A 115,343-nucleotide genomic window follows, 5' to 3' on the forward strand; every position below is an offset into this window, starting at 1 on the left:
CCCGCCGCCTGTCCGCCTATGTCGATGCGCTGGAGCGGGAAATGGCGCTGGTGTCGGCGCGGCTGGGCGGGCGTGGCCGCGTCACCCATGTCGCCTTTGGCGGCGGCAGTCCCAATTCTCTGCCGCTGATCGACTGGGTCCGGCTCAATCATCAGTTGTTGCTCTGCTTCGACGCCAGCGCGGCGGCGATGGCGGTGGAACTGGACCCACGCCGGATCGACCGGGCCTGGATCGACGCCATGGCCAAGGTCGGGGTGACGCGCGTCAATCTGGGGGTGCAGACCTTTGCCACCCATGTGCAGCAGCGGATCGGCCGGGTGCAGCCGGCCGAGACGGTGGCGATGGCCGTCGGTGCGTTGGCCCGTGCGCGCATCCAGGTGGGTTTCGACCTGATGTATGGCCTGCCGGGGCAGAGCGAGGCGGATCTGGCGCAGACCCTGGAGGACAGCATTCGCCTGTCTCCCTCGCGCATCGCGCTGTTCGGCTATGCCCATATGCCGCGCCTGCTGCCGCGACAGCGGCGGATCGACGCGACCGAACTACCGGGCGTCGAACAGCGCTTTGCGATGGCGAAGCTTGGCCATGCGATGCTGACGGCGGCCGGTTATCAGGCGATCGGCTTTGATCATTTCGCGCTGCCCGACGATCCGCTGGCGGTGGCAGCCGCTACCGGAAGGCTGCGCCGCAATTTCCAGGGCTTTACCGAGGATGACAGCGATGCGCTGATCGGCATGGGCGCGAGCGCGATCAGCCAGTTTCCCGACCTGATCGTCCAGAATGAGAAGAATGCCGGCGCCTATCGTGAGGCCTTGTCGGACCATCGGCTGCCCGCCGCCCGTGGGGTGCGGCGCAGTGCCGACGACCAGCGGCGGGGCGCGTTGATCGAACGGCTGCTGTGTGATGGCCGGGCGGCCTGTGGCGACCTTGCCGAACCGGCGCTGCTCGACCGGTTCGAGCGGATCGGCCTGCTCCGGCGGGAGGGGGACGAGTTGCTGCTGCAACCCGGCGCGGCGCCCTATGCCCGGTCCATCGCCGCCTGTTTCGACGCCTATTTGCGCCCGGCCGAAACGCGCTTCAGCGTCGCGGTCTGATCGCCGGCCCTGCCTTCGCCGGGCCGGCGACCGCACATCGGATCAGAAGCGCACGCCCACGCCCATCCAGACACGGGCCGGATCGATCAGATAGCCGGCCGTGTCATAGTTGAGCCGCTTGTCGAGCAGGTTCTGCACCCCGGCATGGAAGGTGAAGGCGGGCGTGATCTTGTAGGATGCGCCCATGTCCACCACCGTATAGTCGGGCGAGACGATATTATTGCCGCTGATCTGCGCCTCGGTCACGGCTTCCTCGCCGCGATAGACGGCACGCACGAAGGCAGAGAAGCGCTTGTCCGGGCGCCAGTTGAGCGAGGCGCTTGCCTGCTGCTTGGGCGTGTCGTTAAGTGCCGCGCCGATATTGGCGCCGCTCAGTTGTTCCGAATCCGTCAGCGTGCCGGTGGCGTTGAGCCGGAGCGTGTGGGTCAGCGGCACGTCGACCGAGACTTCGACGCCGCGCACCCGCGCCTTGTCGACATTGACATAGGTCGTGGGAGGACGGCCGATCGAGCTGAGCGGTTCATCGACGCACCAGGCCCCCGCCACTTCGCAGGTCACACGGGTGATCTTGTCGTTGAAGCGGGTGTCATAGGCAGTGACGCTGGCGTTGAAGCCATTCCGCGAGAAGAGCAGGGCAGCCTCGATCGTGCGGGAGGTTTCGGCTTCTAGGTCGGGATTGCCATAGATGGTGCCGCCACGGCTGGTCTGGCCCCAGTCGGGAATCGTCTGGCGCAGGCTCGGCGCGCGGAAGCCCTGCGAATAACCGCCCTTCAGCGTCAGGGACGGGGTGATGTTCCACACCGCATAGACGCGCGGGGTCCAGTGGACGCCATATTGTTCGTCATGGTCCATGCGGATGCCGCCGGTCAGCGCCAGTCCGTCGAGCAGCTTCAGCTCATTTTCGGCAAACAGCGCCCAGCTGGTGCGGGTGGTGCCGGTGGTGGTCGATCCCGACAAAAGGTTGCCGGTCAGGTCCGACAGATCCTCATAGCGATAAAAGCCGCCGACGGTCAGCGTGTTGGACGGCAGCGGGATCACCCACAGGCTTTGGCCGACCGTGTTCTTGATCCGCTTCTGCGCCTCGACATGTTCGGCATCCTCATATTGCAGATAGGATTCGGAACTGGCGAAGCCCCATTGGCCGCTATGGCTGATCGACGCGACCTTGCGCTTCTGGGTCTGGGTGGTTTCGGTGCCGAGCGGCGCGGTCGCCGATGTCTCGGTCGTCTCGCCGGCAACCTCGATCACCTTCTGCCGATAATAGCCGCCCTCCAGCAGGATCTGGTGGTTGGCGCTGAGGTTGAAGCCCAGCTTGCCGGCCAGGCTGTCATCATGCCGCTCGGGCGTGCCGCCGATTTCCGTGTCGCCCTCGCGGCGGTTCATCGATCCCTGCAATTGCAGGCCGATGCCGTTGGTGACGGGGCCGGACAGATAGAAATTGCCGTCGGTATAATTGCCGAAATTGTCCGCCAGCTGCATCGTGCCGTTGACGCGTGCGCTGCCGCGCCAATGATCGCTGATCCGGCGGGTGATGATGTTGACGACGCCGCCCATCGCGTCCGATCCGTAGAGCGAGGACATGGGGCCACGCACCACCTCGATCCGCTCGATCGCTTCGAGCGGCGGCAGCAGGCCACCTTCGCTGACATTGCCGCCATTGGTGCGGGATTCGCGCGACGACAGCCGCTTACCGTCGACCAGGATCAGCGTATATTGCGGCGCCATGCCGCGGATCGAGATGTCGCGGCTATTGCCTTCGCCCGGCGTGACGGTGACGCCGGGGATTTCCATCAGCGCATCGGTCACTTCGCGATAGGGCATGGCGTCCAGCGTCTCGCGGGTGATGACGCTGATCGAGGCGGGCGCGTCGCGCACCTCCTGTTCACGGCCGGCGGCGGTGACGACGATCTGGTTGGAATCCTGGTCGGCCTCGGCGGCCAGCGCCTGCTGTGCGCTGGTCAGCGCGACAAGGGCCGCGGTCGCCCGCAGCAGATGGATGGATGGCATGGAAATCCCCTGTTCTGGATAGACGGGCACCCGCCAGCCACCCGGCCGGACGGGTGCCGGAAATCAGTGGTGCGGGCCGGGCCCGATCGGTGGAACGAATATCATGGCGGGTTCATTTGCGATCGATTGTCAATTGCAAGTGGCCGTTGCCAGAAGCGCGGGGCGGCGCCAAATATCGATATCGGATAAGGCTTATGCGGCCTTGCTATGGGGCAGGGCTGCGTCGCTGCCGCAATGGTCGGCGAACATGTCGCACAGCCAGGCGATGGCCGGGTCGCGATGCGACCGTTCGTTCCACAGCAGCCGATAGCCGAAGGTGCCGACGAGGTCCGGCGCGGGCAGGCAGGCCAGGTCATGGGTCCGGGCGATTGCCTCGGCCGCGCGGGTCGGCAGCGTCATCAGCGCGTCCGACCCCCGGATCATGTGCGGTGCCGCCTGGAAATAGGGCAGGCGGGCGATCACCCGCCGGCGCGACGCCAGATCGCCCAGGCGCAGTTCGATCCGGTCGAAGCCGCTGTCGCTGACGACGAAGCTGATATGCGGGCAGGACAGGAAATCCTCGACCGACAGGGACCGGTCGGTCGGATGCGCCGCCAGCTTGTGATGGCGATCGACGACGCAGCTGAACGTTTCGGTGAACAGGAAGCGCTCATAGGTCTGGGCCGGATCGGGATCGAGTCCGCTGATGATGAGGTCGATCTCGCCCGCGGTCAGCCGCGCCACCATGTCGCCGGTCAAAGGCACGATGTCGATCGCCGCCAGCGGCGCCGCGCGCCCGATATGCGGCAGGGTCGGCGCGACCACGGCGGCGACGCCGAAATCGGTCGATGCGACGCGGAATCGGCGATCGAGCGTCGCTGGATCGAAACGGGGCGGTTCCAGCAGGCCGGCGGTCGTCGCCAGCCAGTCCTGCAAGGACGGCGCCAGTTCCTCCGCCCGCCGGGTCAGTTCCATGCCACCGGCGGTCCGCACCAGCAGCGGGTCGCCAAGCAGGCTGCGCAACTGCGCCAGCGACCGGCTGACCGACGGCTGGCTGACGCCCAGTTGCTGCGCCGTGCGGGTGACGCTTTTCGTGCGCAGCAACAGGCCCAGTATCACCAGGCTGTTGAGATCGAAATGCACGCCGCCAAGCAAGAGAGACCGGTCCGTTCCTTAAGGATAATGCGGACCATTCTTAACTTCAGGGGTGGTCAGGGTCCAGTCCCGTTGCATTTCCGGACTGTTGCGCGGCGCGATCGGCGCCGATTGACAGGCCCCTTCCTCCGGATTTATGAAATAACATGTATCACATCTTCGTCGATCAAGAGGCTGTGCGCCTGCAATCATTGTGTCCGGGGCAACAGGTGCGACGATGATGAAAGGGATGGGCGCCGTCTGTGCGGCGCTCGACGCCGTGACGGTCGATCCAGCATATAAGGGCCGCGCGGTCTGGATGGGAGGATGCCATGACACGCCGTTTCCGGACGTTGCTTCTCTGCGCCTGCGCGACTCTGCCCACCCTGCCGATCGAGGCCCAGGCGCAGGATAAGGCGCAGGACAGGGCCAGCGTGACCCAGGACATCATCGTCACCGCCCGCCGGACCGAGGAACGGCTACAGGACGTGCCGATCTCGATCACCGTGTTCAATCAGGAAGAACTGGCCAACCGCAATGTCGTCAATGCGCAGGATCTGGCCGCCTATACCCCCTCATTGTCCGCCAACGGCAATTTCGGCAGCGAAAATAGCAGTTTCGCCATCCGCGGCTTTGCCCAGGACATCGGCACCGCGCCCTCGGTCGGGGTCTATTTCGCCGATGTGGTCGCGCCGCGCGGCGCCTCCAACGGCCTGCCCTCGGGCGATGGCGCTGGGCCGGGTGCCTTTTTCGACCTGCAGAATGTCCAGATATTGAAGGGGCCACAGGGCACCCTGTTCGGCCGCAACACCACCGGCGGCGCGATCCTGCTGGTGCCGCAGAAGCCGACCGACGAATTTTCCGGCTATGTCGAAGGATCGGTCGGCAATTATGACATGTGGCGCGGCCAGGCGGTGGTCAACGCGCCGCTCGGCGACCGGGCGCGGATGCGCATCGGCGTCGATCGGCAGAAGCGCGACGGCTATATGCGCAACGGCAGCGGCATAGGCCCCGATCGGTTCGGCGATGTCGACTATATCGCGCTGCGCGCCAGCCTGGTCGTCGATCTGACCCCCGATCTCGAAAATTACACCATCCTCTCCTACAGCGATTCCAGCAACAATGGCCCGATCCAGAAGCTGGTCGCGGCCGCGCCGGAGGGGCTGGGCCAGCTCGCTTATGGCCAGTTGCTGCGGCAGGGCAGCGGTTTCTATGACGTCATGCAGTCACTGGAAGACCCCTATTCCAGGACCGAGCAGTGGCAGCTGATCAACACCACCAGCTGGCAGGCGAGCGACACGCTGACGGTCAAGAATATCGTCAGTTACGCCCAGTTGAAGCAGCGCATGAACGCACCGCTGTTCGGCACCGATTTCATCGTCGATTTCGCCGCGATCAATCCCTTCCTCGCCGCGCTGGGCAGCTATCATCTGCCCTTCACCACGGTGACGTCGATTCCGGGCGGCTATACCGCCAACCAGTCGACCTTTACCGAGGAACTGCAATTGCAGGGGCGCTCGGGCGATGGCCGGCTCAACTGGCAGGTGGGCGGCTATCTGGAGGTCAGCGAACCGCTGGGCATGAGCGGCAGTCAGTCGCCCTTCCTGGCGTCCTGCACCGATTCCGCCACGCTGCAATGCACCGATCCGATGGGCTTCCTGTCCAATCTCGATCCGACCATCCCGGCGCTCGCCAAGCCGATCCATGCCGGCACCGTCAATTACACGGCGGGGCGCACCAATTTCCACAATGTCGGCCTCTATGCGCAGGCGACCTATGCGCTGACCGATCAGCTGAAACTGACCGGTGGTTTCCGCTACACCTGGGATCATTCGCGCAATGTCAGCGACCAGCGCACCTATATCGTCGCTTACCCGCCGCAATATGGCGCCTTCAATCCGGCCGCGCCCTATCGCTGCACCAATCCCCAGGCGGCGGCGACCAATTGCGTGTCGCATTATTATCAGTCGTCGGAGAAGCCGACCTGGCTGATCGACCTCGATTATAACCCGACCCAGGACATATTGCTCTACGCCAAATATGCGCGCGGCTACCGCGCCGGCACGATCGTGCCCAATATCACTGCGCCGCTCAACATCGTCGAGCCCGAGAAGGTGGACAGCTATGAGCTGGGGCTCAAGACCAGCTTTGGCGGCGCGCTGCGCGGCACCTTCAACCTGGCCGGTTTCTATAATGATTTTTCCAACCAGCAATTGCAGGTCGGCTTCAATGCGCGGCCGCTGTCGGGGCAGGCGTCGACCGCCGCGCCGGTCAATGCCGGCAAGTCGGAGATATGGGGGCTGGAGGCCGATGCCTCGCTCACCCCGTTCCAGGGACTGGTGCTGACCGGCGGCTACAGCTATCTGCGCACCAAGATCAAATCGGTGCCCGATTTCTCCAGCTTCAACGACCCCAATTATATCCTGGCCGCGCCGTTCCAGCCGGGCGATCCCGAAGTGCTGTCGCCGCGCCACAAATTCACGGTCAGCGGCACCTACACCCTGCCGCTGGACGAGGAGAAGATCGGCCGTATCTCCTTCGGCGCGACCTTCACCCATCGGTCCTCGATGCTGGTCAACTATACCGACCGCACCAATCCCGATCCGTCGATCGCCGCGCTCAGCACACTGGCCCCGCTCGATCTGCTCAACCTCAACGCCAGCTGGAACAATATCGCCGGCGCGCCCATCGACCTCAGCCTGTTCATGACCAATGTGACCAGGGAAAAATATTACAGCTTCATCGCCGGGCTGGGTTCGCCCAGCGTGAATTTCGAGACGGCGACGCTGGGCGAGCCGCAAATGTACGGCGCGCGCCTGCGCTTCCGCTTCGGCGGATGAACGGGCACCGCCGACCGCGAAAATTGATCCATGTCTAGGACGGCGCTTCCGGCGGCTGATAGGTTGCATGGCAATCAAGCGGAGTCGGTTCGATGGACGTGATCACGGATGCTGCCTATCTGTTTCGCCGGTCGCGCGACGAGACGCGCAAAGCCGACGAAGCCCGTGCGCGCGGCGATGCGGTGTGCGTGATTGCTGCGCACAATGAACTGGCGCTGCGCTACAAGGTTCGTGCCCTGTCGCTGTCCAGCGGCGCGGTCCCCTGCATCGACGCGACCGGGCGACGATCGGCCTAGGGGCGATCGACATTCAGATGATGACGTGACGAAAATGGTGGTTTTCCGTGACCCGGAGCGCAGCGTACTTAAAGTACGTGAGCACCGGAAGCGCGGAGAACCGCCATTTGCAGGCCGTCAGGGCTGAATGTCGATTGACCCTAATCCTTCTCGCCCTGCAGGCTGATACGGCCGGTTTTCAGCCCCGGCGCGCTGACCTGTAGCGTGATTGCGCCCGGCTTGCCGGTGCCGCGCAGGAAGGCGACCGCCTTGCCGCCCACCGCCGCGCGCTGTGGCGAGGAAAAGGCGGTATGGTCGGTGACGCTGCCATTGTCGAAGGCGACGACGCGGCCCGGCCCCGATACCGTCGCGCTGAGCAGCGGCGTGGCGCCGGGCACCAGCACGCCCTTGGCATCCACCACTTCGGCCCGCACCGCGACGACATCGTCGAAGCCGCCGCCGACTGCCTTGGCCTCCGGCACCAGCCGAATTGCAGCGGGCGCGCCGGCGCTGCGCAGAATATCTTCCGCCACCTTTGCGCCGCCGCGATAGCCGACCGCGCGCAGTTCGCCCGGCGCATAGTCGACGTCCCATGTGATCGCGCTGTCGTCCGCGTTGCGCGGCTTGCGGCCCAGCGACTTGCCGTTGAGGAACAGCTCGACCTCGTCGCTGTTGCTGTAGACCTCGACCTTTTCCTTGTGCGCGGCGCGATTGTCGGGCGACCAGTCGGTCAGCGCGCCCGGCCCCTTGGGCTGGGGCAGGGCGATGCCGACCATGGTCGGCATCTCGCTGATGTCGATCACCTCGGTCACGCGCCGGGCCAGCTTCACGACCGGTTTTTCCGACCACCAACTCGTCCGTTCCCAGCCGATCGGCTTCACCCCGTCGACCCGGTCGACCAGCCCCGACGGGTTGCTGATCGCCGGCCAGCCGGCCCGGTCCGCCTCGCCCAGATAATCGACGCCGGTCCACAGGAACATGCCGGCATAGGCCGGGTCGTCCCGCACCACGAGCCAGCTTGACCGGTTCTTGCTGTTTTCCGTGCCGATGATCTTGCGGCTGGGCTTGTCGGCATGTGCCTTGGCCAGTTCGGTCTCGCGATAATTCTGGCCCACCACGTCCAGCAGGTCGGCGGTGCCATTGTCATAATCATGGGTGGTGTTGGGGCGGAACAGTGCCATCGTCACCGGCCGGGTCGGATCCTCGGCATGGAAGATGTCCTGCAGGCGGGTGATGATCGACTGCGCCACCAGCGGATAGGGCGTGTCGTGAATCTCGTTGCCGATCGACCAGATGACGATGCTGGGATGATTGCGATCGCGCCGCACGAAATCGCGTGCGTCGATCGACGACCAGTCGGTGAAATAGAGATGATAATCCTGCGGATTCTTCGCCACCGTCCACATGTCGAAGCCCTCGTTCATGACGATCAGGCCAAGCCGGTCGCACAGGTCGAGAAATTCGGGCGAGAAGGGATGATGGGCGGTGCGCACCGCATTGACGCCCAGCGCCATCAGTCCCTTGAGCCGCCGTTCATAGACGGCCAGCGGCACCGCCATGCCGAACGGACCGCCATCGGCATGGATCGCCACGCCCTTCAGCTTGATGTTGCGGCCATTCAGCCAGAATCCGCTCGCCGCCTCGAACCGGGCATCGCGAATGCCGAAGGGGACACGCTCCTCATAGAGCAGGCGTCCGTCGGTCGCGCGGACGCGCAGCACCGCCTGGTGCATCGCCGGATCGCCAATGTCCCAGCGGCGTGGATCGGCGATCGTGCCGCTGACATCCATCTGGGTCGCGCGGCCGGCGGGCAGGTTGATGCTCTGGCCGGTAAAGGTCGCGATGCTGCGGCCGTCCGGCCCCTCGATCACCGCCTCCAGCCGCGCCTCGACCGGGGCACTGCCCTGGTTCATCATGCTGCTGCCGATGGAAAGGTCCGCGCTCTTCGCGTCCAGCTTTGCGACCCGCACCGTGCTGCCCCAGGTTTCGGCATGGACATCGCCCATCGTGATGATGCGGACATGGCGATAGATGCCGCCGCCCGCATACCAGCGCGAGGCCGGCTGGGCGGAGGTGTCGGCCCGCACCGCCAGCACATTTTCCTGCCCGGCGGGTTTCAGATGCTGGGTGATCTCGTAATGGAAGCTGGCATAGCCGCTTGGCCGATGGCCGACATGCTGGCCGTTGATCCACACGCCCGACCGCTCCATCACGCCGTCGAACTCGACGAAGACGCGCTGGCCGGCGCTGGCGGGCGGCAGGGTGAAATGCTTGCGATACCAGGCGACGCCGGTGGGCAGGAATCCGCCCGATCCGGTCGCGGGCGCATGTTCGTCGAACGGCCCGGCGATCGCCCAGTCATGCGGCAGGTCGACCGGCTGCCAGTCTGCATCGGCAAAGCCGGGCTGTTCCGCGGTCGCGACATCGCCCTGATGGAAGCGCCAGCCGGCATCGAAATTCTCCGCGCCGGTCGGCTGGGCAAAGGTGGGGGCGGGCAGGACGATCAATAGCGCCAGCGCCATGCCGGCGGCACTCCGCCCGATCATCCTGCGCATCCGTGCGGTCCGTCCCGTCGCCATATCGGCCCCCTCTCCAGAATATGTCCACTATGTGGCGCTATGGCGCCCTATGTGGGTATATGGCTACAGGAGTGGCGGGCCGATGCCAAGCGGCTTTGCTGGCCCTGCGGGGGCGGGCGGCGACGCGAAGTGCTGGAGGGGTACGCCCTATCGAGGGTGAACCACCCTTCCGTCTGGCCTTGAGCCATCCACCTCCCCTTGCTGGCGAGGATGGTCTGGAAACGACCAGAAGCTGACGTTCCTAGTTCCTCCCCAAGCTTGTCTTGGGGAGGTGGCAGGCGCGTAGCGCCTGACGGAGGGGCAAGTGCCTATTAGTGCTGCGCTATCCGCCCACCCTCACGGCATCAGCCGTCGCCGCCCTTCCCACAGATGCCAGCGCATCGCGAGGGCCGCGCCTTCGGCGTCCTGGGCGCGGATGGCGGCGACGATCTGTTCATGTTCGCGCAGCATGGTCGCGATCACCTCGGGCGGGCGCGATCGGCTGATGTCGACGCCGGCGCGCATCACCTTGTCGACATCGGCATGGAGCGCGTCGAAGGCGATCAGGAAGGCCGGGTTGCCGGTCGCCTCGGCAATGCGGCGGTGCAGTTCCATATCCTCGGCATGGGCGGGTTCGCTCGACAGCAGGGCGGTGCGCAGCATCTCCATCCCTTCCTCGACATGGGCCATTTCGAGCGGGCTGCGGCGGGTGGCGGCGAGGCGCGCGGCCTCCGCCTCCAGCACGAAGCGGACCTCATAGCTGCCGAGCGTCGCGGGCAGTTCGGTCGCCGGCATGAAGGCGGCGAGACGCTGCGACGGGCGGCTCTTCACGAAGGAGCCGGCACCCCGGCGCGCCTCGGTGATGCCGTCCGAGGCGAGGCGTACCAGCGCCTCGCGCACGATCGCGCGGGAGACGCCGAACCGCTCCGCCAGTGCAGCCTCCGACGGCAGGCGGTCCCCGACCGCCAGATCCTGGTCGTTGATGATCTCGACGATGCCGGCATAGGCATGGTCGGACAATCGGGCCTGGTTCATCGGCGCACCTGTCGATCGCTGGGCAACATCCTGTGCCTCCTAGTCATGAGAGGCTGCTGACGACAAGCGTCAGCAGCGCCCTGGTCAGAAGATGCTGCTGGCGACGAGCACCAGGAGCAGGCCGACCACCGCGACCACGGTTTCCATGATCGACCAGGTCTTGAACGTGCCCGGCATGTCGGTGCCGAGATAGGATTTGACCAGCCAGAAGCCGGGATCATTGACGTGGGAGAAGAAGAGCGAGCCCGCGCCGATCGCCAGCACCATCCATTCGGGCTCCACGCCCGATGCCGCGACCAGCCCCTGCATCACGCCGGCGGTGGTAATGGTGGCTACGGTGGCCGAACCGGTGGCCAGGCGGATGCAGACCGATACACCCCAGGCGAGCAGGATCGGCGAGATCGCGCCGCCGGCGGCAAAGCGGACCAGCAGGTCGGAAAGCCCCGCCGTGACCAGCACCTGCTTGAGCGCCCCGCCCGCGCCGATCGCCAGAATGATGCCGCCGGCCGGGATCATCGCCTCGGTCCAGATCGCGTTCTGGATCTTCGCGTCGGTGATGCGGCGGCCGAACAGCAAAGGCAGCGCCACCAGCACCGCGATCAGCAGCGCGACGACCGGATCGCTGACCCAGCCGAGCCAGTGGAAATGCGGCGCGACCGACGCCGGCAGCAGTGCCACCGCCTGTCCCGCGGCGATCAGCACCACCGGCAGCAGCACGGCGGCAAGCGCGCGACCGACCGAGGGGGTAGCGACATCGGCCTTGACCGGATCAAGCAGCGGCGGGTTCAGTTTCACACCGGGGGCTGTGAAGCGGGCCAGCACGGGGCCGGCGATGATCGCGGTCGGGATGCCGACGATCAGGCCGTAGAGAAGCGTGAGGCCGAGATTGGCGCCGAGCGCATTGACCGCGAGCAGCGGGCCGGGATGCGGCGGCACCAGCGCATGGACGACCGACAGGCCCGACAGCGCGGGCAGCATCAGCTTGAGCTTGGCGGTATCGCCATTCTGCCCGGCGGGCAGCGCGGCGGCGGCCGACGCGACGATCGGCAGCAGCAGGACGAGGCCTGTCTCGAAGAAGAGCGGCAGGCCGATGACGATGGCGGTGAACAGGCTGGCCCAGGGCGCGCCCTTCACGCCGGAGATGCGCAACGCCGAGCGGGCAAGGCCGCCGGCGCCGTCCGACAATTGCAGCATCGCGCCGAGGCCCAGGCCCAGCGCCACGACCAGGCCGGTGCCGCCCAATATGGTGCCCGCGCCCTTTTCGACCGCCTTGGCGGTTTCCTCCATCGGCAGGCCGGCGATCAGGCCGACGGTGAAGGCGCCGCACAGCAGGCCGACAAAAGGATGGAGCCGGCCCCGGATGATGAGGGCGATGGAAAGGGCGATGCCGATGACGGCGGCGATCAGCAGGCGATAGTCGGCGGGGGTCATCGGATCATGCCTCCCTGTAGTCCGCCCTGGCTGAACGCCCGGCCACATGGCACCGATCGACGATATGGTAACGCCATCCCCACCCTCTCTTTCCTATGCGTAGCCGGTCATCCGCAGGGCGAATCCCGAAAATCTGTTAGACAGGTTATAGCCGCATTTCGGCCATGCGCTAGGTTATTTCCCGAATATTGCAAATTTTCGCTTGAACCTGTCTGACTGATTCCAGTATCGTTAGCGCTAACGAATCCTTGGGCCGGTCCAGGCCCCAACGCGGATCAATCAGAGGGAGAGGCAGGATGCAGGATCTGCATATTCTCGATCGCCAGGACCAGATGGTCCCCGAAGCTCCACATCTCACGCCGACCCAGATGAAGGTGATGCGCTGCGTCCATTCGGGCCTGCTCAACAAGCAGATCGCCTATGAGCTGGGCATGGCCGAGGCGACGGTGAAGGTCCATATGACCGCGCTGATGCGCAAGCTCAACGTCCGCAACCGCACCCAGGTCGCCATCGCCGCCAGCCATTTCGGCTGGATGCGCCCGGCGCTGAGCCGCGCCGCGGACTGAAAATTGCCCTCTTGGCGGGAGACGCCGCATGGATCGATCGCGACGGGAGTTGATGGGGGGCATCGGCGCCGGGCTGGTGCTGGCCGGCATGGGCAGCACGGCCGCCTGCGCCGCGCCACAGCGCAAGCTGGGCTATGCCATTGTGGGCCTGGGCTATTATGCGACGCAGCAGATCATGCCCAATTTCGCCGGCTGCGACCATGCCAAGCTGGTCGCGCTGGTCAGCGGCACGCCGGCCAAGCTGGCGCAATATGGCGACCAATATGGCATCCCGAAAACGCATCGCTACAGCTATGCCGAGTTCGACCGCATCCGCGACAATCCCGATATCGACATCGTCTATATCGTCCTGCCCAACAGCCTGCATGCCGAGTACAGCATCCGCGCCGCGCAGGCGGGCAAGCATGTGATGTGCGAGAAGCCGATGGCGGTGTCGGTGGCCGAATGCCAGGCGATGATCGCTGCCTGCGCCAAGGCCGGGCGCAAGCTGATGATCGGCTATCGCTCGCGCTTCGAGCCTTATAACAGACTGGCGATCGAACTGGCGCGGGGCGGCCATGTCGGGCCGACGCGGATCATCACCGCCGAACATGGCTTCCCGATCAAGGCCGGGCAATGGCGGCTCGACAGGCCCCTGTCGGGCGGCGGATCGATGATGGACATCGGCATCTACAGCCTCAACGCCGTGCGCTACCTGACCGGCGAGGAGCCGGTGGAGGTGAGCGCGATCGAAAGCACCGACCGCAGCGATCCGCGCTTTGCCACCGTCGAGGACCGGATAAACTTCATGCTGCGCTTTCCGTCGGGCATCATCGCCAATTGCGTGTCGAGCTACAGCTCGGCCCATAATGGCTATCGGGTGATCGGCACCCAGGGCTGGATCGATATGGAGCCCGCGACCCAATATAGCGGCCAGACGATGATGATCCGCAAGGATGGCGTGACCGCGCCGCGCAGCCTGCCGGCGCCGGCGAAGAGCCAGTTTGCCGCCCAGCTCGACCATCTGCCCGAATGCATCATCAATGGCACCACCCCGATCGTCGCGGGCGAGGAGGGGCTGGCCGACCTGCGCGTGATCGAGGCGATCTATCGCTCGGCGGCGGAGCATCGTTCGGTTAGCCTGTCTGCATGATCGATCGTCGCACCCTGCTGGCCGGGATGGCCGCCCTGCCGCTGACCCACGCCTTCGCACATGCTGCCGACCTGCCGGCCGCGCGGATCGACCGGATCGACCCGGCGCTGGACCGCATCATCGCGCCCGGCGCGCAGGTGGCAATATTGGCGCAGGGCTATCGCTGGGCCGAGGGGCCGACCTGGGCCGCGCCGATCGACGCGCTGCTGTTCGGCGATCCGCCCTCCAACATCGTCTATCGCTGGACCCGCAAGGATGGCGTGTCGCCCTTCCTCTCGCCCTCGGGCCTGCAGACCGCGATCCCCAAGGAGATACGCGAAGCCGGCCTCAACGGCATCGCGATCGACAGGGACGGTCATCTGGTCGGCGCCGACAGCGGCACGCGCGCGATCGTGCGGGTGGACCTCAAGACCAGGGCGCGGACCATCCTGGCCGACCGTTATCAGGGCAAGCGCTTCAACAGCCCCAACGACCTGACCATCGCGGGCGATGGCAGCATCTATTTCAGCGACCCGCCCTATGGTCTGACCGATGGCGACACGTCCTCGCTGCGCGAGATCGGTTTCAACGGCCTCTATCGGCTGACGCCCGATGGCATGGTGACGCTGATCGACGGCAGCCATCGTCGGCCCAATGGCGTCACCCTCTCGCCCGGTGGCCGCACGCTGTATCTGGCCCTGTCGGACGAGAAGCGGCCGCAGGTTCTGGCCTACAGCCTGGGCGCGGACGGCCTGCCCACGGGGCAGCGCCTGTTCCGCGACATGGGCAAGGAACTGGCGGCGGGCGAGCCGGGCCTGCCCGACGGGATCAAGACCGCGCCCGACGGCACCGTCTTTGCCACCGGCCCCGGCGGCGTCCATGTTTGCGCGCCGGACGGCAGGCTGCTCGGCAAGATCCGCACCGGCAAGGCGATCGCCAATTGCTGCATCGGCGAGGGCGGCAAGACATTGTTCCTGACATCGGCCGACCGGCTGGCGGCGGTGCCGTTGATAGCCCGCAGTGGCTAGCGAGCAGAAGCGGACATTCCTCCCCGGAACGGGGAGGTGGCAGCGCGAAGCGCTGACGGAGGGGCAAGTGCCTATTAACGCCGTACTATCGGGCCTGTGCCCCTCCACCACTCGCTACGCGAGCGGTCCCCTTTGGCAGAGTTACGTGCCTCTGCCGAACCGTGCCGGAAAGGAATGTCTTGTTCCCACCCCATTCCGCCACCCCAGCGAAGACTGGGATCGCACTTCTTGTGATCTCTGCGAACGGCAGGGGATGTCATTGAGGGGCGCATGACATTCAATGAGTTTAGCCGGCATGGCGCGATAGGGCGGTGCCCTACTCAACACCCTCTGTCCTACAGCAGCTTGCCGATATAAACTTCCGGTCGGTTCCTTGATATCGTCAACCCATTCTGTTTCCGCCGGTTTTTCCGGCCCGGCGCAAATTCCATATCGCGCACATGCGCAAACTTCCGAATGTTTCGCAGCCAAGGCTTTGAAAAGTCTGGCGGTGATCCGATCGAATCATCGCCAAAGGGCGCCAATTTTCATCCCTCTGGTCAAGTTTGCGTACAAGCAGGCGGCGCTTTTAGGGCCTCGACGTCGGGACCGAGGCCCCCAGCGAGGCCCGGCACGGCGCTGTCTTCAGCGCACCTTGAAACTATATGTGCCGCTGACCGGCTGATGATCATTGCCCATCACCGTCCATTGAAGATCATAGCTGCCGGTCGGCAGGGCGCGGGGCAGGGTGATGACCAGGCCCTTGCCATCGGCGGCCGCCGCGGTGGTGAAGCCCTTGATCGGCATCGGCGGATGATCGGCCATGCCCGGCATGCCGGTCATGGTGAGCGTGATGCTGCTATGATCGGCCTGCAGCGCCTCGGAAAAGCCCAGGGTCAGCCGGGTCGGCTTGGCAACGCTGGCATTGGCGGCGGGACTGGCCGCAACGAGCTGCGGCCTGGCGAAGGCGGCGCCGGGCAGGACGGTGAGGGCAAAGGCTGCGGCGATCAGGGATTTTTTGAACAGGGGCGGGCGAGGCATGGATGTCTCCGGAAAAATGCGCGTCTTGCAGGGGAATACGCATTGTCCTGTCGCATCCCTCACGCGCCGCGCTATTTTGTTCGAGGGATGGGCCGGCCGGATGCGTATCGTCAGGCAGGACATGAAGGACGGGACGATGGACGATCTGGATGACATGCTGGCCGGGCTGCGCGATGCGCCGGCGACGGCGCGCTTCGACGGGCTGGAGGCGGCGGTGATGCAGGGGCTGGATCGCCGCCGCGAACGCAGCGTCGCGCGGCGCAGCCTGATGCTGGCCGGCGTGATGGCGATCGGCATCGGCTGGATCGGCAGCGCCGTGCCCGCGCAGCCGGCGCAGGCCGCGCCCGGCCCGCTGCTGATCGGCATGTCCGACTATGCGCCCTCCCGCCTGCTGGAGCGATAAGGATGGGCAAACGCTATTGGCTGGTGGCGCTGGTCGCCTTTGCCGCGGCGCTGGCCGCCGTGCTGGTCGCGCGTATCTGGCTGGCGCCCGCGCCGCCGGTGGAGAATGAGGTCCATGCCCTGCTCCATGATCGGCTGACCCTGGACGCCGGCCAGAAGCAGCGCATCGCCGATCTGGAAGCCGCCTTCGCGCAGCGCAAGGCGGCGCTCGACGCGGAAATGCGCGCCGACAATCAGCGGCTGGCTGCGGCGATCGCCGCCGAACATGGCTATGGCCCGCGCGTCGCCCAGGCGGTCGACCGGTCGCACCAGGCAATGGGCGAATTGCAGAAGGAAACATTGAAGCACATCTTCGCGATGCGCGGCGTGCTGCGGCCCGATCAGGCCGCGCTGTTCGACGCGGCCGTCGTCAAGGCGCTGACCCAGCCCGTCGGGTGATAGCCGACGATCCCGATGATGCCACGCTGGCGGCGCAGGCCCTGGCCGGGCGGCAGGCGGCCTATGGCGCGCTGATGCGGCGGCACCGCGACGCCGTCTATCGGCTGGCCCGCGGCCATGTCGGCGATGCGGACGCGGCAATGGACATCGTGCAGGAAAGCTTCGTCGCCGCCTTTGCCGCGCTCGCCCGCTATGATGGACGCCGGCCCTTTCGCGGCTGGATCGCGCGGATAACGATCAACAAATGCCATGACTGGGCGCGCCGCCGTGCCGTCCGTCGCTTCTTCAGCTTCGCCCGGCCGATCGAGGATGCCGCCCATGTCGCGGACGCCGCGCCCGATCCCGAACAGGCGGCCCAGTCCCGCGCCGGCGTCGCCCGGATCGAGGCGGCGGTGGCGGCGCTGCCGGTGGCGCTGCGCGAGGTGGTTTTGCTGCGCGGGATCGAGGGCATGAGCCAGGCCGAGGTCGCGCAGATATTGGGCGTGACCGAAAAGGCGGTGGAAACCCGCCTTTACCGCGCCCGCAGGCAATTGCAGGAGATGTTGAGGGAAAGCGACGCGAACCGCGTATAGAGCAGCATGACCGACCTGCCTTCCCTTCCTCTCGACCGCCGCAGCTTGATCCGGGGTGGCGCCGCGCTTGCACTGGCGCAGGCCTTGCCCGGCTGGGCCGCCACCGGCACACATGGCGCGGCGCAGGGCGCGCTGTCGGGCGAGACGATCGCGCTCAGCATCGGCGACGGGCATTTTGCGACCGGCGGCCGATCGGCCCATGCGATCAGCGTCAATGGCGGCACGCCCGCGCCACTCATCCGCCTGCGCGAGGGGCAGGATATCAACATCGCCGTCACCAACCGGTTGAAGGAGGATAGCTCGATCCACTGGCACGGGCTGATCCTGCCCTTCCAGATGGATGGCGTGCCGGGCATCAGCTTCCCCGGTATCGCGCCCGGCGAGACCTTCACCTATCGCTTCCCGGTGCGGCAGGCGGGCACCTACTGGTATCACAGCCATTCGGGCATGCAGGAGGCGATGGGCCTCTATGGGCCGATCATCATCGATCCCGCCGGCGCCGATCCGGTGGCCTATGACCGGGAGCATGTGATCCTGCTCGCCGACTGGAGCCCGGTTCATCCGCACAGGCTGCTGCAAAGGCTCAAGCAGATGGGCGGCTATTACAACATGCAGCGCCAGACGCTGGCCGGGTTGCTGGCGGGGAAGGACCAGGCCCTCAAGGACCGCATCGACTGGGGCGCGATGCGCATGGACCCGACCGATATTTCCGACGTCACCGGCGCGACCTACAGCTATCTGGTGAACGGCATGGGCACGGCCGAGAACTGGACCGGCCTGTTCGCGCCGGGCGAGCGGGTGCGGCTGCGCATCATCAACGCGTCGGCGATGACCAATTTCAATATCCGCCTGCCCGGCCTGCCGATGACCGTGATCCAATGCGACGGGCAGGATGTGCAGCCGGTCGAGACCGACGAGTTCCAGATCGGCATTGCCGAAACCTATGACGTGATCGTCCAGCCCGGCGAGGCGAAACCCTATGCGCTGATTGCCGAGGCGATCAACCGGTCGGGCCTGGTTCGCGCCACCTTGGCGCCGCAGGCCGGCATGGTCGCGCCCGTGCCGGCCCGGCGCGCCCGGCCGCTGCTGGGCATGAAGGACATGGGCATGGACATGGGCGGCATGGATATGGGCCAGGACGGGGTGATCGACCTCAGCCAGCCGGCCAATGATGCCATGAGCGGGCATAGCATGAAGATGCGCGACAAGTCGGTCGCGCCGGGCGTGAAAATGGGGCCGGGCGTCGCCACCCTGTCGCCGATGCCGGCCGATCGCACCGCCGACCGGCCGACGGGGCTGGAGGATGTCGACCATCGGGTGCTGACCTATGCCGATCTGCGGTCGCTGACACCGAACACGGACCTGCGCACGCCGACCCGGTCGCTCGACATCCACCTGACCGCGAACATGGAACGCTATATGTGGTCGTTCGATGGGGTGAAGCTGTCGGAAGGGGCCGAGCCGATCGCCTTCCGTCATATGGAACGGGTGCGCGTGACCCTGATCAACGACACGATGATGCCGCATCCCATCCATCTGCACGGCCATTTCTTTGAACTGGTGACCGGCGAGGCGGCGCATAATCCGCGCAAGCATACGGTGAATGTGCTGCCCGGCGGCAAGGTCAGCTTCGACCTCACCGCCGATGCGCTGGGCGACTGGGCGTTCCACTGCCATATGCTGATGCACATGCATGCCGGGATGATGCGGGTCGTGACGGTCCGCCATGGGGAGGATGCAGCATGAAGCTGATCGCGCTCCTGCTGCTCGCCGCCGCTGCGCCGGTGCAGGCCCAGACCATGGACCATAGCCAGATGGACCATGGCGCGATGGGCCACAGTATGCCCATCACCGATGCTGCGATCCCACAAGGCACGGCCCCGCCGGTGCCGACCGATCATGCCGCCGACGCGCTCTATGACCCCACCGCCATGGCCCGCGCCCGCGCGGCAATGATCGCGGAAGGGGGCGGCATGACCTATTCGCAATGGATGCTCGATCGGCTGGAATATCGCGCCGGCAAGGGCGCGGATGGCTATGCCTGGGAGGGCGAAGGCTGGATCGGCGGCGACATCAACCGCTTCGCGGTCAAGAGCGAGGGCGAGGGAGCGTTCGGCGGATCGCTCGAACGGGCCGAGGTGCAGGCGCTCTACAGCCGGGCGATCGACCCCTGGTTCAACCTGCAGGCGGGTGTGCGGCAGGATTTCGGCGAAGGGCCGGACCGCAGCTATGCGGTGATCGGCATCGACGGCCTGGCGCCTTACTGGTTCGAGGTCGGGGCCGAAGCCTTTCTGTCGACCAGGGGCGACGCCCATCTGCGGCTGGAGGCGAGCTACGACCAGCGCATCACCCAGCGGCTGATCCTGCAGCCCGCTGCCGAGTTCAATCTGGCGGCGCAGGATGTGCCCGAACTGGGGATCGGCGCCGGCCCGTCCGATATCGAGCTTGGGCTGCGGCTGCGCTACGAGATTGCCCGCGAATTCGCGCCCTATGTCGGCATCAATTGGGAGCGCAAGCTGGGCGATACGGCCGATTATGCCCGTGCCGCCGGCGATAGGTTGTCGGCCACCAGCCTGGTGATCGGCCTGCGCGCCTGGTTCTGAGAGGCGCTTGCAGCCCGCCTGATATTCGATTATCGATCCCGCCGATCCTGCGCCGCACGGCATGGGATCATGATCGCGCCGGTGTCCCGAAAGGGGCTTAATAGGGAATGCGGTGCGGACGGGTGACTGTCCAAATCCGCAGCTGTCCCTGCAACTGTAAGCGGTGAGCGCGATGTACATGTGCGGACGGCAGAATGACCGATCCGCCAGCCACTGGGCCGGACGCTAAATCCTGCGAGGCCTGGGAAGGCCGTGCATCAAGCGATGACCCGTGAGCCAGGAGACCTGCCGGCGTCTGGTCGCTCTTGCCTTGGTCCAGGGGATGGCCGCGGCACGGTAACTTCCGTCTGAGCGACGAACGAGCGGCTGGGGCCGCTGCGACAAACGCGCGTCGGTTGCCCTTGGGCGCCCGGCCGGCGCGTGTGTCGGACGTTCGCGTGCGTGCCGCTCGTGAAGGTTGCCCCCGCCCGTCGAACGCGGCGCCGGATGGGGGAATAAATGAAGTCCAATATCGTTTCACGGGCCGCTCTGGCCCTTTCGCTTGCCTTTGCCTCGCCGGCTCTGGCCGATGAGGCGGAGGGCGACAGCATCGTCGTCACCGGCACCAGCCTGGAAGAGACGCTGCCGCAGCAACTGTCGCGCTATGGCCATGCCATCGAGGTCGTCACCGATACGCAGATCCGCGATGCCGCCGCGATCGACACCGCCCGCGCGCTCGAAGCGGTGCCGGGCCTGTTCATCCGGTCGCAGTCCGGGCCGTTCAGCTATGTCGACATCGCGCTGCAGGGTTCGCGCACCAAGGATGTGCTGTGGACGATGGACGGCATTCGCCTCAACAACCGCCTTTATGGCGGCACCTCGCCCAACGACACCATGGCCGCCAGCATGATCGAGCGGATCGAGGTGCTGAAAGGCGGCGAAAGCCTGTTCTACGGCACCCAGGCGGCGGCCGGCGTCATCAATGTCGTCACCCGCGATTTCAGCGACGATCTGGGCGGCCAGGTCAATGCCAGCCTCGACAGCTTCGCCGGCACCAGCCTGGACGGCTATCTGCGCGGCGCGATCGGCCAGCATCGCTTCGTCGTCTGGGCCAATCGCAGCCAGTCGGACGGCTATCGTCCCTATGACGTGATGCAGCCCAGCGCCACCGATCGCGCGCGCGGCTATGATCTCTGGTCGGCGGGCATCAAATATCAATATGATATCGCGCCGGACCTGCGCCTCAACGCGCTCTACCAGCATACCAAGGCTGATCTCGACAATATCAGCGCGACGCGGACCAGGCAGAGCCGCAACGACCGGAACGAGGAAGTGGCCAGCCTGCGCCTCGACTATACCGGCGAGGATGGCGTGCAATTCTTCCTCAAGGGCTATTTCCACGACTGGAAGACCGCCTATGTCCAGATCCGCAATCCCATTCCGGCGGGGCCGCCACAGGTCATCTACCCGGCCGGCACTTTCTGGGGCTATCAGGATTATGGCGGCAGCGCGGTGGTGCAGCTCAACATGCTGCGCGGCATCGACACGCTGATCGGCTATGATTTCCAGAGCTTCAACGGCCGCGACGACGTCCTGCTGATCGCGCCGACCGATGAACAGGTCCATGCCGGCATCTTCCAGCTGCGCACCAATGACGAATTGTCGAGCAAGGCGCGGATCGCCGCGGGTCTGCGCTACAATAAGGCGAAGGGATCGGAAAAGACGATCTGGAACGTGTCGGGCCGTTATGATGTCAGCGACGCGCTGTTCGTGGAGGCCAATGGCGGCACCTCCTTCGTGCTGCCCGACGCCTCGCAGCTTTATGGCAATGATCCCTGTTGCGAAGTCGGCAACCCGAATTTGAAGCCCGAGGAGAGCCTGAACCTCAACGCCGCGCTGGGCGGCGCGCTGGCCGGCGGAGCGATCCGCTGGAAAGCGACCTGGTTCAACCGGCGCATCACCGACCTGATCGACACGACCTATGATGATCCGGCCTTTCCGGAAGGCACCTATATCAACGTTCGCGACAAGGTGCGGGCCAGGGGTGCCGAGCTGGAGCTGAACGCCGACCTGACCGGCGGCTGGGGCCTGTCGGCCAGCTACACCTATTCGCGCGTCCGAAATCAGGGCAGTTCGGTGCAGCGCGATCGCAATCCGGAACAATATGGCCGCGCCGCGATCGTCTATGCGCCGGAAACGGGCCGCTTCGGCGCCAATCTGTCGGCCAATTGGGTGGGCGATGTCTGGTCGACCGCATCGGGTTTTGGCCGGATGAACTATGGCAATTATGCCGTGGTCGATGCGGGCGCGCATCTGTGGCTGGATCAGGCGCGGCGCAACCGGTTCGGCATCAATGTCGAGAATCTGTTCGACCGTGATTACGCCTCCACTGGCTATCGCTCGGCGGTCAGCGATGCGGGGGTATTGGACGGCAGCAACAGCCGCTTCCTCTACTTCTACCGGGGCGTGCCGCGCACGCTGCGGGTCAGCTATGGCCTGAGCTTCTGACCATGTTGCGGCCGGTCCTGCTGCTGCATCGCTGGCTGGGCATCATCATCGGCGCCGTCATGACGCTGTGGTGCCTGTCCGGCTTCGTGATGCTTTATGTCGACTATCCGCGCCTGACACCGGCCGCGCAGCTTGGGGGGCTTGCGCCTCTCACCCTGTCGGCCGGGCAAGCGGGCACGCTGCCCGATACCATGGCGCTGTCCGCCGCCCGGATCGAGATGATGGCCGGGCGGCCTTTGTTGCGGGTGACGCCGGCGCTCGATCCGACGCGGACCATCCCGCAGATGCGGGTATCCGCCGGCACCCATGACTGGGCGTCGGGGAAACCGGTCGAGCAGGTCGATCCGCAAAATATCCACAGGGTGGCGCTCGAGTTCGGCCGCAACAGCGCCATTGCCGGCCCGGTCGGGAATATTGCCCAGACCGAGATGGACCAGTGGACGGTCCAGACCTTCCGCCGCAATGCGCCGCTCTACCGCGTCGATTATGCCGATGCGGCCGGGACGCAGGCCTATGTCTCGGGCAAGAGCGGGGAGGTGGTGCAGCTGACCACCCGCTTCCAGCGCTTCTGGGGCTGGCTCGGCGCGGTGCCGCACTGGCTCTATCCCACCATCCTGCGACAGGATGGCGCGTTGTGGAGCCAGGTCGTCATCTGGACCTCGCTGATCGGCTGCTTCCTGACGATCACCGGCCTGTGGGTCGGCATCGCCCGGCTGCGCCGCCGTCGCGATGGCAGCATCGGATCGCCCTATCGCGGCCTGTGGTGGTGGCACCATATGGCCGGGCTGTTCTTCGGCATAGTGACGCTGACCTGGGTGGCGAGCGGGCTGCTGTCGATGAACCCTTGGGGGCTGCTCGACAGCGAGGCGATGATGACCCAGCGTCAGCGGCTGAACGGTGACTTCGCCTGGGGCGATGCGCGCCGGGCGATCGCGGCGCTGCCCGCCCTGCCGCAAAACACCGTCCGGCTGGAGGCGGTGCCCTTTGCCGGTGCCGTCCATCTGGTGGCGATCGATCGGGCTGGCAAGGCGCAACGCTTCGACGCTGCTGGCCGGCCTGCCACTTTGTCGGAAGCGGGCCTGCGCGCCGCGCTCCAGGATGGACCGGCGATCGCCTCGCTCGACCTGCTGCGCCAGGAAGACGCTTATTATTATGGTCACAAGGCCAGCGTCGCCCTGCCGGTGTGGCGCGTCATCCTGGCCGATGACCAGGCGACACGCCTCTATGTCGATCCCGCGTCGGGCCGCCTGATCCGCGCCTTCGACCGCAATGGCCGCGCCTTCCGCTGGCTGCAGGACGGGCTGCACCGGCTCGACTTCCCTTGGCTGCGCACCCGTCCCTGGTGGGATCTGATCGTCCTGCCGCTGCTCGCCATGGTCACGCTCGTCTGCGGGACGGGGACATGGATGGGCCTTTCCAAGCTGCGGCGCGACCTGCGCCGTGTCCGCAATCGCCGGCGGCGCGCCCGCGCCGTGCGGCCCCTGATCGGAGAAACCGCATGACCGCCACCCCTTTGCAGGCGTCGCTTCGGCGACGCAGCGTGCCGCTGATCGCGGCGCTCGTCCTTGCCAATCTGGCCGTCTGGGGCTGGGCCTTCGCCCTGTTCGGCGACCGACCGGTGATGATGGGCACGGCCCTGCTCGCCTGGGGCCTTGGCCTGCGCCATGCGGTCGATGCCGATCATATTGCCGCGATCGACAATGTGACGCGCAAGCTGATGCAGGATGGGCAACGGCCGCTGACCGTGGGCCTGTGGTTCGCGATCGGCCATAGCGCGATCGTGCTGATCGCCGCGCTGGGCCTCGCCTATGCGGTCAGTGCGCTGGCCGGGCTGGAACGGTTCAAGGCGACGGGCGGGATCGTCGCGACCCTGATTTCCGCCACCTTCCTGTTCGCCATCGCGATCATGAATCTGGTGATCCTGCGCCAGGTCTGGGCGACCTTCCGCCGGGTGCAGGCGGGCGGCAGCTATGTCGAGGCGGACCTGGACATGCTGACCGGTGGGCGCGGGCCGCTGTCGCGCCTGTTCCGACCGGTCTTCCGACTGATCTCGCGCCCCTGGCAGATGGCGCCGCTCGGCTTCCTCTTTGGTCTGGGCTTCGACACCGCGACCGAAGTGGCGATCCTCGGTCTGTCCGCTGCGCAGGCGAGCGACGGCTTTGCGCTCGGCCCGGTGCTGGTGCTGCCCTTGCTGTTCGCGGCGGGCATGGCGCTGGTCGATACGGTCGACGGCATGCTGATGATGGGTGCCTATCAATGGGCGTTCGTGAAGCCGCTGCGCAAGCTCTACTATAATATCGTCATCACCGCCTTGTCGGCGGCGGTGGCGATCGGCATCGGCACGATCGAGACGCTGGCGCTGCTCGGTGACAAGCTGGGGCTCTCCGGCGGCATCTGGGATGTCGCCGCCACGCTGGGCGAGCATTTCAACGATCTGGGCTTTGCGATCATCGGCCTGTTCATCGCCTGCTGGATCGCCAGTGCGCTCTTCTATCGCTGGAAGGGCTATGACGCGATCGAACTGGCCCCGGCCGGGGAAGTGCGGGCTTAGCCTATTCCGTTCGGGCTGAGCTTCGGTTTCGCCCAGCCCGAACGGCAGTCTTTACCCCTCGCGCGCGACCTGGAAGCCGGCGAAGGACTGGCTGACCGGCATCAGTTCCAGCGTGTTGATGTTGAGATGCGCCGGCTGGTTCGCGACCCAGAGCAGGGTGTCGGCGATATCCTCCGCCGTCATCGGATTGGCATTGCCATAGAGGGTGTCGGACGCCTGCTGGCTGCCGGTGCGGACCAGGGTGAATTCGGTTTCGACCATGCCCGGCTCGATCGAGGTCACGCGCACTCCGGTGCCGTGCAGGTCCGACCGCAGGCCGAGCGAGAATTGGCGCACGAACGCCTTGGTGCCGCCATAGACATTGCCGCCGGCATAGGGATAGGTCGCCGCCACCGAACTCAGATTGATGATCCCGCCCTTGCGCGCGACCAGGCCCGGCAGCAGCTTGTGGGTGACGGTGACGAGGCCGGTGATGTTGGTCTCGATCATCTGCTGCCACTGGGCAAGGTCGGCCGACTGGGCCGGCGCGGTGCCGAGCGCCAGGCCGGCATTGTTGACCAGCATGTCGATCGCGCGGAAGGCTTCGGGCAGGCTGGCCAGCGCCGCATCGATCGCGGCCTCGTCGCGCATGTCGAACACCAGTGGGCAGAAGGCGTCACCGATTTCGGCGGCCAGCTTTTCCAGCCGATCGGCGCGGCGGCCGGTGCCGATCACCTGCCAGCCATCGGCGGCAAAGGCGCGGACGGCGGCTTCGCCAATGCCGGCGGTCGCGCCGGTGATGAGGACGGTTTTGGTCATGGGGCGCTCCTGTCTTTTGTCGTCAGCCCAATAGCGAGATCAGGCCGCCCCGCCCAGCGCCTTCACCAGCGCGACGCTGGCGCGCATACGCTGGGTCTGGGCGATCAGCACCGCGCGCTGGGCGTCAAGCGCGTCGGTCTGGGCCGTCACCACCTCCAGATAATCCGACGCACCGTCGCGATAGCGGGTCAGCGCCAGATCGCTGGTGCGCTGCGCGGCGTCGGCGGCGCTGCGCTGATGGCCGATCTGGTCGGACAGATGATGGTTGGCGGCGACGGCATCCTCGACCTGGCGGAAGGCGGTCAGCACCGTGTCGCGATAGCCGGCGGCCAGTTCCTCATATTCGGCGCGCGACATCTTCACCTGTGCGCGGCGCTTGCCGCCGTCGAACAGGTTGAGCAGCGCCGATGCCGGGCCGAGGCCCCAGAAGCTGTTGGGGGTGGAAAACAGGTCGCCATGGGTGGTTTCCCACCCGCCGGTCAGGCCCAGCGTCAGCGTCGGGAAGAAGGCCGCCTTGGCCACGCCGATCCGCGCATTGGCGGCGAACATGCGCCGTTCGGCCGCCGCGATGTCGGGCCGACGCTCCAGCAGTTGCGAGGGGGCGCCGGTCGGCACGTCCGGCGCGGCAAGTGGCTGGGTACGGGCGGCGATGCTGAAGTCCGACGCGATCGCGCCGACCAGTGCGGCAATCTCATGCTCGGTCGCGGCGCGTTCATTGGCGATGGCGGAGATGTCCGCCTTCGCATTGTCCAGCACCGTCTTGGCGCGATTGACGTCGATGCCCGACGACACGCCGCCCTTGTGGCGCCGGTCGGTCAGGTCATAGGCCTTGCCGAAGGCGTCCACCGTCTGATTGAGCAATTCCGCCTGCGCATCCAGCCCGCGCAGCCGCGCATAGGCGTCGGCCACGGCGGCCTGCAGGCTGAGCCGGGCGGAGGCGAGATCGGCATTGCTGGCGTCTGCGTCGGCCCGCGCCGCCTTCACGCTGTTGCGGATGCGGCCCCACAGGTCGAGTTCATAGTCGAGGCTGCCGCCCACCACATAGTCATTATAGGTGACGGCGCTGCCATTGCCCTGGAATCGGTTGCCCGACACGCGGCGCCGGCCGGCATCGGCGCCGGCACTGATCTGCGGGAACAGATCAGCATTTTCCACCCGCGCGGCGGCGCGCGCCTGGTCATAGCGGGCGAGCGCAGCCGCCAAAGTCGGGCTGGCCTGCTCGGCGCGGGTTTCCAGGTCATTGAGGACGGGATCGTTGAACGCCTCCCACCAATTGCCGCGCGGCGTCGCGTCGGCCGGCTGGGCGGCGGTCCAGCCCGCCACTTCCTTATACTCGGCGGGGGCGCTGGTCTGGGGCGGCTGATAGGCCGGCGCCATCGAGCAACCGGCCAGCAAGACCGCCGCCAATGTCACGCCCGCGCCGCCGATCCGGCGGTCAGCGCGCATGCGTCGCGCCCTTTCCGCCGGCGGGCGCCGACGCCTGCACCTTCACCGTGTCGCCGGTGCGGATCGCATCGGGCGGCGTGTCGACGATCCGGTCATTGGGGCTGAGGCCGCTGGCGATCTGCACCGTGGCGCCCTCGTCACGGGCGATGGCGACCGGCTTCATGGTGATGCGATTGTCGGCGCCCACCACGGCGACGCTGGGGCCGTTGTTGCTGTAGAGGATCGCGCTGCCCGGAAGGGTCATGCCATTGCCCTGACCGGCGCCGACCTTGAAGCTGACCTGGGCGAAGGCGCCGGGCTTCAGCGCGCCGTCGGGATTTTCCGCCTGCAACTGGACCAGCACCGCGCCGGACTGCGCATCGACCGCGCCCGAACTGCTGGTCAGCGTCGCGTTGAAGCTGCGGCCGGGATATTCGGGCAGGGTCAGGGTCGCGCCCATGCCCGGACGGACGGAGGCGGAATAGCCCTGCGGCACGCGGACATAGATGCGCATGCGATGGATGTCGGACACGGTGAAGAGCGGCTGGGCGGCGGCATTGCCGGACACCACCAGCGCGCCGATCTGGGCCGAACGGCTGGTGACGACGCCATCGAACGGCGCGGCGAGGCGGGTGAAGCCCTGCTGGGCCTTCAGCCGCTTGACGTTGGCGAGCGCGGCGTTGGAGACGGCGGTGCGGGCGGCAAGGTCGCCGGCCTTTTCATCGGCCTCCTGACGCGAGACGGCGTCCTGCGCCAGCATCGCGCTCCAGCGCTTCGAGGTGGTTTCGGCGAGGCGCTGGTTGGCCAGCGCGGTCTGATAATCGGCCTGCGCGGCGGCGACCTGCTGGTCGAGGTCGGGCGCGTCGAGGATGGCGAGCGGCTGGCCTGCGCGCACCCGGTCGCCGATATCGGCCAGCCAGCGGCGGACATAGCCATTGGTGCGGGCATAGATGGCGGCGCTGTTATAGGCCTGCACATTGCCGGGCAGGACCAGGTCGTTGCCTTCGCCATTCATCGTCGGCTTGACCACCGCGACGGTCGGCACCGATGCGTCGGCGGCGGTTTCGCGCAGTTCGTTGGTGGCGCTGATGCGCGAGGCGACGCCCACGCCGACCACGGCGAGCGCGACCACGGCCGCGCCGATGCCGATCTTCTTCAGCGTGCCGCTGTCGGGGCCGGCCTGCTCGGGATTTTCGATGCTGTTATGGTCAGACATGGCTCGGCTGCATTTCCATGTTGTTGGCCTTCGCAGCCTTGCGGCTATGGACGAAGGCGAAGACGGTGGGGACGAAGAAGAGGGTGGCGATGGTGGCGCAGATCAGGCCGCCGACGACGGCGCGGCCCAGCGGGGCATTTTGTTCGCCGCCTTCGCCCAGGCCGAGCGCCATCGGACCCATGCCGATGATCATGGCGAGCGCGGTCATCAGCACCGGGCGGAAGCGGACCATGCCGGCTTCCAGAGCGGCTTTGGTCGCGTCGCCCAGTTCGGCGAGCCGTTCGCGGGCGAAGCTGACGACCAGGATGGAGTTGGCCGTCGCCACACCCATGCACATGATCGCGCCGGTCAGCGCCGGCACCGACAGGGTGGTGCCGGTCATGAACAGCATCCAAATGATGCCGGCCAGCGCCGCGGGCAGGGCGGTGATGATGACGAACGGGTCGACCCAGCTCTGGAAGTTGACGACGATCAGCAGGTAGATGAGCACGATCGCGCCGGCGAGGCCGAAGCCAAGGCCCGAGAAGGCGGTGTTCATCGTCGCATATTGGCCGCGAATGGTGATGGTCGAACCCTTGGGCTCCTCCGCCTTCAGCGACTTGATCGCCCGATCGATGTCGCCCGCCACCGCGCCCAGGTCACGGCCCTGCGTGGTGGCGAAGATGTCGAGCACCGGCGCGATATTATAGTGCGACACGACCGGCACGGTGTTGGAGCGGACGATGGTGGCGAGGCCGCCCAGCGGCTGCACCGCACTGGCGCCCGCACCCGACACCGGGACGTTGGACAGGTCGCTCATCGACCCGACCAGATATTCAGGGGCCTGCGCGACGACCGGATATTGGACGCCGTTCTGCGGGTTCACGAAGAAGACCGGGGCGGTCTGCGAGGTGCCGGCCAGCGAGCTGGCAAGGCTGGTGGTCACGTCGCGTTCGGTCAGGCCATATTGGCCGACGCGGGAGCGATCGACATCGACGTCCAACTGCGGCGCACGGCCGGGCTGCTGGATGCGGGCGTCGGCCAGGCCTGGAATGGTCGTGATCTTCGCGAGCAGCTTCTGCGCATAGGCGCGGTTTGCCTCCGCATCCTTGCCCGCGATCTGGATATCGATCGGCGCGGGCGCGCCGAAGTTCAGGATCTGGCTGGTGATGTCGGCGGGCAGGAAGGCGAAGGTCGTGCCGGGGAAGCGGCGCGGCAGTTCACGGCGCAGCTGCGAGACGAACTCGTCGGTCGGGCGATGGCCCTTGTTGAGCGCGATCAGCATGTCGCCGTCCTGCGGACCGATGGTGCCGCTATTGTTGTAGACGGTGTTGATGGAGCTGACCGGCAGGCCGATATTGTCGGTGATCGATCCCAGCTGGTCGGCCGGAATGATCTTGCGCACTTCGCGCCCGATCTGGTCGAAGCGGGCGGCCGTATCCTCGATCCGGGCGCCGACCGGCACGCGGATATGCATGGCGATCTGGCCGGAATCGACCGAGGGGAAGAAGTTGCTGCCTAGGAACGGCAGCAGGCCGAAGGACAGGACGACGACGGCCATGAAGCCGATCAGGAAGGGCTTGCGGGCGCCCAGCGCGCGGTGAAGCATCCCGACATAGGAGGTGCGAACCTTCTCGAACCGATATTCGAAGCCGCGCTGGAAACGGACGAGCGGGTTCCTGGACGTCGCGGTGCCGGCCAGATGCTCGTCCTCGTCACCGACATGGTGCGGTTTCAGCAGATACATCGCCATGGTCGGCACCAGCGTGCGCGACAGGATGAACGACGCGATCATCGCGAACACCACCGACAGCGCCATCGGCACGAACAGGAAGCCGGCAACGCCGGGCAGGAAGAACATCGGCACGAACACGATGCAGATGCAGAGCAGCGAGACGAAGGCGGGCGTCACGATCTGTGCCGCGCCGTCCAGGATCGCCTCGATCACGCCCTTGCCCTGTTCCAGGTGCCAGTTGATATTCTCGATCGTCACGGTCGCGTCGTCGACCAGGATGCCGACCGCCAGCGCGAGGCCGCCCAGTGTCATGACATTGAGGGTCTGGCCGAACATCGCCAGCGCCGCGATCGCCGCCAGAATGGCGAGCGGGATCGACAGCGCGATGATGACGGTCGAGCGCCAGCTGCCCAGGAACAGCAGGATCATCAGCGAGGTGAGCGCGGCGGCGATCGCGCCTTCATGGATGACGCCCTCGACTGCGGCCTTCACGAACAGCGACTGGTCGCCGATCGGCAGGATCTTGAGCGTGTCGGGCAGGGTGGCCGAAATCTTCGGCAGCGCCTGCTTCACGCCGTCGACGATGGCGAGGGTGGAGGTGCTGCCGTTTTTCAGCACGGTCAGCAGGGCCGAACGGCTGCCTTCCACATGGACGATATTCTGCTGCGGACCGGCGCCGTCGCGGACATAGGCGACGTCGCGCATGTAGATGGTCGCGCCGTTCACCACCTTGACCGGCAGGTCGTTGAGCGCGGCGATCGATTCCGGCGCGTTGTTCAGGCGGACGCTATACTGGGTCGCGCCGATCTTGACGAAGCCGGCCGGATTGATCTGGTTCTGCGCGGCGATGGCGTTGCCGACATCCTGCGCCGAAAGCCCCTTGGACTGGAGCGCCAGCGGATTGAGATCGATCTGCACCTGACGCTGCTTGCCGCCCGAGGGGAAGGGCATGGCGAGGCCGGGAATGGTCACCAGCTGCGGCCGGATCTGGTTCTGGCCAAGGTCGAACAATTGCTGTTCCGACAGGCCCTTGCCCGACAAAGCGAGCTGCAGGATCGGCACCGTCGATGCGCTGTAGTTCAGGATCAGCGGCGGGGTGACGCCCGGCGGCATCTGGCGCAGCACGGTCTGCGAGATCGACGTCACCTGCGCGGTGGCGGTGCGGATGTCGGCGCCGGGCTGGAAATAGATCTTGATGACGCCAATGCCCTGCAGCGACTGGCTTTCAATATGTTCGATGTCGTTGACCGTGGTGGTCAGCACGCGCTCATAAGGGCCGACGATGCGGCCCGACATGTCCTCGGGCGACAGGCCGGCATATTGGAAAGCGACCGCGATCACCGGGATGCGGATATTGGGGAACATGTCGACCGGTGTGCGCGCGGCGGACAGGATGCCCACGATTGCGATCAGGATCGCCATGACAATGAAGGTCAGCGGGCGATGCAGGGCAACCTTGACGATACCGATCATTCACGACTCCCGGCGCATCTCCCGGCGGAACGATGCCGGGGTGCGAAAATTTGGCGCCTCTCCAGAAGGAATGCCCTTATTTTACGGGTTCTGCAGCCGGGTTGCCAGAGCGGCATGGCGGCATGAGCCTATGAACGGCATTCATGAATGTGACGGCAATCCGCTGGTCGGCCGCGATATGACACGCGCAGCGGGATCGGGGGCGAATCCGCGCACAATGCCATGGGACGATGAGGACCACCGCCACATCCGCGATGGGCCATGCGCCCTTGGACATTCTGCGTCTAATATATAATATGGCATAATCGATATTTCTGACGAATGGATCAATGGATCTCCGCCATCTCCGCTATTTCCTGACTGTTGCCGAGGAAATGCATTTCGGCCGGGCCGCGCTGCGCCTGGGCATATCGCAACCGCCACTCAGCCAGCAGATCCGGGCGCTGGAGGAGGAACTGGGCGTGCGCCTGTTCGACCGCACCAGCCGCCGTGTCCGCCTGACCGAAGCGGGGCGGTTGTTCGAGCCGGAGGCGCGGGCGACATTGGTGCAGGCGGATCGCGCCAGCCAGACCGCGCGCCGGGCGCAGCGTGGCGAGATCGGCCATCTGGGGCTGGGCTTCACCGCGTCCGGCCCGTTCGTGCCGCAGATCGCCAGCGCCCTCTATCGCTTTCGCCAGACCTATCCGCAGGTCGAACTGATCCTGCGCGAACAGGGGCGCGACGAGCAGATCGAGAATGTGCGCAACCATCAGCTCGACATCGGGCTGGTCCGCGACTTCCTGCCGCCTGTGCTGCCCGAGGACATGGTGTCGCACTGCCTGTTGACCGAGGATATGTTGCTGGCGCTGCGCGACGATCATCCGCTGGCATTGCGCAAAGAAGATCCCAGCATCACCGATCTCGCCGGCGAGCCGCTGGTCCTCTATGGCGCGCCTAATGGCGCGGGCTTTACCGAGCATTTCTTCGCCCAGTGCGAGGCGGCGGGCTTCGTGCCGCGGATCGCGCATGAGGCGCGCAGCCTGGCGACCTTGCTGGGCCTCGTCTCCGCCGGCTTCGGCCCGACCGTGATCGCGCGGTCGATGGCGCGGCTGCATGTCGACAATGTCGTCAACCGCCGCTTCACCTCGCCGGTGACCAGTTCGCTATGGATGATCCACCATCGCACCCTGTCGCCCCCGGCCGAGGCGTTCCGTGCGACCGTGCTGGAGGACAGCCCGGCGCGCTGACATGGCTCAGGGCGTCGGGGTGGCACCGTCCTGCGCGAACCAGGGTTCGTCCAGCTTCGCGGGCGTCGGCCAGATTTCATCCAGCGTGGCGGGATCGTAAAGCCGGCCATTCTTCATCACCGCGCCGATCTTCTGCGCATTGGCGATGTCGGCCAGCGGATCGGCGTCCAGGATCAGCAGGTCGGCAAACTTGCCCGGCTCCAGGCTGCCGACATCGTCGCTATGGCCGATTACCTCGGCCGACCCGATCGTCGCTGCCTTCAGCGCCTCCATCGGCGTCGCGCCGCCAGCGGCAAAGGCCTGCAATTCCCACTGATAGCCAAGCCCCTGGATCTCGCCATGGCTGCCAAGGCCGACGAGGCCGCCGGCGCGCTGGATCTTCACCGCGTCGGCCGCGATCTGCTGCCAGCTCTGCGCTTCGGGCGGCATCCAGTGGCGGTTGCGCAGCTTGTCGCTGACGATGCCGGCCGGCACGAAATGGGTCCATTTCGCATCATCCTGCGGCCGCTTGTTGATGATGAAGTCGAACAGCGCCGGGGTGGTGCCATAGGCGACCAGGATGGTCGGCGTGTAGCTGGTGCGGCTCTGCGCGAACAGGCGGACGATGTCCTCGCGCAGCGGCGATACCGGGATGGCATGTTCATTGCCGGAAAAGCCATCGATCGCGTGGGTCAGGTTCAGCACCATGTCGCTCGCGCCTTCGGTCGTGGGCATCATGCCCAGTTCCGCCGCTGCCTCGACCATGAACTGGCGCTGGGCGCGGTCGCCGATCATGTAGCTCTTGATGTTCCGGGTGCGATAATGGTCGCGATAGCGGGTGAGGACGTCGACCGCATCCTGCTTGCTGTGGATTTCCGCGTTCACGAACACACCCGGCCCGGTCGACCAGGCGCGCGGCCCCCGCATCATCCCGGCGTCGATCATGTCCTGATAGGCGAAGATGTCGGTGGTGAAGGGCTGCGGGTCGAGCGCCGACGTGACACCGAAGGCAAGGTTGGCGGCAAAGTCCCAGTGGCCGCGTTCCTGAATGCCGCGCCGTATCTCGAACCAATGGGCATGGGTGTCGACGAAGCCGGGGACGATATATTTGCCGCCGACATCGCGGATCGTCGCGCCCTGCGGCACGGCGACCGATCCGCTGGCGCCGACCGCGACGATGCGATTGTCGGTGATGACGATGTCGGCATTGCGGATCACATCCTGCCCGCCCGCCATCGGCATGACGGTCGCGCCGCGCAGCACGACGCTGCCGCGGGGCACATCGCGCGGCAGCTCGACCGGCAGGGCGAAGCTCTGCGCCGCCGTCTCGGCCGCGCCCGGCGCCGCGTTCAATGCCTGATCGGTCGGCAAGCGGCGGAAGGTCGACCCGACCGACCAGGTGACGGTCGCGCCCTTGTCGGCCCAGTCGATGAAGTCGGCGCCAACCCGTGTCAGCTTGCGTCGCGCCACCGCCGGCGTGTCGAGATTGACGGTCGCCGGCTCGCCGCCATTGGCCGGCGGGATATCGACCAGATAGGCCTGGCTGAACGACTTGATGAGCGCGCGGCTGCCGTCCGGGCTGATCCGCACGTCCTCGACCGGCGCCGGGCCGGGGAAATATTGGCCCAGCCCATGGGCCAGCACGCGCAGCAGCGGCTGCGGATCGCCCCCCGCCAGCGGCACCGACGACAAGCCGCCGGCGCCATAGAAATAGAGGGTGTCACTTTCGCTGCCGAACTGCGGCTGGCGCGCGCCCATGGCATGGGTGATCAGCCGCGCCGCGCCGCCGCCGACGGGCATGTGGATGATGTCGGTCGGGCGCGCGGGATCGATCTCCGACGCGGTGCGCAGCCGGTCATATTGGTTCGCGCGCAACACCACCACGCCCTTGCCGTCGGGGGTGAAGACCGGCTGGCTGTAAAAGGCCGGAAACTGCGTCAGCCGGCGCGGCGTGCCGCCCGTAGCCGGGATCGTCCAGACATGGCCGCCATCCTTGGCGGTCCAGCTGACATAGGTGATGCTCTTGCCATCGGGCGACCAGCTCGGCTGGAAGGCATCGGCCGCGACAAGGCGTCTGGGTGTCATGTTCGCTGTCAGCTTCTGGACATAGAGGCCGCCCAAAGCGGTGAAGGCGACGCTGCCGCCATCGGGCGACTGGCGCGGCGCCTGTACCACCCGGACGCGGACCGGGCCGGTCTCTTCCGTCTGCCGCACGCGGGTCAGCGGGCCGAGGCCCAGTTGCACCGGCGCGGTGAAGGGGATGTCGCTGATCTTGCCCGACGCAATGTCGAGCCGCCGGATCCCGCCGCCGACGCTCATCAGCATCGCCTTGTCGCCCGGCAGGAAGCTGAAGCGCGGCAGCAGGTCGGCATAATAGCCGCCATCCTGGCCGTCCCGATCGATCGGGAAGGCGATCCATTTGTCCTCGCCGGTCTCCAGATTGCGGAGCCTGAGACCGTCCTTCTGGCCCTGCCGGCTGGCATAAGCGAGCAGCTTGCCGTCATGCGAGAGCGCCGGGCGCATCGCCCCGCCGGCCGACTGGATGATCGTCTCGTCCTGCCCGTTCTTGAGGTCGCGGCGCGCGATCGACCAGTTGGGCAGGTCATTCTCGGTCCAGGTATGGCCGCGCTTGGTCGCATAATAGAGATAGCGGCCATCGGGCGCCGCGACCGCGCCCATGGCATTCATCTTCGCGTCCCAATTGTCGGGCGATCCGGCCTTGGTGATCTGGATGCCGCTGCCGCCGTCACGGTCATACATGAACAGTTCGAACGCCAGGATCGAATGGACCGTGCGCGAGACATAGACAGAGCGGCCATCGGGCGACCAGGCCGGCGAGGAATAGATGGCGAGCGACTGGTCCTGCGACAGCTGCTTGAGGCCAGTGCCATCGACATTGGCGATCCAGAGATTGGTGACGCCCGACCGGTCGGAGAGGAAAGCGAACTGCTTGCCATCGGGCGAGAAGACCGGATTGCGCTCGAACGCCATGCCGGTCAGCAGCGGCCGCGCCGCGCCCCCGCCTGCGTCCAGCGCATAGATGTCGCCCAGCAGGTCGAACAGGATCGTCCGGCCATCGGGCGACATGTCCGGCTGCATCCAGGTCGCCTCATGCGCGTCATAGCGCAGCGTCCGGGTGGGCGTCAGGCTCAGCCCCTTGCTGTCCTGCGCCAGCGCGGGATGGGCACAAAGCAGGGACGCACCCAGCAGCAGGGAGGCAAGAGAACGCATTGCGGCCTTTCGGTCAGGGGCTAGGAAGGCAGATAGGGAACGGGGCCGCAGCCTTGCGGATGCGGCCCCGTTCTTCAAGGCGGTTAGAGGCTCCAGTCGGCGCGCAGGCCGATGGTGCGCGGCCGGATGATCGAGCCCTGCGGCGTCGCCGCATCGTTCGCGAACGGCGCGTTCAGCACGCCATATTTGTCGAACACATTGTTGGCGAAGGCCATCAGCCGGACCTTCTCGCCCAGGCCGACCGAGGCGCGCAGGTCGAACACGTTGAAATCGCCACGGCGCGAGACATCGTCGAAGCTGGTTGGCGCCGACGACAGATAGCGATGCGCGATGTCGAAGCTGGGCGCGCCGGTCACATCGGCGAAGCTGAGCGTCAGATTATTGGCGATCGACCATTTGGACGAACCCGGCAGCGTCGTGCCCTTGGCATAGCCGCCTAGGCCGGCGACGTCGAACGGATAGGGCAGGAACTCGGTCAGCTCCGCATCCTGCCAGGTGACGTTGGTGGTGAAGTGGACGATCTTGTTGACATTCACCGTGCCGGAAAATTCCACGCCGTTGACGCGCGCGCCGCCGGCATTGACGACATAGGAATAATAGGACGGGCCGGGGCCGAAGAGGCGCGCCTGGATATTGTTCCAGTCGAGATGGAAGCCGGTCAGGTCGATGGCGAAGCGGCCGTCGGGCGTCTGCGCCTTCACGCCGATTTCGTAATTCTTGACCTTGTCGCTCTCATAGGCCTCCGGAATGCTGGGCAGCAGGCCGGCATTGGGGTTGATGCCGCCGACGCGATAGCCCTGCGAATAGGTGGCATAGACCATGACATCCTTCGACGGGCGCCAGGCGATCGTCGCCTTGGGCAAGAAGCCGTCTTCCTTCTGGTTGACGCTGCCGCTGCTGTCGGTCGGCGTGTAGCCGCCTTCATAGCCGCCCAGCGCACCGGCCTGGTTCAGCACGTCGGCCTTGGCGGTGGTGTCATAATAGCGACCGCCCAGCGTGATCTCGATCTGCTCCACCGGCTTGTAGGACAGTTCGCCGAACACGCCGAAATCCTCGTTCGTGCTCTTGGTGAAATAGCCATAGAGGCGGTCGCCCGGCGTCAGCTGCGCACCGGAATAGCCACCGAACAGGTCGGGATTGGCGTCGATATAGTCGGCGGCACCGGCCTGGAAGATCTGGTCATAGCTGTTCTTCTTGGCCTGCAAATAGCTGACGCCGACCAGCCATTTGAACGGACCGTCGCCGGCCGAGGCGAGGCGGGCCTCCACCGTCTTGATGAGCGCATCGGCCTCGCCCAGCGAATAGGCGGCGCCGTCGCCGGTGGTGACGCCGGTCACATAGGCATAGGGGTAGGAGAAGATGGTGGTGTTGGTCTTCTTGGTGATCGACCCCAGCACCGTCAGATTGGCGATGTCGCTCACTTCCTGGTCCAGCCGCAGGCTGTTCATCCAGAATTTCGTCTTCTGGGTTTCGGCGCGGGGCAGGTTGCGGACATAGGGGTTTGGCAGGTCGAGATAGGTCTGGTCGTCCAGCTTGCTGTCCTGCCAGCTCGACAGATAGGTGACCTTGGTCGTCTCGCCCAGATTGGCGACGATCGATCCGCGCAGGCCGCGGGTGCGATAATCGTTGGAGCCGTTCACGCCGATGCCGGGATTGTCGAGATAGCCCGCGTCCGACCGCTGCAGCGCGACCAGGCGCAGCGCCAGCTGATCGGCGACCAGCGGGATGTTGATCATCGCCTTGGCGGCATAGTTGAGTTCGCCCGAGGCATTCTTGGTGGTGCCGACCAGGCCCGATGCGGCGGCGTCGACCTTGGACGGATCGGCGACATTGGCGACATAGTTGACGAGGCCGCCCAGCGTCGAGGAGCCGAACAGCGTGCCCTGCGGCCCACGCAGCACTTCCACGCGCTGCAAGTCGAACGTGTCGACGTCGGGGATGCCGATCGGGAAGCCCGGCTCCACCACCGGCACTTCGTTGAGATAATAGCCGACCGTGGTCTGGCCCTGCTCATGATAGGTGGTGGCGGCGACGCCGCGGATCACGACTTCGGAAATGCCGGGCTGATAATCGTTGAACACGACGCCGGGCAGGCGGACGATATAGTCCGACAGGCTGTTGGCGTTCATCTTCTTGAGCTGCTCGCCGGTGACGGCGCTGATCGGCAGGGCGACCTGGCGGATATCCTCGTCGCGCTTGCCGGCGGTGACGATGATCGTCTCGCTGTCGCTGGCGGCCGGGGCCTGGGCAAGGGCGGTGCCGGACAAGATGGTCGCGGCCGCCATGGCGGTGAAACTCACAGTCTTGAGATGCGTCAGTCTGTTCATTGTCATTCCCCTTATAATGTGAGAACCGGCCTTGTTCCGGCCGGCTTTCTCCCTTGCTCGGTTGTTAGATGTCGCTCCCTTCGCCAAAGCGCTGGCGACCGCCGACGATCGTGCGCAGCACCTTGGTCGCGCCGATCTTCGCCGGATCGATCGCGAACAGATCGGCGTCCAGCACCGCGAAATCGGCCAGCATGCCGGGCTTCAGCAGGCCCATCCGGTCATCGCTGAAACCGGCAAAGGCGTTGGTCGCGGTATAGGCGTGCAGCGCCTGGAGCATGCTGATCTTCTGCTCGGGCAGCCAGCCGCCGGGGTTGGCGCCGTCGATCGTCTGGCGCAGCACGGCGGCGGCGACCCCGGTCAGCGGATCGAGCGGTGCCACCGGCCAGTCCGATCCGAAGGCTACCTTCGCCCCGGCGTCGAGCAGCGACTTGAACGCATAGGTGCCCTTCAGCCGCTCGGCGCCGACACGCTGGATCGCCCAGCGTCCATCGTCGATCGCATGATAGGGCTGGACCGACGCGATGACTTGCTGCTGCGCGAAGCGAGGGATCGCGGCCGGCGCGAGATGCTGGGCATGTTCGATGCGGAAACGGCGGTCGCGCTTGCCATTCTTCGCGGCAGCGGCGGCAAAGATGTCCAGCGCCTCGTCATTCGCCCTGTCGCCGATGCCGTGGATGGTGATCTGCAGGCCCGCCGCATCGGCATCATTGGTCCATTGCTGAACATCCGCGCGCTTGTGGATCGGGAAGCCTTCATTGTCGGGCGCGTCGTCATAGGGGCGATAGAACATCGCCGTGCGCGACCCCAGCGAGCCGTCATATTGCAGCTTGAGGCCACCCCAGCGCACCCAGTCGTCGCCTCGCCCTTCGGCCTCGATCAGCGCCTTGAGCTTCGCCCAGTCCTGCAGGGGCACGAAGGAATAGAAGCGCATGTCGGTCTCGCCCTTGGCACGCAGGCGGCGCAGCGTGTCATGGGTGATCCAGTCCAGTTCGGTGGTGTGGACCTGCACCACGCCCTTGGACAGGCCATGGGCGATGCCCTGGCGCGCGGCATCCTCCTTGTCGGCGTCGGTCGGCGCGGGGATGGCGCGCTTGACCAGATCCATCGCCGCATCCTTCAGGATTCCGGTCGGGTTGCCATCCTTGTCGCGCACGATCATGCCGCCGGCCACGTCGGGCGTGTTGCGGTCGATCCCGGCCAGTTTCAGCGCCAGCGAATTGAGCGCCAGCATGTGCAGGTCCAGCCGCTGTACCGCGACCGGGGTATTGGGCGTCACCGGGTCCATCCAGCTGCGATCGGGCAGTTCGCCGCCCCATAGTTCCGCGTCCCAGCTGCCGCCCTGCAACCATTGGCCGGGCTTCAGGCTCTTGGCCGCCTCGCCGACGATGCGGGCAAATTCCTGCGGGCTCTTCGCCTCGCGCAGATTGGGCTGGCTCAGCAGATAGGAGCCGGTGAGGAAATGGGTGTGGGCGTCGGTGAAGCCGGGCATGACGAAGGCGCCGCCCAGATCGATGACGCGGGTGGTCTTGGCCGACTGCGCCTTAACCGCCGCCGCGCCGATCGCGGCGATGCGTCCACCGGCGATGCCGATCGCCGATCGCGCCGTCGGCATGCCTTCGCCGGTCCAGACCGTCGCGTTGACATAGGCGGTGTCGAGCACCTGTCCCTTCGCCCACAGGCTGCTGCTCAATGCCAGTCCGGCCAGGCCGGTCGCGCCCCCGGCCAGCATTTCGCGTCGGCTGAACATCATTGCTCTGCTCCCTCGCGGCTGGTTTCGTCCAGCCGGTCCTCATTGTAGATCTGCATCCAGTCGCGCAGCCCGCCGGGGGCCAGGCTGCCGACAATCTCGTTGATGCCCTGGCGGCTTTCGTCGCGACCCAGCTTGAACCGGCCGTCGATCGCGCGGACATGGGCGCGAAAGCCGATGATATGCTTCATCATCGGTTCCAGCCGCGCGCCGGCATCATCGATATGCCAGGGGGCGGCGCGGCCCGCTTCCATCCGGTCGGTCAGCGTCTCGATCGACTCGCGCGTCGCGTCCAGCAGAAGCTCAACATCGACGGTCAGCACCGCCATCGCATAGTTCCAGGTCGGCACCCAGGTCGGGTTCGACTGCATCTCGGGCGAGATATAGGCCTGCGGCCCGTTCACCAGCACGGTGGCGCGGGGGGCCGTGCGCAGTTGCGCGACCTGCGGGTTGGACAGGGCAAAATGGCCCAGCAGCGACACCAGCGCACCGTCCGCGTCGCATTCGGCCAGCAGCGGCAGCGGCGTCGCGCCGAAGCCGGCTTCGCTATGGGAGACGATCCAGCAGAGCGGATGGTCGCCGATCAGGGTGACGATGTCGTCCGGGGAGCGGGGCGCATATTTCATATGCATGACACTGCGCCGGCATTGGACCCGCCCGAAACATCCAATTCAGGAAAGTGAAGGGGGCCAAGTAAGGATCAGGATTCGGCGCAGCGGCGCAACGCCTGCAACACCTCTTTCGCCTCTTCCTCGGTCAGGCTGGCAAAGCCGATGCGCAGCCCCCGCTCGGTCCCTTCCTCGGCCGCATAGCTGTGCGAGGAGGCAAAGCTGAGGCCGATCTCGGGTGCCCGCGCTTCCAGCCGGTCGAGCGCCGCCATGTCCTTGAACTGCAACCAGAAGGCGAGGCCGCCATCGGGCAGGCGATAGTCGATCAACCTGTCCATTTCGCTGTCAAGATTGCGGGCGAAGGCATCGCGCCGCCGGGCGTAGATCTGCGCCGTCTTGCGCACATGGCGGCGCACCTCGCCGCTTTCCAGCAGCTCGGCAGCGGCCTCCTCCGTCACGGTATTGCCCATGCCGTCGATCAGCGAAATCTGATAGGCCAGCGCGTCGACCACCCTGGGCGCGGCAGCGATATAGCCGATGCGCAGCGCCGGCACGAGCAGCTTGGACATCGACCCGGCATAGATCACCCGCGCCGGGGCGTAGCTCGCCATCGGCAGCAGCGGCTGCGCGCCGAAGTGGAACTCATGGTCATAATCATCCTCGATGATCGCGAAGGCGAATTGCCGCGCCAGTTCCAGCAGGCGCAGCCGCCGCTCGGGCCGCATCGACACGGTGGTCGGGAATTGGTGATGCGGCGTCACGAAGATGGCGCGGACGCGATGCTTGCGGCAGGCGCGCTCGACATCGGCAACATCGACCCCGTCCTCGTCCAGCCCGACCGTGACGATCTTGGCGCCGCAGGCACGGAAGGCGGCGACGGCCGGCTCATAGGTCAGCCGTTCGACCAGCACCGCGTCGCCCGGCCGGATCAGGATGCGCGCGGTCAGGAACACGCCCATCTGGCTGCCGCGGGTGATGCAGATATTTTCCGCGCCGACCATCAGCCCGCGCTGGCGCCGCAACATGCTGGCGATCTCCTGCCGCAGCCGTGGCGACCCGCGCGGATCGCGATAGTGGAGCGCATTGGCGCGCGATGCCCCCTCCGCCGCCTTGCGATAGGCGCGGGCGAGGAGGTCAGCGGGAAACAGGCGTCCGTCGGCGACGCCCTCGTCCAGCTTGCGCCATTTGCCCGCCGGGATGGCGATCAGCCGGTCGGGTGCGGCCAGGAAGGGATATTCGGTTTCGTCCGGCTGGCGGGTGTCGGGGGCGATCGGCGGGGCAGGGGCATCGTCGCTGCTGGGCAGGGAGGTCGACACGATCGTGCCGCGCGTGCCTGCGCTCACCAGCCAGCCTTGCGCGATCAGTTCCTCATAGGCGGTGACGATGGTCTTGCGATTGACCTCCAGCGCGGCGGCGAGTTCCCGGCTGCTCGGCAGGAATTCGCCGGGCAACAGTCGGCCGCGTTCGATCTCGTGGATCAGCCCATGGGCGATCTGCATGTAGCGCGGGCTGTCCGGCGCGATCCGCACCCGTTCCTTGAGCGGCAGGGTCCAGGGGCGCAGCATCCGCGTGGCGATCAGCGGCGCGATGCCGCCAGGGCCATGTCGGCCAGGGCGATCGTCCCGAGCGGCCCGGCGCGGTCGCCCAGTGCCGGGTGGGCGACATAGTCGTCCATCGATGCGATCGTCGCCGCCGCGCCATAGGCCGCCAGGCTGGCGGTCAGTCCATCGCGGATCAGGGGCATCAACTGGGGCTGGCCCATGGCGACCCCACCGCCGATCAGGATACGCTGGGGCAGGCTGGTCAGCGCGAGGTTATGGCACATCGCCGCCAGTGCATGGGCGACGAACGACCATTGCGGATCATCAGCGGACACGTCGCGTCCGCGCTGGCCGGTCCGCGCCTCGATCGCGGGGCCATTGGCCAGTCCCTCCAGGCAATCGCCGTGGAAGGGGCAATTGCCTGCAAAATCATCTCCGGCGGCGCGCGGCACGCGCATATGCCCGGCCTCGCTATGGCCCAGTCCGCGCACGGGCATGCCGGACACGATGCTGCCCACGCCGATGCCGGTGCCGACCGTGACATAGGCCCAGCTGGTCAACCCCTGCGCCGCGCCCCAGCGCCCCTCGGCCAGCGCCGCGCCATTGACATCGGTATCGACCATGAAGGGGCGTCCGGCCGCGAGGTGGGTGATGTCCGTCCCGCTCCAGCCCGGCTTGGGCGTGCTGACGATCGAGCCGAAACTGGCCGACGCCGGATCAAGATCAAGCGGTCCGAAGCTGCCAAGGCCCAGCGCGGCGAAATCCCATCCGGCCAAGGTCGCGGCCACCGTCGACAGGGTCTCGGCGGGCGTGGTGGTTGGAATTTCCACCTGCGCCTGGATATCGTCCGGCCCGGTGCCCAGGATGCAGATGCATTTGGTGCCGCCCAGTTCTACGCCTGCCAGCATCGGTTCATGCTCCCCAGATCATCTCGGCATAGGCGAGGAAATTGCCGCCCAATATCTTCTCGATCCGGGCCGTCGAATAGCCCTTGGCGCGCAGTAATGTCGCCAGTTTGCGGAACTGGTCCGGGCCGCGCAGGTCGACGACGAAGGGATAGGTGTCGGGCCGTTCGCCTTTGGCGCTGATGCCGGCGGCCTGGCGTGCGGCGATTTCCTTCGCCAGCACCGCCTCATAGGCCTTGAGGTCGTCGATCTGCGTCACCGTGCCGTCAGTGCCGATGCCGACATGATCCTCGCCGCAGAGGTTCACCGCATGGTCGATATGGGCGACGACATGCTCCGCGCGGGCATGGCCGGACAGGTCGAGGAAGGGCATGAAATAGATGCCGATGAAGCCGCCGCGATCGGCCACCAGCTTCAATTCCGCGTCGGTCTTGTTGCGGGGCAGGTTGGTGACCGCGCGGCAGCCGCTATGGTTGATCGAGATCGGCTGTTTCGAGATACGCGCCGCCTCCAGGCAGGTCTGTTCGCCGCTGTGCGACAGGTCGACCATCACCCGCTGCGCATTGCAGCGCGCCACCACCTCGCGCCCGAACGGGGTCAGGCCGCGATTACCCGGCGCCATCGACCCGTCGCCCAGCTGGTTGGCGGGGTTATAGGTCAGCTGGAAGATGCGCACGCCCAGATTGGCGAAAATGTCGACCCGGCTGGCGTCCTGGCCCATCATCGCGCCATTCTGGAATCCGTAGATCAGGCCGATCTTTCCTTCCGATTTTGCGCGCCGGATGTCGGCGGCGGTCAGGATCTTCATCAGGTCGCGGCTGTTGGCGCGCACCTGCGCATCGGTCTCGGCGACTTCGCGCACGCTCTGTACGAACGGGTCTTCCGACCCAGAGACATAGCCGAGGGTGATGTTGACGGCGGTGAGGCCCGACGCATGGGCTTCGGCCAGCACGCGCGGGCTGAACTGCGGCACCAGCGAGTCGGTCGGCTGGTTGGGATCGCCGAGGCCGCCGAGCGCATTGATCACGATCATGTCCTTGATCGGATCGGCGTCAACGCCCGCTGCCCGCGCGCCGCTCGCCGCCAGCATCGCGGCCGACACGCCCATGAAATTGCGTCGATCCAGCCTCATTCGTCGTCCCCCATTTCTTCCTTTGTCACCGGCACATAGGCGGTGCGGGCATAGGCCTTGCCGCGCTTCACCACCGTCTCGATCGTCTGGATATTGGCGATGTCGGCGACCGGGTCGCTTTTCAGCACCACGAAATTGGCAAGCTTGCCCGGTTCGATCGAGCCCATTTCATTGCCCTGCCCGGCCGCCTGCGCGCCGACCAGCGTGGCGGACCGGATCACCTCGACCGGGGGCATGCCGACATTGCGGGCGAGGAAGAGCAGTTCCTCATGGACGGCGGGCCACTGGTCCTCGACCTCGCCGACGAAGTCGGTGCCGGTTGAGATGGGGACGCCCATCTTCCACGCCTGACGGGTCAAACGTGTCGTGAGGTCGCCGGTGCAGCGCAGCGGCTTCGCCTTGGGATCGGCCTTGCGCTTGGCCTCATATTTCACGAACAGCGCGCCGGTCGCGTCGAGGATCGTGCCCTGCTTGCGCATCGCGCGGAACAGGTCGGCCATCACCGGGTCATCGTCGCCGGGCGCCAGCAGATTTTCATGCACCGGCGTGCGATCCTCATAGGCGGCGAGCATCACCGGCTCGCGCTGATAGGCGAGATAGCAGACATGGCTGATCGCGTCCGGTCCGGCGGCGATCACGTCGGCCGGCCGGGTGGGGAAGACCGAACTATGCGCCCAGACCAGCATATGCTGGCGATGGGCGGCGGCGGTCACGGCTTTCACCTGACGCGGGGTGAGGTCGGCATAGACCTTGATCGCGCTGGCCGATGTGCCACGGGCGAGGGTGATGGCTTCGCGCAGGTCGGTCCTGTCGTCGATCGCCTGCATCCACGGTGCGGTGCCCGGCGTCACCCCCTGGCTGGCGGCGGCGACGCGCGGATCGGCGAAGAAGGGGCGGCCGGCCATGATCGCGGCATAATAGATGTCGGGTGCCGGGATTTCCGCCATGCGCGCCTCGCGCGCCAGTTCGCCGACCGAGCGCAGATCGTCGGCCATGTCGCGCACCGCCGTCACCCCGCCATAGAGATTGCGGCGCAGCATCGCCCTGGCCTGCACGGCGTTGGGCGGGGTCGCCATATGGACATGGCTGTCGATCAGGCCGGGGATGACATAGCGGCCGGCCAGGTCGACTTGCTTCGCGCCCGCGACATCGGCGGCGGGAAGGTTGCCATGCGGCGCCAGCGCGACGATCCGGTCGCCGCGCACCAGCATGTCCTGATTGGCGCGCGGCGCGGCGCCGGTGCCGTCGATGATGGTCGCGCCGCTATAGAGTATCGCCTGCTCCGCCGGCCTGGGCGACTGCGCCATTGCGGTGAAGGGCAGGGCGCAGGCGATCAGGCCGGCGAGGCGGGCGGTGTGCATCATCTGTCCTTATTCGCCGGGCCGATAGGTGCGCACGGCATGGGCCTTGATATCTTCGGGGTAGAAATAGACCGGGCGAAGATCGCCCTTGGCATAGCGATCGACCTGATCGGCGAAATGGGGCGAGTGGGGATCGCCGCTCTCGCCGCCGGCGCTGACGGCGCGGGCGACGACCTTCGGCCCGAACTCGACCGCCGCGACGAAGCTGTTGCCCTTCGTGCCATAATAGCGCTTCGTCCCCGGATAGCGCGCCGCACCGAAGGCGGCGAGCGATCCCCATTGCGACGAGGCGAAGGGGATGGGGGTGCTGGGCTTGGCGTCGTCGAACGTCTGGACGATCGCGCCGTCATTGCGCTGATAGCGGTTGATCTCGCCCCAGGGCACGGCGATGCTGCCGAAATCGGCGGTCAGCCGGTCGACCGCCTCGCGCAGCGCCGCCAACTTCTGCGCATCGGTCGCGTGGGTGGCCATATAGTCGATGGTCGACAGGCCCGCTTCCTTCGCCGCCGGTGCCACCGCCTTCCACAGCGCCTCGCCCCAGAAGACGGCGAGCGAGGTCTGGGTCGAGGTCAGGCTCCATTTATAGTCCCAGCCGCGCAGGCTCTGCACCGCATCGGCCAGCGCGGGATCAGGCACCTTGTCCTGCGCCGCGATCAGGCCGGGGATCAACCGGGCAAAGCCGGTCAGATAGGGATCATAGGCCGCGCCGATCAGGCTATCGAGCGTGAAATGTTCATTGGCCGAGAGCACGATCTGGGCATGGGGACCGCGTGGATTTTCACCGGCCTGATCCATGTAGCGAGGGAAGGCCGCGCGCTGCGGGCTATCCGCGCCGGCCGCCGTCCAGGGCCAGTTATTGGTGTTCATCGCCCAGCCGCCCTTCGGGTTCACCGCCTGGGGCAGGCTCGACAGGTCATGCAGGCCGCGCCAGTCGGTCGCCGGGTCGCTGCCGTCGACTGGCTTGGTATAATCGAAGCGATCGTCGCGGATCGGCACGAATTGCGGGTGGAGATAGGCGATCTCGCCCTTGTCATCGGCCAGCAGCGTGTTGTTGCTGCTGTTCGCCTTATTCTCCGCGACCTTGAGGAAGCTCGCATAATCGCTGGTCTTGGTGCGCAGATAGCTTTGCTCCAGCGCCGGCACCGGCTTGTTCATCAGCGCGAAGGCGATCCACTTGTCGCCGTCGGTCCGCACGATCGGGCCATGATGGGTGGAGTAGCCGGTGAAGGCGCGCTGGGCGAGCTTGCCGTCCGGCGTGCGGTAGGAAATGGCGATGGTCTTTTCGGTGACCGGGCGCAATTCCTTGCCATAGCGGTAGAAGAGGCGATCGCCCTGTTGCACGATCGTCTCGGCAAATTCGTCGACATTGTCGATGCCGCTCGACGTGTGCATCCAGCCGATATGGCGGTTGAAGCCCTGATAGATGAAGAACTGGCCCCAGGTGACCGCGCCATAGGCGTCCAGCCCCTCGTCGCTGCTCATCTGCAGTTCGGACCGGAAGAAGAAGCTGGTGTGCGGGTTGATCATCAACAGCGCATGTCCGCCTTCCGTCCGCGACGGCGCGATGGCAAAGCCGTTCGACCCCTGCGGCTCGCGATAGGCGAGGCCCTGTTCCAGCATGGTCAGCGCCACCGGCTTCTTCTCGTAAAAGGCCTGTAGCTGGGTCAGCGGCACCCGCTCGATATCGCCGCCGATGCTGCCTTCGGTAAAGCTCAGCGCCATCCAGGGCTCGAACCGGGTGATGACGCGCGGCTTCACCATCGGATGGGTCGATAGATAATAATTCAGGCCATCGGCCCAGGCCTGCATCAGCTTCTTGAGCCAGGCCGGGCTGCGCGCATAATCGGCCTGCAGCCGGGCAGGATCGATGAACAGGCGCTGGCGCAGATCCTGCCAGATCGCCTTCTCGCCTTCGGCTTCGGCGAGGCGGCCGAGATTGACCAGATAATTGGTCTCGATCCGGTTGAAGTCGTCTTCGGCCTGGGCATAGACCATGCCGAACACGGCATCGGCGTCGGTCGTACCATGGACATGGGCGATGCCCCACTGGTCGCGGGTGATGGTGACCTTGGCCGGCGAGAGCGCGGTCGGCGATTGGGCGAGGGCAGGGCAGGCGGCAAGAGCGACCAATGCCCCCGCAAGGGAGGTGGCGCGCGGCAGGAATTTCGTCATAGAGAGGGGGAGTAATGAAGGGGGCGGGACGGCGCAAGCAGCCTCCCGTCAAGGGGGATGATATCGATGCACAGGCTTTTGATCCTGCTGGCCTTTCTGTTCGTCGCGCCGATGCCGGCCGTGGCACAGGAGGCCGCGCCGGCGCTCTATCTGCTGCGCCCCGATGCCGTGTTCGACGGCGCGGCGTCGCATCGCGGATGGGCGGTGCTGGTGCGTGGCAACCGGATCGAGGCGGCCGGACCGGGGATCGCGGTGCCGGCTGGAGGGACCGTCATCGACCTGCCCGGCAAGACCCTGCTCCCCGGCTTGATCGAGGGCCATTCGCACCTGTTCCTGCATCCCTATAACGAGACAAGCTGGGACGACCAGGTGCTGCACGAGCCGCTGGCGCTGCGCACCGCGCGGGCCACGGTGTCGGCGCGGGCGACGCTGATGGCGGGCTTCACCACCGTGCGCGATCTGGGCACCGAAGGGGCTGGCTATGCCGATGTCGGCCTCAAGCAGGCGATCGAGCAGGGTATCGTCGCCGGGCCGCGCATGCTGGTCGCGACCCGCGCGCTGGTGGCACCGGGCGCCTATGGCCCGCGCGGGTTCGAGCCGGGCGTCGTCGTGCCGCTGGGCGCGGAGGAAGCCGGCGGTCCCGATCTGGTGACGGCGGTGCGGCGACAGATCGCGGCCGGCGCCGATGTCGTGAAGCTCTATGCCGATTATCGCTGGGGCAAGGGTGAGCCGAGCCGCCCGACCTTCACCCAAGCGGAAATGGCAGCGGTAGTGGAGGCTGCGCACAGCGCCGGGCGCAAGGTCGCGGCCCATGCCGCCACCGACGAAGGGATGCGCCGGGCGATCCTGGCCGGGGTCGACACGATCGAGCATGGCTATGAGGGCAGCGCCGCGACCTTCGCGCTGATGAAGGCGCATGGTGTCGGCTATTGCCCGACCCTGGCGGCGTCCGACGCCACCGCGCGCTATCGCGGCTGGAGCGGGGCGGAACCGGCGCCGGCGGCGGTGACGCAGGCGCGCCAGGCGCTGGATCGCGCGCGGGCCGCCGGCGTCGCCATCTGCCTGGGCGGCGATGTCGGCGTGTTTGCCCATGGCGACAATGCCCGCGAGGCGGAACTGATGGCCGCCGCCGGCATGGCGCCCCGCGACGTGCTGGTCGCGGCGACCAGCGGCAATGCGGCACTGTTCGGTATCGCCGACCGGCTGGGCGCGGTGAAGCCGGGCCTGCTCGCCGATCTGGTCGCGGTCGAGGGCGATCCGACCCGCAGCATCGACGCGCTGCGCCAGGTCGGCTTCGTGATGAAGGACGGCGTCATCTACAAGGGGCCGGGCGCGCAGCCATGAGCCAGGGCGATCGCGCTTTCCTGGGCCATCCGCGGGGCCTGGCCTATTTGCTGTTCACCGAAGCGTGGGAGCGTTTCTCCTATTATGGCATGCAGTCGCTGCTGGCCCTCTATCTGGTCAAGCATCTGCTGCAGCCGGGACAGGCCGACGGCCTGCTTTTCTTCGATGCCTTTCGCCAGCTCTATGGCGGGCTGGACGGCCAGCCGCTCGCCTCCGCCATTGTCGGCACCTATTTCGCCAGCGTCTATGTGACGCCGATCCTGGGCGGGCTGGTCGCGGACCGGCTGCTGGGCCGGCATCGCACGGTGCTGTTGGGCGCATTGACGATGATGGCGGGCCATTTCCTGATGGCGGTCCAGGCCGCCTTCCTGCCCGCGCTCGGCTTGCTGGTGCTGGGCAGCGGCCTGTTCAAGGGCAATCTCGCCAGCCAGCTCGGCGCGCTCTATCGCCATGATGATCCGCGCCGCGACGGCGCGTTCCAGCTTTATTATCTGGGCATCAATATTGGCCTGATCGCCGCGCCGCTGGTGATCGGCACGCTGGCGGAAACGCGCGGCTGGCATGTCGGCTTTGCCGTCGCCGGCGTCGGCATGGGGATCGCCACGATCATCTATCTCGCCGGACGCAGGCATCTGCCGGTTGACGATTATCGCCCTAGATCGAACGGACGCGGGCGCATGACCGGGCAGGATCTGCGTGGCCTGCTGGGCATCGTCCTGCTGATCCCGCTGCTGGCGGTCACGCTGCTGCCCAACAACCAGATATTCAACGCCTATCTGATCTGGGGTGACGCGCATCTGGAACTGACGTTGGGCGGGCTGCGCGTACCGACGAGCTGGCTCATCACCCTCGATGCAGGGCTGGGGCTGGCGATTCTTGCCGGCCTGCCTTTCGTCTATCGCCTTTATGCGCGCTACCGGCCCGAGCCCGGTGACCTTGCCAAGCTGACGATCGGGTCGCTCTTTGCGACCGGGGGTATGCTCTGCCTGGCACTGGGATCGGCGCTGGCGAGTGCGGACGGCAGGACCGGGCTGGGCTGGGTGATCGCCTTCCATCTGCTCAACGGCATAGGTTTTGCCCATATATTGCCGGTCAGCCTGGCGCTGTTCACCCGCGCCGCGCCGCCGCGTCAGGTCGGGCTGGCGATCGGCCTCTATTATCTCGTCTTCTTCCTGGGCAATATTCTGGTCGGCTGGGTGGGGGGCTTCTACGCTCGCATGCCGGCGACCGCCTTCTGGCTGTTGCATGCCGGGATCGCTGCGGGATGTGGCGCGATTTTCCTGATATTGACGCTACGGAAAGCGATTTTTCGGTCGGATTGACGCTTTTTTCACGTTCGACCAACGCCTGGCCTCACACTGGCCATGCCATTCCCGATCCTGCGAGCGCGGGCATCCGACGCGCGCCGACAGGAGGGAATGATGACTGCCGATTTCGATCCCGCCGATTTTGACGGCGACAGCGCGCTCGATACCGACATGGCCGGTTTCGACATCGACCCCAAGCTGCGGCCGGTGCGGCACCTGCCGCTGTTGGTGCAGGCCAGCGGCCGCTACAATTTCGTGCGCTCGCCGCGCTTCCCGATGCCGCGCGCGCTGCCCGGTGCGGTCGATCGCTTCGACGATGATATCAATGCGCTGACGCTCTATACCCGCGAGGAACTGCGGCTGGACGTCGATGGCCGCTATCCGCAGATGACGGTCAGCGGCACGCGCGCCGGCCCGCTGGGGCCGGTGGTCAGCTGGGTTGCGGCGCTGACCCGGACCGGTGCCAATCATTATAGCGGCCAGATCTGGTTCAAGGATGGTCAGGTCGGCGCCATCCCCCATACCCAGATCAGCCTCAAGGTGACGAAGAGCCTGCTCGCCGCCCAGCGCAAGGTCGAGGCGACCTTCAGCGGCGGTGGCGCGGCGAGCTTCGTGCGCACCTATCAGTTCAGCTCTGCAAGCTTCCGTCCGGCCGAGTTCGAATATGACACGGTGGCCGGCGCGACCCGCGTGACGGAGATCGGCACGCACGATCATCCCAATCATCCCGCGACCATGGCCAGCGAGACGCTGAGCCTTGACACCGTCTATCGGCGGGCGGGATTCAACGTCAGCGACGCGCCCGGCAATGGCGCCATCCCGCTCGGTGCGGCCGGCGCCGATCAGCGCTGGACCGACCAGGAAATGCATGACGCGATGCAGATCTACTGGTCGCGCTTTGCCGACAAGCCGCAATGGTCGTTGTGGGTGCTGTTCGCCTCGCTCCATGTGCAGGGCAGCAGCCTGGGCGGCATCATGTTCGACGATATCGGGTCGAACCATCGCCAGGGGACGGCCATCTTCACCGACGCTTTCATCGCCCATCCGCCGGCGGGCGATGCCGATCCCGACGCCTGGGTGCGGCGGATGCGCTTCTGGACCGCCGCGCATGAGGTCGGCCATGCCTTCAACCTGGCGCATAGCTGGCAGAAGTCGCTGGGCACGCCCTGGATTCCGCTGGCCGACGATCCCGAAGCGCGCAGCTTCATGAACTATCCCTATGCGGTGGCGGGCGGCCAGGCGGCCTTCTTTGCCGATTTCGACTTCCGCTTTTCCGATCCCGAACTGCTGTTCATGCGCCATGGCCCGGAACGCTTCGTGCAGATGGGCAATGCCGACTGGTTCGACCAGCATGGCTTCTCGCAGGTGGCGTTGGACCCAAATGAGGAGTTCGGCCTGACCCTGTCGGTCAATGCCCGCGACAATCGCCTGCCCTATCTGTTGCCGCCGGTGGTCGAGATGGCACTGGTCAACCGCAGCGGCCGGCCCAAGCTGGCATCGGCGGCGCGCCTGTCGGAACGGGCGGGCCTGACCCTGATCATCAGCAAGGATGGCCGGCCCGCGCGCCAATGGTCGCCCTATTCGCGCCATTGCGGCGAGACCCTGGAAATCATCCTGGGTCAGGGTGAGGCGCTCTATGACAGCGTGCTGGTCGGCGCCGGCCGCAATGGCTGGGACATGGCCGAACCGGGCCGCTACACCATCCAGGCGATGCTGGTCGTCGATGGCCGAGCCGTCATTTCCAACCCGCTGGAGGTGAAGGTGGAGCCGCCCGAAAGCCGCGAGGAAGAGCGGCTGGCGCAGGATATCTTCACCCCGGAAGTCGGCCAGGTGCTGGCCGTCAACGGCACGCGTGGCGTCCAATCGGCAGTCGATGCGCTGCGGGCGGCCACGCGGATGCGTCAGCATCCGCTCGCACGCCAGGCGGCGATCGCGCTCGCCGGCCCGCTGGCCGACGAATATAAGCTGCTGCAGGTGGATGAGCGGGCACGGCCCGGTGAGACCCCTGCTACGGCCGCCCGCCGCATCGAGGTCTATGACGCCGATCTCAAGGAAGCACGCCACCTGCTGGCGATCGCGACCGAGGGCAGCGCCGATGCCGCCGTCAATGCCGTCGGCCATACCCGCTTCCTGCGCGAGGCGGGCAAGCTTGCCCGCGCGCTGGATGGCGGGGTTGCCCCGGCGCTGCGCCAGACGGGGCTGGGCTTCGACGCGGTGCGGGCGGGCGATGTCATCGGTGGCTTCAACCTGGGCCAGGACATGCAGCGCATGCTGGCCCTCAAGGCGAACGGCCTCAGTATCTGATCCATGCAGGCGCATCGCCTGTCATGGCGGTGCGCCCCATCATTCCGAAAGGGGACCAACAATGTCGGAATTTCGCAAAATCACCATCGCACTCGAACAGGGATTCAAGGATGACAGCGTCCGTATCTCGATCGGCGATCGGCTGGTGCATTGGCTCGACCATGTGAAGACCCGCGCCAAGATCGGCGTCGCCCACACGCTGGAGCTCAGCTTGCCGGCCGGCAATGATCCGGTGCAGGTGGAATTGCCGAGCAAGGATGTGCGCATCTCGATCGAGCCGGGGATGGGCGAGGCATGCTATTGGGGCGTGTCGGTCAGCCCGAACGGCAAGGCCATGTATGTGAAGCGCTCAGTCGAGCCCTTCGCTTATGTCTGATATGCTCCGTGCGGCGTTGATAGGGGGTTTCCTTATTGTCCTCGCGCTGCTTGTCATTACGGTCCCGCAACCTACTTTTGATCCGTCACGAACTATGGGGGTATATATGGCTGAATCCTACGACACCGATGCCAATTATGTCATCAAGCTGACCGACCCGGCCGACCCGGCCAAGGTCGTTGGCTATGCCTTTGTCGAGCAGGTCCATTATCTGGCCGCCGACGATGACAGCGATGATGCCAAGGCGGCGATCGCCGGCGTGGCCGGCCTGTTCACCGACGGTCCGGTTCTGGACGCGGTCGCCCTGCCGGGACAGCAGCGCGCCACCCGCGCCTATTTTGCCGAGATTGGGTCGGGCAAGGCCGACTTCGCCTGAGGCCGATCGCGCCCATGAAGATGTTCCGGCGCGGGGCGCATCGCTCCCGCCGTCCTGCCGACACCCTCGCACGGATCGCGCCTGTCGCCCGTGCGCTGGGTGTCACGCGGCTTGCCGATGTGACCGGCCTGGATCGCATCGGCATCCCCGTATTCCAGGCGGTTCGTCCCCTGTCACTGTCGCTGTCCGTGTCGCAGGGCAAGGGCGCCACGCCCGATGCCGCGCGCGTCTCCGCGCTGATGGAAGCGATCGAACTGCATCATGCCGAAACCTGTTCCGCCAGCAGTCATGGCGTGGCGGATGCCGGAGAGGCCCAACTCTGGAGCCAGATGGCGCGGGCCGACAAGCAGGGCACATCCTTCGATCCGGCCCGACCGCGCGGTTGGGTCGAGGCGATCGACCTGCTGAGCGGCCGACCCATGCGGATACCCCATGGGCTGGTGACCATGGATTTCACCGTGCCGGCCGAACTCGATCTGTGGCCCAACAGCAATGGACTGGCATCAGGCAATACGCCGGCCGAGGCGCGCTGTTCGGCGCTGTGCGAGCTGATCGAGCGCGAGGATCATGCCCGCTGGCTGGAACAGGGACTGCGCGCGCGCCGGGCAAGCGCGATCGATCTGGACAGCATCACCGATCGGCTGGGCCGCAGCCTGATCGCGCGGGTGCGGCGCGCGGGCCTGTCGCTATCCTTGTGGGACATGACCGGTCCGATCGGCGCGGCGGTGATCGGCTGTGCCATCACGGAGAGGGGGGCGACCCGCAGCGTGCAATTGCCGCCGGCAATGGGGGCGGGATGCCATCCTGATGCCGGCGTCGCGCTCGCCCGCGCCATTTGCGAGGCGGCGCAGACCCGTGCCGCGTTGATCGCCGGCGCGCGCGACGATATCGATCCGGCGCGCTATCGCGATGCCGGGCAACAGCGGCAGGGCTTCCTGCTGGCGATGCTCGATTTCGCGCCGGCAACCCGACCCTGGTCGGCGGTGCCCTCCGTGGCGCATGACGGGGCAGAGGAAGATCTGGCCTGGCTGCTCGATCGCTGTGCGAGGGTGGGGGCAGGGCCGGTCGCCTGTCATGACCTGACCCGGCCCGACATCGGCATCGATGTGGTGAAGCTGCTGGTGCCGGCCTTTGGCGATCATGACCGGCCATCGCACACGGGCACGGCGCAGGCGGCGATGGAGCCGGCATGAGCCTGCATGCGATCGTCTTCGCCGGGCCGAGCCTGGGCGGTTCCGTGATGGCCTTGCCCGATGGCGTCGCGTTGCGCGGACCGGCGCGGCGCGGCGACATGCTGCGTGCCGCGATCGAACGACCGGCCGCGATCGGCCTGATCGACGGACTGTTCGAAACCACGCCATCGGTCTGGCACAAGGAAATCATCCAGGTGATGGCCGAGGGGATCGCGGTCTATGGTGCGGCGAGCCTGGGTGCATTGCGTGCGGCGGAACTGGCGCCGTTCGGCATGGTCGGCATCGGCGTGATCGCGCAGGCTTACACGGCTGGGCAGATCGAGCGGGACGATGCGGTGATGGTCAGCCATGCGCCGGCAGAATTGGGACATCGCGCGATGACGCTGGCACTGGTCGATGCCGAACATGCGATCGAGCAGGTGGAGATGGCGGCAGGCGACCGCGCGCTGCTGCTGCGGCTGGCGCGGCGGATGAATTTCCGCGATCGCAGCTGGACGCTGATCGGCGACGCCTTCCGACAGGCGACCGGGCGCGACCTGCCACCGATCGATCAGGGGCTTAGCCTCAAGCGCAAGGATGCGGAGCTGTTGCTGCGGACGATAGCGGGGCCGGTGGCCGCGCCGCGTGTCGCGCCGCCGCCGCAAAGCTTCTTCCTGCGCAGCCTGCGCGCGGAGATCAGCGCGGTGTGATGCGCAATCCGGCCTGTTCCAGCCCGGTCAGGAACAGGCTGCGTTCGGCCGGCCCCTGCAGCGGCAGGAACTGGATCATGGTGTCGACCAGATCGGCGTCGCGGGCCGGAGTATCGCCCTGCCACAGGCTGGCGAAACGCTGGCGCAGTTCGTCGATCACCGGGGCGGCCTGCTTCGCGCCGCCCAGCATGCCCAGATTGGCGCCCCGCACCGCCAGATAATGGATCGATCGATTGCGGCCGATCTCGAACTGGGTTTCCGCTGCCTCATGCTCGCCCGACAGGGCATAGAGCACCGCGAGATCGGAAAAATATTCGTCCGACGGAAAGGGGTTCAGTTCGAAGGCGCGGGCGATCAGGCGCTGCGCTTCCTTCATCTCGCCCAGATGGACGAGGCCGAAGCCGATCTCGTTGATGCCGTCGGCGTGAAAGGGCGTCAGGTCGAGTGCGGTCATGAAGCCCTGCATCGCCTGCTTCATGTCGCCGCGTCGCAAATAGCACCAGGCCAGGCGCGACTGCACGCCGCCATGGGTGGGTTCCAGCGCGACCGCACGGGTGCAGAGATCGAAGGCGCGGGCGCGCAGCGGCGCGGCGTCATGGCCCGCCATCAACTGCATGAAATCGGTGTTGTAGAGGCGCGCCAGTTGCAGATAGGCGTTGGTCAGGCGCGGTTCCAGCAGGATTGCGCGCTCCAGCAGGTCGGCACCTTCCTGCACCTCGGCCAGGCTGGCGGCGGCCAATATCTTGGCACGGGCGGTGAAATAGAGCGGATAGGCGTCCGACCCGCTGGGCACGCGTCCTTCCATCAGCTTGCCGACATCGCGTTCGACCACCGGCAGGATGGCGCCAGCGATCCGGGCGACCAGATCGTCGATCGCGGCGAGCAATTCGCCCTGGCGCACGGTCAACTGGCGCGTCCAGACCAGGAAGCCGCTGTCGATCCGCGTCATGCGCAGGTTGATGCGCCAGCCATCGCCGTCGGCGCGGACCGACCCGTCCAGCGCATAGCTGGCGATCGAGGCGGGGGCGGCCGCCTTCATCCGCTCGGCCGATGGCGCGTCGACCGACAGGATGCGCAGGTCGCGCATGCCGCCCAGGGCGGTCTGCAGATCGTCATGGCAGATACTGGTGAGCAGGGCGCCGTCCGGGCCGCCATCGCCGATCAGGCTGAACGGGGCGATCACCAGAATCGGCGGCTCGACATTGGCCTGCGGGATTGTGGCGATGGCGGGCGCGGCGGTCGCGCGCGGGGCGGGAGCGATGACCGATCCGACCGTCGTCAGTTCGCGCAGCAGCCTTTCGGTGTCGGGCGACACGCGGGCATCCAGATCGCGTTGCAGTCCGGTCTCCAACTGGCGGTAGCGGCGGTGGAGCGCGACATGGTCGCCGGCCTTCTGGTCGAGCGCCATGCCGAGCCGGGCGATCCGTTCATCGCCGGTGTCGAGCCGCTGCAACTGGGTCAGGATCGCCCGGCGCAGGTCGAGCAGATCGTCCTGGCCATTGCGCTCGACGGCGTGCAGCACGTCCTGGACGATGCGCTCGCGCCAGCGTTGCCGCTCGATCATCAGCCAGTCGTCGAAGCTACGATCCAGCCCCTCCAGCCCGTCCAGTATCGCGCTGCCGGCGCCATCCAGGATGCGGGCCAGCCCGGCCAGGTCGTTGGCGGCGGCGCAGGCCAGTATCTCGCCCAGGTCGCTGGAAAAGCCACCCTCTGCCAGATGCAGGTCACGCCGTTCGATTTGGATGAGCGGGGCGGCCGGATGCGCACGCAGGTCGGTCAGCGCCTGGCGCAGGCTGGCGCGGGCCTGCACCTCGCCCCGGTCGCTCCATAGAAGGCCGACCAGCCGGTCGCGACTGGCGCGGCGATCGGGCTCCAGCGCAAGATGGGCGAGCAGGGCACAGGCCTTGCGGCTGCGCGGGCTATGGTCGCGTCCGTCCGCCTCGTCGATCAGGCGGAAATCGCCGAGCAATCGAAAGCGAAACCGAAGCTCGCCAGCCGCTGTCACCATCATGCCCTTTATTGCTGGCGGCCTGCAGTGCCGGGCCGCCGATCGATCCGCCCTAACACAGCTTGCTGAACAGGGCGACGGTCCGTTTAGGCTGCGTCACGATCCAGGGCCATAGCCAATTCAGCGGTCGAACAGCTTGATCTCCGCCAGCCGGATCGCCTTGCCCTGGGGCTGGCGCATCAGCACTCGCCACTGGCGCGCGGCGCGGCCCGCAAAGCGCAGGTCGGTCACGCCATTGGCGAGCGGCACTCCCTTGGGCGTCGCGACATCGCGCCATTGGCCATCGACCATGGCCTGCAGGCGATAGGATTGCGGCACGGCAAACTGCTTGCCGTCGGCGAAGAAGGCGAGTTCGGCGCGGCCGATGGACACCGGTTTGCCCAGGTCAATGGCATACCATTGGTTGGCCTCTCCGGGCGCGGAGGACCAGCCATTGGGCAGTTCGGGAAAGAACCAGGTGCGGCCGTCGATCGCATCATGGACATTTTCAGGGTCGGTGTTGCTCGACGCGCTGCCGATCGGGAACTGGCTGCGCACCAGTTGCACGGCGCGGTTGATCGGCCGGGCGACGGGCGCATTGGCAACGCGTGCCACCGGCAGCTCGATCCGGCCCAATGTCTCGCGCCGGGCGACTTCCTTGCCGTCGACCTCGACTGACAGGCCCTTGCCCCGGCCATAATGGCTGCCGTCCGCGTCCCATGTCACGGCGATGCGATGGCCATGATAGGGCACGTCCTGCGCCCGGAACCAGGCCAGCGCCTGCGGATCGCCGGCGTCGGGCAGCAGCGGGTTCACCTCCAGCACATCGTCGGCGCGCGGACGGATGCCGACCAGACCGCCCAGGATCAGGTCATTATAGCCCGAATGTAAATAATGATGGCTGCGGTCGAGGCCGACGATCGGCTTGCCGGTTTCGGGATGATAATCCTCCTCCAGGTCGAGCCGGTCGCCCTGATAATGGAGCGCGGTATATTGGCGCAGCAGGCGCATATAGTCGCTGCGGGTCGCCGGGCCCTGCTGGGCATGATGATCGAGCAGATTGGCCATGGCGATCAGCACCTGGGTCGTCTGATAGGGCCAGATCGGGCCGTTCCACTGGCATTCGGGCGCGTCGCCCAGATAGCGATATTGCCGCATATAATATTCGTAATTCGCCTCGACCGTGCGCATGCCCGCCTTGCCGGCGAGCGAGGCGGGGTCGAGCAGATGCGCCCAGGCGCCGGCATATTTGGCGTCGTCCGGGACCAGATCGAACATCCAGGGGAGATAGCCGACCAATTCGCGGTTGCGGATCGGATCCCAATATTTGACGTGCGGGTTCTTGCGGTTCTGGTGCCGGTCGATGAAATGGCCGAGCTTCTCGCTCCACAGGTCGGCAAGGACATGGTCCTTCAGCGCCTGCGCGCGGGCTTCATATTCCTGCGCCATGGCGGTGTCGCCGGCCATGGTCGCCATCTTCGCCAACGCGCGGGCATTGGCATACATGTAGCTGTTGACCGAGGGGCGGAAGGCGTCGCCGCCGCGGAACCCGTCCTTGCCGCCCGAGGCGTCGATCGAGGAGACGGTATATTCGGTGGCGTCGAGCAGCGGCTCGACGAAATAGAGCCCCTTGTCGAAGTCGAACTTCTCGTCCCACAGGCGGTAGATGTGGCGCATCACCGGCAGATGTTCGAGCACGCCCGCCTTGTCGCCATCGATCAGGTAACGGCCCCAGACCGAGTCCGCCATATAGTCGGTGAAGTGGCGGTCATTGCCGCCGCGATACATGAAGCGGATATAGTCGTCGGCAAAGCGCCGGTCGTTCAGCCAGCGCCCTTCGGCCAGATGAAAGCCGGTCGCGTCGTTGAGGCTGGCATAGGGATGGCGCTGCCAGTCGACATCGTCGAAAAATTCGGTGGTGATATACCCTTCTTCGCCCAGATCGCGCTGATGCCCGCGATAGAGCTGCCAGCGATAATAATAGACGGCGTCGATCTTGGGGTCGGCGGATTCGAAGAAGGGGATGCGATCCTGATACCAGGGCGCGTCATTGCCGAAGCGCTGCACCGCGATCGCATGGGTATCGAGGCCGGCGGAGCGGGGAGGGGGAGAGGCGGCACCCATGCCGATCATGGCAGCCCCTGCCAGCAGAAGCATCCTCATCGCGCGCATCGTCCGTCTCCCTATATCCTGAAACAAATATGGCGGCCGTTCCGGGGAGTTGGAGAGGTTTCCCGGAACGACCGCCATGAAAATGGGGCGCAGCGAGGAGACGCCACGCCCCATCGGGCACTCAGTCAAACTTGAAGCGGACACCCAGAGCGAAGGTCCGATCAATCAGCAGCGTGCTGGAGTTGAACTCCGTCGGATTGCCGACATCGCCGAACTTGTAATAGTTCTGCTGCTTCGCCTTGGTGATGTTCACCGCGTCGAAAGTGACGCCGATATCGTCATTGACGTTCCAGGTCAGTTGGAAGTCCAGGCTCTTTTCGGGCGCGCGCCACATGCCGATCGGGTTGGCGAAGGAGCGGCCTTCATTGTTGTTCAGGAAGCCCTTGCGCCAGATGTAGGACAGGCGGGCACCGACCGGGCCGCTGTCATAGGCCAGCGTGGCGTTATAGGACAGCTTCGACACGCCGAAGAAGGCCGACTTGGCGGTGCCGGTGATCTCACCTTCATTGTTGACGACCGGGATCGTCTGTTCGGAATCCAGGATCGTCGCGCTGCCGGTGAAGCCCAGGCCGTCGAGGATCGAGGGCAGGTAGGACGGGAAGTAGGTGAGGCCTAGTTCCACACCCTTGAGCGTGCCGTTCGACGCGTTTTCCGGCCGGGTGATGTTGAAATATTCGGTATAGGTTTCGTTGCGCGGCAGATAGTTGTTCGGGATGAACTCACGCACGGTCAGCGGAACGACCAAGCCGTCGATCTTGCGACGGAAAGCGGTCGCATAGATGGCGCTGTTGCGTTCGAAATACCATTCGATCGCAAGGTCCATATTCTTCGAATGGGTCGCACGCAGATTGGCGTTGCCCGACGAACCCGAGCCAAAGCCGATGCGGGAGAGATCGCCCGTCAGCGCCAGATTGGGGTTGAGATCGCCAAAGGCCGGACGGCGCAGCGTTTCGCCATAGTTGAAGCGGATGCGCAGATTGTCGGTCAGATTATAGCGCGCGGTGAAGGACGGCAGGAACTTTTCCGAACCGGTCGACACGGTGGTGCGCGCGAAATTATTGCCGCGGTCGAAATAGTCGTACAGCGTGTCGATTGCAACGAAGCGCACGCCAGCCTGAAGCTGCAGCGGGCGACCGAAGATTTCGACTTCGCCATCGGCCATGACATAGGCGGCCAGATTGGTTTCGTTGATGCCGAACACATGGCCGAAAGTCATTTCGTCCGACAGCAACAGGCCGGGGGCTACGGAACGATAGAGGCTGCGGACAGCATCCTTGTCCATGCTGCGCGGGTCAGCCAGCACCCAACTGGTCGGGATGTCGGCGCGTCCGTCGAAGAAGCCGCTGTTGGTGAAGGGAGTGCCCTGGCTGAAGGCCGCCAGCGTCATGCCCGGCAGGCCGCCGGCGCCCTGATCGCGGACGTAGGAATCGGCGTTGCGATCATCGAAGCGGAAGCCGGCCTTGATGCGACGCAGGAAGCCTTCGTCCCACTTATATTCGCCGTCCAGCATCATGGTCAGGGCGCTGCCGGTGTTCTTGGTGCCGCTGTCGAACAGGTTGCCGACGGTCCACTGGCTTGCATCGGTCAGCACGCCCTGATTGGCGAAGCTGTAGGCAGGCAGGCCGCCACCCGCGTTGAAATCGACGTCGATGTCGAGCGGGCCGCGATCGGTACGGATAGCGAAGAAGGAGGTTTCGTTCTTGCTGTCCTGATAGGCGATGTCGGCAACGATCTTGCCGCGCTCACCCACGTCCCACTTGGCGTTCAGCGCATAGACATAGCTGTCTGTCTTGTTGGTCGCCATGTCGCCGCTGTTGAAGCCGGCGACCGCGCCCATCTGGCGCGACTTGATGATGTTGGTGCCATCATAGAGTTCAAAGCTGTTGGCCACGTCGGCGGGCAGGTTGCCCCACCAGTCGGCAAAGCTGAAGTGCAGGCTGTTGAAGGTTTCCCCACGGAAGCCGGTGTAGAACACCTCGGCGGTGTAAACCGAACTGTCATTGGGCGCCCACTGGAGCGCAGCGTTGACCGACGGACGCTCGCGCTTGCCGTAGAGGTCGGAGGCGATGACGGCGTCACGCGAGAGATAATAGGGCGTTTCGACGCCGTTGATGTTGAGTGTCGAACCCGGTGCGGTCGGCAGGCCGGCGTCGAGGCCCGGCGTCCAGTTCTCGTTGGTCGCGCCAGGGAAGATACGCTGCAGCGGGGTCAGGCCCGAACCTTCCGGCGGATTCTCGGTGGCGAAGGGCACCATGGCGCCGGCCTGGAGATTCTGGTTGCGATAATGGGCACGGGTGTAGCTGCCGTTGATCAGGAAGCCGATGTCGCCGATGCCGGTTTCCCAGCGATCGCTGACCAGCAGCGCGACGTTCGGATTGAACTTGTCCGCCAGCTCCGAATAGACGCCGCGCGCCAGGCCGGAAATGGTGAAGCCATCGAAATCAAGCGGGCGACGGGTCTGGACGTCGATCTGGCCGGCAAGGCCGGTTTCGAGCTGGTCAGCGGAACGCGTCTTGTAGACATCGACCTGCTTCACGAGGTTGGCCGAGATGTCTTGCAGGGCGAAGGACGTGCCGGCGGCAGTGAAGATGTTGCGGCCGTTAAGGGTGGTCAACGGGTCGGTCAGGCCGCGAATGGTGATGGTCGCCGCTTCGCCGCCGGCGCGGTCGGTAACCTGGATACCGGTTACGCGCTGAAGCGCTTCGACGACATTATTGTCAGGCAATTTCCCGACGTCTTCGGACACGATCGAATCGACGATCTGGGTCGATTCCTTGCGGACGTTCAGGGCGCCGACGATCGACGCGCGCACGCCGGTGACGACGATATCTTCGGTCGGTGCTTCCTGAGTAACGGTCTGCGGAGCGGCGTCGGTCTGCGCGAAAGCGGCGCCCGACAGGGTCAGCGCGACAAGCGACGCAGAACAGAGTGCGATCGGCCGGATAGCCATTTTCAAGTCCTCCCCAAGGGGCTGGCCCGTTGCCATGCCCACGAATTACTCGGACTAATTATTTCCACATGCTGAGAAGCGCAAGTGAAATATTGGGTCGGGGTTGCGCTACGTGGCACCCATGTTGCAATTTTGCCGCAGCGATTTTGGCCCGGTTTTCCGGGCGTTTCAGGCCATAAAAAGCCGAAAGGCCATGGGCTTGCGCAGCTTTTGGCAGCGCGAGCCCATGGCCCTATTTGTCAGACTCGGCGAGTCGCGGTCAGTCGGCGTACCATTGCGTGCGCGGATCCTTGCTGCGCGCGAGGCCGATGCGCCCGTCGATTGCGGCGAGATGCTTGCCGGCGACGGCGATGGTCGCGAAGCGGACCGTTCCCTGGGCCGCATCCTCGAACCGGACGAACTGGCTGCGCAGCGCGAAATCGGCACTGCGATCATCCTTCATCAGGCTGACCGTGCCGTCCTTCGCCGCGACCAGATAATGGTCGGGCAGCAGGATGGGGGAGAGCATCACGCTCTTGGCGCCGGCGCGGCCGGGCGATTGGCGGAACTGGGTCTGGGCGAGCGCGGGATTGCCCGCGATCAGGTCGGTGCCCTGATGCGCCAGCAGCGCCTTGGGATCGGCAGCCGAGACGAACCGTTCCGGCATCGCGCCATTGCCCACGGGCACGCCGAAGTCCGGGGTGCCGTCGGCCTGGAAATAGAGGCGCTGGACGCGGGTGTGGCGGTCGGGGTTGAACAGCGGGTCGCCCTGGATCGCCTCATAGTCGCGGCCATGATAGACGAGGATGTCGCGGCCCTTCTCGTCCACGGTGAAGCTGTTGTGGCCGGGGCCATAAACGCTGGTTTCGGTGCAGGTCTTGAACACCGGCTGGGGCGACTTGGTCCAGCTCTTGGGATCGAGCAGGTCGGCATTCTCGTCGGCGGTCAGCATACCCAGGCAGTAGCGCGCGTCGGTGGCGCTGGCCGAATAGGTCATGAACAGGCGGCCATTGCGATGCAGGACGGCGGGGGCTTCGGCCACCTTGTAGCCGCGCACTTCCCAGTCGAGCGTCGGCACAGTCAGGCGGGTCGCCTTCCCGGCCAGCTTCAGTGGCGATTCTAGCTTGGCGATGTAAAGGTTGCTGTTGGTGTTGATGCCCGGTTCCTTCTGGGCCCAGGCGAAATAGCGCACGCCCTTGTGGACGAAGCTGGTGGAATCGAGGTTGAAACTGTCCCAGGGGGCCTGGAACTCACCCAGCACGCTCCATTTGCCGGTCATCGGATCGGCGCCGTCGCACACCACGGCATAGGTGCGGATGCGGAACACATCGTCGCCACCGCCGCTCGGGCCGGCGGCGAAATACATATACCATTTGCCGTCGATCTGGTGGAGTTCGGGCGCCCAGATGAAGCCGGAGCGCGGGCCGCTTGCCTCATGGCGCCACAGCACCGCTTCCTGCGCAGTGGCAAGGCCAGCCAGCGTCTTGGAGCGGCGCAGCACCAGCCGGTCATATTCGGGTACCGATCCGGTCATGTAATAATAGCCGTCATCATGCAGGAAGACCTGCGCGTCGGCGCGCTGCTTGACCAGCGGATTGACCGGCACCGGGGCCGTAACGGCCGGAGCGGCGGCACCGGCGCGGGCGGCGATCGGCGCGGCCGACAAGGCGGCAGTGCTGGCAAGGAAGCCACGGCGGGACAGGGCGAAATTCATTCTTCTCTCTCCTGATGCCGCGGCGGGACGCGGCGATAGTCAGACAATTGGATCAATAATCGGCAACGGGCCAGCCGTCAGCCCCCCAGTGCACCGGCGCAATGCGCAGGGTCGGGGCGCCGTTCGCCTGTTTGTCATAGGCATGGTAGACGACATAGTCCTTGCCATCGCGATCATGCAGCCAGCCGGCATGGCCGGGGCCACGGAAACGCTGCTGTTCCTGCAGGTCGGCGCGCAGGAAGATGCTGCCGCCGCCTTCCATCAGCGGGCTGCCGTCCTTGCCCAGATAAGGGCCGGTGATCGCCTTCGAACGGCCGATCACGGTGTAATAGGTGCTGTTCACGCCCTTGCAGCAATAGTCATAGCTGACCATCAGCCAATAATAGCCGCCATGGTCGACGATGAAGGGCGCTTCCACCGGAGCCGGGCCGCCGGCGGGGGCGGGGCGACGCGCGATCGCATAGGGCGTGGCCTTGGGATCCTTGGGCTTGCCGGTCCTGGGATCCAGCTCGAACAGCTTGATCCCGGTCCAGAAGCTGCCGAGGCTCAACCAGTGGCGGCCATCGCGGTCGATGATGAAATTGGGATCGATCGCGTTATAATCATCCTCCCTGGTCGACATGACGACCAGCCCCTCGTCGCGCCAGCCGAAATTCTTCGCCTTGGGGTCCAGTGTCGGGCTGGTGGCAAGGCCGATGGCCGAGCGGTTCGAACCGAAGGTCGAAACCGAATAATAAAGGCGATAACGGCCGTTCACGTAGGAGATGTCGGGCGCCCACATGCCGTTGCTGCCGGGGATCGCCTGCTTGGCCCAGTTGGGCAGGGTGGTGAAGACAGGCTTGCCGGCGGTCCAGTGGACAAGGTCGGGCGAGGTCCGCGCCTCGATCAGCCGGTCGCCATGGCCGGTGCTGAAGACATGATAGGTGCCGCCTTCGCGGATGATGACGGGATCATGGGTGGGGACGAGGTCGCCGGTCAGGCGGTCGTTGAGCGTGGTCGCGGGCTGCCCGGTCGGTGCCTGCGCGATCGCACTGCCGGCCAGCAGGGCAAGGCTTGCCAAGGTGATGATGGTCTGCCGCATCTGCCGGCCTCTCCCCAAATTATCGGAAACGAAAAATGGGCGGGCAGCCCCGAGGAGCCGCCCACCCAGTTGGCGAAAAGCCTTATTGCAGTTCGAGCACGACCACAGACTTGGGCGGCAGCGCGACGGTCAGCGTGCCGCCGCTGACCTGTGCGCCGGTGAAGGCGACGGGCTTGACGGTTTCGGGCGCGTCGAACGTGTTGTGCGAATTGATCGCCGACGCCGTCAGGATGCGGCCGGTGACGCTGCTGGCGCTCAGGCCATCGAGCTTCACGGTGACGGTATTGGTCTGGTTCGGGTCAAGGTTCGACAGGCCGACATGGACCTTGCCGTCCTTGCCCTTGACCGCCGAGCCGCTGACCGCCGGCATCGTGTACTGATCCTTCGCATACCAGGGCGTCTGGATGTCGATCGGCAGCACGGTGGCGTCCTGCCAGGGCTTGTACATCTCGAAGACATGATAGGTGGGCGTCAGCACCATCTTCTTGCCGTCGGTCAGGATCATCGCCTGCAGCACGTTCACCATCTGCGCGATCGCGGTCATGCGGACGCGGTCGGCATGCTTGGCGAAGATGTCGAGATGGATCGAGGCGATCAGCGCGTCGCGCAGCGTGTTCTGCTGGCGCAGGAAGCCAGGATGCGTGCCCGGATCCTGGGCATACCAGGCGCCCCATTCGTCGACCGCCAGGAAGACGCGCTTCTTGGGGTCGTACTTGTCCATGATCGCGCTGTGCTTGGTGATTAGTTCGTCCATGTGCATCGCGCCGTTGAGTGCGTCGGCCCAGCCATTTTCGTCGAAGTCGACGGCGGGTGCGCGCGGCGGCCAGCCACCGGCGGGATGGACATAATAATGGAGCGAGACGCCATCGAGCTTGTCGCCCGCGACGCGCATCATGGTTTCGGTCCAGTTATAGTCGTCGACATTCGCGCCGGCGGCGACCTTCATGATCTTGGTGCCGGCCGGCGCCTTGACGAAGGTGGCGTAGCGACGGGTTTCGTCGGCGGCGAATTCGGGGCGCATGTTGCCACCGCAACCCCACAGCTCGTTGCCGATGCCGAAATAGGGAACGGCCCAGGGCTCCTTATGGCCGTTCTTGGCGCGCAGTTCGGCAAGGCTGCCGGCGGGCGCGGTCATATATTCCACCCATTCGGCCATTTCCTGCGGCGTGCCGTTGCCGACATTGCCGGCGATATAGGCTTCGGCGCCGACCTGGCGCAGCAGCTCGAAGAATTCGTGCGTGCCCACGGTGTTGGGTTCGGTCACGCCGCCCCAATGGGTGTTGACTTTGACCGGGCGGTCCTTCTTCGGGCCGATGCCTTCACGCCAGTGATATTCGTCGGCGAAGCAGCCGCCGGGCCAGCGGATCACCGGCACCGACAGGTTGCGCAGTGCGGCGACGACGTCGTTGCGGAAGCCGTTGGTGTTGGGGATGGACTTGTCGTTGCCGACCCATAGGCCGCCATAGATGCCATTGCCCAGATGCTCGGCAAACTGGGTGAAGACGCGCTTGTCATAGACGGCGCCGGGCTGGTTGGCATGGATCGTCGCCGTGGTCGGCTTGCCGCCGGTCTGGGCGTGCGCGGCCGGGGCGAGCGCGGTGGCGCACAGCAGCAGCGCGGCCGTGGTACGGCGCAGGGCTTTCAACATTCCTCTCTCCTCTCGAATGTCAGTCGTGAAATGCGTCGGTGGTTTCCCGCTTGCCGCGCAGGAAGGCGTCGGCAACCAGGCGCAGCGGGTCGGTGTCGACATCGCTGCGGCCGCCGCGGATCAATGTGGCGAAGCGGCTGTAGAGGCCGGCATATTCGATATCCTCGCCATGTTCGGTGCCGCTGGGCAGCGACAGAACGGCGCCGCCATGGCTGAGCTTCAAGGGGCCGGCATCGGTCTCGACGATGATGTCCCAGCTTTGTGGGCCGGTCTGGCGCCAGTCGAGATCCATATGGATTTCGGCGCCGGCGGTGTCGCGAAACAGGATGTCGGCGGCGATCGGCGCTGCGCGGTTTTCCGGCAGCACCAGGGTCGCGTCCTTCAGGAAGAAGGGGCGCGGCAGGATATGGGTCGCGATCGACAGGGCGTTGATGCCGGGATCGAACACGCCGAGGCCACCGGGCTGCCAGATCCAGGCCTGGCCCGGATGCCAGACGCGGACATCCTCACGCCAGATGATCGACACCTTGTCGATCCGACGCTCGGCGAGCCAGGCGCGGGCCGGAGCGACGCCGGCGGCAAAGCGCGAATGCCAGGCCGCGAACAGGCTGGCCCCGACCTTGTCGGCACGGGCGCTGAGCGCGGCCACTTCGGCCAGGGTCGCGCCGGGCGGCTTTTCCAGGAAGACATGGATGCCCTTGGCCAGGGCCTGCGCCGCCAGGTCGTAACGGACCTGGGGCGGGGTGCAGAGCGCGACCGCATCGACGGCCGGACCCTGTTCCAGCAATTCGTCCAGGCTGGCATGGTGCGGCACGTCGTCCAGCCCGGCGTCATGCGGGCTGACCGTCGCGGCAAGACTGAACGCGCTGTTCCCACGGATGGCGGGGACATGCTGGTCGCGTGCAATCTTGCCGATGCCGATGATCGCGATGCGGATCGGGTCCATCGCTTCAGAGCGCCTGTACGGTCACTTCGACAGGCTCGGCGCGCTTGAGCGCATTGCGCACCGGCAGGGTGAAGGGCGCAGCGATGATTTCGAACACGTCGCCTTCCTGCGTCTGCACGCCGTCGCTGAAGGACAGGGTGGCGGTGCCGAAGAAATGGACATGGACGTCGCCGGGGCGGCGGAACAGGTCATATTTGAAATGATGATGTTCCAGGTTGGCGAAGCTGTGCGACATATTGCCTTCGCCCGACAGGAACGGCTTTTCCCAGATGGTCTGGCCGTTGCGCAGGATGCGGCTGGTGCCCTCGATATGCTCCGGCGGCGTGCCGACCAGCAGTTCCGGGCCAAGCGAGGCCTGGCGCAGCTTGGAGTGGGCGAGCCACAGATAATTGTGGCGCTCGGTCACATGGTCGCTGAACTCGTTGGCGAGCGCGAGGCCGAGGCGATAGGGCATGCCGTCGGAGCCGATGATGTAGATGCCGGCGATTTCCGGTTCCTCGCCGCCATCCTTGGCAAAGGCGGGCATGGTGAGCGGGTCGGTCGGGCCGACGAGTTGCGAGCCGTCACCCTTGTAGAACCATTCGGGCTGCTGGCCGGTCTGGCCGGCGGCGGGCTTGCCGCCCTCCAGCCCTTCCAGGAACATGCGCATCGAATCGGTCTGCTTTTCGGCAGCGGCCGCTTCGCGGTGCATCTTGTCGCGACCTTCGGCCGAGCCAAGATGGGTGAGGCCGGTGCCGGTCAGCTGGATATGGGCGCCATCCTCATGGTCGATCGGGGCGAGCAGTTCGCCGGCCTCGAAAGCGACACCGATGTTGACAGCATCACCCTTGCCTGCGGCGACGACCGCTTCGGCCAGGCTGATCTTGCGGTCGATGGCATGCAGCGCGAGCGCGCGGATGCTGTCGAAACCGGGAACGAAATGGGCGGTGTCACCTTCGGCCGCGATCACGGACCGGACGCCGTTTTCGGCGCGGTGCTGCAACAGACGCAATGTCATGAAAAACTCTCCTCCCGCGCGCCGATCCGTGGCGCTGGTATTGGCTAGACAATCCCGCTTTGCGCCAAGCTGGCGCGCTGCCTGGAAAGGTCGGGCAATCAGCCGAATGGCGGCCGCCTTTTCCCTTTCCATCCCTTAATTACTCCGACATATTACAGGAAGATGGTAATGGCAATGATTGTCTTTTAAGAAGAGCCATGCCTGATGAGGGGCAGGCCGAGAGGAGCGTGAATGGAACAGGGGAAGCCGCCCGGAAATGGGGCAGGGGCGGACAATGGCGGAGGGGCGGCCAAGCCGACGCGCGGCCCCGGCCGCCGGCTGCATGGCGCGATCGCGCACAAGCTGGGCATGGCGATCTTGTCCGGCCAATATCAGCCCGGCGACACGCTGTCGGGCGAAGTCGCCTTTGCCGAGGAACTGGAAGTATCGCGCAGCGCCTATCGCGAGGCGATCCAGGTGCTGACCGCCAAGGGGCTGGTGGAAAGCCGGCCTAAGGCGGGCACCCGCGTGCTGCCGCGCAACCGCTGGAACCTGCTGGACCCCGAAGTGCTGGCCTGGGCCTTTGCCGGCGAACCCGACATCCAGTTCGTGCGCGACCTGTTCGAGTTGCGTGCCATCGTCGAGCCGGCAGCGGCGCGGCTGGCGGCGATGCGGCGCGACAAGGAGGATCTGCGCATCATGAAGGATGCGCTGACCGCGATGCGCCGCCATACGCTGGCGACCGAGGCAGGGCGCGCGGCCGACCGCGATTTCCACAATGCGATCCTGAACGCGACGCGCAATGATGCCTTGCTGACGCTGACTGCCAGCATCGGCGCTGCGGTCAACTGGACCACCCAGTTCAAGCAGCGCGCCCGTGCCCTGCCGCGCAACCCGATTCCCGACCATGTCCGCGTCTATGACGCGATCGCGGCGGGCGATCCGGTTGCGGCGGCCGAGGCGATGGGCGTGCTGGTCGACCTGGCGCTTGAGGATACGGCGAGCACGATGGGGCGCTGAGGGGGAGGCGCCGTAGGCTCCTAACAAACAACCTAAAGAAAAAGGCCGGAGTGGATCACCACCCCGGCCTTTTCTGTTTGGGTCCAAGCCTTACGCTCAGTGCAGTTCCGGTTCCGGCAGCGCCTGCGTCGTCTTCGATCCCCACAGGGCGTAGAAGAGGACATAGAGTTCGCAGGCGGCGGTCAGCAGGAAGCTGGTCTGCAGGCCATAATGGTCGGCCATCCAGCCCTGCACCACGACCAGTGCGCCACCGGCAATTGCCATCACCAGCAGGCCCGAACCTTCTTCGGTCAGCGGGCCGAGGCCCTTGATGCCCAGGGTGAAGATGGTCGGGAACATGATCGAGTGGAACAGGCCGACCAGGATCAGCGACCACATGGCGACCGGGCCGGTGGTGAAGACGGTGACCATCATCACGATGAAGGCACCGACCGAGAAGGCGGCGAGGACATGGCCCGCGTCGAACTTCTGCATGATCGCCGAACCGGCGAAGCGGCCGACCATCATGCCGCCCCACAGCAGCGACAGATAATTGCCGGCCTGCTCATGGGTCAGGTTGGCGATGGTGGGCTGGCTGACGAAATTGACGAACAGGTTGGCGACGCCGATTTCCGCGATCAGATAGATGAAGATCGCCGGGATGCCGAACACCAGGTTGCGGTGCGACCAGAGCGAATGCTTCTTGCGCTCTTCCTTGGCGAGGCGCGAGGTCGCGCTGCCCATGGCGGGCAGGGGGAAGCGGGCGATGACGAAGGCCAGCACCACCAGCACGATCGCGACCAGCACATAGGGCAGGATCACCGACTGGGCGTCGGCCAGGCGTTCGGCCTGGGTCAGGACGACTTCGCCCTGCGCCGTGCCGGCCTTCGACCGGCCGAGGATCAGATAGGCGCCGAACATCGGGGCCAGCATCGTGCCGGCCGAGTTCATCGCCTGCACCAGATTGAGGCGCGACGAGGCGGTTTCCGGCTTGCCGACGACCGCGACATAGGGGTTGGCGGCGACCTGCAGCAGGGTGATGCCGCTGGCGATCACGAACAGCATGACCAGGGTCACGCCATAGGAGGGGATGGACGCGGCGACCGTCATGCCCAGCGCGCCGGCGGCCATGATGAGCAGGCCGATCACCAGCGACTTCTGATAGCCGACCCGTTCGATCAGCTTGGCCGAGGGAATCGAGGCGACGAAATAGGCGATGAACCAGACCGATTCGATCAAGGTCGTCTGGGTATAGCTCAACTCGAACACGCTGCGCAGATGCGGCAGCAGCGTGTTGTTGATGACGGTGATGAAGCCCCACATGAAGAAGAGGCTGGCCAGCAGCGCGAGCGCGGGCCCATAACGCGTGCCGGGGTTATGCGTTGCGACCGGCGCAGCGCCTGAGGAAATCGGTCCTGCCATTCATCCTTCTCCAGTGCAGTTCCACTAGCTGACGAGACCGATCTAGGGTTGCGTCCGCTTATTTTGTCGGAGTATATCCCCCGTAACCGCCCGTCAATGGGCCTAGGTTTCACGAGAGGAAGTCCATGCGAAAGGTCGTCGATTTGAAAACAGCGCTGTCATACGCACTGGCCCTGTCGCTCGCAAGCGGCACGGCGATGGCGGCGGATGCCAGCCGCGCCCCGGCCGGCAAGCTGGCCGACGGCACCGCGATCGAGACGATCACGCTGAGCAACAGCCATGGCGTGTCGGCCAAGATCCTGAGCTATGGCGCGACGCTCCAGTCGCTGTCCGGCCCGGACAAGGACGGCAAGAGCGCCGACGTGCTGCTGGGCTATGACGATCTGGCCGGCTATGTCGACCATCCCAACTTCTTCGGCGTGACCGTGGGCCGCTATGCCAACCGCATCGCCGGCGGCAAGTTCAGCCTCGACGGCAAGGCCTATCAGCTGCCGCTCAACGACAAGGTCAATTCGCTGCATGGCGGCGGCAAGGGCTTCGACAAGCAGGTGTGGAAGGTCGTGTCGGTCAAGAGCGGGCCGGTCGCGACGCTGATACTGTCGCTGGTCAGCCCCGATGGCGATTCGGGCTATCCCGGCAAGCTGGACGTCACCGTCACCTATACGCTGGACGAGAGCGGCAATCTGGGCATCGCGTTCGACGCGAAGACCGACAAGCCGACCATCGTCAACATGACCAACCATGCGATCTTCGACCTGGGCGGCGAAGGCTCGACCGACGGCGCGCTGGGCCATGTGCTGACGATTCCGGCCAAGGCCTATACCCCGGTCGATGCCAACCTGATCCCGACCGGCGAACTGAAGCCGGTGGACGGCGGCGTGTTCGACTTCCGCAATGGTCGCCGCGTCGCCGACGGCATCCGCGATGGCCATGATGCGCAGATCATCGCGGGCCGTGGCTACGACCATAATTTCGCGCTCGACAAGGGGCTGACCAAGACGCCGGGCCTTGCCGCGCGTCTGGAAGATCCGGCATCGGGCCGCGTGCTCGAAGTGCTGACCACCGAGCCGGGCGTGCAATTCTATACCGGCAATTTCCTGGACGGCACCTTCATCGGCAAGAACAGCCATGTGTATCGCATGGGCGACGGCATCGCGCTGGAGCCGCAGAAATTCCCCGACTCGCCCAACCAGCCGAGCTTCGTTTCGGCGCGGGTCGATCCGGGCAAGCCCTATCATCATCAGATGGTCTATCGCCTGTCGGTGAAGCGCTGACATGACCGCCTGGCGCAAGATCGAACGCGGCGAGATCCGCGACACGCTGGGGGAGGGGACGCTCTGGTCCGCCCGCGAAAATGCGGTCTATTGGGTCGATATCCTGGCCCCGGCACTCAACCGGCTGTCGCTCGACGATGGCCAGGTGTCGCGCTGGGCCATGCCCGAACCGCTTGGCTGGGTGGCCGAGCGGGCGCAGGGCGGCTTCATCGGCGGTTTCCAGAGCGGCTTTGCCAGCTTCACGCTGGACCCGCTGGCGATCACCCCGATCCATGATCCTGAACCGCATCTGCCCGGCAATCGCATGAACGATGGCAAGGCGGACAAGGATGGCCGCATCTGGTGCGGCACGATGGACATGGCCGAAGGACAGGATGTCGGCGCGCTCTATCGCCTCGATCCCGATGGTTCGGTCACGGTGATGGATGATGGCTATCGCGTGCCCAATGGCCCGGCTTTCTCGGCCTGTGGCGAATATCTCTATCATAGCGATACTGGCCGCCGGATCATGTATCGCTTCCGCCGCGGCGCGGATGGCGCGATTCACGATCGCCAGCCCTTCATCACCTTCACCGAAGCCGATGGCCATCCCGACGGCATGACGGTGGATGCCGAAGGCTATTTGTGGGTGGCCCATTGGGGCGGTTCGCGGATCAGCCGCTTTTCGCCCGAGGGTAAGCTCGATCGGGCGATCGAACTGCCAGCCAAGCAGGTGACCAACATCACCTTCGCCGGTCCCGACCTCGACCGCATGTTCGTCAGTTCGGCCGCGATCGGCCTGCCCGAATCCGACTATGACGGCGCCTTTTTCGAGGTGGAGTGCGGCGTGAAGGGCCTGCCGACCAATCTGTACGGCGGCTGATACAAGCCAACGGCAGAAATAAGCCGCCGGCCTGCAAGGGCTTGGCGGCTTTTTTCATGTCCTGCGACGAGCCGTGGCAAATCGCTGTTGCAACCCCCGCGGCTACGCGCTAATGCGCAGGACAACGTTGTCACTCCCCTCTCCAAAAGGGTGGCAATGCTTCATCCCGGTCGATGGCCGGCGACTGCACGCGCTACGCTGTCGGCCGGGATGTGCCTTTTCCCTTAAAATCGCTGGAAAATCGGGCGCCGCTCAGGCGGGGCGACGCAGGCGTAATGTCGTGCGCAGGCCAGGAGCGGCATCGCCCAGCAGCAGCGCGCCATGATGCAGCCGCGCCACCGCTTCGACCAGAGACAGGCCCAGTCCCGATCCCGGCTTGGTGCGCGACGGGTCGAGTCGGCCGAAGCGCTTCATCGCCGCTTCATGCTGGTCGGCGGGAATGCCCGGCCCATTGTCACTGACGCTGATGGTGAGCGCGTCACCCGCCATCGCGGCTTCAATCGCGATACGATCGCCGCCCTCGGCATATTTCAGCGCATTCTCGATCAGATTGGCGATGGCCTGGCTCACCAGTTCGCGGTGGAGCGGGAAGGCGAGACCAACGGGCGCCGCGACATGGAGGGTGAAGCCGCTATCCTCGATCAGCGGGCCATAGACTTCGGCCAGATCCTCCAGCAGTTCGGCGATCGTCGTGTCGCGCATCCGGTCGCTGCCAAAGCCCGCCTCGGTGCGGCTGATCAGCAGGGCGGTCGAGAGCATCCCCTGCAGCGTCTGCGCCTCGCGATGGACCTTTTCCAGCGCGTCGAGGGCCTGGTCGTCACGGGTCTGGGTGCTGGCCTGTTCGACCACCGAGAGCAGGCGGGTGACGGGCGATTTGAGGTCATGGGCCAGGCCATCGGTCATCATCCGCAACTGGCTGACCAGCGCGTCGATCCGCTCCAGCATGGCGTTGATCGACAGGCCCAGCCGATCGAAGGCGTCGCCGCTGCCGTCGGTGGCGACCCGGCGATGGAAGGCGCCGACCGCGACCGCATTGGCGGTGTCGGCGATCGCGGAGATCTGGCGCGTCAGCACCCGGCCGAGCAGGATGGCGATGATGAGGGTGAGCAGTAGGCTCATCAGGAAGGCGATGGTCAGCGCCTCCTCATAGATGCGGGTCAGTTGCAGGCTGTGGGACGTGACGATGCCGGCGAGCAGGCGGCCGCCATCGGGCAGGCGGGACGTGCTGACGCCGATCGGCTCGGGCTGTTCGCCGCCGATGCGGTACAGCTCGATCGTGCGCCAGGGTGTATTGTCGGGAATTGTCGTCGGCCAGGCGCCCAGATTGCCCGCGACGATCCGCCCCTGCGCGTCGGTCAGCAGCAGCACGATGCGCTCGCTGCGCACCGTGGGCAGGCGTCGTTCGATATCCTGCCGCAGGCCTGCCGCCCCGCGCTCCCGCGCGACCCGCAGCAATTCGTCGCGCAGGTCATGGACGGCATCGCGGTCGGCGGCGACGACGGTGCGCTGGCTCGCCTGCTGCACGAACAGCAGCACGCCGCCGGTGACCAGGAACTGGCAGAGGAAGGCGAGCCCGACGAAGCGGCCGATGGTCGACCGGGCAAAGCCGCGCCAGCCGGCCGCAGCCCCGGCCCGCGCGCCCGCCTCAGCCATCGAGGCCCAGGCGATAGCCCATGCCGCGTACCGTATGCAGCAGGGGCCGGACCGATACGTCGTCCAGCTTGCGGCGCAGGCGGCTGATATGCACGTCGATCACATTGGTGCCGGGGTCGAAATGATAGTCCCACACGCCCTCCAGCAACATGGTGCGGGTGACGACCTGGTCGGGGTGGCGCAGGAAGAATTCGAGCAGGCGAAATTCACGCGGTTGCAGGTCGATCGCCTTGCCGGCGCGCTTCACCCGGCGGGCGAGCAGGTCCATGTCGAGATCATCATAGCGCAGGCTGGTGACGACCGCAGCATTGCCGCCGGCTTTGCGCAACAGCAACTGCACGCGCGCCAGCAGTTCGGCAAAGGCGAAGGGCTTGGTCAGATAATCGTCGGAGCCGCTGGTGAGCCCCTCGACCCGATCCTCGGGCGTGCCGAGCGCGGAGAGGAAGATGACCGGGGTTTCGATGCTGGCGGCACGCAGCGCCTTCAGCATCGCCATGCCGTCCATCGCCGGCATCATCCGGTCGAGGATGATCGCGCCATAGCTGCCGTCGCTGGCGAGGAACAGGCCGTCACGGCCATTGTCGGCCTGATCGACGGTGAAGCCCGCCTCGGTCATGCCCTTGACGATATAGGCGGCGGTGGCGGCATCATCCTCCACCACCAGAATCTTGTGGCTCATGCGCGCGGCCCCCTAATCTGGCGAACGGTCGAGCGCTACCATGCGGACGGCCTCCTGATGCCGCAAGCCCAATATGAGATGGGCGTTGCCATGCTGGCTGAGATAGGCATTGGCCTGGTCCAGCGAGGCGATCGGCGTGCCGTCGATACGGATGAGGTCGTCGCCCACGGCGATGCCGGCGCGGGCTGCCGGGCCGCTCGATTCCATGCTGGTGACGACCAGGCCGGTGCCGGCCGGCTCTGCATTTTCCAGCGTCAATCCGGGTAGCAATTGGGCGCTGGCGCCCGACACGCTGCCATGATCCTCCGCATCGCGGCGGACATGCAGGAAGAAGGCGCCGCTCATCAACGCCGCACACAGCGCCAGGCCGATCAGCAGGCGGCTGGTTGCGGTCTTGTCTATGCGCGGGGCCTCCATGTTCCTGGCCATGTCCTGAGCTGTCTTTGCGGGTAGAATGGGCGAGGCGGGGTTGCGTGTCATGTTACACTTTGTTCATGCCGGGGACCGCCGCAGCCGGTGCCACCGAGACGCGACCCGACCGTTCCAGCTTGCCCCATCCCACGACCCAGCCGCCAATGGCCGATGCGATCGCGCGGACGACGACCCAATACATGATCTGACGATAGACGAAGCGCTGGGCGACCAGCAGATGGGCGGGGTAGCGCACCTTGTTGCCGTCCAGCCGATAAGCCATCCAGCCACAGGCGATGTCGATGCCGGTGAACACCAGCCAATAGAGCGCCATGGTCGCGACGTCGCCGCTGGTCTGTGCCCAGCCATGCTGCTGCACGCGCAGGATCGTGCCGGCGATCGACAGCAGCAGCGCCAGATCGATCAGCGGCGAGATGGCGGCGAAGGCGATCTGGAACAGCCAGGCCTGCGGCATGCCGACCAGCGCGAGGCCGGTGGGCTTGCGGCTGCGCAGGATGGCGGCATGCTTCCACAGACATTGCAGCGTGCCGAACGCCCAGCGATAGCGCTGCTTCGACAGCGCCTTGAAGCTTTCGGGCGCCTCGGTCCAGGCGACGGCCTCGGGATCGAAGGTGACGCGCCATCCGGCGCGCTGGATCGCGATGGTCAGATCCTGATCCTCGGCCAGCGTGTCTTCGGGATAGCCGCCCACGGCATCCAGCGCCGCCCGGCGCCAGGCACCGACGGCGCCGGGCACCACGGTCATGGCGTCGAAGCCGGCGAGCGCGCGCCGCTCCAGATTCTGCGCAGTAATATATTCCAGCGCCTGCCAGCGGGTGACGAGATTGACCCGGTTGCCGACACGGGCGTCACCGGCCACCGCGCCGATCGCCGGATCGGCGAACCAGCGCGCCAGCCGCGTGATCGTCAGCGGCTCGAACTGGGTGTCGGCGTCGAGCGCGATCAATATCTCGCCGGTCGCCTCCGTCAGGGCGCGGTTGAGCGCCGCCGCCTTGCCGCCATTTTGCAAGGTTAGCAGGGTGACGCGCGGATCGTCGGCAAAGGCGCGGGCGACGATGGCGCTGGTCTCGTCCTTCGACCCGTCGTCGGCGACGATCAGCTGCAATGCGGGATAGTCGCTGGCCAGCACGCGGCGCACCGACGCCTCGATCACCCGTGCTTCATTATAGGCCGGGATGATGACCGAGACGGTCGGCTGATAGATGGGCGGCGCCGGCCGGTCGCGGCGGGTCTGGAACCAGGCGAGGAAGGTCATCAGCAGGGCGCGGGCGATGCCGAGCGAGATGGCGACATAGAAGATCCAGCCGAGCAGGGCAGAGATGACGGCGAGCGTGATGAACATGCCGACATCGACGCGCACGGCGGTCAAGTCGCCGGCACGGACCGGCGGCATCGCCGCTTCGCGCGACAGGCCGGCAAGGCGCGAGACCGGTACGAAGCGATAGCCTTCCTTCTGCAAGGTCGTGATGATCTGCGGCAGGGCGGCGACCGTCTGCGACCGTTCGCCACCGCCATCATGCAGCAGGATGATATTCCCGGACCGCTCGGCATCGGCGGCATGGACCTGGTCGATCACCTGGCGGACGATCGTATCGGTGCCCGGCCGCTGCCAGTCATTGGGATCGACGTGCAGGCCGACGACGGTATAGCCCGCCTTCTGCGCTGCCAGTGCCGGCCCCAGTTCGTCCGCCGTCGTCGGTTCGGCGTCGCCGAAATAGGGCGCGCGGAACAGCTTCATGCTGCGCCCGGTATAGGCCTGGACCAGCCGCTGGGTGGCGTTGAGTTCCAGCCGGGTGCTCTCGTCCGACCAGGTGGCGAGGTTGGGATGGCTGTAGCTATGGTTGCCGATCTCGTCGCCGTCGGCGACGATCCGCTGCAACAGGCCGGGATGCTCCAGCGCATTCTCGCCGATGACGAAGAAGGTGCCGGGCACATGATGCTGTTCCAGCACCGACAGGATCTTGGGCGTCCAGGTCGCGTCCGGGCCGTCGTCGAAGGTCAGCGCCAGCATCTTGGGTTGGGCGCCGCCGGTCCGCCGCACCTGATAGGGGGTGGGCAGGACATGATAGGTTTCGCGCAGGATGGTGCCCTGCGGGCCGAAGGCGATCGATCGGCTACCATCGGTCGGCGTTGCGGTGATGCGCAATATCTCGCCCGATCCCTCGACATCGGTGTCGAGCTTGCTCGCGACCTGGCGCAGGTCGGGCCGGCTGCCGTTGCGGAAGGCGGTGAGGTCGGACCAGATGCCCGGATCCTCGCTGCCCAGCCGCCACAGCGCCACGCCCTGGATGCCCAGACGGCGCAGCGCCTGCAACTCGTTCCAGCTGGCGGCGGCATCAAGCATCCAGACCTGATGGCGATGGCCGTCATCATCATAGGCGAAGCCGGCATTGCCGCTGGCGGGATCGAAGCTGACCGGGGCGTCGCTGTCATGGGCGGCGAGCCATGCCTCGTCCAGCGACAGGGCGTCGGCGCCGCCATCATGCCAGTCATAGCCATAGCTGCCGAGCGCGACGATGATGCGATCGCGGCCGATGCGGCGGCTGGCATCCTCGACTGCGCGGGCGAACCAGTCCTGCGCGGCGATCGGGCCGGGGGTGCCGCCCTGCCAATGCTGGTCATAAGCCATGAAGATGACATGGTCGGCAATTTGGCCAAGGCGGGCGAGCGGCCATTCCTCGCCGGCGGGGGCGGTCACCGCCAGCTTGGCGCGGGCGGGCAGGTCGCTGCGCAACTGACGCAGGAAATGGAGATAGGCGGGCAGCGCGCCGGACGGCAGCGATTCAAAGTCCATCACCAGCCCGGCATCATGATGCGCCGCGACCGAGGCGGCGAGCCGCTGGGCGAGTTGGCGGCTGGCGGCAGGATTGGCGAGCAGGCGGGCGGTGCCGGCGCCGTTCCAGCCATGGGCATCCAGATTCTGGACCATCGGCAGCAGCTTGGGCGGTCGGCCCATGCTGGCGATCATCTGGTCGAGGCGCGGGTCGGCATGGAAACGGGGCGCGGGATCGCTGCCGGGCACGGTCACCAGCGCGGGCACGACCCAGTCGAGCTGGCCGACATGACGGCGCAGCGAGGCAATGCTGCTTTCGTCATCGGGGACATAGAAGCCGACATTGAGCGGACGGGCCTGTGCGACATGGCCGGGCCAGCGCGGCAGCCATTTGGACAGGTCATGGCGCAGCCGCGACATGCCGGTCAGATGCGCGGCGCGTGGCTGGGGCAAAGGCAGCGCCAGATCGCCTTCCGACGGGACGGCGATCAGCGTCGTCGCAAAGGCGATGGTGGCGGCGATGATGGCGCACAGCAGGGCGGCGAGGGCGCGCCGCGCCCAGATGCCGCGCCGGCCGGTGGGATCGAAGAAAATGGGTCTGGTCATGGCCTGTGGTCCGCGCGTCGCTACTCCTCTGCGACGATGACGCGGCAATAGGCCGGCCCGGCTTCCCGCCGGATGATCCCATCATGAAATCTTGGTCATGAACCTTATCGCGCGGTCCAGCGATCAGCGAGGCGCACCGGCTTCCACAGGTCGGGGCCCATCAACAGCAGCGCCATCCCGCCGCTGGCACAAAGAAAGGCCAGCGCGGCGAGCGATAATTGGCCGATGGTGACCGCTGGATGGCCATGGGCGAGCGCAGCCAAGGCGCGCCCTTCGGGCCAGAGCGTGGCCAGCAAGGCGAGGCCGAGCAGGCGCAGGCCGATCTTCAAGGTCCAGCGTGGACGCCAATTATGCATCACGTGCCGCCTCCGTTGCGGCGGCATCGCAATTAAGCGGACGGGCATAGGGATGCGAGACAGGGAACCGGCAGATTGCGTAGGGATTTCATAGCATTTGAAGCTGATGCAGGCCGCCTGGGCCGGAATCATATGCGAATCCTATGCCAGGGAGGGCAGACCCCTATGGTTTTCAAATGGCCTTTCATGGCATGGCGGCCCGATAGAAAGACGAAGGGCACGCATAGATGACTGAACAGGGGGATCCGGCCGGAGGCCAGGATCGCACGCCGCATGGCCGACCGGCTGCGCTTGCGCTCGGTGCGCTGGGCGTGGTGTTCGGCGACATCGGCACCTCGCCGCTCTATGCGCTCAAGGAAAGCTTCGTCGGCCATCACCCGCTGGCGGTCGATCCGTTGCATATCTATGGCGTCCTCTCGCTGATCTTCTGGACGATGACGCTGATCGTCACCGTCAAATATGTGTTCATCGTCATGCGCGCCGACAATGATGGCGAAGGCGGCAGCATGGCGCTGCTGGCGCTGATCGGCCGGCGGCTGGGCGAGACCCGCTGGACCCCGGCGATCGCGATGCTGGGGGTGCTGGCGACCGCACTCTTCTATGGCGACGCGATCATCACGCCGGCCATTTCGGTGCTCTCGGCGGTCGAGGGCTTGACCATCGTGCAGGCGAGCCTGGCGGATATGGTGCTGCCGATCGCGATCGTCATCCTGATCGCGCTATTCCTGATCCAGCGCTTTGGCACGGCGATGGTCGGCATGGCCTTTGGCCCGATCATGGCGATCTATTTCATCACGCTCGCCGCGCTCGGCGTCGCGAATATCGTGCAGCACCCCGAAATCATCGGCATCGTTAATCCGCTCTGGGCCATCCGCTTCTTCGCGATCGACCCCAGGCTCGCCTTCCTGGCGCTCGGCTCGGTGGTGCTGGCGGTGACCGGGGCGGAGGCGCTCTATGCCGATATGGGCCATTTCGGGCGCAAGGCGATCAGCATCGCCTGGCTCTATGCCGCCTTTCCCTGCCTGATGCTCAACTATCTGGGGCAGGGGGCGCTGCTGCTCGACAATCCGGCGGCGGCACAAAATCCCTTCTTCCTGATGGCGCCGGACTGGGCGCGTCTGCCGCTGGTGATCCTGGCCACCATGGCGACGATCATCGCCAGCCAGGCGGTGATCTCCGGGGCCTTCTCCGTCACGCAACAGGCGGTGCAGCTTGGTTTCCTGCCGCGCCTGCGCATCCTGCACACCAGCGCGTCGGCGGCGGGACAGATCTATGTGCCGCTCATCAACTGGCTGCTGCTGATCTTCGTCATCCTGCTGGTGCTGGGCTTTGGCAACAGCAGCAACCTGGCCGCCGCCTATGGCATCGCGGTGACCGGCACGATGGTCATCACCGCCTGCATGCTGGGCGTGCTGACCTTCAGCGTATGGCGCTGGCCGCTGTCGGCGGCGGCGGGCGTCACCGGCTTGTTCCTGATCATCGACGGCGCCTATTTCGCGTCGAACGTGACCAAGATCCCCGATGGCGGATGGTTCCCGCTGCTGGTCGCGGCGGTGGTCTTCACCGTGCTGACCACCTGGGCGACCGGGCGGCGGATCATGCGCCATTATCTGCGCGAAGGGGCGATGGAGCTGGACCTGTTCGTGCGATCGACGCTGGCTTCGCTCAAACGCGTGCCGGGGACGGCGATCTTCCTCTCCTCCACCACCGACGGCGTGCCGCCGGCGCTGCTGCACAATGTGAAGCATAACAAGGTGCTGCACGAACGGGTCATCATCCTGACCGTGCGCACCCAGGGCGTGCCGCATCTGCCGTTGCAGGGGCGCACGACGGTGGAGGATCATGGATCGGGTTTCTACCGGCTGATCCTGCGCCATGGCTTCATGGAGGATGTCGACATTCCGGCGGCGATGAAGTCGGTCCATGACTGTGGCGGGCCGATCAGCGTCAAGGACACCAGCTATTTCCTCAGCCGCCAGACGCTGATCCCGTCGGAACGGCCGGGCATGGCGATGTGGCGCGAAAAGCTGTTCGCCTGGATGATCCGCAATGCCGAAAGCCCGATGGCCTTCTTCAACCTGCCGACCAACCGCGTCGTCGAGCTGGGGTCGCAGATCGAGATCTAAGGCTTTCCTCGTTGCCGTCATCCTGACGAAAGTCAGGATCCATTCGGCGCTACGGCTGTGAGGAAGCTCTGAATGGATCCCGGATCAAGTCCGGGATGACGATCGGAGAGAAGTCAGTCCGTACCCTGTTTCAGGCGGTAGCCGATCCCCAGTTCGTTGCTGATGATCTGGGGCCGCTGCGGGTCGGCCTCCAGCTTCTGGCGCAGACCGCGCACCAGCACGCGCAGATATTCGACATGATGGGCATGTTCGTTGGGCCAGACATGGTCCATGATCTGCTTGTGGGTGATGACCCGGCCGGGAAAGCGCGCGAGCTGCTCCAGCACGCCATATTCCTTGGGCGTCAGATGCACCTCGACCCCGCCCTTCGTGACGATATGGGCGACCAGGTCGATCGTCAGGTCGCCCGCCGTCACCTTGGTCGATCCGCCGTCGCGCGTCATCCGGTTGCGCAGCGCCACCCGCACGCGGGCAAGCAGTTCGTCGGTGTCGAACGGCTTGGTCAGATAATCGTCGGCGCCCAGGTCCAGCGCGGCGACCTTCTCATCGGTGGCGTCGCGCGCCGACACGATGATCAGCGTCGTGTCGCTTTCCTTCTTGATGATCGGCACCAGCTCCAGCCCGTCGCGATCGGGCAGGCCCAGGTCCAGCAGGGTGATGTCGGGCCGCTCGCTGCGCAGCTTGTCCAGCGCCTCGCGCGCGGTCTGCGCCTCGATCGTGGCATAGTCTGCGCGGGCGAGGGCGGCCTGGATCAGCCGGCGGATCTGCGGTTCGTCATCGACGATCAGCAGGCTGTGGCGCGGCTTCATGCGATGTCCTTTTCCATGATGTCGGTGAGGATGAGGGATTGGGGAATGTGCAGGTTGAAACAGGCGCCGGGCGGGTCGGCAACGGTGCGCGCCGATACGGTAAGTCCCATCGCCTCGGCAAAGGCCTTGACGATGGCGAGGCCAAGGCCGGTGCCGGTCTTCGACCGGTCGGAGCCTTCCAGCCGGGTGAAGGTGTCGAACACCCGCGCTTCCATGCCGGCCGGAATGCCCGGCCCCTGGTCGATCACCGACAGGCTGATGGCGTCGGGTTCGCGCAGGCTGCGCACGGTCACGGGTGTGCCGGGATCGCCATAGCGGCCGGCATTGTCGAGCAGGTTGATGAGGATGTGGTGCAGCAGCACCGGATCGACCCGGACCAGCGGAATGTCGGGCGGGATCTGCACGTCGAGCTGGCGATCGGCCAGCGCGCTGCGGCTGTCATGGGCGGCGCTGGCGACCGCATCGAACAGGTCGGTTGCCTCCGCCCGCATCGGCAGTGCGCCGGCCTCTACCCGCGCCATGTCGAGCAGATTGGCAACGAAGCGGGACAGGCGCTGGGCCTCGCCATCCAGCGTATCGATCAGTTCGGGCGAGGGATGGGTGCGCATCTCACGCGTGGCGGAGATGATGGTGGTGAGCGGCGTGCGCAGATCATGGCTGACCGAGGAAAGCAGGGCGGAGCGCAACCGATCGCGCTCGCGAATCTGCCCGGCTTCGAGCATCGCCTCCTCCAGCGCCATGCGGTCGAGCGCGATTGCGGCCTGGTCGATCAGGCTCATCAGCAGCGGGAACTGATCGGATCGGACCGGTTCGCCGGCATCCTCGCGGGCCAGGCCGATCACGGCCAGCACCGCGTCCTTGGCCGTCACTGGCAGGAACAGCCAGTCCGACGCGGTGAGGGTGGAGGAGCCGCGCCCGGCTGGCTCGCCATGCTCCATCGCCCAGCGCGCGGCGGCGCGCTCGATCTCGTCCAGCCGGTCCTCGGGCGGATAGGCAGCGCGCAATTGCGGCCCTTCATCCGACGGGATCATCAGCACGGTGCGCACGTCGAACAGCCGGGCGATCTCGGCACAGATGGCGTGGCGGATTTCCTCCAGGCTGGGGGAGGCGGTCAGCTGGCGCGAGAAGCCGGCCAGCGTTGCGTTCTGCCGCGCACTGGATTGGGCCAGCACCGACTGGGCGTGCATCCGCGCGGCAAACTGGCTGGTCACCACCGCCACGCCCAGGAAGACGAGGATGGAGATGACATTTTCCGGATTGCTGACGGTCAGCGTGCCCGTGGGCGGCAGGAAGAAGAAATTATAGGCAAGGCTGGAGGCGAGGCCGGTGGCAAGACCCGTGCGCAGGCCATGGCTGGCCGCCGCGAACATCACCGGCACCAGATAGAGCAGGGCGATATTGCCGAGGTCGATCACCTCCAGCATCAGCCGGCCGAGCAGGGTCATGCCGATCACCGCCAGCATCGACCAGACATAGCCGATCGGATCGCCCCAATGGCCGCCGCCGGCGGTGCGCGTGCGCGGCACGCTGTCCTCGCCGGGCATGACATGGACGGCGACCGGGCCGATGTCGCGCACCAGCCGGTCGACCACCGACCCATGGCGCAGCTCGAACCACCAGCTGCGCGCCGACTTGCCGATCACGATCTGGGTCGCGCGGGCGTCGGCGGCGAAACTGCGCAGCCCGTCGGCGACGCTGGGGGCGGGGATGGAGGCGGTTTCGGCGCCCAGGCGCGAGGCGAGGGCAAGCGTATCGGCCAGACGCTGCCGGTCCTCGTCCGACAGCTGCGGCCCGCGCGGCGTTTCGATATGGATGGCGGTCCATGGCGCGCGGAGCGCATCGGCCAGCCGCTTGGCGGAGCGGACCAGGCCGGCGGCGCTGGGCTGTTCGCTGACCGCCACGATCACCCGCTCACCCGCCGCGAAGCTGCCCGCCAGCGCATGGGCGCGGACATAGTCGAGCATCTGGGCATCGACCGCCTGGGCGGCGCGGCGCAGCGCCAGTTCGCGCAGTGCGGTCAGGTTCGACTTGGAAAAGAAATGGTTGAGGGCGCGGCTGGCTTCCTGCGGGATATAGACCTTGCCGTCCTTCAGCCGCTCGATCAGCTCGTCGGGCGGAATGTCCACCACTTCGATCTCGGCATGTTCCAGGATCGAATCGGGCACTGTCTCACGCACGCGGACGCGGGTGAAGGAGGCGACGACGTCGTTGAGGCTTTCGACATGCTGGATGTTGATCGTCGAATAGACGTCGATGCCGGCGGCCAGCAATTCCTCGACATCCTGATAGCGTTTGGGGTGGCGGCTGCCCGGCGCATTGCTGTGCGCGAGTTCGTCGACCAGCGCCAGTTGGGGGTGGCGCGCCAGGATTGCGTCGATATCCATCTCGCCCAGGCTGTGGCCCTGATGGTCGACGGTGCGGCGGGGGATGATCTCATGGCCATGGACCAGCGCTTCGGTCTCGCGCCGGCCATGGGTCTCCACCACGCCGACGACGACATCGACGCCTGCCTCGCGCCGCTGCCGTCCTTCGGTCAGCATCTCCCATGTCTTGCCCACCCCCGGCGCGGCGCCGAGAAAGACCTTCAGGCGGCCACGGCCTTCCTGCGCAGCTGCGCGCAGGAAGGCTTCTGGATCAGGGCGATGCTGTTCGTTCACTTGGTCCGTTTAGCGTCAATTGCATCCAGCCGTCGATTCAAGTCGAACAGATTAACGCGGGGTTCGCCGATGAAGCCCAGCAGGGGCTGCTCGACGCTCTGTTCTACCAGGCTGCGGACGCGCGCCGCATCGATCCCGCGCGCGGCGGCGACGCGATCGACCTGATAAAAAGCTGCCTCGGGGCTGATATGGGGGTCAAGCCCCGAGGCAGAGGTGGTCACCAGATCGGACGGAACAAAACGACCAGGTGTAGCAGCTTGAAGGGTCTCGACGTCGGTCTTGACGCGGTCGGCCAGCGCCTGGCTGGTCGGACCATAGTTGGAGCCGGAGGAGGCAAGGCCGTCATAGCCCTTGCCCGCCGCCGACGGACGGCTGTGGAAATAGATGTCCGAGGTGAAGGCCTGACCGATGATGGTCGAGCCGACGACCTTGCCCTGGTCCTCGACCAGGCTGCCATTGGCCTGGGACGGGAACACCGCCTGGCCGATGCCGGTCAGCGCCAGCGGGTAGGCAATGCCCAGCAGCAGGGCGAAGAGCAGCGTCATGGTCAGGGCCGGACGCAGGGCGGATTTGAAATCGGTAAACATGGATTTGTCCTTCCTCAGGCGAGGCCGAGGCCGTTGACGGCAAGGTCGATCAGCTTGATGCCCACGAACGGCGCGATCAGGCCACCCAGGCCATAGATGGCGAGGTTGCAGGCCAGCAGCGGACCGGCGCCGATCGGGCGATAGGTCACGCCCTTGAGCGCCAGCGGCACCAGACAGGGAATGATCAGCGCGTTGAAGATGATCGCCGACAGGATCGCGCTTTCCGGCGTGGCCAGACCCATGACGTTGAGGATGCCAAGGCCCGGATAGAGCGCCACGAACATGGCCGGGATGATCGCGAAATATTTGGCCACGTCATTGGCGACCGAGAAGGTCGTGAGCGCGCCGCGCGTCATCAGCAACTGCTTGCCCAGGCCCACCACCTCGATCAGCTTGGTCGGATCGCTGTCCAGGTCGACCATGTTGCCGGCTTCGCGGGCAGCCTGGGTGCCGGTGTTCATGGCAACGCCGACATCGGCCTGCGCCAGGGCAGGGGCGTCGTTGGTGCCGTCGCCGCACATCGCGACCAGGCGACCGCCTTGCTGTTCCTTGCGGATCAGGGCCAGCTTGTCCTCCGGCGTTGCTTGCGCCAGGAAGTCGTCGACCCCGGCCTCGGCCGCGATGCTGGCGGCGGTCAGCGGGTTGTCGCCGGTGATCATCACCGTACGGATGCCCATCTGGCGCAGTTCACCGAACCGTTCCCGGATGCCGGCCTTGACGATATCCTTGAGGAAGATCGCGCCCAGCAGCTTGCCGTCCTTGGCCACCGCCAGCGGGGTGCCGCCGGCACGGGCGATCTCGTCGGTGATACGGCGCAGTTCGTTGGCGACCGGGGTGGAACCCAGGCCCGGATTGGCCTTCAGCACCGAATCCACCGCCCCCTTCTGGATCGTCGATCCATCGATGGTGACGCCGGAAATCCGGGTCTGGGCGGTGAAGGGAATGATCTCCGCATTGGCGGGCAGGGCGTCTACCGACTGGTTGAAGCCTTCGCGGGCCAGCAGCACGATCGAACGGCCCTCGGGCGTCTCGTCGGCCAGGCTGGCGAGCAGCGCGGCTTGTGCGAGCTGGGCCGGGGTGGCACCGCCGACCGGACGGAATTCGGTCGCCTGACGATCACCCACGGTGATGGTGCCGGTCTTGTCCAGCAGCAGCACGTCGATGTCGCCCGCCGCCTCGACCGCGCGGCCCGACTTGGCGAGCACATTGAAGCGCACCAGACGGTCCATGCCGGCAATGCCGATCGCCGACAGAAGGGCAGCGATGGTGGTCGGGATCAGGGTGATCAGCAAGGCCGCCAGGATCGCCACCGGAATGGCGCCGCCGGCATAGCTGGCGAAGCTGGGGATGGTGCCGACCGCGATCAGGAAGATGATGGTCAGGCCCACCAGCAACAGGGTGAGGGCGATCTCGTTCGGCGTCTTCTGCCGCTCCGCACCCTCGACCAGCGCGATCATGCGATCGAGAAAGCCCTGGCCGGGATTGACGGTGACGCGGACGCGGATCTCGTCGGAAATGACGCGGGTGCCCGCCGTCACGGCCGAACGGTCGCCGCCCGCCTCGCGGATCACCGGCGCGGATTCGCCGGTAATGGCCGCTTCGTTGACGGAGGCGACGCCGGAGACGACCTCGCCATCGGACGGGATCAGGTCGCCGGTCTGGACCAGCACTACGTCGCCCAGCTTCAGCGCACTGGCGGCGACATTTTCAAAGACGTCGCCATTGCCCTTCAGCCGCTTGGCGGTCAGGTCCGCCTTGGTCGCGCGCAGCGAGGCGGCCTGCGCCTTGCCACGGCCTTCTGCCAGCGCCTCGGCAAAGGTGCCGAAGAGGACCGTGAGCCAGAGCCAGATCACCAACTGCAGCTTGAAGCCGACGGCCAGGCTGTCCTGCCCGACAAGGAGCAGGACGGTCAGCAGGACCGCGACGATCGCGGTGGTGAACATCACCGGGTTGCGGATCAGTTCCTTGGGATTGAGTTTGCGGAAGGCGTCGCCGATCGCCGGAACGATCAGGTCCGCCGTGAAGAGCGATTTTTGTTCGGATTTGTTGGAGGATCGGGCCATGTGCATGGATCCTTAGAAAAGCTGGCCACGGATCATCGCGAGATGATCGGCGATGGGGCCAAGGGCGAGGCTGGGCAGGAAGGTCAGGCCGCCCACGATCAGCACGATGCCGACCAGCAGACCGGTCCACAGCGCCCCGGTGGTGGGGAAGCTGCCGGCGGTTTCGGGCGTATATTTCTTCGCGGCCAGGCTGCCTGCGATGGCCAGCATGGGAATGATGATGAAGAAGCGGCCGATCCACATCGCGACGCCCAGCATCCCGTTATAAAAGGGGCTGTTGGCCGACAGACCGGCAAAGGCCGAGCCATTGTTGCCGACGGCGCTGGTGAAGGCGTAGAGGATCTCGCTGAAGCCATGCGGTCCCTTGTTGAGCGGCCCGGCCAGGCCCGCGTTGGTGACGCTGGCGATGGCGGTGAAGCCCAGGATGATCAAAGGCAGCACGGCGATGGCGAGCACGGCCAGCTTGACTTCGCGGCTCTCGATCTTCTTGCCGACATATTCCGGCGTGCGGCCGACCATCAGGCCCGCGACAAACACGGCCAGGATGGCGAACAGCAGGAAGCCGTAGATGCCTGCGCCGACGCCGCCGATCACGACTTCGCCCAACTGGATGTTGAACAGTGGGATCATGCCGCCCAGTGCGGTGAAGCTGTCATGCATGGCGTTGACCGCGCCGCAGCTTGCCGCCGTGGTGACGACTGCGAAGAGGGAAGAGGCAGCCATGCCGAAGCGGACTTCCTTGCCTTCCATATTGCCACCGGCGACGCCCAGATTGTGGAGCACTGGATTGCCGGCCGCTTCCTGCCAATAGGTGACGGTGACGCCGGCGAGGAAGATGACCAGCATGGCGGCGAGGATGGCCCAGCCCTGGCGCGGGTTGCCGACGGCCTTGCCGAAGGTCCAGGTCAGGCCAAAGCCGATCACGAAGATCGACAGCATCTGCACCAGATTGGTGAGCGCGGTCGGATTCTCGAAGGGATGGGCGCTGTTGGCGTTGAAGAAGCCGCCACCATTGGTGCCCAGCATCTTGATCGCTTCCTGGCTGGCGACGGGGCCAAGCGCCAGGGTCTGCTTGACGCCTTCCAGCGTGGTCACGTCGACCGACCCGGCCAGCGTCTGCGGCACGCCGCTCGCGATCAGGAACAGGGCATAGACGATGCAGATCGGCAGCAGCAGATAGATGGTCACGCGGGTGACGTCGGCCCAGAAATTGCCGATCGTCGATGCGCTGCGCCGGGCAAAGCCACGGAACAGGGCGAAGGCGAGGGCAATGCCGGTGGCGGCCGACAGGAAATTGTGGATGGTGAGGCCTAGCATTTGGGCCAGGTTCGACATGGTCGACTCGCCCGAATAGCTTTGCCAGTTGGTGTTGGTGGTGAAGCTGACCGCCGTGTTGAAGGCGAGGTCGCTGCTGGTGCCGGCAAAGCCCTGAGGATTGAGCGGCAGCAGCCCCTGCAGGCGCAGCACCGCATAGGTGAAGAGCAGCAGCGCGACGTTGAAAATCAGCATATGGGCCGCGTAGCGGCGCCAGCTCTGCTCGGCGTCGGGATCGATCCCCGACAATTTGTAGAAGCCCCGCTCGACCGGGCCGAATACGGCATGAAGCGGGGTGCGGCGGCCTTCATAAAGGGCGAACAGCCACAGGCCCATCGGTTTGGTGAGCGCCAGCAAGATGCCGACAAAGGCTGCGATCAGCAGCCATCCCTGGAAGGTCATGTGCGGCCCCCCTTAAAAGCGTTCAGGCCGTGCGAGCACGGCGACGAGATAGACGAGAAGCCCGGCGGCGGTGATCGCCGCGAGCCAGAGGTCGATGGTCATGGCATCCCTCCTTCAGGCGTCGCCGCACAGCCGGACATAGCCGATGCTAGCCGCCGTGAGCGCCAGGATGATGCCGATCCACAAGAGATCCTGCATGGGGGTAACTCCCGCATCACGCCCGCCGCGGGAGGCGGACCGGGTCGTTAGCGAGCGCCCGATTAGGCCCCTCTTCCGTTTGAATGCGAGACGCGGGCCGGGGCGGCTGCATAGTATTTGCGTATGATTTTCCGAAGGGGCCGGGATGGATAGCTTTTCTACCGCGACGGCCAGCATTGCTTGGGGGACGATTCTCTATACCATCGGTAGATAAGCCGCCCGAGTCGGCAGAGAGGACGCATATATGGCCTATCAGGATCAGGACGGACCGTTGACGCGCCTGCGCGAACGGCTGGCGCAGGCCCTTTTCAGGGAACCTGCCGTCGTGCTGTTCGAGCGCGATGCCGATGACCGTAATGCTCCGGGGTCGCGTGTCGATCGCGAACGCCAGCCACAGGATGCCTGCGCCTGATCGGGGAAACCCTGTGTTTCCAGGGCGAAAGTCCAACGCCTCTTCGCAGCGGCGGAACATCCGCTAGATAGATTTCCAACAGCATGGCGCGCTGATCGCGTCATCGCCTAGAAGGAGATCCAGATGGCCACCAGCCCGCGCGAAGTTACCCGTCCCGTCGATCCGCTGATCCTGGAGCGCTGGTCGCCCCGCGCCTTTGACGGCTCCGCCATTCCCCAGGCCGATATCGACACGCTGTTCGATGCAGCCCGCTGGGCGCCCTCAGCGTTCAATTACCAGCCCTGGCGCTTCCTCTATGCCCATCGCGACAGCGCCGACTGGGCGCGCTTTCTCGACCTGCTCTTCCCCTTCAACCAGGGTTGGGTGCAGCATGCCGGCGTGCTCGCCTTCGTCCTGTCCGACACGCTGATGGCGGCGCCGGGATCGGAAGATTACAAGCCCTCGCACAGTCACAGCTTCGATGCGGGCGCCGCCTGGGCGACGCTGGCGCTGCAGGCGACGCGGCTTGGCTATCATACCCATGCGATGACCGGCGTCGATTTCGACAAGGCCCGCGCCGAACTGGCCGTGCCGGAGCGGTTCCGGATCGAGGCGGCGATCGCGATCGGGCGGCAGGGCGACAAGGCCAGCCTGCCCGAAGCGCTGCAGGCGCGCGAGGCGCCGAGCGGCCGGCATGAGATCGAGACATTTGCCCATCAGGGCAATTTCATCGTCTGACAAAAAGGGCGGCGTTTGGGAAAACGCCGCCTCTTTTTTGCATCAGGTGGTGGTCCAGCCGCCGCCCAAAGCGCGGAACAGGTCGACCTGGGCAAAGGCGACGGCGCGATTGGCGGTTGCCAGGTCCGCGTCGGCCGATGCCTGGGTGCGCAGCGCGTCGAGCACGGTCAGGAAGTCGATCTGCCCCTCGCGCTGGCGTGCCAGGCTGATCCGCGCAGCCCGTGCGGCCTCATCCCGCGCCGATTGCAGCGTCGCCCGCCGCTCCAGCGCATTGGCATAGCTGGACAGCGCCGTCTCGGTTTCCTCCAGCGCCTGGAGCACCGTGCCGTCAAAAGCGGCGAGCGAGGCGTCGCCATCCGCCTTGGCTGCCGCGATCTTCGCGCGATTGGCTTCCTGATTGGGGAAGGCCCAGCTGATCAACGGCCCCAGTAGGAAGTTGAGCGGCCCGGCACCGAACAGATTGCCGCCGCCGACCGCCGTGGTGCCGATCGATCCGCCCAGCGTGATGCGCGGATAGAGATCAGCCGTCGCGACACCGACCCGCGCAGTGTCGGCCGCCAGCCGCCGTTCGGCCGCGCGCACGTCCGGCCGCCGCGCCAGCAGTGCCTGGCCGTCGCCGACCGGGATCGGCTGTGTCACATTCGGTGTCACGGTCGCGTTCTGGACGGATGCGGGCAACTCCTGCGGCGTCCGGCCGGTCAGCGTCGCCAGCCGGAACAGGGCGGCATTGCGATCGGCGACCAGATTAGGGATCAGCGCCTGCTGCTGTTCGCGCAGGGTGGTGACCCGGATCACGTCCAGCCGGTCGGACCGGCCGGCGTCGAAGCGGGCGCTGGTGATGCGGATCGACTTGTCGAGCAGGTCGACCGTCTCCTTCGCGACGGCAAGCCGCTGGGCCGAGGCGGTGGCGTCGACATAGGCGCGCACCGTATCGGCCACCACCGCGACGCGGACGGCATCGGCATCGGCCTCAGCCGCGCCGACATCGCCGCGCGCTGCTTCTATGCTGCGCTTTACTCGGCCGAACAGGTCGACCTCATAGGCGACGTCCAGCCCCATATCGACGGTCCAGTTTTCCCGGTCCATGCCGGGCAGTGTCTGGGCCTGCGATACCCGGCCATAGGTCGGGGAGCCGCTGATGTTGGTGCTGGGCAACCGGTCGGACCGGGCGCCGCGCAACTGGGCGCGGGCGCGTTCCAGCCGGGCGACGGCGACGCGGATGTCGGTATTGGCCTTCAGCGCATCGCCGACCAGCCCGTCGAGCAGCGGGTCATTATAGAGCCGCCACCAATGATCGTCGGCGGCGCTCTGTGCGACCGCCGGGCTCGCCGCCCCGATGAAGGGGGCGGCGGCTGTCGTCGGGGTGGCGGGGGCCTTGTAATCGGGTCCGGCGGCGCAGGCCGTCAGGGCACTGGCGCCGAGCAACAGGGCAATCAGGTTCCTTGTCATGGCTTTTGTCCTCATTCGGCCGGCTGCAATGCCGCAGCATCGTCAGCCTCCGGGCGCCGGCGGCGGGCGAAGCGATCGCCCAGCGCGCGGCACACGACATAGAAGGTGGGGGTGAAGAGCAGGCCGAAGGCCGTCACGCCGGTCATGCCGAAGAAGACCGCCGTGCCCAGCGCCTGGCGCAGTTCCGCACCGGCCCCGCTGGCGATCACCAGCGGCACCGCCCCCAGGATGAAGGCGAAGCTGGTCATCAGGATCGGGCGCAAACGGGTTTGCGCCGCCTGAACGGCGGCTTCGACCGGGCTCAGCCCCTGTTCCTCTTCTGCCTGCTTGGCGAATTCGACCACCAGGATCGCATTCTTCGCGGCGAGCGCGATCAGCACGACCAGACCGATTTGCGTGAGGATATTATTGTCCATCCCGCGCAGGTTCACGCCCAGCATGGCCGCGAACAGGCACATCGGCACGATCAGGATGATCGACAGCGGCAAGGTCAGGCTTTCATATTGCGCCGCCAGCACCAGGAAGACGAAGAAGACCGCCATGCCGAAGACGATGCCTGCGGTATTGCCGGCACTGATCTGCTGATAGGCAACGCCGGTCCACTCGCTGGCATAGCCGGCAGGGGCCGCGTCGGCGAGCTTCTCCATCGTGGCCAGCGACTGGCCCGACGAATAGCCCGGCGCCGTGTCGCCATCGATTTCCACCGCGGGCAGCAGGTTGTAGCGGACCACGCGATAGGGGCCGGTCTTGTCGCGGAAGGTGGAAACCGAACCGATCGGCACCATCTGGCCGCTGTTCGACCGGGTCTTCAGGTTGGCAATGTCGGCCACGGTGCCGCGATGATTGGCATCGGCCTGGGCGGTCACGCGATAGGTGCGGCCGAGCAGGTTGAAGTCGTTGACGAAGGCAGAGCCGAGATAGACCTGCATCGCTTCGAACACGCGCTCGGGCGGCACGCCCAGCAGGTCGGCCTTGCGGCGATCGACATCCGCGAAGATGCGCGGGGTGCCGACGTCGAACAGGGTGTAGACCTGCGCCAGGCTGGGGCTCTGATTGGCCTTGCCGATCAGCTCGCCAGCGACCTTGTTGAGTTCCGCATAGCCGCGATCCTCCCGGTCCTCCAGCATCAGGCGATAGCCACCGGCCGAGCCGATGCCCTGGATCAGCGGCGGTGGCACCAGCAGGATGCGCGCCTTGTCATAGCCCGCAACCGCCTTGTTCGCCTGATCCATGATTCCGGCATAGGTGGCGCCTTCCGCCTTGCGTTCGGCAAAGCTCTTGAACGGGAAGTAGATCGCTGCGCTGTTGGGCGCCTGCGTCTGCGACGGGCCGTGGAAGCCGGCGAACATCACCGCGCCGCGCAGGCCCTTGATCGGCAGGATCTTGGCCGCGACCTCGCGCGTCACCTTGTCGGTGCGCTCCAGCGATGCGCCCGAGGGCAGCTGGACGACGGCCAGGAAATAACCCTGGTCCTGTGCCGGGATAAAGCCGCCGGGCGTCACCCAGAACAGGGCGATGGTGGCGGCGATCAGGCCGGCATAGGTCAGCAGCATCTTCTTGGGCCGAGCGACGAGGAAGCGGGTGAGGCGCGCATAACCCGCGCTCATCCGATCAAAGCCCTGGTTGAAGCGATCCGCCGCCTTGGCCGCGACCTGGCGCCAGCGCGGCGCATTGTCGAGATCATGGACACCATGTTTGGACTTCAGCAGCAGGGCGGCTGCAGCCGGCGACAGGGTGAGCGAAAGGATCAGCGAGATCACCGTCGCGGTCGAGATGGTGACCGCGAACTGCTGGTAGAAGGCACCGGAAATGCCGGTGATGAACAGGGTCGGCACGAACACGGCGCACAGCACCAGCACGATCGCGATCAGCGCGGTCGACACTTCGTCCATCGACACGCGCGCCGCCTGCAGCGGGCTCATGCCGTTTTCGATATTGCGTTCGACATTCTCGACCACGACGATCGCGTCGTCGACGACGATGCCGATCGCCAGCACCAGGCCGAACAGCGACAGGTTGTTGAGCGAGTATCCGACCGCAGCCAGCATCGTTGCCGTGCCGATCAGCGAGACCGGGATCGCGATGATCGGGATGACCGCCGCGCGCCAGTTCTGCAGGAAGATCAGGATGACGATGACGACCAGGATCACCGCTTCGAACAGCGTGTGATAGACGGCGTCGATCGACTGGCTGATGAATTCGGTGGGGTTGTAGATGATGCTATATTCCAGGCCCTTGGGGAAGCGCTTGGACAGTTGCTCCATCTCCGCCTTGACCTTCTCCGCCGCGTCGAGCGCGTTGGAGCCGGGGCGCTGCATCGTCGCGATGACGACCGTCGGTTTGTTGCTGAGATAGGTGTTGGTGCCATAATCCTGCGCGCCCAGCTCTACGCGGGCGACATCGCGCACGCGCACCTGGTGGCCATCGGCGTCCGAACGGATCACGATGTCGGAAAACTGATCGGGCGTGGTCAGGCGGCCCTGCATCTCGACGCCAAGCTGGAAGGCTTCGCCCCGATCATAGGGCGGCTGGCCGATCGAGCCGGCCGACACCTGGACATTCTGTGCCCGGAGCGCCGAGACGATCTCGCCGGCGGTCAGGTCCAGCGCGGCGGCGCGATCGGGATCGATCCAGATGCGCATGGCATAGTCGCGCGAACCGAACAGTTGCACGTCGCCCACGCCATCCAGACGAGCCAGTCTGTCGCGCACCTGGGTCAGGGCATAGTTGGAAATATAGTCGCGGTCATAGGTGCCGTCGGGCGACTGCAAATTCACGACCATCAGGAATTCGGGCGTGGTCTTGCGGGTCACGACGCCCAGCCGCTGCACTTCCTCGGGCAGTCGGGGGATGGCGACGGCGACGCGGTTCTGCACCAGCACCTGCGCGGCATCCAGGTCGGTGCCGATCTTGAAGGTGACGGTGATGACGACCTTGCCGTCGCCGGTCGACTGGCTGCTCTGATAGAGCATGTCGTCAACGCCGTTGATTTCCTGTTCGATCGGCGCGGCCACGGTCGATGCGACCGTTTCGGCCGATGCGCCGGGATATTGGGCGGAAACCGTGACCGTTGGGGGTACGATGTCGGGATATTGGGACACCGGCAGGCCGATAAAGGCGAGCGCACCGACCACGGTGATGACCACCGCGATGACGGCGGCGAAGATCGGCCGGTCGATGAAGAAACGGGAGAAACGCATCGGATCATCCTTTGCGAACGAGCGAAAGGGATACCGCGCGATCCGGCTAGGCCGGATCACGGGCTTGGGATTTCGTTTGATTGCCCCCACCCGTGTGAAGGGTGGGGTCAGTGCTTACCGGGCGAAGGTGGCCTGGGCGGCGACCGGGGCGGCGCTGTCGACCGGGGTGACGGGCGCCGGGGTCGGGGTAATCCGGGCCGGCTTCACCGCGACCTTGGCGCCGGGCATCGCCGCCTGGATATTGGTCACGACCACCCGGTCCTTGGGATCGAGGCCGCTGCGGATGATGCGCAACCCATCGACGATCGGGCCTAGCTCGACCGGCTTCACCGCGACGCTGTCATCCTTGTCCACCACCAGCACGGTCTTGCGTGCCTGGTCGGACTGGATCGCCTCGTCCGGGACCAGCAGGGCATTGGCCTTCCCGCCATTGGCCAGACGCATATTGCCGAACAGGCCGGGGGTCAGGAAATTGCCCGGATTGTCGAAGACTGCGCGGATGCGGATCGTGCCCGACCGGGGATCGAGCCCATTGTCGGTGAAGTCCAGTCGGCCCTTGTGGTTATAGTCCGCCTCATCCTGCAACCGCACCTCGACCGCGCCGCCATTCTCCTTGTCGCGCTGCGACTTGAGGTAGAGCGCTTCGGAGGCGTCGAAGTTGAAGTAGATGGGGTCGAGCTTGTTGACAGTGGTCAGCAGCGACGCGGTGCTGCCTTCGCCGCCCGACACCAGATTGCCGATGTCGACGCGGCGATCCGACACGCGGCCGGAGATCGGGGCACGGACCTGGGTGAATTCTACATCCAGTGCCCGGCTGCGTTCGCGGGCCTGCGCGCCGGCCAGGGCGGCCTGCGCCGCCTGCAGACGCGAGCGGAGCGAGTCCACCTCGCTGGCCGAAACGGCTTCGTCGCCGGTCAGCCGCTGGACGCGACCATAGTCATTCTGGGCCAGCAGCAGCGCGCTGCGGGCGGACGCGACGCTGGCGCGCGCTTCGGCCAGGGCGGCCTGGAAGGGGCGCTGGTCGATGGTGAAGAGCAACTGCCCCTGACGGACAAAATCGCCATCGCGGAAGTGGATGGCGGTCACCGCACCCGATACGCGGGGGCGGATCTCGACCGTCTGGCTGGGGGCGAAGCGGCCGACATAGTCATCCCACTGCGTCACGCTGCGGGCGAGCGGCGCGGAAACGCCGACCGCCGCCAGCGGGGCGGCCGCGGCCTGGGCCGACGGGCGGTCGACCAGCTTCCAGCCGATGCCGAACAGGGCGATGAGCGCGACGGCGGCGATGCCGCCATGCTTGCGCGACCAGCGGTTGCCCGGTGGCGCGTGAACGTCCGACGCGGTGCCGTCGGCTGTGATCTTGGTGAACTGGTTCATGGATTAGCTCCGGGGGACGCGGGCGGTGCGGCCCGCGCTGATGGTGGCGAGCAGCAATTCGAGCTGCGCGGTGGAAAAGCCGGCCGCGCGGAAGGCGGCGAGGGCGGACAGCGACACGGCATAGCCCTTGTGCCAGGCCTCGACGGCCAGGCGGCGCAGTGCCTCCAGCCGTTCGCTGGCCAGGGTGGGGCTATGTTCCTCGCCCCAGATCCACTTGCGCAGATGGGCGAAAGAACCGGGGCCGCGCAGCGAGCGCAAGCCGTCGGTGCGGGCAAGGTCGACGATCTGCCATTCCTGGGCGGAAAAGCTGGTTGCCTGGGCCTCAACACTGATGGCGGGTACGGCGGGAGTGGGGCGGGTGGCGCCGACCGCCATCTGCGGACCGGCAAGTGCCTGGGCGAAATCAAGGAAAGCCAAGGCTTGTTCCTTCCTGCGATCTGAAGCGGGCGCACGGCTCCACGCGGAAAAGCGCGGATCGCGTCCCGAAATAAGCACCCGAAGATGCGGGCATGCGTCCTTGCGGCGCGAACGGCACAAACCGTCGCGAAGAGGGCGCAAAGATGGTGAATCAGGAGGAACCCGTTACCGGGAAACCGCCCCTTTAGGTGACGCTATCGTCGACAGCGCCGATGGTGGAATTGCTGCATGATGACCTCCCTGGGCTACACACCCAGCATCATTGTGTACCGCATGGTATATATTAACGGAGGCTGTCCCGTCAACCGTCTTTTTGTACCGGGAGGTATTTTATTTGCAGTGCGGCAATTTCAAGACCCGCATCGCTGCAAAAGCGAAATAAATTCCGCTATTTGCTCGGCCACATGGTGAGCGTTGTATCGATCAGCTGTTCCAGCCGATCGCGCGGCACACCGGCACCGGCCTGCACGGCCATGCCCTGGATCACCGTCGAGAGGTAACAGGCGAGGGCCTGCGGCTCGACTCCGGCGGGCAGGTCGCCTTCTGCCTGGGCGCGTTCGAACCGGTCGAGCAGGGCGCGGTCGGACGAGGCGCGGCGGGCCAATACCTCATCGCGGATACATTCGGAATGGGCGGTGCCGCCGACCGAACTGATGACGCCCATGCACCCCTGGGGATCTTTGTTGCCGGTCTGGATCGCCAGTGATCCGCGCAGCATGCGCTCGGCCACGGCCTTGGCAGTCGGGGCCTCCAGCGATGACTTCACATAGCAGAGCTTGTCGCGCTCATAGAGGTCGAGCGCCTTGCGGAACAACGCTTCCTTGTTGCCGAAACAGGCATAGAGGCTGGGCTTGGTGATGCCCATCGCTTCGGTCAGTTCCGCCAGCGATGCGCCTTCATAGCCGCGCCGCCAAAAGACCTGAAGCGCAGCCGCCAAGGCTTCTTCGGGATCGAACTCCCGCGGGCGGCCCCTGCCACTCTGTGTTGCCGTGATTTCCATACCGACCGGTATATAGGGATGATGGCCGCCTACGTCCATAGGGCGTGACGGATGGGGGAGTGTCAGGGCTGCAGACCTGGCGCCGGAACCATCAGCAGGGCTGAAGCACGAGAGGTTTTTTGCCAATAATTCTTGTCCGGGAGACTTCGGCGATCGGCAAAACCATTTGCCGGGGGACGAACAAAATGTCCCATCAGCCATGTGCTGCCTTGTGGATCCTGCACGGGCAGAGCGTATTCCTGTGGATTTGTCGGCAATCCGGGATCCACGACCTCCGCATGGTTGAACCCCATATGGGCAAGCGGTGTGCTGCTTCGCCTTACGGCTAACCTGAAGCAGCCTGCGGATTTATCCGAAGGCGCGGTGCATGTGGAACCGCCCAAGGCAGCGAGTATCAGGAAATCGCTGGTTCCCGGCGCGAATGACATAATGTTCACTAGGCGATTGCCCATGGCAGATCGATCCGGGGTCCATATCGCGATACTAGCGGGATCCTGTGCCGTGGGGACGCGACTGCCAGCGCGTTTCAAGTGGATGCCTTTGGCGTCATCCACCAGTTCTGCGCCACGGGCGACGGATGACATGATCTGCCCATTTTTCACCGTCATGGCCGACCAATATAGGTAAAGTGAGCCCTTGAACGCCAAAAGTCGCGGGACTGCGGCGACATGATAAATATTGCCCTGCTGGTTCCCGCTTACGGCAACAACAGTGCGTTGCACGTCTATAGACTGCCTTTTTGTATCATAACTGGAAACGCAGGATGATGTTTGCTGAACATGGTAGCGTTGCCCATTCTCTACCGTGCATTCAAACGCGACATAGGTCTTGTCGCCGAGCTTTGCGACGCTGGGATCATAGGCAGACCGGATGATCAATCCCCGCATCGGCCCACCGGTAATGATAGCGCGCGATCTTTTCGTGCGAGGGTCCGTCGATGTATCGATCAGCGCCTTGACGATACTGAACTGGCCGCTCTTCCAGTCCAGCTTGGTGAGGGTCAAGGACCAGCGATTGAACGCCTGTCCGCGCTTTTCGTTTGCCGGATCCCCCCCGCTACAATCATTGGGGCCGGAAACGCCGGCCAATCGCCCATCCGCGGTCACCAGTTGGCGCCCGATGAAGAGTGATCGGTCGTCGGGCAATTGAGCAAAGGCAGTGGCGTTGCAGCCCGGCTCGCCCAACATGCGCGGCTGGTTCAGAGCGAGGCGTTGAATGGGTTTGGAACTGGTGCGCGCGTTAACGGCCGCATTACTTGGGCCGCTGTCGCCCCAGCCCAATGTTGCGAGCGCCAGCAACGGCAGTGCGTAGATGAGGGATTTTTCAGGCATGGCATGGCTCCGGTCGCCATTAAACAACGCGCTGATAATGCGAAACGATCCGCCCGCAAAGATTGGCCTGAAAGTTCATGTCTGATGGGGGGAAGAATTGGATGCCCGACAAGGATTCGAACCTTGATTGACGGAGTCAGAGTCCGCTCTCTTACCATTAGAGGATCGGGCATCATCAGCAGGGCGTGCCCCGCTTGGGAGGCCGCAGATAGGCGGGGATTCAGAGTCGGTCAAGCGCTTTGTGCAGCCTTTCCGCAGTTTTTTGTCGATCCTCCCGATCGCCGACCAGCTGCCTTTACCGGACAAAGAAAAGCCCGCCGGATCATCGCTGATCCGGCGGGCAATATGTCGGTCTCTCTCAAAACCGGGCTGGGAGCCGCTCCCGATGTAGGAAGCGGCGCCCGCCTTTTCAAAGTCAGTCCATGTCCTGCGTGGTGAAATCATCACCCTGCACGGCACCCAGCGGATCGTCGCCGATCGCGGCTTCCGGACCCTGGGCCAGTTCGGCCGCATGTTCCTCGGCCGCGCTCTTCGGCGCGATCAGGTCGACCTGAGCCGAAGCGCGCAGTGCGGCCCGCATCGCCGCATCACGCGACGAGGCGGCAACGCGCAGGCGGTTCATGCCGGCACCGGTGCCCGCCGGGATGAGGCGGCCGACGATGACATTCTCCTTCAGGCCAACCAGCGTGTCCTTCTTGCCCTGGACCGCCGCTTCCGTGAGGACGCGGGTGGTTTCCTGGAAGGACGCTGCCGAGATGAACGAACGGGTCTGCAGCGAGGCCTTGGTGATGCCGAGCAGCACCGGCTTGCCGGCAGCAGGGGCAAAGCCCGGCTGCAGCTTGCTGTTGATCTCGTCCATTTCCTCGCGGTCGACCTGCTCGCCCACCAGCAGGGTGGTGTCGCCGGACTCGATGATCTCGACCTTCTGCAGCATCTGACGAACGATCGTTTCGATGTGCTTGTCGTTGATCTTCACGCCCTGCAAGCGATAGACTTCCTGGATTTCGGCGACCAGATATTCGGCCAGCGGCTCGATGCCGAGCACTTCCAGAATGTCGTGCGGATCGGGCGAACCACCGATCAGGTTGTCGCCACGCTTCACGTAGTCGCCTTCCTGAACGTCGATCACCTTGCTCTTGGGGATCAGATATTCGACCGGCTCGCCGCCATCCTCGGGATTGATGGCGATCTTACGCTTCGCCTTGTAATCCTTGAGGAACTGCACGCGGCCCGAGACCTTGGCAATGATTGCATTGTCCTTGGGCTTGCGGGCTTCGAACAGCTCGGCAACGCGCGGCAGACCACCGGTGATGTCGCGGGTCTTGGCTGCTTCACGGCTGACACGCGCCAGCACGTCACCGGCCTGAACTTCCGCACCATCGTCGACCGACAGGGTCGCACCGACCGCCAGCATGTAGCGGGCGGCTTCACCGCTATTGTCGTCCATCAGGGTCAGGCGCGGACGCAGATCTTCCTTCGTCCGGGCGGCACCACGATGCTCGATGACGACGCGCTGGGCGATGCCGGTGGCTTCGTCGGTCTGCTCGGTCAGCGTCTTGTTGTCGATCAGGTCGACATACTTAACGATACCCGGCTTTTCCGTGATCACCGGCATGGTGAAGGGATCCCACTCGGCGAAGCGGTCGCCCTTCTTCACGGCATCGCCATCTGCGAACAGGATGGTGGCGCCATAAGGCAGGCGGTGCGTTTCGCGTTCGCGACCTTCGCTGTCGATGATCGCGACTTCGCCGTTACGGGCGAGCGACAGGCGACGACCATTCTTGTCGGTGATGGTCGGCATGTCGCGCAGCTCGATCGTGCCGTCCGACAGGGCTTCCAGGTTCGACGTTTCGTTGAAGTTCGCCGCGCCGCCGATGTGGAAGGTACGCATGGTCAGCTGCGTGCCCGGTTCACCGATGGACTGCGCCGCGATGACGCCGACGGCTTCACCGATGTTCACCGGCGTACCACGGGCGAGGTCACGGCCGTAGCACTTGCCGCAAACGCCCATCCGGCTTTCGCAGATCAGCGGGCTGCGGATCTTCACGGCCTGCGTGCCGATCGCCTCGATCTGGGTGATCATGGCTTCGTCCAGCAGGGTGCCGATCGGGATGATGACGGTGCCATCCTTGCTGTCGACGATATCCTGCGCCGTGGTACGGCCCAGAATGCGTTCGCCCAGCGAGGCGATGACCGAACCACCCTGTACGATGGCCTTCATCTCCAGCGCCTTTTCGGTGCCGCAATCGTCTTCGACGATGGTGCAGTCCTGCGACACGTCGACCAGACGGCGGGTCAGGTAACCCGAGTTCGCCGTCTTGAGCGCGGTGTCGGCCAGACCCTTACGGGCACCGTGGGTCGAGTTGAAGTATTCAAGGACGGTCAGACCTTCCTTGAAGTTCGAGATGATCGGCGTTTCGATGATCTCGCCCGACGGCTTGGCCATCAGGCCGCGCATGCCGGCCAGCTGCTTCATCTGGGCCTGCGAACCACGGGCACCCGAGTGTGCCATCATGTAGATCGAGTTGATCGGCGCCAGACGGCCGGTCTTGGGATCCTTGGGCTGGGCACGGATCTCGTCCATCATGGCGTTCGCGACCTGGTCGCCGCAACGGCTCCAGGCGTCGATCACCTTGTTGTACTTTTCCTGCTGCGTGATCAGACCGTCCTGATACTGCTGCTCATAGTCCGCCACCAGTGCCTTGGTCTCGTCGACCATCGTCACCTTGCTGTCGGGGATGACCATGTCGTCCTTGCCGAAGCTGATGCCGGCCTGGAACGCGTGGCGGAAGCCCAGCGACATGATGGCGTCGGCGAACAGCACCGTGTCCTTCTGGCCGGTGTGGCGATAGACCTGGTCGATGACGTCACCGATTTCCTTCTTGGTCAGAAGGCGGTTGACGACGTCGAAGGGCACCTTGTGCGACTTGGGCAGGCATTCGCCCAGCAGCATGCGACCCGGCGTGGTCTCGAAGCGCTTCATATACTGCTGACCATTTTCGTTGGTCTGCGGCACGCGGCTGATGATCTTCGAGTGCAGGGTGACCGCCTTGGCATAGAGGGCCTGATGGACCTCCTGCATGTCGGACAGCAGCATGCCTTCGCCCGGCTCGCCTTCGCGTTCCATCGACAGGTAATAGATACCCAGGACCATGTCCTGCGAGGGAACGATGATCGGCTTGCCGTTGGCGGGCGACAGGATGTTGTTGGTCGACATCATCAGCACGCGCGCTTCCAGCTGGGCTTCCAGCGAGAGCGGAACGTGGACGGCCATCTGGTCACCGTCGAAGTCGGCGTTGAAGGCCGAGCAGACGAGCGGGTGCAGCTGGATCGCCTTGCCTTCGATCAGCACGGGTTCGAACGCCTGGATGCCCAGACGGTGGAGCGTCGGCGCGCGGTTCAGCATGACCGGGTGCTCGCGAATGACTTCGTCGAGGATGTCCCAGACTTCCTTGCGCTCCTTCTCGACCCACTTCTTGGCCTGCTTCAGGGTCATGGACAGACCCTTGGCGTCGAGGCGGGCGTAGATGAAGGGCTTGAACAGTTCGAGCGCCATCTTCTTGGGCAGGCCGCACTGATGCAGCTTCAGCTCAGGACCGGTCACGATGACCGAACGACCCGAATAGTCGACGCGCTTGCCGAGCAGGTTCTGACGGAAGCGGCCCTGCTTGCCCTTGAGCATGTCGGACAGCGACTTGAGCGGACGCTTGTTGGCACCCGTGATGACACGACCGCGACGGCCGTTATCGAACAGGGCGTCGACGGCTTCCTGCAGCATGCGCTTTTCGTTGCGGACGATGATGTCCGGCGCACGCAGCTCCATCAGGCGCTTCAGGCGGTTGTTACGGTTGATGACGCGGCGATACAGATCGTTGAGATCCGAGGTCGCGAAGCGGCCACCGTCCAGCGGCACCAGCGGGCGCAGTTCCGGCGGGATGACCGGCACGACGTCCAGGATCATCCATTCGGGACGGTTGCCCGATTCCAGGAAGCTCTCGACGACCTTGAGGCGCTTGATGATCTTCTTGGGCTTCAGTTCCGACTTGGTGACGGCCAGTTCGTCCAGCAGCGCCTGCTTCTCGCCTTCCAGGTCGAGATCCATCAGCATCTGCTTGACGGCTTCGGCGCCGATGCCGGCCGAGAAGGCGTCCTCGCCATATTCGTCCTGCGCGTCGAGCAGTTCGTCCTCGGTCAGCAGCTGATACTTCTCCAGCGGGGTCAGGCCCGGCTCGGTGACGATATAGCTTTCGAAATAGAGGACTCGCTCAAGCTGCTTGAGCTGCATGTCGAGCAGCAGGCCGATGCGCGAGGGCAGCGACTTCAGGAACCAGATGTGGGCAACCGGCGCGGCCAGTTCGATATGGCCCATGCGCTCGCGGCGGACCTTCGACACGGTCACTTCCACGCCGCACTTTTCGCAGACGATGCCCTTGTACTTCATGCGCTTGTACTTGCCGCACAGGCACTCATAGTCCTTGATCGGACCAAAGATGCGGGCGCAGAACAGGCCGTCACGCTCGGGCTTGAACGTGCGATAGTTGATGGTTTCCGGCTTCTTGATTTCGCCGAAGGACCAGCTGCGGATGCGCTCCGGGGAGGCGAGGCCAATCTGGATCTGGTCGAAGGTTTCCGGCTTCTGGATCGGATTGGCGAAGTTCGTCAGTTCGTTCATATCTCAAGTCCCTCTAGAGGGTGTAATTTTCGGGCGAAGCAGGGGAGGGGGCGCTGCCGGAGCAGCGCCCGCGCATCCCTTATTCCGCCGCAGCCGCCATGCCGTCGTCGTCAATCTCGTCCATCGCGGCGAGTTCGACGTTGAGGCCCAGCGAACGCATTTCCTTGACCAGCACGTTGAAGCTTTCGGGAATGCCGGCCTCGAACGTGTCGTCGCCCTTGACGATCGCCTCATAGACCTTGGTGCGGCCGACCACGTCGTCCGACTTCACCGTCAGCATTTCCTGCAGCGTGTAGGCGGCGCCATAGGCCTGGAGCGCCCACACTTCCATTTCACCGAAGCGCTGGCCACCGAACTGCGCCTTACCGCCCAGCGGCTGCTGGGTGACGAGCGAGTAGGGGCCGATGGAACGTGCGTGGATCTTGTCATCGACAAGGTGATGCAGCTTCAGGACATACTTGTAGCCAACGGTCACCTTGCGGTCGAACACGTCGCCGGTACGGCCGTCGAACAGCGAAACCTGGCCGGATTCGTCCAGGCCCGCCAGCTTCAGCATCGCCGACACGTCGGATTCGACGGCACCGTCGAACACCGGCGTCGCCATCGGCACGCCTGCACGGACATTCTGCGCCAGCTCGACGATCTGCTCGGGGCTGCGCGCCTCGATTTCGGCGACATAATTGTCGCCATAGATCGTCTTGAGCAGTTCCTTCACCGCCTCGGGGGGCTGGCCCGCCTCGGGGTTCGGATTGGCGTCACGCCATGCGTCCAGAGCCTGGCCGATCTGGGCGCCCAGGCCGCGTGCGGCCCAGCCCAGATGGGTTTCGAAGATCTGACCGACGTTCATGCGCGACGGCACGCCCAGCGGGTTCAGCACGAAGTCGACGGGGGTGCCGTCTTCCAGGAACGGCATGTCTTCGGCCGGCAGGATGCGGCTGATGATACCCTTGTTACCGTGACGGCCGGCCATCTTGTCGCCCGGCTGCAGCTTGCGCTTCACCGCGACGAACACCTTGACCATCTTCAGCACGCCCGGCGGCAGTTCGTCGCCGCGCTGCAGCTTGTCGACGCGATCCTCGAACTTCTCGACGATCAGCTTCACCGCTTCGTCATACTGCGCCTTGACGGCTTCGATGCCGGTCTGACGGACATCGTCCTCGACCGCGAACTTCCACCATTCGTGACGCTCGACTTCGCCCAGCAGAGCCTCGTCGATCACAACGCCCTTCTTGACGCCCTTGGGGGCGGCAGTGGCGGTCTGGCCGATCAGCATTTCCTGCAGACGGTTGAAGGTCGCACGGTTGAGGATGCCGCGTTCGTCTTCACGGTCCTTGGCGAGACGGTCGATTTCCTCCCGCTCGATCGCCATGGCGCGTTCGTCCTTGTCGATGCCGTGACGGTTGAAGACGCGGACTTCAACGACGGTGCCGGCAACGCCCGGCGGCAGACGCAGCGAGGTGTCGCGCACGTCGCTCGCCTTTTCACCGAAGATCGCGCGGAGCAGCTTTTCTTCCGGGGTCATCGGCGATTCACCCTTGGGGGTGATCTTGCCGACCAGGATGTCGCCCGGCTCCACTTCGGCGCCGATGTACACGATGCCAGCCTCGTCGAGGTTGCGCAGCGCTTCTTCACCGACATTCGGAATGTCGCGGGTGATGTCTTCCGGACCCAGCTTGGTGTCGCGGGCCATGACCTCGAACTCCTCGATATGGATCGAGGTGAAGACGTCATCCTTCACGATCCGCTCGGAGATCAGGATGGAGTCTTCGTAGTTGTAGCCGTTCCAGGGCATGAACGCGACAAGCACGTTGCGGCCCAGCGCCAACTCGCCGAACTCGGTCGACGGGCCGTCGGCGATGACGTCGCCGGCCTGCACCAGTTCGCCCACCTTCACCAGCGGACGCTGGTTGATGCAGGTGTCCTGGTTGGAGCGCTGGAACTTCTGCAGCGTGTAGATGTCGACGCCCGACTGGCCGGGTTCGACATCGCCGGTGGCGCGGATCACGATACGGGTCGCGTCGACCTGGTCGATGATGCCGGCGCGCTTGGCAGCGATCGCCGCGCCCGAGTCACGGGCCACGGTGCCTTCCATGCCGGTGCCGACGAACGGCGCCTCGGCACGGACCAGCGGCACCGCCTGACGCTGCATGTTCGATCCCATGAGCGCGCGGTTGGCGTCGTCATTTTCCAGGAACGGAATGAGCGAGGCCGCGACCGACACCAGCTGCTTGGGGCTGACGTCCATCAGGGTGATGTTGTCGCGCGGCGCCATCAGGAATTCGCCGGCTTCACGGGCGGAGATCAGGTCTTCCGCCAGCGTGCCGTCGGCATTGGTTTCGGCGTTGGCCTGCGCGATCGTGTGCTTGGCCTCTTCCATTGCCGACAGATAGACGACGTCGTTGGTCACCTTGCCGTCGATTACCTTGCGGTACGGCGTTTCGATGAAGCCGTACTTGTTGACGCGGCTGAAGGTGGCCAGCGAGTTGATCAGACCGATGTTCGGGCCTTCGGGCGTTTCAATCGGGCAGATACGGCCATAATGGGTCGGGTGAACGTCGCGGACTTCGAAGCCGGCGCGCTCACGGGTCAGACCGCCCGGCCCAAGGGCCGACACGCGGCGCTTGTGGGTGACTTCCGACAGCGGGTTGGTCTGGTCCATGAACTGCGACAGCTGCGAGCTGCCGAAGAATTCACGCACCGCGGCCACGGCGGGCTTCGCGTTGATCAGGTCGTTCGGCATCACGGTCGACACGTCGACCGAGCTCATGCGTTCCTTGACCGCACGTTCCATGCGCAGCAGGCCGACGCGATACTGGTTTTCCAGCAGTTCGCCGACCGAGCGGACGCGACGGTTGCCGAGATTGTCGATATCGTCGATCTCGCCCTTGCCGTCCTTCAGGTTCACCAGTTCCTTGACGACCGCCAGGATGTCCTCGACGCGCAGGGTGGTGACGGTGTCCTCGGCATCCAGGTCGAGGCGCATGTTCATCTTCACGCGGCCGACCGCGGAGAGGTCATAGCGTTCCGGATCGAAGAACAGGCCGGCGAACAGCGCTTCGGCGGTTTCCTTCGTCGGCGGTTCGCCGGGGCGCATGACGCGATAAATGTCGCTCAGGGCCTGGTCGCGCTCTTCGGCCTTGTCGGCCTTCAGCGTATTGCGGATCCAGGGACCGGTGGTGACATGGTCGATGTCCAGCAGTTCCAGGCGGTCGATGCCCGCCTTGTCCAGCTTTTCGAGGTTTTCAGGCGACACTTCGTCGCCAGCCTCGATGTAGATCTCGCCGGTCTTCTCGTTGATCAGGTCATAGGCGCTGTAGCGGCCATAGACTTCCTCGGTCGGGATCAGCAGGGTGGCCAGGCCATCCTTTTCCGCCTTGTTGGCAGCGCGCGGGCTGATCTTGTGGCCGGCGGCGAACACGACTTCGCCCGACTTGGCGTCGACGATGTCGAACGCGGGCTTCAGGCCGCGCCAGGCTTCGGCGGTGTAGGGGATCTGCCAGCCGCCTTCGCCACGGACGAAGGTCACCTTGTTGTAGAACTGGCCCAGGATTTCCTCGGCGGTGAGGCCGAGCGCGTACAGCAGCGCGGTGACCGGCAGCTTGCGCTTGCGGTCGATACGCACGTTGACGATGTCCTTGGCGTCGAATTCGAAGTCGAGCCACGAGCCACGGTAGGGAATGACGCGGGCAGCGAACAGATATTTGCCCGACGAATGGGTCTTGCCACGGTCATGGTCGAACAAGACGCCCGGCGAGCGGTGCATCTGCGACACGATGACGCGCTCGGTGCCGTTGACGATGAAGGTGCCGTTCTGCGTCATGAGCGGCATGTCGCCCATGTACACGTCCTGCTCCTTGATATCGAGGACCGAACGGGTTTCGGTGTCGGCATCCACCTCGAACACGATCAGGCGCAGGGTGACGCGCATCGGCGCCGCATAGGTGATGCCACGCTGGCGGCATTCCTCGACGTCGAACTTCGGGTCTTCCAACTCATAATGGACGAAGTCCATTTCGGCGGTGCCGGCGAAGTCGCGGATCGGGAAGACGCTGCGCAGGGTCTTTTCCAGGCCCGAGACATAGCCGATCGCGGGGTTGGAACGGAGGAACTGTTCGTAGCTCTCCCTTTGAACTTCGATCAGGTTCGGCATCTGCACCACTTCGTGGATGTCGCCGAACACCTTGCGGATGCGCTTCTTAGCGCCGGTGTTGATCGTTGGGAGAGCCTTGGTCGCCATGCGGTTCCTGCCTGTCGTCTGTTCGTCGTGTTTTTCCGCATTGCAGCGGAAATTCAGTCCGGATGCTCTGGAATCCGGGGTGATTCGCACCCCATATTCCACGCAAAAAAGTGCGGGCCGGGACTGTCCGATCCGCACTGTCAGCGTCTTGTTGCCCGCCAAACTCGCCCAATTCCGCCGGTTTCGTGCGCCATGCGAACCGGACCCCGAGCGATGAGGGGGACGGACCATCCCATCCGGGGAGGACAGGAACGGACCGATTTCGAACCGCCCATATAGGAAAAGGGGGCGGCTTTGTGAAGGGGGTCAGGTGAAGAGATGTCGCTCCGCCCTGATCGCGGCGACCAGCCGGTCCAACTCGGCGCTGCTGTTGAACAGCGCAGGTGTCACGCGCAGCACCGGGCCGGATGCGAGCCCGGCCTTGGCCACCACCAGCAGGCGATATTTGTCGAGGAACAGCTTGGCCGCCTGTTTGGCGCCATCCGGGCCCTTCATGCCGGGCAGGCGGAAACCGGTGACGGCGCCGAAGCGGCCGGCCTCCTGCGGCACCAATATTTCCAGTCCGGCGATGTCGCGGACCCGTTCGACCCAATAGTCGCGCAGCCGGACGAGATGGCGATACTTCGCCTCCAATCCGATCGCATCCTGCACCGCGATCGCGCGCGGGATGGTCAGGCGCGCCGCGAAGTCGACCGTGCCGGTCGGGCTGCGTGCGCGAATATCCTCCGGCCCATGGATGCGATTGCCGAGCCAGGGGGCGATGTCCTGCAACCGTTCCTTGCGGATGTAGATGCCGCCGGTGCCCAGCGGCGCGGCAAGCCATTTGTGCAGCGAAAAGCCGATGAAGTCGGCGCCGGTCTCCTCCACCGTGAAGGGCAGATGGCCGACCGCCTGGGCGCTGTCCAGGATCACGTCGACGCCCCGCGCCTTGGCCATGGCGACGATCGCCTTGACCGGCGGCACCAGCCCGTTGCGGTTGGACAAATGGGTGAGCAGCAGCAGCTTCGCGCGCGGCGTTTCCTCCAATATCCTGTCATAGGCGGCCAGGATATTCGCTTCCGTATGCGGCTCGGGCAGGCTGAAGCGGACGATGCGGGCGCCGCGGCTCTGCTTCAGATAGTCGCAGGCAAATTGCATCTCGTCATAGTCGACATCGGCATAGATCACCGCGTCGCCGGCCTTGAGCAGCGCGTAATTGGCGATCAGCGCATAGAGCGCTTCGGTGCCGCCGCCCGACAGAGCGATCTCCTCGGTCTGCGCGCCGAGCAGCTTTGCCACAGCCGCGCGCGACCGGTCCAGTTCGGTGTCGCGCGGATGGCCGGGTGCGGCATTGCGCAGGAACAGCGAATTGTTGCGGTTCACCCATTGCGAATAGGCGCGATAGCTGGCCGCGACCGGCCGGGTCATCGCGCCATAATAGGCCGCGTCGAAAGTCGCGAAATCGCGCTCCACGTCATAGAGGGGCAGCAGTGCGCGCTGTGCCGCCACGAAATCCGCCATGTCGCCGGCGAAGCGGAAGGGTGCCTCGTCGGGCCAGCCATCCGATGGCGCGGCCGTCGCCGCAACCGCGCCGTCCAGCCCCAGGCTGACACCGAAAGTGACACCCAGCGCGCCGCCTGCCCGTCCGATAAAGCCCCGCCGCGTAACCATCTTGCCCCCGAAGAATGTCGTGATTTTATACCATAACGTAATCGCGCACGAAATCCGCCAGCGCCGTCCGCATCAGGAGCCGGATGGCGTTACGGGTGTCACCTTCGGTGTCACGATCGGTGGCGTGGTGGGCTGCGCCGGCGCAATCTTGACCGTCTCGAACCGCTCCTTGCGCCGCACGCCATCCAGCGAGGGCGCGACGGCGGCCGCGGGCGGCGGCGCTGGCGTCGCGGTCGGCACGCGCTGCCGCATGCATTCGGCCTTGGTCGGGCGGGGGAACTGGCTGCAGTTCCACAGCGCCCGCTGCAATCCGTTGCCGACATAATGGATATAGGCGAAGCTCATCGCCTCAAGCTGGGCGTCGTTGAGCGGCAGGCCGGTCGGGACGGCGCCGCCGCGCCAGCCCATGATCCGGCATTCGGGCCGTCCGGCACAGAAGGTCTCGGCCAGCGCGGGCCAGCTTTCCGGCGGGCTGTTGCGATTGAGTTCGACCAGGAAGCTGCGCCCGCCCGGTGCGATCGCGATCAGCCGAACGCCGCCGATCGTCTTGCCCAGCGAGTCCGATCCGATGGCGCGTTCCGGCCTGGCGGCCAGCGCGGCGGCGGCTTCGGTCGCCAGCACCGGCGGCATGCTCGGCAGGCCGCTGCCCGGCAGGCCCTGATGCGCGGCGGACAGGCGGGCGATGCGGGCGATCAGCGGCTCGCCACCGGCTTCGCCCAGGCGGAAGGCGGGCGGCGTGCCCCACCAGCCGCGCCAGCGAAAGAACAGATGCGTGCCGACCGCGGTGATCTTGTCCAGGCTGCCGCTCCAATAGGGCACGACCCAGTCGGTATGATAATGGGTGGCATAACCGACAGCCTTGAACACCTTGCCGGCCAGCGCGCCGCGCGCAATCTCCCGCGCCCGTGCCCAGGCGCCGATGGATGGCGTGCGGGCCAGTGCGCCGTCGCAGGTGAAGGTGAACTGGCAACCGGTGGTCCGTTCCTGCCCCTGGAACACCACGCCGCAGACAGTCTTGGGGAAGGCCGGGTGGCGCACGCGGTTGAGCACGACCTGTGCCACCGCCTGCTCGCCGACCGCATCGTCGCCCGCTTCGTAAAGCTGGGCCGCCGCCAGGCAGTCCGTGGCGCGGGCAAGGTCGGTTTCCGATCCGCGGAACAGGAACGGCCGGGCCGACGGATTGGGATCGCGCGAAAAGGGGATCTGGGCGTTGAGGTCGCGGGCCTGCTCGGGGCCGAGTGCAAAAACTTTGACGGGTTCGACCGCGGGCGGTGGCGTTGTGGGCCGGCGCTGACGGGCGGCTGCAACAGCCGCCAACCGGCGGCCCTGCGCCATCTCATCGCCAGCGCGCGGCCGGCTTTCCCAGCCGGCCACCGCCATGGGCAGACCGACGAACAGCAACAGCCATATCAGCCACATCGCGCGATGTGGCCGGTCGGGGAAAGTGCCGCCGGTCATGCCCTAGGCTTTGCGCCGTTTATTCGGGCAGGAAGTCTGGCACCGAGAGATAGCGTTCGCCGGTGTCATAATTGAAACCCAGAACGCGGCTGCCAGCGGGCAGTTCCTTCAGCTTCTGCGCGATCGCGGCGAGCGTGGCGCCCGACGAGATGCCGACCAGCATGCCTTCCTGGCTGGCCGCGCGACGGGCATAGTTCTTCGCATCGGCCGGATCGACCTGGATCACGCCGTCCAATATCTGGGTGTGCAGGTTCGCCGGGATGAAACCGGCGCCAATGCCCTGGATCGGGTGCGGGCCGGGCTGGCCGCCGCTGATGACCGGCGACAGGGTCGGCTCGACCGCATAGACCTTAAGGTTCGGCCACTGCTTTTTCAGCACCTCGGCGGTGCCGGTGATATGGCCGCCCGTGCCCACGCCGCTGATCAGCACGTCGATCGGCGCGTCGGCGAAATCGGCGATGATTTCCTGCGCGGTGGTGCGGACATGCACGTCGATATTGGCGGGATTCTCGAACTGCTGCGGCATCCAGCTATCGGGCGTCTGCGACACCAGTTCCAGCGCCCGTTCGATCGCGCCCTTCATGCCCTTTTCGCGCGGGGTCAGGTCGAAACTGGCACCATAGGCCAGCATCAGCCGGCGGCGTTCGATCGACATGCTTTCGGGCATGACCAGGATCAGCTTGTAACCCTTGACCGCGGCCACCATGGCCAGACCCACGCCGGTATTGCCCGACGTCGGCTCGATGATCGTGCCGCCCGGCTTCAGGTCGCCCGATGCTTCGGCCGCCTCGATCATGGCCAGCGCGATGCGGTCCTTGATCGACCCGCCGGGGTTCGACCGTTCCGACTTGATCCACACTTCAGCGTCCCCGAACAGCCGGTTGACCCGGACATGGGGGGTATTGCCGATGGTATCGAGAATAGTGGCAGCTTTCATTGGGCCGTCTCCTGGCTGATGTCCGCCTCCCTTAAGTCGGGTGGGTCGAAAGTGCGTGCAAGGCGCAGTTCGGGAAAGAGCCGCGCCCAGAATATCGTGACGAGAATGGCGCCGACGCCACCCCCGATGACCGCAGCGATAGGCCCAACGAGCGCCGCAAGGAAGCCCGATTCCGCTTCGCCCAGTTCGTTGGAGGCGGAAATGGTCAGTTGCGACAGGCTGGAGACCCGGCCGCGCATCGCATCGGGCGTGTGCAACTGCACCAGCGACTGGCGCACGAATACCGACACCATGTCGGCGCCGCCCAGCACGATCAGCGCGGCGATGCCGGCCTCCACCGCGATGTCGCGCGGCAGGAAGGCGGTGCAGCCGAAGGCGATCGTGGCCAGGCCGAACAGGATGACCGCCGTCAGCATCTTGAGGCCGACCTGCGTCTTCATCGGGCGGAAGGAGAACCAGAGCGCGGTCAGCGCCGCGCCGATCCCCGGCGCGATCGCCAGATGGCCATAGCCGGTCGACCCGACATGCAGGATGTCGCGGGCATAGACGGGCAGCAGCGCGGTCGCACCGGCCAGCAATACCGCGAACAGGTCCAGCGTGATCGTCGCCAGCACCAGCCGGTTGCTCTTGAGATAGGTGAAGCCGTCGATCATCTGGCGGATGGGGTGGCGGCCCTGCTGGCGCGGCGGCTGGGGCACCGGCCCGATCATCATCATCGATATGAGGCCGACGCCGAACAAGGCCGCTGACAGTGCATAGGCGGCCCAGGGCTCGATCGCATAGGCATAGCCGCCCACCGCCTTGCCGAGGATGTCGCCGGTCTGCCAGGCGACCGACGACAGGGCGATGGCGGTCGGCAGCACGGCGGGCGGCACCAGATTGGGTGCCAATGCCCCATAGGCCGGGCCGTTGAAGGCACGGGCGATGCCGACGATGACTGCGATGCCAAATATCAGCGGCAGGCTGACCCAGCCCTCATAGGTGGCGAAGGCCAGCACGGCGGCGGCGAGCATCAGCAGCGCCAGCGTCAGCCGGGTGATGATCCGCCGGTCGAAATGATCGGCCACCCAGCCGGTCACCGGCGTCAGGAAGAAGAGCGGCAGGAACTGCGCCAGGCCGATGAGGCCAAGCTGCGCCGATGCCTCGCCCGTGCTCATCGTCTCCCGCGCGACATTATAGGCCTGCCAGGCAAGCAGGATCATCATGCTGTACTGCGCCAGCGTGGCGCAGAAACGGCCGACCAGATAGGCGCGGAAATTGCCGAAATGGAGCGGGTGGGGTGCAGCAGCCGAGGAAGACATGGCCGCGCTCTAGCCTTATCCCGTGGCGGATAGCAACGGGCCGGACATAATCGACCGGCCCGTTGTCCATGTTACTGGCCCATCCTTATTTGAACAGGCTGCCCAATATGCCGCGCACCAGCTGGCCGGCGATGCCGCCGCCCGACGATTTGCGGCTTGATCCGCCGAACACGGCGCGGCCCAGTTCATTGGCGACCTGGCGGCCAACCGAGGAGGCGGCGGAGCGGGTGGCGGACTGGACGGCCGTGTCGAGGCTGCTGGGCTTGGCTGCCTCGCGCGCGGCGGCGGCATCGCGTCGGGCCTGCTCCTTCAACTCCTGTTCGCGCTGCTTGGCCTCGACCTTGGCCTGGGCGGTGGCGGCCTTGTCGGCTTCGGCCTTGGCCTTGGCCGCCTGCGCAGCGGCAGCGGCGGCCTCGCCGCGCGCGGCCAGGATTTCCTCGGCGGATTCGCGGTCGACGGCGGTGTCATATTTGCCCTCGCAGGGCGAGATCGACTGGATGATCGCCCGCTCCTTGGCATCGACCGGGCCGAGGCGCGAGCGGGGCGGGGCGATCAGCGTGCGCTGGACCACGCCCGGCGCACCATCTTCCTGCAACAGCGATACCAAAGCTTCACCGGTCTTGAGTTCGGTGATCGCGGTCTCGATGTCGAGATCGGGGTTGATGCGGAAGGTGTCGGCCGCGGCCTTGATCGCCTTCTGGTCGCGCGGGGTGAAGGCGCGCAGCGCATGCTGCACCCGGTTGCCGAGCTGGCCGGCAATGGCTTCGGGAATGTCGATCGGGTTCTGCGTCACGAAATAGACGCCCACGCCCTTGGAACGGATCAGGCGCACGACCTGCTCGATCTTGTCATGCAATGCCGCCGGCGCGTCGTCGAACAGCAGATGGGCCTCGTCGAAGAAGAAGACCAGCACCGGCTTTTCCGGATCGCCCACTTCGGGCAGCGTCT

Annotated in this window: 80 protein-coding genes, 1 tRNA gene and 1 riboswitch (2 of these 82 running past the window's edge); of the genes, 28 read left to right on the forward strand and 53 right to left on the reverse strand. The window is 65.7% G+C overall.

What is annotated here, in order from left to right; translation table 11 throughout:
• Window positions 1-1,091, forward strand: partial view of an oxygen-independent coproporphyrinogen III oxidase gene (gene hemN / locus AC0KVN_RS11535; RefSeq protein WP_435567106.1) — the 3' portion only. Its footprint begins 217 nt before the window's first position; 1,091 of the gene's 1,308 nt are visible here — the last part of the coding sequence; its start codon lies beyond the left edge, outside the window; the stop codon is at window positions 1,089-1,091.
• A 42-nt stretch (window positions 1,092-1,133) separates the two neighbouring features.
• Here hemN and AC0KVN_RS11540 read toward each other — a convergent pair whose 3' ends face one another.
• Window positions 1,134-3,098, reverse strand: coding sequence for a TonB-dependent receptor domain-containing protein (locus AC0KVN_RS11540; RefSeq protein WP_435567011.1), 1,965 nt, complete (start codon window positions 3,096-3,098; stop codon window positions 1,134-1,136).
• A 192-nt stretch (window positions 3,099-3,290) separates the two neighbouring features.
• Window positions 3,291-4,220, reverse strand: coding sequence for a LysR family transcriptional regulator (locus AC0KVN_RS11545; protein ID WP_234831807.1), 930 nt, complete (start codon window positions 4,218-4,220; stop codon window positions 3,291-3,293).
• A 323-nt stretch (window positions 4,221-4,543) separates the two neighbouring features.
• On the opposite strand from AC0KVN_RS11545, the gene AC0KVN_RS11550 reads away from it, so the two are divergent.
• Window positions 4,544-7,051: a TonB-dependent receptor gene (locus tag AC0KVN_RS11550; protein WP_435567012.1), complete on the forward strand. Its 2,508-nt coding sequence runs from the start codon at window positions 4,544-4,546 to the stop codon at window positions 7,049-7,051.
• Window positions 7,052-7,143: 92 nt separating this feature from the next.
• Window positions 7,144-7,347 carry a hypothetical protein gene (locus AC0KVN_RS11555; protein ID WP_010339662.1) on the forward strand — a complete coding sequence of 68 codons (204 nt, stop codon included), beginning with the start codon at window positions 7,144-7,146 and terminating at the stop codon, window positions 7,345-7,347.
• A 140-nt stretch (window positions 7,348-7,487) separates the two neighbouring features.
• Here AC0KVN_RS11555 and AC0KVN_RS11560 read toward each other — a convergent pair whose 3' ends face one another.
• The 3 genes from AC0KVN_RS11560 to AC0KVN_RS11570 all read right to left on the reverse strand — a co-directional run bounded on the left by AC0KVN_RS11560 (window position 7,488) and on the right by AC0KVN_RS11570 (window position 12,350).
• A complete protein-coding gene (locus AC0KVN_RS11560; RefSeq protein ID WP_483656115.1) occupies window positions 7,488-9,872 on the reverse strand; it encodes a glycoside hydrolase family 2 TIM barrel-domain containing protein in 2,385 nt (794 codons plus the stop codon).
• A 369-nt stretch (window positions 9,873-10,241) separates the two neighbouring features.
• Window positions 10,242-10,919, reverse strand: a complete 678-nt coding sequence (locus AC0KVN_RS11565; protein ID WP_004211036.1) for a FadR/GntR family transcriptional regulator — start codon at window positions 10,917-10,919, stop codon at window positions 10,242-10,244.
• A gap of 84 nt (window positions 10,920-11,003) precedes the next feature.
• Complete coding sequence (locus tag AC0KVN_RS11570; RefSeq protein ID WP_435567014.1) at window positions 11,004-12,350, reverse strand: GntT/GntP/DsdX family permease; 1,347 nt, start codon at window positions 12,348-12,350, stop codon at window positions 11,004-11,006.
• 296 nt (window positions 12,351-12,646) lie between these two features.
• On the opposite strand from AC0KVN_RS11570, the gene AC0KVN_RS11575 reads away from it, so the two are divergent.
• The 3 genes from AC0KVN_RS11575 to AC0KVN_RS11585 are packed head-to-tail and all read left to right on the forward strand — an operon-like array spanning window position 12,647 to window position 15,055.
• Complete coding sequence (locus AC0KVN_RS11575; RefSeq protein ID WP_004211034.1) at window positions 12,647-12,916, forward strand: helix-turn-helix domain-containing protein; 270 nt, start codon at window positions 12,647-12,649, stop codon at window positions 12,914-12,916.
• A gap of 28 nt (window positions 12,917-12,944) precedes the next feature.
• Window positions 12,945-14,048, forward strand: a complete 1,104-nt coding sequence (locus tag AC0KVN_RS11580; RefSeq protein ID WP_435567015.1) for a Gfo/Idh/MocA family protein — start codon at window positions 12,945-12,947, stop codon at window positions 14,046-14,048.
• On the forward strand, window positions 14,045-15,055 hold the full coding sequence (locus AC0KVN_RS11585; RefSeq protein WP_435567016.1) for an SMP-30/gluconolactonase/LRE family protein: 1,011 nt from the start codon (window positions 14,045-14,047) through the stop codon (window positions 15,053-15,055). The genes AC0KVN_RS11580 and AC0KVN_RS11585 overlap by 4 nt, the downstream gene beginning before the upstream one ends.
• A gap of 624 nt (window positions 15,056-15,679) precedes the next feature.
• Here the strand turns inward: AC0KVN_RS11585 and AC0KVN_RS11590 are convergent.
• On the reverse strand, window positions 15,680-16,075 hold the full coding sequence (locus AC0KVN_RS11590) for a copper resistance CopC family protein (RefSeq protein WP_435567017.1): 396 nt from the start codon (window positions 16,073-16,075) through the stop codon (window positions 15,680-15,682).
• Between the two features lie 100 nt (window positions 16,076-16,175).
• On the opposite strand from AC0KVN_RS11590, the gene AC0KVN_RS11595 reads away from it, so the two are divergent.
• The 8 genes from AC0KVN_RS11595 (at window position 16,176) to AC0KVN_RS11630 (ending at window position 25,128) form a co-directional block, all read left to right on the forward strand.
• Window positions 16,176-16,478, forward strand: coding sequence for a hypothetical protein (locus tag AC0KVN_RS11595; RefSeq protein ID WP_136188161.1), 303 nt, complete (start codon window positions 16,176-16,178; stop codon window positions 16,476-16,478).
• A gap of 2 nt (window positions 16,479-16,480) precedes the next feature.
• Window positions 16,481-16,915, forward strand: a complete 435-nt coding sequence (locus AC0KVN_RS11600; RefSeq protein ID WP_125997373.1) for a periplasmic heavy metal sensor — start codon at window positions 16,481-16,483, stop codon at window positions 16,913-16,915.
• Window positions 16,912-17,487 (forward strand): RNA polymerase sigma factor, encoded by a 576-nt coding sequence (locus AC0KVN_RS11605; protein ID WP_435567018.1) that lies wholly within the window; start codon window positions 16,912-16,914, stop codon window positions 17,485-17,487. Before AC0KVN_RS11600 ends, AC0KVN_RS11605 begins: the two co-directional genes overlap by 4 nt.
• A 6-nt stretch (window positions 17,488-17,493) precedes the next feature.
• Window positions 17,494-19,233: a copper resistance system multicopper oxidase gene (locus AC0KVN_RS11610; protein WP_483656116.1), complete on the forward strand. Its 1,740-nt coding sequence runs from the start codon at window positions 17,494-17,496 to the stop codon at window positions 19,231-19,233.
• Window positions 19,230-20,090, forward strand: coding sequence for a copper resistance protein B (locus tag AC0KVN_RS11615; RefSeq protein ID WP_435567020.1), 861 nt, complete (start codon window positions 19,230-19,232; stop codon window positions 20,088-20,090). Before AC0KVN_RS11610 ends, AC0KVN_RS11615 begins: the two co-directional genes overlap by 4 nt.
• A gap of 62 nt (window positions 20,091-20,152) precedes the next feature.
• Window positions 20,153-20,397, forward strand: a riboswitch (cobalamin riboswitch).
• A gap of 191 nt (window positions 20,398-20,588) precedes the next feature.
• On the forward strand, window positions 20,589-22,577 hold the full coding sequence (locus AC0KVN_RS11620) for a TonB-dependent receptor plug domain-containing protein (RefSeq protein WP_435567021.1): 1,989 nt from the start codon (window positions 20,589-20,591) through the stop codon (window positions 22,575-22,577).
• Between the two features lie 2 nt (window positions 22,578-22,579).
• The gene (locus AC0KVN_RS11625; protein WP_435567022.1) at window positions 22,580-24,079 is read left to right on the forward strand and encodes a PepSY domain-containing protein; all 1,500 of its coding nucleotides are present in this window, start codon (window positions 22,580-22,582) and stop codon (window positions 24,077-24,079) included.
• Entirely contained in the window at window positions 24,076-25,128 is a 1,053-nt protein-coding gene (locus tag AC0KVN_RS11630) for a HoxN/HupN/NixA family nickel/cobalt transporter (protein ID WP_010339676.1), read from the forward strand. The genes AC0KVN_RS11625 and AC0KVN_RS11630 overlap by 4 nt, the downstream gene beginning before the upstream one ends.
• A gap of 51 nt (window positions 25,129-25,179) precedes the next feature.
• Here AC0KVN_RS11630 and AC0KVN_RS11635 read toward each other — a convergent pair whose 3' ends face one another.
• From AC0KVN_RS11635 to AC0KVN_RS11650, 4 genes are read right to left on the reverse strand one after another with little or no spacing between them, the layout of a single operon-like run.
• The gene (locus tag AC0KVN_RS11635) at window positions 25,180-25,926 is read right to left on the reverse strand and encodes an SDR family NAD(P)-dependent oxidoreductase (protein WP_435567023.1); all 747 of its coding nucleotides are present in this window, start codon (window positions 25,924-25,926) and stop codon (window positions 25,180-25,182) included.
• Between the two features lie 39 nt (window positions 25,927-25,965).
• Entirely contained in the window at window positions 25,966-27,372 is a 1,407-nt protein-coding gene (locus tag AC0KVN_RS11640) for an efflux transporter outer membrane subunit (protein ID WP_435567024.1), read from the reverse strand.
• Window positions 27,362-28,567 (reverse strand): efflux RND transporter periplasmic adaptor subunit, encoded by a 1,206-nt coding sequence (locus AC0KVN_RS11645; protein WP_125985327.1) that lies wholly within the window; start codon window positions 28,565-28,567, stop codon window positions 27,362-27,364. Before AC0KVN_RS11645 ends, AC0KVN_RS11640 begins: the two co-directional genes overlap by 11 nt.
• Entirely contained in the window at window positions 28,560-31,754 is a 3,195-nt protein-coding gene (locus tag AC0KVN_RS11650; RefSeq protein ID WP_037521123.1) for an efflux RND transporter permease subunit, read from the reverse strand. Before AC0KVN_RS11650 ends, AC0KVN_RS11645 begins: the two co-directional genes overlap by 8 nt.
• 329 nt (window positions 31,755-32,083) lie before the next feature.
• Here AC0KVN_RS11650 and AC0KVN_RS11655 point away from each other — a divergent pair, with 329 nt between their 5' ends.
• Complete coding sequence (locus AC0KVN_RS11655) at window positions 32,084-32,980, forward strand: LysR substrate-binding domain-containing protein (protein WP_010339681.1); 897 nt, start codon at window positions 32,084-32,086, stop codon at window positions 32,978-32,980.
• A 6-nt stretch (window positions 32,981-32,986) separates the two neighbouring features.
• On the opposite strand, the gene AC0KVN_RS11660 is transcribed toward AC0KVN_RS11655, so the two are convergent.
• The 9 genes from AC0KVN_RS11660 to AC0KVN_RS11700 all read right to left on the reverse strand — a co-directional run bounded on the left by AC0KVN_RS11660 (window position 32,987) and on the right by AC0KVN_RS11700 (window position 47,983).
• Entirely contained in the window at window positions 32,987-36,190 is a 3,204-nt protein-coding gene (locus AC0KVN_RS11660) for an amidohydrolase family protein (RefSeq protein WP_483656117.1), read from the reverse strand.
• An 83-nt stretch (window positions 36,191-36,273) separates the two neighbouring features.
• Window positions 36,274-38,517: a TonB-dependent receptor gene (locus AC0KVN_RS11665; protein ID WP_435567026.1), complete on the reverse strand. Its 2,244-nt coding sequence runs from the start codon at window positions 38,515-38,517 to the stop codon at window positions 36,274-36,276.
• A gap of 64 nt (window positions 38,518-38,581) precedes the next feature.
• On the reverse strand, window positions 38,582-40,267 hold the full coding sequence (locus tag AC0KVN_RS11670; RefSeq protein WP_435567027.1) for an amidohydrolase: 1,686 nt from the start codon (window positions 40,265-40,267) through the stop codon (window positions 38,582-38,584).
• Window positions 40,264-40,896, reverse strand: coding sequence for an FMN-binding negative transcriptional regulator (locus tag AC0KVN_RS11675; RefSeq protein ID WP_435567028.1), 633 nt, complete (start codon window positions 40,894-40,896; stop codon window positions 40,264-40,266). The genes AC0KVN_RS11670 and AC0KVN_RS11675 overlap by 4 nt, the downstream gene beginning before the upstream one ends.
• A 68-nt stretch (window positions 40,897-40,964) precedes the next feature.
• Window positions 40,965-42,437 (reverse strand): MocR-like pyridoxine biosynthesis transcription factor PdxR, encoded by a 1,473-nt coding sequence (pdxR, locus tag AC0KVN_RS11680; protein ID WP_483656118.1) that lies wholly within the window; start codon window positions 42,435-42,437, stop codon window positions 40,965-40,967.
• An 11-nt stretch (window positions 42,438-42,448) separates the two neighbouring features.
• A complete protein-coding gene (locus AC0KVN_RS11685; protein WP_435567030.1) occupies window positions 42,449-43,321 on the reverse strand; it encodes an ROK family protein in 873 nt (290 codons plus the stop codon).
• Between the two features lie 4 nt (window positions 43,322-43,325).
• On the reverse strand, window positions 43,326-44,450 hold the full coding sequence (locus AC0KVN_RS11690; RefSeq protein WP_435567031.1) for a dipeptidase: 1,125 nt from the start codon (window positions 44,448-44,450) through the stop codon (window positions 43,326-43,328).
• Window positions 44,447-45,811 (reverse strand): amidohydrolase family protein, encoded by a 1,365-nt coding sequence (locus AC0KVN_RS11695; protein WP_435567107.1) that lies wholly within the window; start codon window positions 45,809-45,811, stop codon window positions 44,447-44,449. Before AC0KVN_RS11695 ends, AC0KVN_RS11690 begins: the two co-directional genes overlap by 4 nt.
• Window positions 45,812-45,820: 9 nt before the next feature.
• Window positions 45,821-47,983, reverse strand: coding sequence for a penicillin acylase family protein (locus AC0KVN_RS11700; protein ID WP_435567032.1), 2,163 nt, complete (start codon window positions 47,981-47,983; stop codon window positions 45,821-45,823).
• A gap of 66 nt (window positions 47,984-48,049) precedes the next feature.
• Here AC0KVN_RS11700 and AC0KVN_RS11705 point away from each other — a divergent pair, with 66 nt between their 5' ends.
• From AC0KVN_RS11705 to AC0KVN_RS11735, 7 genes are all read left to right on the forward strand, one after another.
• Window positions 48,050-49,327, forward strand: coding sequence for a metal-dependent hydrolase family protein (locus tag AC0KVN_RS11705; RefSeq protein ID WP_435567033.1), 1,278 nt, complete (start codon window positions 48,050-48,052; stop codon window positions 49,325-49,327).
• Window positions 49,324-50,649: a peptide MFS transporter gene (locus AC0KVN_RS11710; protein ID WP_435567034.1), complete on the forward strand. Its 1,326-nt coding sequence runs from the start codon at window positions 49,324-49,326 to the stop codon at window positions 50,647-50,649. The genes AC0KVN_RS11705 and AC0KVN_RS11710 overlap by 4 nt, the downstream gene beginning before the upstream one ends.
• Before the next feature lie 96 nt (window positions 50,650-50,745).
• On the forward strand, window positions 50,746-52,938 hold the full coding sequence (locus AC0KVN_RS11715; RefSeq protein WP_435567035.1) for a zinc metalloprotease: 2,193 nt from the start codon (window positions 50,746-50,748) through the stop codon (window positions 52,936-52,938).
• Between the two features lie 61 nt (window positions 52,939-52,999).
• On the forward strand, window positions 53,000-53,314 hold the full coding sequence (locus AC0KVN_RS11720; protein WP_004208507.1) for a hypothetical protein: 315 nt from the start codon (window positions 53,000-53,002) through the stop codon (window positions 53,312-53,314).
• Between the two features lie 106 nt (window positions 53,315-53,420).
• Window positions 53,421-53,690, forward strand: coding sequence for a hypothetical protein (locus AC0KVN_RS11725; protein ID WP_004208506.1), 270 nt, complete (start codon window positions 53,421-53,423; stop codon window positions 53,688-53,690).
• 14 nt (window positions 53,691-53,704) lie between these two features.
• Window positions 53,705-54,883 carry a YcaO-like family protein gene (locus AC0KVN_RS11730; protein ID WP_435567036.1) on the forward strand — a complete coding sequence of 393 codons (1,179 nt, stop codon included), beginning with the start codon at window positions 53,705-53,707 and terminating at the stop codon, window positions 54,881-54,883.
• Window positions 54,880-55,572, forward strand: a complete 693-nt coding sequence (locus tag AC0KVN_RS11735) for a TfuA-like protein (RefSeq protein WP_435567037.1) — start codon at window positions 54,880-54,882, stop codon at window positions 55,570-55,572. The genes AC0KVN_RS11730 and AC0KVN_RS11735 overlap by 4 nt, the downstream gene beginning before the upstream one ends.
• Here AC0KVN_RS11735 and AC0KVN_RS11740 read toward each other — a convergent pair.
• The 8 genes from AC0KVN_RS11740 to araD1 form a co-directional block, all read right to left on the reverse strand.
• Window positions 55,559-57,583 carry a trifolitoxin synthesis, TfuA gene (locus AC0KVN_RS11740; protein WP_423300952.1) on the reverse strand — a complete coding sequence of 675 codons (2,025 nt, stop codon included), beginning with the start codon at window positions 57,581-57,583 and terminating at the stop codon, window positions 55,559-55,561. The two genes, AC0KVN_RS11735 and AC0KVN_RS11740, sit on opposite strands and share 14 nt — an antisense overlap.
• 117 nt (window positions 57,584-57,700) lie before the next feature.
• On the reverse strand, window positions 57,701-59,731 hold the full coding sequence (locus AC0KVN_RS11745) for an MGH1-like glycoside hydrolase domain-containing protein (RefSeq protein ID WP_483656119.1): 2,031 nt from the start codon (window positions 59,729-59,731) through the stop codon (window positions 57,701-57,703).
• A 121-nt stretch (window positions 59,732-59,852) separates the two neighbouring features.
• Complete coding sequence (locus tag AC0KVN_RS11750) at window positions 59,853-62,681, reverse strand: TonB-dependent receptor (RefSeq protein WP_010338082.1); 2,829 nt, start codon at window positions 62,679-62,681, stop codon at window positions 59,853-59,855.
• A gap of 259 nt (window positions 62,682-62,940) precedes the next feature.
• Window positions 62,941-64,374 (reverse strand): family 43 glycosylhydrolase, encoded by a 1,434-nt coding sequence (locus AC0KVN_RS11755; RefSeq protein ID WP_435567039.1) that lies wholly within the window; start codon window positions 64,372-64,374, stop codon window positions 62,941-62,943.
• Between the two features lie 52 nt (window positions 64,375-64,426).
• Entirely contained in the window at window positions 64,427-65,455 is a 1,029-nt protein-coding gene (locus AC0KVN_RS11760) for an arabinan endo-1,5-alpha-L-arabinosidase (protein WP_435567040.1), read from the reverse strand.
• An 82-nt stretch (window positions 65,456-65,537) separates the two neighbouring features.
• A complete protein-coding gene (locus tag AC0KVN_RS11765; protein ID WP_435567041.1) occupies window positions 65,538-67,103 on the reverse strand; it encodes an alpha-N-arabinofuranosidase in 1,566 nt (521 codons plus the stop codon).
• Between the two features lie 19 nt (window positions 67,104-67,122).
• Complete coding sequence (locus AC0KVN_RS11770; protein ID WP_048937404.1) at window positions 67,123-68,049, reverse strand: Gfo/Idh/MocA family protein; 927 nt, start codon at window positions 68,047-68,049, stop codon at window positions 67,123-67,125.
• A 4-nt stretch (window positions 68,050-68,053) separates the two neighbouring features.
• A complete protein-coding gene (araD1, locus tag AC0KVN_RS11775) occupies window positions 68,054-69,046 on the reverse strand; it encodes an AraD1 family protein (protein WP_435567042.1) in 993 nt (330 codons plus the stop codon).
• 231 nt (window positions 69,047-69,277) lie between these two features.
• On the opposite strand from araD1, the gene AC0KVN_RS11780 reads away from it, so the two are divergent.
• Complete coding sequence (locus AC0KVN_RS11780) at window positions 69,278-70,045, forward strand: FadR/GntR family transcriptional regulator (RefSeq protein ID WP_010338088.1); 768 nt, start codon at window positions 69,278-69,280, stop codon at window positions 70,043-70,045.
• 96 nt (window positions 70,046-70,141) lie between these two features.
• On the opposite strand, the gene AC0KVN_RS11785 is transcribed toward AC0KVN_RS11780, so the two are convergent.
• On the reverse strand, window positions 70,142-71,446 hold the full coding sequence (locus tag AC0KVN_RS11785) for a sugar MFS transporter (RefSeq protein ID WP_004208494.1): 1,305 nt from the start codon (window positions 71,444-71,446) through the stop codon (window positions 70,142-70,144).
• Window positions 71,447-71,571: 125 nt separating this feature from the next.
• Between AC0KVN_RS11785 and AC0KVN_RS11790 the strand changes: the two genes are divergently transcribed.
• The gene (locus AC0KVN_RS11790) at window positions 71,572-72,720 is read left to right on the forward strand and encodes an aldose epimerase family protein (protein ID WP_435567043.1); all 1,149 of its coding nucleotides are present in this window, start codon (window positions 71,572-71,574) and stop codon (window positions 72,718-72,720) included.
• A 1-nt stretch (window position 72,721) separates the two neighbouring features.
• Entirely contained in the window at window positions 72,722-73,582 is an 861-nt protein-coding gene (locus AC0KVN_RS11795) for an SMP-30/gluconolactonase/LRE family protein (RefSeq protein ID WP_313230650.1), read from the forward strand.
• 252 nt (window positions 73,583-73,834) lie between these two features.
• Here the strand turns inward: AC0KVN_RS11795 and AC0KVN_RS11800 are convergent, their stop codons facing one another.
• The 5 genes from AC0KVN_RS11800 to AC0KVN_RS11820 all read right to left on the reverse strand — a co-directional run bounded on the left by AC0KVN_RS11800 (window position 73,835) and on the right by AC0KVN_RS11820 (window position 80,081).
• The gene (locus AC0KVN_RS11800; protein ID WP_435567044.1) at window positions 73,835-75,235 is read right to left on the reverse strand and encodes a sensor histidine kinase; all 1,401 of its coding nucleotides are present in this window, start codon (window positions 75,233-75,235) and stop codon (window positions 73,835-73,837) included.
• The gene (locus AC0KVN_RS11805) at window positions 75,228-75,914 is read right to left on the reverse strand and encodes a response regulator transcription factor (protein WP_435567045.1); all 687 of its coding nucleotides are present in this window, start codon (window positions 75,912-75,914) and stop codon (window positions 75,228-75,230) included. Before AC0KVN_RS11805 ends, AC0KVN_RS11800 begins: the two co-directional genes overlap by 8 nt.
• 12 nt (window positions 75,915-75,926) lie before the next feature.
• The gene (locus AC0KVN_RS11810) at window positions 75,927-76,343 is read right to left on the reverse strand and encodes a PDZ domain-containing protein (RefSeq protein WP_435567046.1); all 417 of its coding nucleotides are present in this window, start codon (window positions 76,341-76,343) and stop codon (window positions 75,927-75,929) included.
• 52 nt (window positions 76,344-76,395) lie between these two features.
• A complete protein-coding gene (locus tag AC0KVN_RS11815; RefSeq protein ID WP_435567047.1) occupies window positions 76,396-79,725 on the reverse strand; it encodes a trifunctional glycoside hydrolase family 18/polysaccharide deacetylase/glycosyltransferase family 2 protein in 3,330 nt (1,109 codons plus the stop codon).
• Window positions 79,726-79,829: 104 nt separating this feature from the next.
• Window positions 79,830-80,081, reverse strand: a complete 252-nt coding sequence (locus AC0KVN_RS11820) for a hypothetical protein (protein WP_010338096.1) — start codon at window positions 80,079-80,081, stop codon at window positions 79,830-79,832.
• A 227-nt stretch (window positions 80,082-80,308) separates the two neighbouring features.
• On the opposite strand from AC0KVN_RS11820, the gene AC0KVN_RS11825 reads away from it, so the two are divergent.
• A complete protein-coding gene (locus tag AC0KVN_RS11825) occupies window positions 80,309-82,207 on the forward strand; it encodes a potassium transporter Kup (RefSeq protein WP_435567048.1) in 1,899 nt (632 codons plus the stop codon).
• Between the two features lie 113 nt (window positions 82,208-82,320).
• Here AC0KVN_RS11825 and AC0KVN_RS11830 read toward each other — a convergent pair whose 3' ends face one another.
• Genes AC0KVN_RS11830 through kdpF form a run of 6 tightly spaced genes read right to left on the reverse strand, consistent with a single transcriptional unit; the run spans window position 82,321 to window position 90,141 of the window.
• Window positions 82,321-83,016 (reverse strand): response regulator, encoded by a 696-nt coding sequence (locus AC0KVN_RS11830; protein ID WP_214866276.1) that lies wholly within the window; start codon window positions 83,014-83,016, stop codon window positions 82,321-82,323.
• Entirely contained in the window at window positions 83,013-85,673 is a 2,661-nt protein-coding gene (locus AC0KVN_RS11835) for a DUF4118 domain-containing protein (protein WP_435567049.1), read from the reverse strand. Before AC0KVN_RS11835 ends, AC0KVN_RS11830 begins: the two co-directional genes overlap by 4 nt.
• Window positions 85,670-86,260, reverse strand: coding sequence for a potassium-transporting ATPase subunit KdpC (gene kdpC, locus AC0KVN_RS11840; RefSeq protein ID WP_136188122.1), 591 nt, complete (start codon window positions 86,258-86,260; stop codon window positions 85,670-85,672). Before kdpC ends, AC0KVN_RS11835 begins: the two co-directional genes overlap by 4 nt.
• 14 nt (window positions 86,261-86,274) lie before the next feature.
• The gene (gene kdpB, locus AC0KVN_RS11845; RefSeq protein WP_483656120.1) at window positions 86,275-88,323 is read right to left on the reverse strand and encodes a potassium-transporting ATPase subunit KdpB; all 2,049 of its coding nucleotides are present in this window, start codon (window positions 88,321-88,323) and stop codon (window positions 86,275-86,277) included.
• A gap of 12 nt (window positions 88,324-88,335) precedes the next feature.
• Complete coding sequence (gene kdpA, locus AC0KVN_RS11850; RefSeq protein ID WP_435567051.1) at window positions 88,336-90,039, reverse strand: potassium-transporting ATPase subunit KdpA; 1,704 nt, start codon at window positions 90,037-90,039, stop codon at window positions 88,336-88,338.
• A gap of 12 nt (window positions 90,040-90,051) precedes the next feature.
• Window positions 90,052-90,141 carry a K(+)-transporting ATPase subunit F gene (gene kdpF, locus AC0KVN_RS11855; protein WP_004208480.1) on the reverse strand — a complete coding sequence of 30 codons (90 nt, stop codon included), beginning with the start codon at window positions 90,139-90,141 and terminating at the stop codon, window positions 90,052-90,054.
• Window positions 90,142-90,481: 340 nt separating this feature from the next.
• Here kdpF and AC0KVN_RS11860 point away from each other — a divergent pair, with 340 nt between their 5' ends.
• Together AC0KVN_RS11860 and AC0KVN_RS11865 are read left to right on the forward strand one after the other, a co-directional pair.
• Window positions 90,482-90,649 carry a hypothetical protein gene (locus AC0KVN_RS11860; protein ID WP_164522384.1) on the forward strand — a complete coding sequence of 56 codons (168 nt, stop codon included), beginning with the start codon at window positions 90,482-90,484 and terminating at the stop codon, window positions 90,647-90,649.
• Window positions 90,650-90,772: 123 nt separating this feature from the next.
• Entirely contained in the window at window positions 90,773-91,366 is a 594-nt protein-coding gene (locus AC0KVN_RS11865) for a nitroreductase family protein (RefSeq protein WP_037508428.1), read from the forward strand.
• Between the two features lie 42 nt (window positions 91,367-91,408).
• Here AC0KVN_RS11865 and AC0KVN_RS11870 read toward each other — a convergent pair whose 3' ends face one another.
• From AC0KVN_RS11870 to AC0KVN_RS11935, 14 genes are all read right to left on the reverse strand, one after another.
• Window positions 91,409-92,815, reverse strand: a complete 1,407-nt coding sequence (locus AC0KVN_RS11870; RefSeq protein ID WP_435567052.1) for an efflux transporter outer membrane subunit — start codon at window positions 92,813-92,815, stop codon at window positions 91,409-91,411.
• Window positions 92,816-92,826: 11 nt separating this feature from the next.
• Window positions 92,827-96,015: an efflux RND transporter permease subunit gene (locus tag AC0KVN_RS11875; protein ID WP_435567053.1), complete on the reverse strand. Its 3,189-nt coding sequence runs from the start codon at window positions 96,013-96,015 to the stop codon at window positions 92,827-92,829.
• 114 nt (window positions 96,016-96,129) lie between these two features.
• Window positions 96,130-97,392, reverse strand: a complete 1,263-nt coding sequence (locus AC0KVN_RS11880; protein WP_099232328.1) for an efflux RND transporter periplasmic adaptor subunit — start codon at window positions 97,390-97,392, stop codon at window positions 96,130-96,132.
• 3 nt (window positions 97,393-97,395) lie between these two features.
• Window positions 97,396-97,809: a hypothetical protein gene (locus AC0KVN_RS11885; RefSeq protein ID WP_435567054.1), complete on the reverse strand. Its 414-nt coding sequence runs from the start codon at window positions 97,807-97,809 to the stop codon at window positions 97,396-97,398.
• 388 nt (window positions 97,810-98,197) lie between these two features.
• Window positions 98,198-98,809, reverse strand: a complete 612-nt coding sequence (locus tag AC0KVN_RS11890; protein ID WP_026109006.1) for a TetR/AcrR family transcriptional regulator — start codon at window positions 98,807-98,809, stop codon at window positions 98,198-98,200.
• Window positions 98,810-98,871: 62 nt separating this feature from the next.
• On the reverse strand, window positions 98,872-100,140 hold the full coding sequence (locus AC0KVN_RS11895) for a hypothetical protein (RefSeq protein WP_435567055.1): 1,269 nt from the start codon (window positions 100,138-100,140) through the stop codon (window positions 98,872-98,874).
• A gap of 98 nt (window positions 100,141-100,238) precedes the next feature.
• Window positions 100,239-100,312 (reverse strand) — tRNA-Gln (locus AC0KVN_RS11900).
• 243 nt (window positions 100,313-100,555) lie between these two features.
• Entirely contained in the window at window positions 100,556-104,812 is a 4,257-nt protein-coding gene (rpoC, locus tag AC0KVN_RS11905; protein WP_435567056.1) for a DNA-directed RNA polymerase subunit beta', read from the reverse strand.
• Between the two features lie 79 nt (window positions 104,813-104,891).
• A complete protein-coding gene (gene rpoB, locus AC0KVN_RS11910; RefSeq protein ID WP_037508426.1) occupies window positions 104,892-109,049 on the reverse strand; it encodes a DNA-directed RNA polymerase subunit beta in 4,158 nt (1,385 codons plus the stop codon).
• A gap of 306 nt (window positions 109,050-109,355) precedes the next feature.
• Window positions 109,356-110,699 (reverse strand): aminotransferase class V-fold PLP-dependent enzyme, encoded by a 1,344-nt coding sequence (locus tag AC0KVN_RS11915; RefSeq protein WP_435567058.1) that lies wholly within the window; start codon window positions 110,697-110,699, stop codon window positions 109,356-109,358.
• A gap of 72 nt (window positions 110,700-110,771) precedes the next feature.
• The gene (locus tag AC0KVN_RS11920) at window positions 110,772-112,157 is read right to left on the reverse strand and encodes a cell wall hydrolase (protein ID WP_435567059.1); all 1,386 of its coding nucleotides are present in this window, start codon (window positions 112,155-112,157) and stop codon (window positions 110,772-110,774) included.
• Window positions 112,158-112,176: 19 nt separating this feature from the next.
• Window positions 112,177-113,094, reverse strand: coding sequence for a cysteine synthase A (gene cysK, locus AC0KVN_RS11925; protein WP_483656121.1), 918 nt, complete (start codon window positions 113,092-113,094; stop codon window positions 112,177-112,179).
• Complete coding sequence (locus AC0KVN_RS11930) at window positions 113,091-114,395, reverse strand: MFS transporter (protein WP_303762033.1); 1,305 nt, start codon at window positions 114,393-114,395, stop codon at window positions 113,091-113,093. Before AC0KVN_RS11930 ends, cysK begins: the two co-directional genes overlap by 4 nt.
• Window positions 114,396-114,480: 85 nt before the next feature.
• Window positions 114,481-115,343: the 3' portion of a helicase HerA-like domain-containing protein gene (locus tag AC0KVN_RS11935; RefSeq protein WP_483656122.1), read on the reverse strand. It continues 769 nt past the right edge of the window; the window shows 863 of its 1,632 coding nt (coding positions 770-1,632); its start codon lies off the right edge, out of view; it ends in the stop codon at window positions 114,481-114,483.

The sequence above is a fragment of the Sphingobium sp. SG1 genome, assembly GCF_057063145.1.

Bases quoted from the DNA above. Each gene is read 5' to 3' on its own strand.
- kdpF (WP_004208480.1), bottom strand. From the start codon at position 90,141: ATGACCATCGACCTCTGGCTCGCGGCGATCACCGCCGCCGGGCTTCTC.
- AC0KVN_RS11630 (WP_010339676.1), top strand. From the start codon at position 24,076: ATGACCGCCACCCCTTTGCAGGCGTCGCTTCGGCGACGCAGCGTGCCG.
- AC0KVN_RS11670 (WP_435567027.1), bottom strand. From the start codon at position 40,267: ATGATGTTCAGCCGACGCGAAATGCTGGCCGGGGGCGCGACCGGCCTG.
- AC0KVN_RS11720 (WP_004208507.1), top strand. From the start codon at position 53,000: ATGTCGGAATTTCGCAAAATCACCATCGCACTCGAACAGGGATTCAAG.
- AC0KVN_RS11625 (WP_435567022.1), top strand. From the start codon at position 22,580: ATGTTGCGGCCGGTCCTGCTGCTGCATCGCTGGCTGGGCATCATCATC.
- AC0KVN_RS11730 (WP_435567036.1), top strand. From the start codon at position 53,705: ATGAAGATGTTCCGGCGCGGGGCGCATCGCTCCCGCCGTCCTGCCGAC.
- AC0KVN_RS11715 (WP_435567035.1), top strand. From the start codon at position 50,746: ATGATGACTGCCGATTTCGATCCCGCCGATTTTGACGGCGACAGCGCG.
- AC0KVN_RS11540 (WP_435567011.1), bottom strand. From the start codon at position 3,098: ATGCCATCCATCCATCTGCTGCGGGCGACCGCGGCCCTTGTCGCGCTG.
- AC0KVN_RS11705 (WP_435567033.1), top strand. From the start codon at position 48,050: ATGCACAGGCTTTTGATCCTGCTGGCCTTTCTGTTCGTCGCGCCGATG.
- cysK (WP_483656121.1), bottom strand. From the start codon at position 113,094: ATGAAAGCTGCCACTATTCTCGATACCATCGGCAATACCCCCCATGTC.
- AC0KVN_RS11610 (WP_483656116.1), top strand. From the start codon at position 17,494: ATGACCGACCTGCCTTCCCTTCCTCTCGACCGCCGCAGCTTGATCCGG.
- AC0KVN_RS11590 (WP_435567017.1), bottom strand. From the start codon at position 16,075: ATGCCTCGCCCGCCCCTGTTCAAAAAATCCCTGATCGCCGCAGCCTTT.
- AC0KVN_RS11555 (WP_010339662.1), top strand. From the start codon at position 7,144: ATGGACGTGATCACGGATGCTGCCTATCTGTTTCGCCGGTCGCGCGAC.
- AC0KVN_RS11640 (WP_435567024.1), bottom strand. From the start codon at position 27,372: ATGCGCGCTGACCGCCGGATCGGCGGCGCGGGCGTGACATTGGCGGCG.
- AC0KVN_RS11790 (WP_435567043.1), top strand. From the start codon at position 71,572: ATGCGAAAGGTCGTCGATTTGAAAACAGCGCTGTCATACGCACTGGCC.
- AC0KVN_RS11875 (WP_435567053.1), bottom strand. From the start codon at position 96,015: ATGCGTTTCTCCCGTTTCTTCATCGACCGGCCGATCTTCGCCGCCGTC.
- AC0KVN_RS11755 (WP_435567039.1), bottom strand. From the start codon at position 64,374: ATGAATTTCGCCCTGTCCCGCCGTGGCTTCCTTGCCAGCACTGCCGCC.
- AC0KVN_RS11805 (WP_435567045.1), bottom strand. From the start codon at position 75,914: ATGAGCCACAAGATTCTGGTGGTGGAGGATGATGCCGCCACCGCCGCC.
- AC0KVN_RS11710 (WP_435567034.1), top strand. From the start codon at position 49,324: ATGAGCCAGGGCGATCGCGCTTTCCTGGGCCATCCGCGGGGCCTGGCC.
- AC0KVN_RS11690 (WP_435567031.1), bottom strand. From the start codon at position 44,450: ATGAGGCTGGATCGACGCAATTTCATGGGCGTGTCGGCCGCGATGCTG.
- AC0KVN_RS11695 (WP_435567107.1), bottom strand. From the start codon at position 45,811: ATGCACACCGCCCGCCTCGCCGGCCTGATCGCCTGCGCCCTGCCCTTC.
- AC0KVN_RS11920 (WP_435567059.1), bottom strand. From the start codon at position 112,157: ATGACCGGCGGCACTTTCCCCGACCGGCCACATCGCGCGATGTGGCTG.
- AC0KVN_RS11870 (WP_435567052.1), bottom strand. From the start codon at position 92,815: ATGACAAGGAACCTGATTGCCCTGTTGCTCGGCGCCAGTGCCCTGACG.
- AC0KVN_RS11665 (WP_435567026.1), bottom strand. From the start codon at position 38,517: ATGAACAGACTGACGCATCTCAAGACTGTGAGTTTCACCGCCATGGCG.
- AC0KVN_RS11880 (WP_099232328.1), bottom strand. From the start codon at position 97,392: ATGAACCAGTTCACCAAGATCACAGCCGACGGCACCGCGTCGGACGTT.
- kdpA (WP_435567051.1), bottom strand. From the start codon at position 90,039: ATGACCTTCCAGGGATGGCTGCTGATCGCAGCCTTTGTCGGCATCTTG.
- AC0KVN_RS11750 (WP_010338082.1), bottom strand. From the start codon at position 62,681: ATGGCTATCCGGCCGATCGCACTCTGTTCTGCGTCGCTTGTCGCGCTG.
- AC0KVN_RS11645 (WP_125985327.1), bottom strand. From the start codon at position 28,567: ATGTCTGACCATAACAGCATCGAAAATCCCGAGCAGGCCGGCCCCGAC.
- AC0KVN_RS11865 (WP_037508428.1), top strand. From the start codon at position 90,773: ATGGCCACCAGCCCGCGCGAAGTTACCCGTCCCGTCGATCCGCTGATC.
- AC0KVN_RS11860 (WP_164522384.1), top strand. From the start codon at position 90,482: ATGGCCTATCAGGATCAGGACGGACCGTTGACGCGCCTGCGCGAACGG.
- AC0KVN_RS11800 (WP_435567044.1), bottom strand. From the start codon at position 75,235: ATGGCTGAGGCGGGCGCGCGGGCCGGGGCTGCGGCCGGCTGGCGCGGC.
- AC0KVN_RS11810 (WP_435567046.1), bottom strand. From the start codon at position 76,343: ATGGCCAGGAACATGGAGGCCCCGCGCATAGACAAGACCGCAACCAGC.
- AC0KVN_RS11770 (WP_048937404.1), bottom strand. From the start codon at position 68,049: ATGGACCCGATCCGCATCGCGATCATCGGCATCGGCAAGATTGCACGC.
- AC0KVN_RS11760 (WP_435567040.1), bottom strand. From the start codon at position 65,455: ATGCGGCAGACCATCATCACCTTGGCAAGCCTTGCCCTGCTGGCCGGC.
- AC0KVN_RS11820 (WP_010338096.1), bottom strand. From the start codon at position 80,081: ATGCATAATTGGCGTCCACGCTGGACCTTGAAGATCGGCCTGCGCCTG.
- AC0KVN_RS11570 (WP_435567014.1), bottom strand. From the start codon at position 12,350: ATGACCCCCGCCGACTATCGCCTGCTGATCGCCGCCGTCATCGGCATC.
- AC0KVN_RS11595 (WP_136188161.1), top strand. From the start codon at position 16,176: ATGCGTATCGTCAGGCAGGACATGAAGGACGGGACGATGGACGATCTG.
- AC0KVN_RS11780 (WP_010338088.1), top strand. From the start codon at position 69,278: ATGGAACAGGGGAAGCCGCCCGGAAATGGGGCAGGGGCGGACAATGGC.
- AC0KVN_RS11915 (WP_435567058.1), bottom strand. From the start codon at position 110,699: ATGGTTACGCGGCGGGGCTTTATCGGACGGGCAGGCGGCGCGCTGGGT.
- AC0KVN_RS11660 (WP_483656117.1), bottom strand. From the start codon at position 36,190: ATGCGTTCTCTTGCCTCCCTGCTGCTGGGTGCGTCCCTGCTTTGTGCC.
- AC0KVN_RS11765 (WP_435567041.1), bottom strand. From the start codon at position 67,103: ATGTTGAAAGCCCTGCGCCGTACCACGGCCGCGCTGCTGCTGTGCGCC.
- rpoB (WP_037508426.1), bottom strand. From the start codon at position 109,049: ATGGCGACCAAGGCTCTCCCAACGATCAACACCGGCGCTAAGAAGCGC.
- pdxR (WP_483656118.1), bottom strand. From the start codon at position 42,437: ATGCTGCGCCCCTGGACCCTGCCGCTCAAGGAACGGGTGCGGATCGCG.
- rpoC (WP_435567056.1), bottom strand. From the start codon at position 104,812: ATGAACGAACTGACGAACTTCGCCAATCCGATCCAGAAGCCGGAAACC.
- AC0KVN_RS11830 (WP_214866276.1), bottom strand. From the start codon at position 83,016: ATGAAGCCGCGCCACAGCCTGCTGATCGTCGATGACGAACCGCAGATC.
- AC0KVN_RS11600 (WP_125997373.1), top strand. From the start codon at position 16,481: ATGGGCAAACGCTATTGGCTGGTGGCGCTGGTCGCCTTTGCCGCGGCG.
- AC0KVN_RS11930 (WP_303762033.1), bottom strand. From the start codon at position 114,395: ATGTCTTCCTCGGCTGCTGCACCCCACCCGCTCCATTTCGGCAATTTC.
- AC0KVN_RS11735 (WP_435567037.1), top strand. From the start codon at position 54,880: ATGAGCCTGCATGCGATCGTCTTCGCCGGGCCGAGCCTGGGCGGTTCC.
- AC0KVN_RS11700 (WP_435567032.1), bottom strand. From the start codon at position 47,983: ATGACGAAATTCCTGCCGCGCGCCACCTCCCTTGCGGGGGCATTGGTC.
- AC0KVN_RS11795 (WP_313230650.1), top strand. From the start codon at position 72,722: ATGACCGCCTGGCGCAAGATCGAACGCGGCGAGATCCGCGACACGCTG.
- AC0KVN_RS11890 (WP_026109006.1), bottom strand. From the start codon at position 98,809: ATGGAAATCACGGCAACACAGAGTGGCAGGGGCCGCCCGCGGGAGTTC.
- araD1 (WP_435567042.1), bottom strand. From the start codon at position 69,046: ATGACATTGCGTCTGTTGCAGCACCGCGCCGAAAACGGCGTCCGGTCC.
- AC0KVN_RS11620 (WP_435567021.1), top strand. From the start codon at position 20,589: ATGAAGTCCAATATCGTTTCACGGGCCGCTCTGGCCCTTTCGCTTGCC.
- kdpC (WP_136188122.1), bottom strand. From the start codon at position 86,260: ATGTTTACCGATTTCAAATCCGCCCTGCGTCCGGCCCTGACCATGACG.
- AC0KVN_RS11825 (WP_435567048.1), top strand. From the start codon at position 80,309: ATGACTGAACAGGGGGATCCGGCCGGAGGCCAGGATCGCACGCCGCAT.
- AC0KVN_RS11575 (WP_004211034.1), top strand. From the start codon at position 12,647: ATGCAGGATCTGCATATTCTCGATCGCCAGGACCAGATGGTCCCCGAA.
- AC0KVN_RS11650 (WP_037521123.1), bottom strand. From the start codon at position 31,754: ATGATCGGTATCGTCAAGGTTGCCCTGCATCGCCCGCTGACCTTCATT.
- AC0KVN_RS11815 (WP_435567047.1), bottom strand. From the start codon at position 79,725: ATGACCAGACCCATTTTCTTCGATCCCACCGGCCGGCGCGGCATCTGG.
- AC0KVN_RS11685 (WP_435567030.1), bottom strand. From the start codon at position 43,321: ATGCTGGCAGGCGTAGAACTGGGCGGCACCAAATGCATCTGCATCCTG.
- AC0KVN_RS11655 (WP_010339681.1), top strand. From the start codon at position 32,084: ATGGATCTCCGCCATCTCCGCTATTTCCTGACTGTTGCCGAGGAAATG.
- AC0KVN_RS11565 (WP_004211036.1), bottom strand. From the start codon at position 10,919: ATGAACCAGGCCCGATTGTCCGACCATGCCTATGCCGGCATCGTCGAG.
- AC0KVN_RS11785 (WP_004208494.1), bottom strand. From the start codon at position 71,446: ATGGCAGGACCGATTTCCTCAGGCGCTGCGCCGGTCGCAACGCATAAC.
- AC0KVN_RS11635 (WP_435567023.1), bottom strand. From the start codon at position 25,926: ATGACCAAAACCGTCCTCATCACCGGCGCGACCGCCGGCATTGGCGAA.
- AC0KVN_RS11675 (WP_435567028.1), bottom strand. From the start codon at position 40,896: ATGCATATGAAATATGCGCCCCGCTCCCCGGACGACATCGTCACCCTG.
- kdpB (WP_483656120.1), bottom strand. From the start codon at position 88,323: ATGGCCCGATCCTCCAACAAATCCGAACAAAAATCGCTCTTCACGGCG.
- AC0KVN_RS11615 (WP_435567020.1), top strand. From the start codon at position 19,230: ATGAAGCTGATCGCGCTCCTGCTGCTCGCCGCCGCTGCGCCGGTGCAG.
- AC0KVN_RS11745 (WP_483656119.1), bottom strand. From the start codon at position 59,731: ATGCGCGCGATGAGGATGCTTCTGCTGGCAGGGGCTGCCATGATCGGC.
- AC0KVN_RS11550 (WP_435567012.1), top strand. From the start codon at position 4,544: ATGACACGCCGTTTCCGGACGTTGCTTCTCTGCGCCTGCGCGACTCTG.
- AC0KVN_RS11585 (WP_435567016.1), top strand. From the start codon at position 14,045: ATGATCGATCGTCGCACCCTGCTGGCCGGGATGGCCGCCCTGCCGCTG.
- AC0KVN_RS11895 (WP_435567055.1), bottom strand. From the start codon at position 100,140: ATGCCTGAAAAATCCCTCATCTACGCACTGCCGTTGCTGGCGCTCGCA.
- AC0KVN_RS11725 (WP_004208506.1), top strand. From the start codon at position 53,421: ATGGCTGAATCCTACGACACCGATGCCAATTATGTCATCAAGCTGACC.
- AC0KVN_RS11580 (WP_435567015.1), top strand. From the start codon at position 12,945: ATGGATCGATCGCGACGGGAGTTGATGGGGGGCATCGGCGCCGGGCTG.
- AC0KVN_RS11740 (WP_423300952.1), bottom strand. From the start codon at position 57,583: ATGATGGTGACAGCGGCTGGCGAGCTTCGGTTTCGCTTTCGATTGCTC.
- AC0KVN_RS11560 (WP_483656115.1), bottom strand. From the start codon at position 9,872: ATGATCGGGCGGAGTGCCGCCGGCATGGCGCTGGCGCTATTGATCGTC.